General features: G+C 68.7%; 89 protein-coding genes. 57 read left to right on the top strand and 32 right to left on the bottom strand.

Annotated features, from left to right (window positions below):
• Positions 1 to 129: 129 nt before the first annotated feature.
• The gene (yicI, locus tag ACWGID_RS09825) at positions 130 to 2,349 is read left to right on the top strand and encodes an alpha-xylosidase (RefSeq protein WP_452196012.1); all 2,220 of its coding nucleotides are present in this window, start codon (positions 130 to 132) and stop codon (positions 2,347 to 2,349) included.
• A 2-nt stretch (positions 2,350 to 2,351) separates the two neighbouring features.
• Here yicI and ACWGID_RS09830 read toward each other — a convergent pair whose 3' ends face one another.
• From ACWGID_RS09830 to ACWGID_RS09840, 3 genes are read right to left on the bottom strand one after another with little or no spacing between them, the layout of a single operon-like run.
• Positions 2,352 to 3,134 (bottom strand): ABC transporter permease, encoded by a 783-nt coding sequence (locus ACWGID_RS09830; protein ID WP_452196013.1) that lies wholly within the window; start codon positions 3,132 to 3,134, stop codon positions 2,352 to 2,354.
• The gene (locus tag ACWGID_RS09835) at positions 3,134 to 3,904 is read right to left on the bottom strand and encodes an ABC-2 family transporter protein (protein ID WP_452196014.1); all 771 of its coding nucleotides are present in this window, start codon (positions 3,902 to 3,904) and stop codon (positions 3,134 to 3,136) included. Before ACWGID_RS09835 ends, ACWGID_RS09830 begins: the two co-directional genes overlap by 1 nt.
• Positions 3,901 to 4,896, bottom strand: coding sequence for an ABC transporter ATP-binding protein (locus tag ACWGID_RS09840; protein ID WP_452196015.1), 996 nt, complete (start codon positions 4,894 to 4,896; stop codon positions 3,901 to 3,903). Before ACWGID_RS09840 ends, ACWGID_RS09835 begins: the two co-directional genes overlap by 4 nt.
• A gap of 103 nt (positions 4,897 to 4,999) precedes the next feature.
• Between ACWGID_RS09840 and ACWGID_RS09845 the strand changes: the two genes are divergently transcribed.
• Positions 5,000 to 5,731, top strand: a complete 732-nt coding sequence (locus ACWGID_RS09845; RefSeq protein WP_452196016.1) for a MerR family DNA-binding transcriptional regulator — start codon at positions 5,000 to 5,002, stop codon at positions 5,729 to 5,731.
• Here the strand turns inward: ACWGID_RS09845 and ACWGID_RS09850 are convergent.
• Together ACWGID_RS09850 and ACWGID_RS09855 are read right to left on the bottom strand one after the other, a co-directional pair.
• The gene (locus ACWGID_RS09850; RefSeq protein WP_452196017.1) at positions 5,675 to 8,584 is read right to left on the bottom strand and encodes a glycoside hydrolase family 3 C-terminal domain-containing protein; all 2,910 of its coding nucleotides are present in this window, start codon (positions 8,582 to 8,584) and stop codon (positions 5,675 to 5,677) included. The two genes, ACWGID_RS09845 and ACWGID_RS09850, sit on opposite strands and share 57 nt — an antisense overlap.
• Before the next feature lie 169 nt (positions 8,585 to 8,753).
• The gene (locus tag ACWGID_RS09855; protein ID WP_452196018.1) at positions 8,754 to 9,944 is read right to left on the bottom strand and encodes an ROK family protein; all 1,191 of its coding nucleotides are present in this window, start codon (positions 9,942 to 9,944) and stop codon (positions 8,754 to 8,756) included.
• A 108-nt stretch (positions 9,945 to 10,052) separates the two neighbouring features.
• On the opposite strand from ACWGID_RS09855, the gene ACWGID_RS09860 reads away from it, so the two are divergent.
• From ACWGID_RS09860 to ACWGID_RS09875, 4 genes are read left to right on the top strand one after another with little or no spacing between them, the layout of a single operon-like run.
• Positions 10,053 to 11,720 (top strand): extracellular solute-binding protein, encoded by a 1,668-nt coding sequence (locus ACWGID_RS09860; protein ID WP_452196019.1) that lies wholly within the window; start codon positions 10,053 to 10,055, stop codon positions 11,718 to 11,720.
• A gap of 46 nt (positions 11,721 to 11,766) precedes the next feature.
• Positions 11,767 to 12,675, top strand: coding sequence for an ABC transporter permease (locus ACWGID_RS09865; protein WP_452196020.1), 909 nt, complete (start codon positions 11,767 to 11,769; stop codon positions 12,673 to 12,675).
• Complete coding sequence (locus tag ACWGID_RS09870) at positions 12,672 to 13,577, top strand: carbohydrate ABC transporter permease (protein WP_452196021.1); 906 nt, start codon at positions 12,672 to 12,674, stop codon at positions 13,575 to 13,577. Before ACWGID_RS09865 ends, ACWGID_RS09870 begins: the two co-directional genes overlap by 4 nt.
• A 4-nt stretch (positions 13,578 to 13,581) precedes the next feature.
• Complete coding sequence (locus tag ACWGID_RS09875) at positions 13,582 to 15,504, top strand: beta-galactosidase (RefSeq protein WP_452196022.1); 1,923 nt, start codon at positions 13,582 to 13,584, stop codon at positions 15,502 to 15,504.
• On the opposite strand, the gene ACWGID_RS09880 is transcribed toward ACWGID_RS09875, so the two are convergent.
• Together ACWGID_RS09880 and ACWGID_RS09885 are read right to left on the bottom strand one after the other, a co-directional pair.
• Complete coding sequence (locus tag ACWGID_RS09880; RefSeq protein WP_452196023.1) at positions 15,480 to 16,499, bottom strand: LacI family DNA-binding transcriptional regulator; 1,020 nt, start codon at positions 16,497 to 16,499, stop codon at positions 15,480 to 15,482. The two genes, ACWGID_RS09875 and ACWGID_RS09880, sit on opposite strands and share 25 nt — an antisense overlap.
• Positions 16,408 to 17,421: a DMT family transporter gene (locus tag ACWGID_RS09885; RefSeq protein WP_452196024.1), complete on the bottom strand. Its 1,014-nt coding sequence runs from the start codon at positions 17,419 to 17,421 to the stop codon at positions 16,408 to 16,410. The genes ACWGID_RS09880 and ACWGID_RS09885 overlap by 92 nt, the downstream gene beginning before the upstream one ends.
• A 39-nt stretch (positions 17,422 to 17,460) precedes the next feature.
• Between ACWGID_RS09885 and ACWGID_RS09890 the strand changes: the two genes are divergently transcribed.
• Both ACWGID_RS09890 and ACWGID_RS09895 read left to right on the top strand, forming a co-directional pair.
• Positions 17,461 to 17,955, top strand: a complete 495-nt coding sequence (locus tag ACWGID_RS09890; RefSeq protein ID WP_452196025.1) for a MarR family winged helix-turn-helix transcriptional regulator — start codon at positions 17,461 to 17,463, stop codon at positions 17,953 to 17,955.
• An 83-nt stretch (positions 17,956 to 18,038) separates the two neighbouring features.
• Positions 18,039 to 19,487: a glycosyltransferase family 87 protein gene (locus ACWGID_RS09895; protein ID WP_452196026.1), complete on the top strand. Its 1,449-nt coding sequence runs from the start codon at positions 18,039 to 18,041 to the stop codon at positions 19,485 to 19,487.
• Here ACWGID_RS09895 and ACWGID_RS09900 read toward each other — a convergent pair.
• On the bottom strand, positions 19,484 to 19,753 hold the full coding sequence (locus tag ACWGID_RS09900; protein WP_452196027.1) for a pyridoxal-phosphate dependent enzyme: 270 nt from the start codon (positions 19,751 to 19,753) through the stop codon (positions 19,484 to 19,486). The two genes, ACWGID_RS09895 and ACWGID_RS09900, sit on opposite strands and share 4 nt — an antisense overlap.
• Before the next feature lie 84 nt (positions 19,754 to 19,837).
• Here ACWGID_RS09900 and ACWGID_RS09905 point away from each other — a divergent pair, with 84 nt between their 5' ends.
• On the top strand, positions 19,838 to 20,098 hold the full coding sequence (locus ACWGID_RS09905; protein ID WP_452196028.1) for a WhiB family transcriptional regulator: 261 nt from the start codon (positions 19,838 to 19,840) through the stop codon (positions 20,096 to 20,098).
• On the opposite strand, the gene ACWGID_RS09910 is transcribed toward ACWGID_RS09905, so the two are convergent.
• Genes ACWGID_RS09910 through ACWGID_RS09925 form a run of 4 tightly spaced genes read right to left on the bottom strand, consistent with a single transcriptional unit; the run spans position 20,095 to position 24,164 of the window.
• Entirely contained in the window at positions 20,095 to 20,949 is an 855-nt protein-coding gene (locus ACWGID_RS09910; protein WP_452196029.1) for an ATP-grasp domain-containing protein, read from the bottom strand. The genes ACWGID_RS09905 and ACWGID_RS09910 overlap by 4 nt on opposite strands.
• Complete coding sequence (locus ACWGID_RS09915; protein WP_452196030.1) at positions 20,906 to 22,261, bottom strand: glycosyltransferase 87 family protein; 1,356 nt, start codon at positions 22,259 to 22,261, stop codon at positions 20,906 to 20,908. The genes ACWGID_RS09910 and ACWGID_RS09915 overlap by 44 nt, the downstream gene beginning before the upstream one ends.
• Positions 22,261 to 23,517: a DUF2064 domain-containing protein gene (locus ACWGID_RS09920; RefSeq protein WP_452196031.1), complete on the bottom strand. Its 1,257-nt coding sequence runs from the start codon at positions 23,515 to 23,517 to the stop codon at positions 22,261 to 22,263. The genes ACWGID_RS09915 and ACWGID_RS09920 overlap by 1 nt, the downstream gene beginning before the upstream one ends.
• Positions 23,514 to 24,164, bottom strand: coding sequence for a glycosyltransferase family 2 protein (locus ACWGID_RS09925; RefSeq protein WP_452196032.1), 651 nt, complete (start codon positions 24,162 to 24,164; stop codon positions 23,514 to 23,516). The genes ACWGID_RS09920 and ACWGID_RS09925 overlap by 4 nt, the downstream gene beginning before the upstream one ends.
• 122 nt (positions 24,165 to 24,286) lie before the next feature.
• Between ACWGID_RS09925 and ACWGID_RS09930 the strand changes: the two genes are divergently transcribed.
• Positions 24,287 to 24,982 (top strand): response regulator transcription factor, encoded by a 696-nt coding sequence (locus ACWGID_RS09930; protein ID WP_452196033.1) that lies wholly within the window; start codon positions 24,287 to 24,289, stop codon positions 24,980 to 24,982.
• Complete coding sequence (locus ACWGID_RS09935) at positions 24,982 to 26,142, top strand: sensor histidine kinase (protein WP_452196034.1); 1,161 nt, start codon at positions 24,982 to 24,984, stop codon at positions 26,140 to 26,142. Before ACWGID_RS09930 ends, ACWGID_RS09935 begins: the two co-directional genes overlap by 1 nt.
• Here the strand turns inward: ACWGID_RS09935 and ACWGID_RS09940 are convergent.
• Positions 26,119 to 27,135 (bottom strand): NAD-dependent epimerase/dehydratase family protein, encoded by a 1,017-nt coding sequence (locus ACWGID_RS09940; protein WP_452196035.1) that lies wholly within the window; start codon positions 27,133 to 27,135, stop codon positions 26,119 to 26,121. The two genes, ACWGID_RS09935 and ACWGID_RS09940, sit on opposite strands and share 24 nt — an antisense overlap.
• Entirely contained in the window at positions 27,132 to 27,887 is a 756-nt protein-coding gene (locus tag ACWGID_RS09945) for an S-methyl-5'-thioadenosine phosphorylase (protein WP_452196036.1), read from the bottom strand. Before ACWGID_RS09945 ends, ACWGID_RS09940 begins: the two co-directional genes overlap by 4 nt.
• 86 nt (positions 27,888 to 27,973) lie before the next feature.
• On the opposite strand from ACWGID_RS09945, the gene ACWGID_RS09950 reads away from it, so the two are divergent.
• Together ACWGID_RS09950 and ACWGID_RS09955 are read left to right on the top strand one after the other, a co-directional pair.
• Positions 27,974 to 28,468: a hypothetical protein gene (locus tag ACWGID_RS09950; protein WP_452196037.1), complete on the top strand. Its 495-nt coding sequence runs from the start codon at positions 27,974 to 27,976 to the stop codon at positions 28,466 to 28,468.
• A 13-nt stretch (positions 28,469 to 28,481) separates the two neighbouring features.
• The gene (locus tag ACWGID_RS09955; protein ID WP_452196038.1) at positions 28,482 to 29,432 is read left to right on the top strand and encodes an RNA polymerase subunit sigma-70; all 951 of its coding nucleotides are present in this window, start codon (positions 28,482 to 28,484) and stop codon (positions 29,430 to 29,432) included.
• Positions 29,433 to 29,499: 67 nt separating this feature from the next.
• Here ACWGID_RS09955 and ACWGID_RS09960 read toward each other — a convergent pair whose 3' ends face one another.
• A complete protein-coding gene (locus ACWGID_RS09960; RefSeq protein WP_452196039.1) occupies positions 29,500 to 31,155 on the bottom strand; it encodes a bifunctional 3'-5' exonuclease/DNA polymerase in 1,656 nt (551 codons plus the stop codon).
• A 66-nt stretch (positions 31,156 to 31,221) separates the two neighbouring features.
• Here ACWGID_RS09960 and ACWGID_RS09965 point away from each other — a divergent pair, with 66 nt between their 5' ends.
• From ACWGID_RS09965 to ACWGID_RS10005, 9 genes are all read left to right on the top strand, one after another.
• Positions 31,222 to 32,577, top strand: coding sequence for an aminotransferase-like domain-containing protein (locus ACWGID_RS09965; RefSeq protein ID WP_452196040.1), 1,356 nt, complete (start codon positions 31,222 to 31,224; stop codon positions 32,575 to 32,577).
• Between the two features lie 74 nt (positions 32,578 to 32,651).
• Positions 32,652 to 33,557 (top strand): pyridoxal 5'-phosphate synthase lyase subunit PdxS, encoded by a 906-nt coding sequence (gene pdxS / locus ACWGID_RS09970; protein WP_452196041.1) that lies wholly within the window; start codon positions 32,652 to 32,654, stop codon positions 33,555 to 33,557.
• A 65-nt stretch (positions 33,558 to 33,622) separates the two neighbouring features.
• A complete protein-coding gene (gene hrpB, locus ACWGID_RS09975) occupies positions 33,623 to 36,142 on the top strand; it encodes an ATP-dependent helicase HrpB (RefSeq protein WP_452196042.1) in 2,520 nt (839 codons plus the stop codon).
• Positions 36,143 to 36,576: 434 nt separating this feature from the next.
• Positions 36,577 to 37,986 carry an N-acetylglucosamine/diacetylchitobiose ABC transporter substrate-binding protein gene (gene ngcE, locus ACWGID_RS09980; protein WP_452196043.1) on the top strand — a complete coding sequence of 470 codons (1,410 nt, stop codon included), beginning with the start codon at positions 36,577 to 36,579 and terminating at the stop codon, positions 37,984 to 37,986.
• On the top strand, positions 37,983 to 38,978 hold the full coding sequence (locus ACWGID_RS09985) for a carbohydrate ABC transporter permease (protein ID WP_452196044.1): 996 nt from the start codon (positions 37,983 to 37,985) through the stop codon (positions 38,976 to 38,978). The genes ngcE and ACWGID_RS09985 overlap by 4 nt, the downstream gene beginning before the upstream one ends.
• Positions 38,975 to 39,865, top strand: a complete 891-nt coding sequence (locus ACWGID_RS09990; protein ID WP_452196045.1) for a carbohydrate ABC transporter permease — start codon at positions 38,975 to 38,977, stop codon at positions 39,863 to 39,865. Before ACWGID_RS09985 ends, ACWGID_RS09990 begins: the two co-directional genes overlap by 4 nt.
• 23 nt (positions 39,866 to 39,888) lie before the next feature.
• On the top strand, positions 39,889 to 40,440 hold the full coding sequence (locus ACWGID_RS09995; protein WP_452196046.1) for a DUF6891 domain-containing protein: 552 nt from the start codon (positions 39,889 to 39,891) through the stop codon (positions 40,438 to 40,440).
• Entirely contained in the window at positions 40,437 to 41,030 is a 594-nt protein-coding gene (gene pdxT / locus ACWGID_RS10000) for a pyridoxal 5'-phosphate synthase glutaminase subunit PdxT (RefSeq protein ID WP_452196047.1), read from the top strand. Before ACWGID_RS09995 ends, pdxT begins: the two co-directional genes overlap by 4 nt.
• Before the next feature lie 33 nt (positions 41,031 to 41,063).
• Positions 41,064 to 41,825, top strand: a complete 762-nt coding sequence (locus ACWGID_RS10005) for a YebC/PmpR family DNA-binding transcriptional regulator (RefSeq protein WP_452196048.1) — start codon at positions 41,064 to 41,066, stop codon at positions 41,823 to 41,825.
• Between the two features lie 89 nt (positions 41,826 to 41,914).
• Here the strand turns inward: ACWGID_RS10005 and ACWGID_RS10010 are convergent, their stop codons facing one another.
• From ACWGID_RS10010 to ACWGID_RS10050, 9 genes are all read right to left on the bottom strand, one after another.
• A complete protein-coding gene (locus tag ACWGID_RS10010; RefSeq protein ID WP_452196049.1) occupies positions 41,915 to 44,575 on the bottom strand; it encodes an exo-rhamnogalacturonan lyase family protein in 2,661 nt (886 codons plus the stop codon).
• Positions 44,576 to 44,580: 5 nt separating this feature from the next.
• Positions 44,581 to 47,163, bottom strand: a complete 2,583-nt coding sequence (locus ACWGID_RS10015) for an exo-rhamnogalacturonan lyase family protein (protein ID WP_452196050.1) — start codon at positions 47,161 to 47,163, stop codon at positions 44,581 to 44,583.
• Complete coding sequence (locus ACWGID_RS10020; RefSeq protein WP_452196051.1) at positions 47,160 to 48,047, bottom strand: carbohydrate ABC transporter permease; 888 nt, start codon at positions 48,045 to 48,047, stop codon at positions 47,160 to 47,162. Before ACWGID_RS10020 ends, ACWGID_RS10015 begins: the two co-directional genes overlap by 4 nt.
• Before the next feature lie 12 nt (positions 48,048 to 48,059).
• Complete coding sequence (locus ACWGID_RS10025) at positions 48,060 to 49,049, bottom strand: ABC transporter permease (RefSeq protein ID WP_452196052.1); 990 nt, start codon at positions 49,047 to 49,049, stop codon at positions 48,060 to 48,062.
• A 3-nt stretch (positions 49,050 to 49,052) separates the two neighbouring features.
• Entirely contained in the window at positions 49,053 to 50,609 is a 1,557-nt protein-coding gene (locus ACWGID_RS10030) for an extracellular solute-binding protein (RefSeq protein WP_452196053.1), read from the bottom strand.
• A gap of 10 nt (positions 50,610 to 50,619) precedes the next feature.
• The gene (locus ACWGID_RS10035; protein ID WP_452196054.1) at positions 50,620 to 51,240 is read right to left on the bottom strand and encodes a YesL family protein; all 621 of its coding nucleotides are present in this window, start codon (positions 51,238 to 51,240) and stop codon (positions 50,620 to 50,622) included.
• A gap of 930 nt (positions 51,241 to 52,170) precedes the next feature.
• Positions 52,171 to 52,806 carry a DUF1961 family protein gene (locus ACWGID_RS10040; RefSeq protein WP_452196055.1) on the bottom strand — a complete coding sequence of 212 codons (636 nt, stop codon included), beginning with the start codon at positions 52,804 to 52,806 and terminating at the stop codon, positions 52,171 to 52,173.
• Positions 52,806 to 53,852 carry a LacI family DNA-binding transcriptional regulator gene (locus ACWGID_RS10045; protein WP_452196056.1) on the bottom strand — a complete coding sequence of 349 codons (1,047 nt, stop codon included), beginning with the start codon at positions 53,850 to 53,852 and terminating at the stop codon, positions 52,806 to 52,808. Before ACWGID_RS10045 ends, ACWGID_RS10040 begins: the two co-directional genes overlap by 1 nt.
• A 64-nt stretch (positions 53,853 to 53,916) precedes the next feature.
• Positions 53,917 to 54,855 (bottom strand): cyclase family protein, encoded by a 939-nt coding sequence (locus tag ACWGID_RS10050; protein ID WP_452196057.1) that lies wholly within the window; start codon positions 54,853 to 54,855, stop codon positions 53,917 to 53,919.
• A gap of 97 nt (positions 54,856 to 54,952) precedes the next feature.
• On the opposite strand from ACWGID_RS10050, the gene ACWGID_RS10055 reads away from it, so the two are divergent.
• The 12 genes from ACWGID_RS10055 to ACWGID_RS10110 all read left to right on the top strand — a co-directional run bounded on the left by ACWGID_RS10055 (position 54,953) and on the right by ACWGID_RS10110 (position 67,213).
• Positions 54,953 to 55,414, top strand: a complete 462-nt coding sequence (locus tag ACWGID_RS10055) for a hotdog fold domain-containing protein (RefSeq protein WP_452196058.1) — start codon at positions 54,953 to 54,955, stop codon at positions 55,412 to 55,414.
• 27 nt (positions 55,415 to 55,441) lie between these two features.
• Positions 55,442 to 56,602 (top strand): GNAT family N-acetyltransferase, encoded by a 1,161-nt coding sequence (locus tag ACWGID_RS10060; RefSeq protein WP_452196059.1) that lies wholly within the window; start codon positions 55,442 to 55,444, stop codon positions 56,600 to 56,602.
• Between the two features lie 73 nt (positions 56,603 to 56,675).
• Complete coding sequence (gene ruvC / locus ACWGID_RS10065) at positions 56,676 to 57,272, top strand: crossover junction endodeoxyribonuclease RuvC (RefSeq protein WP_452196060.1); 597 nt, start codon at positions 56,676 to 56,678, stop codon at positions 57,270 to 57,272.
• A gap of 41 nt (positions 57,273 to 57,313) precedes the next feature.
• The gene (gene ruvA / locus ACWGID_RS10070) at positions 57,314 to 57,916 is read left to right on the top strand and encodes a Holliday junction branch migration protein RuvA (RefSeq protein ID WP_452196061.1); all 603 of its coding nucleotides are present in this window, start codon (positions 57,314 to 57,316) and stop codon (positions 57,914 to 57,916) included.
• Between the two features lie 3 nt (positions 57,917 to 57,919).
• Positions 57,920 to 58,972 carry a Holliday junction branch migration DNA helicase RuvB gene (ruvB, locus tag ACWGID_RS10075; protein WP_452196062.1) on the top strand — a complete coding sequence of 351 codons (1,053 nt, stop codon included), beginning with the start codon at positions 57,920 to 57,922 and terminating at the stop codon, positions 58,970 to 58,972.
• A gap of 238 nt (positions 58,973 to 59,210) precedes the next feature.
• Positions 59,211 to 59,672 carry a preprotein translocase subunit YajC gene (gene yajC, locus ACWGID_RS10080; RefSeq protein ID WP_452196063.1) on the top strand — a complete coding sequence of 154 codons (462 nt, stop codon included), beginning with the start codon at positions 59,211 to 59,213 and terminating at the stop codon, positions 59,670 to 59,672.
• Between the two features lie 95 nt (positions 59,673 to 59,767).
• Positions 59,768 to 61,522: a protein translocase subunit SecD gene (secD, locus tag ACWGID_RS10085; protein ID WP_452196064.1), complete on the top strand. Its 1,755-nt coding sequence runs from the start codon at positions 59,768 to 59,770 to the stop codon at positions 61,520 to 61,522.
• Positions 61,522 to 62,703, top strand: a complete 1,182-nt coding sequence (gene secF / locus ACWGID_RS10090) for a protein translocase subunit SecF (RefSeq protein WP_452196065.1) — start codon at positions 61,522 to 61,524, stop codon at positions 62,701 to 62,703. The genes secD and secF overlap by 1 nt, the downstream gene beginning before the upstream one ends.
• A complete protein-coding gene (locus ACWGID_RS10095; protein ID WP_452196066.1) occupies positions 62,703 to 63,242 on the top strand; it encodes an adenine phosphoribosyltransferase in 540 nt (179 codons plus the stop codon). The genes secF and ACWGID_RS10095 overlap by 1 nt, the downstream gene beginning before the upstream one ends.
• 168 nt (positions 63,243 to 63,410) lie before the next feature.
• Positions 63,411 to 65,774, top strand: a complete 2,364-nt coding sequence (locus ACWGID_RS10100) for a RelA/SpoT family protein (protein WP_452196067.1) — start codon at positions 63,411 to 63,413, stop codon at positions 65,772 to 65,774.
• Positions 65,774 to 66,250, top strand: coding sequence for a hypothetical protein (locus ACWGID_RS10105; protein WP_452196068.1), 477 nt, complete (start codon positions 65,774 to 65,776; stop codon positions 66,248 to 66,250). The genes ACWGID_RS10100 and ACWGID_RS10105 overlap by 1 nt, the downstream gene beginning before the upstream one ends.
• A gap of 249 nt (positions 66,251 to 66,499) precedes the next feature.
• Entirely contained in the window at positions 66,500 to 67,213 is a 714-nt protein-coding gene (locus tag ACWGID_RS10110; RefSeq protein WP_452196069.1) for a hypothetical protein, read from the top strand.
• A gap of 2 nt (positions 67,214 to 67,215) precedes the next feature.
• On the opposite strand, the gene ACWGID_RS10115 is transcribed toward ACWGID_RS10110, so the two are convergent.
• Positions 67,216 to 68,124, bottom strand: coding sequence for a hypothetical protein (locus tag ACWGID_RS10115; protein ID WP_452196070.1), 909 nt, complete (start codon positions 68,122 to 68,124; stop codon positions 67,216 to 67,218).
• A 179-nt stretch (positions 68,125 to 68,303) separates the two neighbouring features.
• On the opposite strand from ACWGID_RS10115, the gene ACWGID_RS10120 reads away from it, so the two are divergent.
• The 4 genes from ACWGID_RS10120 to ACWGID_RS10135 are packed head-to-tail and all read left to right on the top strand — an operon-like array spanning position 68,304 to position 70,806.
• On the top strand, positions 68,304 to 68,885 hold the full coding sequence (locus ACWGID_RS10120) for a papain-like cysteine protease family protein (RefSeq protein WP_452196071.1): 582 nt from the start codon (positions 68,304 to 68,306) through the stop codon (positions 68,883 to 68,885).
• A gap of 1 nt (position 68,886) precedes the next feature.
• A complete protein-coding gene (locus ACWGID_RS10125) occupies positions 68,887 to 69,690 on the top strand; it encodes a hypothetical protein (RefSeq protein WP_452196072.1) in 804 nt (267 codons plus the stop codon).
• A gap of 57 nt (positions 69,691 to 69,747) precedes the next feature.
• Entirely contained in the window at positions 69,748 to 70,197 is a 450-nt protein-coding gene (locus ACWGID_RS10130) for a hypothetical protein (protein WP_452196073.1), read from the top strand.
• Positions 70,198 to 70,206: 9 nt separating this feature from the next.
• A complete protein-coding gene (locus ACWGID_RS10135) occupies positions 70,207 to 70,806 on the top strand; it encodes a GrpB family protein (protein ID WP_452196074.1) in 600 nt (199 codons plus the stop codon).
• 33 nt (positions 70,807 to 70,839) lie between these two features.
• Here ACWGID_RS10135 and ACWGID_RS10140 read toward each other — a convergent pair whose 3' ends face one another.
• Positions 70,840 to 71,622 carry a hypothetical protein gene (locus tag ACWGID_RS10140; protein WP_452196075.1) on the bottom strand — a complete coding sequence of 261 codons (783 nt, stop codon included), beginning with the start codon at positions 71,620 to 71,622 and terminating at the stop codon, positions 70,840 to 70,842.
• A gap of 52 nt (positions 71,623 to 71,674) precedes the next feature.
• Positions 71,675 to 72,415, bottom strand: a complete 741-nt coding sequence (locus tag ACWGID_RS10145) for an SDR family oxidoreductase (protein WP_452196076.1) — start codon at positions 72,413 to 72,415, stop codon at positions 71,675 to 71,677.
• A 94-nt stretch (positions 72,416 to 72,509) separates the two neighbouring features.
• On the opposite strand from ACWGID_RS10145, the gene ACWGID_RS10150 reads away from it, so the two are divergent.
• Entirely contained in the window at positions 72,510 to 73,103 is a 594-nt protein-coding gene (locus ACWGID_RS10150) for a TetR/AcrR family transcriptional regulator (RefSeq protein WP_452196077.1), read from the top strand.
• On the opposite strand, the gene ACWGID_RS10155 is transcribed toward ACWGID_RS10150, so the two are convergent.
• Complete coding sequence (locus ACWGID_RS10155; protein WP_452196078.1) at positions 73,100 to 74,326, bottom strand: DUF349 domain-containing protein; 1,227 nt, start codon at positions 74,324 to 74,326, stop codon at positions 73,100 to 73,102. The genes ACWGID_RS10150 and ACWGID_RS10155 overlap by 4 nt on opposite strands.
• A 235-nt stretch (positions 74,327 to 74,561) precedes the next feature.
• Here ACWGID_RS10155 and ACWGID_RS10160 point away from each other — a divergent pair, with 235 nt between their 5' ends.
• The 4 genes from ACWGID_RS10160 (at position 74,562) to ACWGID_RS10175 (ending at position 79,159) form a co-directional block, all read left to right on the top strand.
• Positions 74,562 to 75,251, top strand: coding sequence for an MBL fold metallo-hydrolase (locus ACWGID_RS10160; protein WP_452196079.1), 690 nt, complete (start codon positions 74,562 to 74,564; stop codon positions 75,249 to 75,251).
• On the top strand, positions 75,248 to 76,582 hold the full coding sequence (gene hisS, locus ACWGID_RS10165; protein ID WP_452196080.1) for a histidine--tRNA ligase: 1,335 nt from the start codon (positions 75,248 to 75,250) through the stop codon (positions 76,580 to 76,582). Before ACWGID_RS10160 ends, hisS begins: the two co-directional genes overlap by 4 nt.
• On the top strand, positions 76,579 to 78,378 hold the full coding sequence (gene aspS, locus ACWGID_RS10170; protein WP_452196081.1) for an aspartate--tRNA ligase: 1,800 nt from the start codon (positions 76,579 to 76,581) through the stop codon (positions 78,376 to 78,378). Before hisS ends, aspS begins: the two co-directional genes overlap by 4 nt.
• Positions 78,379 to 78,484: 106 nt before the next feature.
• Entirely contained in the window at positions 78,485 to 79,159 is a 675-nt protein-coding gene (locus tag ACWGID_RS10175; protein ID WP_452196082.1) for a glycoside hydrolase family 19 protein, read from the top strand.
• Here the strand turns inward: ACWGID_RS10175 and ACWGID_RS10180 are convergent, their stop codons facing one another.
• Positions 79,160 to 79,831, bottom strand: coding sequence for a class I SAM-dependent methyltransferase (locus ACWGID_RS10180; RefSeq protein WP_452196083.1), 672 nt, complete (start codon positions 79,829 to 79,831; stop codon positions 79,160 to 79,162).
• Positions 79,832 to 79,906: 75 nt separating this feature from the next.
• On the opposite strand from ACWGID_RS10180, the gene ACWGID_RS10185 reads away from it, so the two are divergent.
• The 4 genes from ACWGID_RS10185 to ACWGID_RS10200 all read left to right on the top strand — a co-directional run bounded on the left by ACWGID_RS10185 (position 79,907) and on the right by ACWGID_RS10200 (position 82,117).
• Positions 79,907 to 80,335 (top strand): helix-turn-helix transcriptional regulator, encoded by a 429-nt coding sequence (locus ACWGID_RS10185; RefSeq protein ID WP_452196084.1) that lies wholly within the window; start codon positions 79,907 to 79,909, stop codon positions 80,333 to 80,335.
• 33 nt (positions 80,336 to 80,368) lie between these two features.
• On the top strand, positions 80,369 to 80,797 hold the full coding sequence (locus tag ACWGID_RS10190; RefSeq protein WP_452196085.1) for a VOC family protein: 429 nt from the start codon (positions 80,369 to 80,371) through the stop codon (positions 80,795 to 80,797).
• 88 nt (positions 80,798 to 80,885) lie between these two features.
• On the top strand, positions 80,886 to 81,767 hold the full coding sequence (locus tag ACWGID_RS10195; protein WP_452196086.1) for a hypothetical protein: 882 nt from the start codon (positions 80,886 to 80,888) through the stop codon (positions 81,765 to 81,767).
• Positions 81,764 to 82,117 (top strand): GntR family transcriptional regulator, encoded by a 354-nt coding sequence (locus ACWGID_RS10200; RefSeq protein ID WP_452196087.1) that lies wholly within the window; start codon positions 81,764 to 81,766, stop codon positions 82,115 to 82,117. Before ACWGID_RS10195 ends, ACWGID_RS10200 begins: the two co-directional genes overlap by 4 nt.
• Before the next feature lie 4 nt (positions 82,118 to 82,121).
• Here ACWGID_RS10200 and ACWGID_RS10205 read toward each other — a convergent pair whose 3' ends face one another.
• A complete protein-coding gene (locus ACWGID_RS10205) occupies positions 82,122 to 82,445 on the bottom strand; it encodes a hypothetical protein (protein ID WP_452196088.1) in 324 nt (107 codons plus the stop codon).
• 76 nt (positions 82,446 to 82,521) lie between these two features.
• On the opposite strand from ACWGID_RS10205, the gene ACWGID_RS10210 reads away from it, so the two are divergent.
• Positions 82,522 to 82,980 (top strand): MarR family winged helix-turn-helix transcriptional regulator, encoded by a 459-nt coding sequence (locus ACWGID_RS10210; protein WP_452196089.1) that lies wholly within the window; start codon positions 82,522 to 82,524, stop codon positions 82,978 to 82,980.
• On the opposite strand, the gene ACWGID_RS10215 is transcribed toward ACWGID_RS10210, so the two are convergent.
• Positions 82,952 to 83,683 carry a class I SAM-dependent methyltransferase gene (locus ACWGID_RS10215; RefSeq protein ID WP_452196090.1) on the bottom strand — a complete coding sequence of 244 codons (732 nt, stop codon included), beginning with the start codon at positions 83,681 to 83,683 and terminating at the stop codon, positions 82,952 to 82,954. The two genes, ACWGID_RS10210 and ACWGID_RS10215, sit on opposite strands and share 29 nt — an antisense overlap.
• A gap of 87 nt (positions 83,684 to 83,770) precedes the next feature.
• On the opposite strand from ACWGID_RS10215, the gene ACWGID_RS10220 reads away from it, so the two are divergent.
• Positions 83,771 to 84,295: a hypothetical protein gene (locus ACWGID_RS10220; protein WP_452196091.1), complete on the top strand. Its 525-nt coding sequence runs from the start codon at positions 83,771 to 83,773 to the stop codon at positions 84,293 to 84,295.
• Positions 84,296 to 84,798: 503 nt separating this feature from the next.
• Positions 84,799 to 86,817 carry a GxGYxYP domain-containing protein gene (locus tag ACWGID_RS10225; protein ID WP_452196092.1) on the top strand — a complete coding sequence of 673 codons (2,019 nt, stop codon included), beginning with the start codon at positions 84,799 to 84,801 and terminating at the stop codon, positions 86,815 to 86,817.
• Here ACWGID_RS10225 and ACWGID_RS10230 read toward each other — a convergent pair.
• On the bottom strand, positions 86,770 to 87,315 hold the full coding sequence (locus ACWGID_RS10230) for an AMIN-like domain-containing (lipo)protein (RefSeq protein WP_452196106.1): 546 nt from the start codon (positions 87,313 to 87,315) through the stop codon (positions 86,770 to 86,772). The genes ACWGID_RS10225 and ACWGID_RS10230 overlap by 48 nt on opposite strands.
• Between ACWGID_RS10230 and ACWGID_RS10235 the strand changes: the two genes are divergently transcribed.
• From ACWGID_RS10235 to ACWGID_RS10265, 7 genes are all read left to right on the top strand, one after another.
• Positions 87,260 to 87,556, top strand: a complete 297-nt coding sequence (locus ACWGID_RS10235) for a hypothetical protein (RefSeq protein WP_452196107.1) — start codon at positions 87,260 to 87,262, stop codon at positions 87,554 to 87,556. The genes ACWGID_RS10230 and ACWGID_RS10235 overlap by 56 nt on opposite strands.
• Positions 87,546 to 88,379, top strand: a complete 834-nt coding sequence (locus tag ACWGID_RS10240; RefSeq protein WP_452196093.1) for a GNAT family N-acetyltransferase — start codon at positions 87,546 to 87,548, stop codon at positions 88,377 to 88,379. Before ACWGID_RS10235 ends, ACWGID_RS10240 begins: the two co-directional genes overlap by 11 nt.
• A 116-nt stretch (positions 88,380 to 88,495) precedes the next feature.
• Positions 88,496 to 90,982: an accessory Sec system translocase SecA2 gene (gene secA2 / locus ACWGID_RS10245; RefSeq protein ID WP_452196094.1), complete on the top strand. Its 2,487-nt coding sequence runs from the start codon at positions 88,496 to 88,498 to the stop codon at positions 90,980 to 90,982.
• A gap of 80 nt (positions 90,983 to 91,062) precedes the next feature.
• Positions 91,063 to 91,692 carry a VC0807 family protein gene (locus ACWGID_RS10250; RefSeq protein WP_452196095.1) on the top strand — a complete coding sequence of 210 codons (630 nt, stop codon included), beginning with the start codon at positions 91,063 to 91,065 and terminating at the stop codon, positions 91,690 to 91,692.
• Positions 91,693 to 91,944: a hypothetical protein gene (locus ACWGID_RS10255; RefSeq protein ID WP_452196096.1), complete on the top strand. Its 252-nt coding sequence runs from the start codon at positions 91,693 to 91,695 to the stop codon at positions 91,942 to 91,944. It abuts the gene before it with no gap.
• Entirely contained in the window at positions 91,941 to 92,870 is a 930-nt protein-coding gene (locus ACWGID_RS10260) for a hypothetical protein (protein WP_452196097.1), read from the top strand. Before ACWGID_RS10255 ends, ACWGID_RS10260 begins: the two co-directional genes overlap by 4 nt.
• Positions 92,871 to 92,992: 122 nt before the next feature.
• Positions 92,993 to 93,571: AAA family ATPase (locus ACWGID_RS10265; protein ID WP_452196098.1), on the top strand; the 579-nt coding region annotated here is incomplete at its 3' end.

Here is a 93,571-nt window from a genome sequence, read left to right on the forward strand (position 1 = left end):
ACCACTCGCCTGCCCCACCACACACCTCAGACCCCTCACAGTCAGCTGCGAGCCCGCCACCATAACCTCGTCAAGTTCCCCCACCTAGCGATCGCGAAGCCGACCGACAACCACGGGAGAGTGGCCACGATGAAGTTCACCGACGGGTACTGGCAACTCCGGGCGGGGCTCACCCGGTTGCGGCCGGCCGAGGTCGAGAGCGTGGTCGCCGGGCCGCGGGAGCTGACCGTGTTCGCGCCGGCCCAGCGCATCGCGCGTCGTGGCGACACCCTCAACCAGCCGATGTTCACGGTGACGTTCTCGGCGCCCGCGCCCGGCGTGATCGGGGTCCGGATCGGTCATCATCTCGGTGGCCTGCCCGCGCGACCGGCGTACCGGCTGAACACCGAGGACGAGCATCCGGTCAAGGTGGACGTCGGGGCCGCCGAGGCGCGGCTGACGTCGGGCGAGCTGAGCGTGGTGATCAGGCTCGACGGCCCGTGGGACGTCCGTTTCGAGCAGGACGGCCGGCCGTTGACGAACTCGGCCGAGCGCAGCGTCGGTCTGATCACCGATGCCGACGGCAAGCATTACCTGCACGAGCAGCTCGCCCTCGGGGTCGGCGAGACGATCTACGGCCTGGGCGAACGCTTCGGTGCCTTCGTGAAGAACGGTCAGGTCGTCGACAGCTGGAACGCCGACGGCGGTACGTCCAGCGAGCAGGCGTACAAGAACATCCCGTTCTACCTCAGCAGCAAGGGGTACGGCGTTCTCGTCGACAGCCCCGCGCGGGTCTCGTTCGAGGTCGGCTCCGAGGTCACGTCGCGCAATCAGTTCAGCGTCGAGGGCCAGGAGCTCGGGTACTACGTGTTCGCCGGCCCGACCCCGAAGGACGTCCTGCGGCGCTACACCGCGCTGACCGGGCGGCCGGCGCGCGTCCCGGCGTGGTCGATGGGCCTGTGGTTGTCGACGTCGTTCACCACGGACTACACCGAGGAGACGACCAGTTCGTTCGTCGACGGGATGGCTGAGCGTGACCTGCCGCTGAGCGTCTTCCACTTCGACTGCTTCTGGATGCGGCAGTTCCACTGGTGCGACTTCCTGTGGGACCCGGTCGCGTTCCCGGATCCGGCCGGGATGGTCCGTCGCCTGAAGGATCGCGGTCTGCGGGTCAGCCTGTGGATCAACCCGTACATCGCGCAGCGCTCGGTGCTGTTCGAGGAAGGCCGCCGCCTCGGCTATCTGCTCAAGCGTCCCGACGGTTCGGTCTGGCAGTGGGACATGTGGCAGGCCGGGATGGCGATCGTCGACTTCACCAACCCGGACGCGACGGCGTGGTTCCGGTCGAAGCTGCAGGCGCTGATCGACATCGGTGTCGACTGCTTCAAGACCGACTTCGGCGAACGCATCCCGACCGACGTCGCCTGGTACGACGGCTCGGACCCGGACCGGATGCACAACTACTACGCGCAGCTGTACAACGCGGCCGTGTTCGGTCTGCTGGAGGAGAACCGCGGCGAGGGCGACGCGGTGCTCTTCGCGCGCTCCGCGACCGCGGGTGGTCAGCAGTTCCCGGTGCATTGGGGTGGCGACTGCGAGTCGACGTTCGAGGCGATGGCGGAGTCGCTGCGCGGCGGGTTGTCGCTGGCCGCGTCCGGGTTCGGGTACTGGAGCCACGACATCGGCGGCTTCGAGGGCACACCTGATCCGGCGATCTTCAAGCGTTGGGTGGCGTTCGGACTGCTTTCGTCGCACTCGCGCTTGCACGGCTCGTCGTCGTACCGGGTGCCGTGGGCTTTCGACGAGGAAGCGGTCGACGTACTGCGAAAGTTCACCAAGCTGAAGCTGTCGTTGATGCCGTACCTCGTGGCGGCGGCGGGCGAGGCGCATCGGGACGGCGTACCGATGATGCGGCCGATGGTGCTGGAGTTCCCGGACGATCCCGCGGTCGCCTATCTGGATCGTCAGTACATGCTCGGGCCGGACCTGTTGGTCGCGCCCGTGATGAGCTTCGACGGCGAGGTCTCGTTCTACTTGCCAGCCGGCCGGTGGACGTCGCTGCTCACTGGCGAGGTTCTCGAAGGTTCTCGCTGGGTGACGCAGACCCACGCCTTCGACAGCGTCCCGCTCCTGGTCCGTGAGGGCGCAGTCATCCCGGTCGGCGCCGTAGACGACCGACCGGAGTACGACTGGGCCGCCGACGTCGAGCTGCGCTGGTTCAACCCATCAGAAGGCCAGACCACCACGGTCGCTCTGCCCGACGCCGACGGGGGAGTGGCCGCCGTTATCGAACTCGCACTCCACGCCGACGAGGTGACCTCCCGCGTCACCGATGGCTCCTGCCCGAGCTACACGGTCAAGCGCTGCTGAGACTACGAGGTCGCGCCGGTGTAGCGCCGTACACCCAGGCGCCAGAGGAGCAGCGTTGCCGCGGTGAAGCCGGAGCCGAGCAGGACCGCCGCGATCAGGATGCCGGGATCAGGGCCTCGGGTGAGAGTCAGCGCCGGCCACGTGGTGAGGGCGGCGACGGGGAAGCCGAACGTGAGGAGACGCCGGAGCCAGCGCCCGTAGATGTCGACGGGATAGCGGCCGGTCTCCCAGGCGGCGCCGTGCAACACGCCGAGGCTGAGCCGCGGCGCCCAGAACGCGAGTGCCGCCAGCCCGACCGAGGTGGCCCAGCCGATGAGCAACCCGATGAGTGTGAGTAAGGCCCATGCGGCGACGGCGCCGGGCGATGGGACAGTGCCGAGCCTGTGCAGTCCGAGGACGATCACGCCCAGGCCGAGCACGCTTTGCACCAGCGCGAGCGGCGCATGCCGGGTGCAGGTCGCGAGTACGACGCTGCTCGCCGGCCGGAGCAGGTACGCGTCGAGTTGACCGTCACGGATCTGCTGGTCGAAGCCCGCGAGGCTCGGGTCCAGGAACGTCGCGCGGAGGCCGGTGATCAGCGCATACGTGCCGGTGAGGGCGAGCATCTGTCCGGCGGTCCATCCGGCGAGCAGTCCGGTGCGGCTGAAGACGATCCCGATCGCGGAGATCGATGCGGTCAACTGCAGGACAGCCAACAGGACATCGAAGAACAAGTTGGTCCGGTAGGCGAAGGCACGTCGCAGCGACAACGAGAACGCCGTACCGAACAAGCGCGCGGAACGCATCAGGCCCCCACTGTGGTGTAGCGGCGGACGCCGAGCCGCCAGGCACCGACGGCACAGCTGCCCAGGACCACCGTCCACACCACCGAGACTGCATATCCGGCAGCTGCGGCAGTGGACGTCAGGTTGCCGGCGGCCAGCTCGGCGGGAAAGCCGAGCATCGAGCGGAACGGCAGGACCTGGGCGATGGTCCGCAGCGGATCGGGAAGCAGTGCGTTCGGTGCCGCGGAGCCGCCGAGCAGGAAGATCAATACGGTGCCGAAGGCAACGACCGCGTGCACTCGCTCTGTCCAGAAGGCCGCCATCGCGAGCGTCCACACGAACAGGAAGTGCAGAACTGCGGCAAGGACGAGCGCTGGTACGGCGGTCAGCACCGCCAGCGGCCCGAAGCTCGCGCCCGTCGCGAACCCGACCACGACGAGCAGCGGGATGCCGAGCAGGAACATCCAGAAGCGGATCGCCAGGTTCTCGCCGAGCGGTCCGATCACAGCGGGCTGCGGCCGGAGCAGGGCGGTGGCGACCGAACCGTTGTAGATCGCCTGCGCGAACGTGTGGTTCTCAAACGAGGCTGTCAGCAGCGCCACACAGATGACGGCCAGGTAGTAGCTACTGACCTGCGCGCCCGCACCGGGGACGTGCCGCCAGAGGAAGAGCCCGAGCAGTGGCGCGACCGCCTGCCCGAGGATCAGCGTGACGAGGAACCACCAGGCTCCGGACCAGCCAAGGATCTGTCGCCAGATCTCCAGCCGAACCAGTCGGAGGATGCGGCTCACGACGCGAGGTCCCGCGTCCGTCGCAGGCTCTGATAGGCCTGGTCCATCACGCTCTCGAGCGATGGCTCCTCGACGGACAGGTCCGCGACCGCGAACCGCGCGAGCAGTCGCGCAGTGGTCGCCGGCACCGCGTCGCGGCCGACCCGCAGCAGCCACTGGTTCCCATCACGGTGCAGTACGTCGCCGTACGACGTCAGGTCCGGATCGTCGTCGGTCAGGGTCACCCGGATCAGCTTGGCCGGTGCGAACAGCGCGCCGAGCTCGTCGCGGCGACCGTCGAACGCGATCGCGCCGTCGTCCACGAGAATCAAGCGCGGACACAGCGATTCGACGTCGGCCATGGTGTGGCTCGTCAGGAGCACGGTGGCGCCGGTGCGGGCGGCGTACTCGGCGATGAAGGTGCGGATGATCCGCGTGGCGGAGACGTCGAGCCCGATGGTGGGCTCGTCGAGGAACAGGACCTTCGGGCGATAGACCAGCGCGAGCGCCAGGCCGGCTCGCATCCGCTCGCCGAGGCTCAGTGCGCGCACCTGTCGCTGGAGGATGTGGCCGAGTTCGAGAAGCTCGCTGAGCTCGGCCAGATTGCGCTTGAACTCCGGGTCGACGATCTCGTAGAGCACCTGCTGGTAGTGGAACGAGTCCAGCACGGTGAGCTCCGGTGCGTCGCCGATCGGCTGACTGCCGCGGATCAAGGCGATCTCGCGAAGGTAGTGGTTGCGTCGCCGCCACGGGGTTTCGCCGAGGACGCGGACTGTGCCGCCGGTCGGGTGCAGGATGCCGGCCAGGATCTTCAGCGTGGTCGTCTTGCCGGCCCCGTTCCGGCCGAGAAATCCGACCACCTGCCCGGCCGGGATCCGGAAGCTGAGGTCACGGACCGCACGGACGTCGCGGTGCTGCCGCCGGACCAGGGCGCGGGCCGCCGCGACGAGCCCGCCGTCGCGGACCGGTACGCGGTAGGTCATCGACAAGTCGGCCACCTCGACGGCATCCATGCTTAAAGTTTATCGTTGAAGTGCCGGTGGACTGTTTGCCGCACAACGACTTAGGAGTCCCGTGGGAAAACCCTCAACCGGTGCGTCAAGGACTGTGCGCGGCGTGACGCTGGCCGAGGAGGCCGGGATCTCGGTCCAGCAGGTGCGGAACTACGAGCAGGCCGGACTACTGCCGCTGGCGAGCCGTTCGGCGGCCGGCTATCGGGAGTTCGACGAATCGCACCGCCAGGCGCTGACGGCCGCGCGGGTGCTGGTCCACGCGTACGGATGGGATGCCGCGGCAACGATCCTGGCTGCCGTGCACCGCGACGACCTGCGGACAGCGGTGGCGCGTGTCGACGAGGCGCACGCGGCGCTGCATCGGGAACGTGAACGTATCCAGCAGGCGTTGCGGGCCTTCGAAGTCGTGGTCACGCACCCACTCGACGCCGACCCGCGAATGGCCGCCGCACTCGCGCAGATCACTCGCCAGGGCGCCCCGCTGCGGATCGGTCAGCTGGCCGATCTGCTGGGCGTTCGAACCTCAGCGCTGCGTTTCTGGGAACGCTCAGGACTCGTCCATCCGGTCCGTGAGCGCACCACCGGCTACCGCAGGTACGACGTCGGCGCCGCACGCGACGCGCACCTCGTCCGGCTGCTGCGGGAGGGGAACTTCCCGATGGCGATCATCCGCGCCGCCCTCGACGAGATGCACTCCTCGCCGGACGGACGCCCCGAACGGGTCGGCGCCGAGCTCAACCGCCGCGACGCCCAACTGCACGAGCGCAGTCTCGCCCGCCTACGAGCCGACGCCGCCCTCGTCACCTACCTGAACTGGCGGGCCGCTCACGCGTAGCCCCTCCAACACGACATCGGCAGCAGAGAAGACCAGGTAGAGGGTCTGCGGCATTTCGACAGTACGTATATGTCCACTGCCCGGCACCTGAGCCGAGTCGCAGGCGTGCGCGGGCTCGCGGCTGTGCCCAGTGGACGTATACGTACTGTCGAAATGCAGATCTCCGGTGACCCAGATGAGGTCGTTGGTGGGTGGGATCTGGAGGGTGTCGAGGAGTTGGCCGTGGAAGGGGTCGTTCAGGCGGAGTTCGATCGTGGCTGGTTGGTTGCTGCGGTTGGCTGCTCGGGCCTGGTAGGGCGTGGACTCGAGGAGCAGGTCGTCGAAGGACAGCCAGGCTTGGGGTTCCAGTGAGGTGACGGCGTCGCCGTGCTCGTTCGGTGCGGCGGTCAGGGTGATCGCGCAGTATTCGTCGAAGGCGGTGGCGGCCAGGTTGAGGGTGCAGGGTGGGATGCGTTCGCCGCGGACGTCGAGGGTGGTGGTGAGACGAAGGTCGGTGCTCGAGCGGCCGATCATGATGCTGTGCCGAGCGGTTTCGACGCAGTGGCGGTCGCGGGTGACGTCCCAGAAGCCCAGGTCGCTGATCGCGATGGTCAGTTCGATCTCGGTGGTTTCGCCGGGCTGCAGGGCGACTCGGTGGAAGGCGCGGAGCTGGCGGAGCGGTTGCTTGACCCGTGAGCGTTGCTGGCGGGTGTAGAGCTGGGCCAGTTCGGTCCCCGGCCGGTCGCCGGTGTTCGTGACGGTGAAGGTCGCGGTGACCTTCCCGTCCGTGGGCTCGCTCAGACGGAGGTCGCCGTACGCGAAGGTGGTGTAGCTGAGGCCGTGGCCGAAGGGGTAGAGGGGAGTGCCGCGGTAGTAGAGGTACGTCGCGTCGGTCGCGATGATGTCGTAGTCCAGCAGGCCGGGGAGGTCCGCGGCCGAGTGGTACCAGGTCTGGGTCAGGCGTCCCGACGGGTCGTGGTCGCCGAACAGTACGTCGGCCAGCGCTCGACCGTACTCCTGTCCACCGTGCGCGGACCAGAGGATCGCGGGCAGGTGCTGCTGCGCCCAGCCGATCGCGAACGGGTAGCTGCTGCTCAACACCAGCACGGTCCGCGGGTTCGCTGCGTGCACCTGGCGGATCAGACGGTCCTGAGCGGCCGGGAGATCGAGGCTCGCGCGGTCCTCGGTCTCGCGTCCGTTCACCAGCGGGTGGTTGCCCGCAACAACAATCGCGACGTCGGCGCGAGCAGCGAGTTCGGCTGCCGCGGCCGCGCCGTCGACCGTCACGTCGAGTTCGAACGCGGTCGCCTCAGCGGCGAGGCCGACCGTACCGTCGGGCCGGACCTGGAGGTAGCGCCCGCTGTGCAGATGCTGGATGAGCAGCCCGTCGGCCGATCGCAGCAGGCCGAACGTCTGCTTGACTTCCCACCCGTTCGGCCCGGGCTGGTCCGCGATCAGTTCGCCGTCGTCCGTGACGGTCAGGTGTTGCCCGTTCCGCACCGACCGCAACGCGAACGCATCCCCACCCCAGTCGAACAGATCGAACTCACCAGGCTCGGCGTTCGTCCGCAGTACGGCGTCCGCGTCGACGGCGAGGTACGCCGTGGAGTCCGCGACCCGCAGCGTGATGCGGTCGACGCCCTCGCAGTACTCGACCTGCTCCACGCGTTCGGCAATGCCGTCGAGTGCCGTGACCTGGTACGGCAGCGTGCCGGCGTACCAGTCCTCCGACAACGTGCCCGCGAGTGGGCCGACGACCGCGATGCGGGTCGACGTGGTGAGTGGCAGGACGTGGCTTTCGTGTTTCAGCAGCACGATCGCCTGCCGCGCCGCGTCCTGCGCGAGGCGGCGGTGCGACGGGCAGTTCACCAACTCGGGCTCGAGCGCGCGGTACGGGTCGAGCTCCAGCGGGTCGAACTCGCCCAGGCGGAACCGGATCGCGAGCGCTCGGCGTACCGCTCTGTCGATGTCCGCGGACGTGATCAGCTCACGGTCAAGGGCCGCGGTGAGGCGCTCGATGGTCGGGCCCGCGTTGGTGTCGTCCTGCGTGAAGCTGTCCACGCCGGCGAGCAGCGCGGCGGCGTACGCGGTGGGGCCGTCGGGGAGGTACTGCTGCAGGCCGAAGAGGTTTCCGGGTGCGTACGCATCGCTGACCACCAGCACGTCGTCGGTCGTCCAGGTCCGGAGTACGTCGTTGATCAGCGGGCTGAGGTGGGCGGGCCGGCCGTTCACCAGGTTGTACGACGGCATCACCGCGACCGCGACGCCGGCCTCGATCGGGGCGCGGAACGCCGGCAGTTCGTAGTCGTGCAGCACGCGCGGCGGGAGGTTGCTCGAGGTTGTACAGCGGTCGGTTTCGTTGTTGTAGGCAAGGAAGTGCTTGAGCGTCGGAGCCGTCTTCAGGTACGTCGGGTCGTCGCCGGCCAGCCCGCCCGCGTACGCCGTGGCGATCACCCCGGTCAGCCAGGGATCCTCGGCGTAGCCCTCCTCGTTGCGGCCCCAGCGCGGGTCGCGCAGCGGGTTGACCACCGGGGCCCAGACGTTCAGGCCGACGCCGACCGGGTCCTTGCGGTGGAACACGCGCACCTCGTCACCGACCGCCGCGCCGACCGCGCCCACCAGGTCCGGGCTCCAGCTGGTCGCCAGGCCGATCGCCTGCGGGAACACGGTCGCGGGACCGTGCCAGGCGACACCGTGCAGCGCCTCGGTCCCGGTCCGGAACGGTTCCAGCCCGAGCCGCGCGACGGCTGGCTGGTGCTGGTGCAGCATCGCGATCCGCTCATCCGGGGTGAGCCGGGCGAGCAGGTCGTCGACGCGTTCAGTGAGCGGTCGGGACGGGTCGCGGAACGGGTACGGCGCGGCTGGAGTACTCATCGGCGATCGACTCCATGAACTCTGTGTCGAAGCGCTTCGACAAGGTCATCACGGCGTCATCGAAGCGCTTCGACAGATCGGGCGTGGAACAGAGAGTGGCATCCCGCACGCCCGCGGTCAACCCCTCACCGACCAGCGCGGCACGCGCTTTCCCCGACCGCACAAGGCGTCAGGGGGTCGGGAGGCGACCTTGGGTCAGCGGGGTCAGGGCCTGGGCGGTGGCGCCCAGGGGAGTGGCGGTGTGCGGGTGGTTGGACGCGACGATGGTGCAGCCGCCGGCGTCGGGCGCCGTGGTGGCTTCGCGGAGCGCCTTGTCGATCGCCGGGGTGAGGTGCTCGGCGAGCAGGCCGTACGCGCCGCCGAGGACGACGACCTCGGGGTTGAGGATGTTGACCAGCGCGGCGATGCCGTGGCCGAGGTGGGTACCGGCTTCGGTGAGTACCTCGGTGACCGCGGTCTCCTCGGCGGCGGCGCGCCGGATCAGGGCGTCGAGCTGGTGCTGGGGATCGTCGTCGCTCGTCCCGTCGACCCGCGCGAGGATCGCCGGCAGGCTCGCCAGCGCCTCGAGACAGCCGCGGCGTCCGCAGCCGCACACCGGTCCGTCCGGGATCAGGCGGAGGTGCCCGATCTCCCCGACGTACCCGAGATGGCCTGCGAGTGGGCGGCCGTCGGCGATGATGCCGGCGCCGACGCCCGTGTCGCCGGTGAGGTGGATCAGGTTCGCGGTCCCGGCGAGCGGGCCGTAGAGATGCTCGGCCAGCACCCCGAGCGACGCGTCGTTGTCGACCCGCACCGGGATGTCCGGCCGTTCGAGCGCCGCCGCGAGCTCTGTCTTCAGCGGTACGTCGCGCCAGCCCAGCCCGGCCGCGAGTACGACGGTGCCTTCGCGGTTCACCAGCCCGGGTACGCCGACCGTGATGCCGAGCACCCGCCTGCCGGACGACTGCACCGTCGTGATCGCGCGCCGGGCCAATGCGGCCAGAGCGGCGGTCGTCTTCGCCGGTCCCGCGTCCACGCCGGGGCCCGCGCGGTGCCAGCGCAGTACCTGCTCGCCGGCCGCGTCGCAGCTCAGCGCGGTCAGCCCACGCGCGCTCACCTCGAGCCCGATCGTCGCGTACGCCGACCCGTCGAGCACCAGCAACGTCGCGGGGCGGCCGACGTGGTTCTGCGTCTGCTGCGTCTCGCGGACCAGCCGGCGGTCGAGCAACTCCCCGACGATGCTCGTCACGGTCGCCTTGTTCAGTCCGGTCCCGGACGCGATCGCCGCCCGCGAGCAGGGCGCCTCGCGGCGCAGGTAGCCCAGCACCGCGGCCAGATTGGTGGCGCGGATGTCGGAGTGGTCCGCGGTCTGTGTGCTCAAGGTCCGTCCCGTCGAAAGAAGTGCTGGGTCAGTTCTACACCTTGTCGCGCTGTCGGCTCTGCGTTAATTTGTTTGGCTACTAGCCCAACTAAGTCTAGGGGATGCGACGTGACCGGACCAGCGATCGGCGGCACCAGCCGCCGGACCTTCATCTCCCTGCTCGGCGTCGGCGCGGCGGCTGCCGCCGGCGGGGCCACGCTCACCGGCTGCTCCAGCGGCGGCTCGGGATCGAGTACCACCGGCCGGGCAGAGACCGAGGACAAGCTGTCCGGGCTGCTGCCGAAGTACATCGCGTACGAGTCGGTGAAGCCGGACCTGCCGGGGGAGAACGGCGCCTCGCCGGGCTTCTCACACTACCCGAGCGAACTGCGCCGCGCCGTACCGGACAAGATGGTGCCGAGCGGCAAGGAAGTCACCGCGATGACGCCGCTGTGGAGCCCGCTGCCACCCGGCCTGGGCAACAACTCCTACTTCGACGCGAACAACGAGCGGCTCGGCGCGCCGCTGCGCTTCAACATCCTGAACGGCAACGACTACGGCGACAAGCTCGGCCCGATCCTTGCGGCCGGCAACGTTCCGGAGTTGCTGTGCATCCCGGGCTGGAACATCTCCGGCCTGACCCGGTTCGGGCAGGCTGCGGACAAGCTGTTCGAGGACCTCACGCCGCATCTGGCCGGCGACAAGGTGTCGGCGTACCCGATGCTGGCCAACCTGCCGACCCGGGCCTGGGCGTACGGCGTCTGGAACTCGCAGCTGAAGGCCGTGCCGTTCCCGTCCGAGGGGTTCCCGTGGGCGCTGTTCTACCGCAAGGACCTCTTCGACCAGCTCGGCGCGCAGCCGCCGAAGAACGCCGACGATCTGCTGGCGCTAGGCAAGCAACTGACGGACGCGAAGGCGGGCCGCTGGGCGTACGGCAGCGTGGCGGACGAGATGATCCGGGCGTTCGGGGCGCCGGGGAGCTGGCGGAAGGATTCCAGCGGCAAGTTGGTGAACAAGATCGAGACTCCGGAGTTCGAGGAGGCGGTCGGGTTCGTTCGCAAGCTGTTCCAGTCGGGCTACGTGCACCCGGAGGTCGTCGCGAACGCGGGCGCGGACGAGAACGCCTTGTTCGAGGGCGGCAAGCTGTTGATCCGGCAGAACGGGCTGGGTGGCTGGCACGAGGCGCTGCAGCGGCAGTTGCCGATCAACCCGAAGTTCAACCCGCAGCCGGTGATGCCGTTCGCGCACGACGGCGGTACGCCGATCGTGTGGAGCGGTGAGCCGGCCGGGATCTTCACGTTCGTCAAGAAGGGTGTCGGTGAGGACCGGGTGAAGGAACTGCTCGGGGTGCTGAACTACACCTCCGCACCGTTCGGGACCGAGGAGTACCAGCTCTACACGTACGGGGTCGAGGGCAAGCACTACACCAAGCAGCCGTCGGGGGCTCCGAAGCTGACGGCGTTGGGGCAGAAGGAGGTCTCGCAGACGTACGTCTTCCTCGGTGGCCGGCCGACGGCGATCACCGAGAGCGAGTACCCGGGGTACGTGCCGGCGATGAGTGCCTGGCAGAACGCGGCGGCGAAGGTCCGGGAGAAGAACCTGTTCGACGGGATCCGGGTCGAGCAGCCGGCCAAGATGGCCGCGTTGAGCCAGCCGTTCGACGACGCGCTGCAGGACATCTTCCGCGGGCGGCGTCCGGTGAGCGCGCTGAAGACCGCCGTCAAGCAGTGGCAGGACAACGGCGGCAACGAAGGCCGCGACTTCTACGCCAAGGTCCTCAGTGACAACGGTCGGTAGGGTCCGGGTCCGCGGGGCGCGGGCGCGGACCACCAGGGTTGGGAGCATGGCGTTTCGGCATCGGTTGCGGCGGGACTGGCCGTTGCTCCTGATGGTCTTGCCGGTAGTGGTCTTGCTCGGGGTGTTCCACTACTTTCCGACGCTCGGCAACGTGATCGCCTTCCAGGACTATTCGCCGTACGCCGGGATTCGCGGCAGCGACTTCATCGGGTTCGGAAACTTCACCCGGATGTTCGCCGAGCCCGCGTTCTGGCGCGCGGTCGCGAACACCCTGTCGATCACCGCCGTCCAGCTGGCGTTCTTCTTCCCGGTCCCGATCGCCCTGGCCCTGCTGCTGAACAGCGTGCTCTCGGCCAAGGTCCGCAACATCGTCCAAGGTGTCGTGTACCTGCCGCACTTCTTCTCCTGGGTCCTGGTCGTCTCGCTGTTCCAGCAGATGATCGGTGGCGCCGGCCTGCTCTCGCAGACGCTGCGCGACCACGGGCACCAGGCGATCGACCTGATGACCAAGCCGGACACGTTCATCCTGCTGGTCACCGCGCAGGCGGTCTGGAAGGACGCCGGCTGGGGGATGATCGTGTTCCTCGCGGCGCTGTCGACCATCAACCCCGCGCTCTACGAGGCCGCAGCGGCCGACGGCGCGAACCGCTGGCGCCGGCTCTGGCACATCGCGCTGCCCGGCCTGCGTCCGGTGATCGTGCTGCTGCTGATCCTGCGTCTCGGCGACGCGCTGACGGTCGGTTTCGAGCAGTTCATCCTGCAACGCAGCGCCGTCGGCGGTGGCGCCGCGGAGGTTCTCGATACCTACGTCTACTACCAGGGCCTGCTCGTCGGCGACTTCGGCTACGGCGCCGCCGCCGGCCTGTTCAAAGGTGTCGTCGGCCTTGTCCTCGTCCTCGTGGCCAACCGATTCGCTCACATGGTGGGCGAGCAGGGGGTGTATTCGCGCTCATGACCGCACGAGCTGTCTGGGAGGAAGAACCGACGGTCGTCGACCGGATCGGGAAGCCCGTCGTGCTGACGCTGATCGCCTTGGCGGTCGCGTTCCCGTTGTACGTCGTGGTTGTCACCAGCCTTTCGACGACAGAGGCCGTGACGCGGGCCGGCGGGTTGGTCGTCGTACCGCGGGAGCTGACCGTGGCGGCGTACGTGCAGCTGCTGTCGGGTGGTGTGGTGACCCGGGCGCTGCTGATCAGCGTGGTGATCACCGCGATCGGTACGGCGTTCAGTCTCGGGATCACCGTGCTGGCGGCGTACGGGTTGTCGCGGCCGGGGTCGTTGTTCCACCGTCCGCTGTTGTTCGTGGTGCTGCTGACGTTCCTGTTCGGGCCGGGCATCATCCCGAGCTATCTCGTGGTGAACTCGCTGGGGCTGATCGACCACTACGCGTCGCTGATCCTGCCGGCCGCGATCTCGGCGTTCAACCTGATCGTGATGCGGTCGTTCTTCATGGGCATCCCGGGGGAGCTGATCGACAGCGCCCGGATCGACGGAGCGGGCGAGCTCGCCATCCTGCGCCGGATCGTTCTGCCGCTGTCGAAGGCGGTGGTCGCGGTCGTCGGGCTGTTCTACGCGGTCGGTTACTGGAACGCGTTCTTCAACGCGCTCCTCTACATCAACGACAACACCAAGTGGCCGCTGCAGATGGTGCTGCGGACGTACATCGTGCAGCAGCAGCCGCTGCCGACCGGAGCCGGCGGAGTGGCGACCGGTGTCGGCCTGGGGCTGCAGCCGGCGCCGGGTCTGGCGATCAAGATGGCGATCGTGGTGATCGCGATCGTGCCGGTCCTGCTGGTGTACCCGTTCATCCAGCGGCACTTCCAGAAGGGCGTCATCATCGGCGCGGTGAAAGGCTGACCCCATGAGTCTTTGGTACGGCGGTGACTACAACCCCGAGCAGTGGGACCCGGCGGTCTGGAAGGAGGACGTCGACCTGATGCGCCGGGCCGGCGTGAACCTGGTGACGGTCGGCGTCTTCTCCTGGTCCAGTCTGGAACCAGCACCGGGCCGGTACGAGTTCGGCTGGCTGGATCAGGTGCTGGACCTGCTGCACGCGGGCGGGGTGAGCGTCGACCTCGCCACCCCGACCGCGTCGCCGCCGCCCTGGTTCAGCCGCTTGCACCCCGAGGCGCTGCCGGTGACCGCCGACGGCGTACGGCTGACGCATGGCAGCCGGGACACGTACTGCGCGTGCGCGCCGGCGTACCGCGAGGCGGCGCGTGGCATCGCGCGGGCGCTGGCCGAGCGGTACGCCGATCACCCGGCGCTCGCGCTGTGGCACGTGCACAACGAGTACGGGACGACGTGTTACTGCCCGCTCGCGGCGGAGCGTTTCCGCGCGTGGCTGCGGGAACGGTACGGGTCGCTCGCGCGGTTGAACGAGGCGTGGACGACGGCCTTCTGGAGCCAGGGGTACGGCGAGTGGGCGGAGATCGAGCCGCCGCGGAAAACGCAGTACCTGGTGAATCCGACGCAGTACCTGGACTATCGGCGGTTCTGGTCGGACGAGTTGCTGGCCGCCTATCTCGAGCAGAAGAGCGAGATCCGGGCGCGGTCGGAGTTGCCGGTCACGACGAATTTCGTGTTCGGCGGCTGGGTGCCGGTGAACCATGCGCGGTGGGCGGACGCGGTCGATGTCGTTGCCATCGACCACTACCCGGACCAGGTCGGAGTCGGCGCGGAAGAACAGACCGCGTTCGGGGCGGACCTGGCGCGGTCCTGGGCCGGTGGGAAGCCGTGGTTGCTGATGGAGCAGGCGGCGGGGACGCTTAACGCCGGCCACCGGCTGCACGCGAAGGAGCCGGGGCGGATGGCGCGGCACAGCATGTCGCACATCGCCCATGGTTCGCGAGGTGCTTTGTTCTTCCAGTGGCGGGCGTCGCGGGGTGGGTCCGAGATGTACCACTCGGCGATGGTTCCGCACGCCGGGCCGGACAGCCGGATGTTCTCCGAGATCGCGGAGCTCGGCGCGGTGCTGCCGCGCTTGGCTGAGGTTGCTGAGAGCAACGTTCAGGCCGAGGTCGCGGTGCTGTGGGACGTCGAGTGCTGGTGGGCGATGCAGGGCACGCATCTGCCGTCGTCGTCGCTGGACTACCTCGCGGCGGTACGGTCCGCGCATCGGCACTTCTGGCGGGCCGGCGTGACGGTCGACTTCGCGTCACCGGAGGCCGACTTGTCGTCGTACCGGCTGGTGGTGGTGCCGTCGCTCTACCTGGTCTCCGACGAGGCCGCGGCGAACCTCACGGCGTACGTCGAGGGCGGTGGCCAGCTCGTGGTCGGGTACTTCAGCGGGATCGTGGATCCGGATCTGCGGGTGCGGCTCGGTGGTTATCCGGGGGCGTTCGCGGAACTGCTCGGCGTGCGGGTGGAGGAGTTCCACCCGGTCGAGGACACAGTGGAATTGGCCTCAGGCGGGCGCGGGCGACTGTGGAGCGAGGACGTGCGGGCCGTCGCGGCTGAGGTGGTCGATCGGTACGCCGGGGGAGTGCTCGACGGGAAACCCGCCATCACGCGCCACCGGGTCGGCGCCGGTACGGCGTGGTACGTGTCGACGGAGCTGGACGACGAGACCGCGGCGGATCTCGTCCACCGTTTGGTCGACGGTGGAGCGCCTGTCGAGACAGTGCGTCGGCGGACCGGGGACACGACGTGGACGTTCCTGATCAACCACGGTGGTGAAGAGGTAACCGTCGCAGCGGAAGGGACCGAGTTGGTCACCGGCGAGAGCCTCGACGGCGAGGTCGTGGTGCCGGCCGGAGGTTATGCGGTGGTGCGGTCGGAGTGAGGGGCTGAGCTGCCGCGGGCGGTGAGCGCCGGCGGCAGCAAGGTGAGCTCGGGGACGGTGCCGCCCTCGAGCTTGGTGATCAGCGACTCGACCGCCTGGACGCCGATCCGGTCCGCGGGGATCGTGACGGACGACAGCTGCGGGACCTGTCGTTCCGCGACGTCGTCCGCGCAGATCGCCACCAGCGACATGTCCTCGGGCACCCGGCGGCCGAGGCGGCGCAGTACGTCGAGGAGCGGGCCGATGATCGGCTCGTTCTGGACGACGAGTCCGGTGATCCCCGGATGGTCGTCCAGCAGTTGCTCGACGGTGTGCAGGATCGCGTCGAACGTGTGCTCACACGGCGTCTCGACCCCGAGCACCCCGCGTCGCGCCGCGGCCTCGGTGAAGCCGGTGAGCGTGCGCTGCGCGAACCCGGTCTGCCGCTCGTACACCGCCGACGGCGTACCGAGGAGCGCGAGCGATCGGTGGCCGAGGTCGGCCAGGTGATCGACGCATTGCGCGCCCGCGGCAACGAAGTCCAGGTCGACACACGTCAGTCCGTCGGCCTGCTCCGGATACCCGATCAGCACCGATGGCATCGGCAGCCCGCGCAGCACCGGCACCCGCTCGTCGTGCAGTTCGACGTCCATCACCACGAGCGCGTCGACCAGCGAACTCTGCGCGACCCGCTCGAGCCCGTCCGGCCCCTCGTCCGCCGTCAGCAGCAGTACGTCGTGGTCGAACCGGCGGGCCGTGGTCACCACAGCGGTGGCGAACTGCATCATCACCGGGACATGCATGCCGGTCCGCAGCGGGATCACCAGCGCCAGCACGTTGGACCGCTGACTGGCCAGTGCGCGGGCGCTCGCGTTCGGCCGGTACCCGAGGGCACGGACGCTGCGCTGGACCCGGTCGCGGGTGTCAGGGGAGATCGTCCGCTTCCCGCTGAGCACGTAGGACACCGTGCTGGTCGCCACCCCGGCATGCCGGGCCACGTCGGCGATCGTGACCATGGTGCCCCTCTCGTGTGTGTGCACCTGTTCTACCCCAGCTAGTTCTACTCCCTTCGAAGCGCTTCGACACGCCGCCGGGCCGTAGCTGGCTGATGGCGATCCCGAGGAGGACCAGACCAAGTCCGAGGACCTGGCGCGCGGTCAGAACGTCGCCGGACCACAGCACGCCGAGCAGGACGCCGGTGACCGGATTCAGGAGCCCGATGAGACCCACGGTGGCGGCCGGGAGTCTGCGCAGGCCCGCGAACCAGGCGGTGAAGGCCACTGCGGTCGCGACAAGTCCGACGTACGTGAAACCGGCGATGGCGGGGAGGTCGAGGTGCGGCGGGGAGCCTTCGACGGCGATCGCGAACGGGATCAGGACGAGGCCGCCGGCGATCAGCTGCCACGACGTCGTGGCGAGGGGTCCGTCGTCGGTGCGGCCCCACTTCTTCGCCAGGACATAGCCGCAGGACGACATCGTCAGTGCGGCGGCCGAGGCTGCCACGCCGCGGAAGTCGACGGTGGTCGCGCCGGCGCCGAGTAGGAGTACGACGCCGGCGATTCCGGCGGTCGCTCCGGTCAGGACGAGGGGGGTCGGTCGTTCGGCGAGCAGGCCCCAGGCGAACAGGGCCATGGCGAACGGTGCGGCGGACATGATCGTCGACGCGAGGCTGACCGGCAGCAGTTGGGACGCGAGGTAGATGAGCGCGAAGAAGGCGCCCATGTTGCAGACCCCGAGGACCAGAGAGCGCCACCACCAGGCGCCGCGGGGGAGCCGGCGGGCGAGCGCGAGGAGCAGGAGACCGGCGGGCAGGGCGCGCAGAACCGCGCCGTACAAGGGGTGTCCGGGCGGTAGGTACTCGTGGGTGACGAAGTAGTTCGTACCCCAGGCGATCGGGCCGATCGCGGTGACGAGGGACCAGCGGAAAGTATCTTCCATGGCAAACATTGTATCTTCCCGGGAAGATATAGTGCACGGGTGACCGATCATGTGGCGCGGATCCAGGCGGAGTGGCGGGTCGAGCGACCGGACGTCGACACCGGTCCGCAGGGTGTGATCGGCCGGTTGCACCGGATCGCGAATCAGCTCACCGGCGAGTTGACGCTGCTGTACGGCAAGTACGGGCTGACCGAGGGGGAGTTCGACGTGCTCGCGGCGTTGCGCCGCGCCGGAGCGCCGTACGAGCGGGCGCCGGGGGAGTTGGCGCTGCACACGATGGTGACGACCGGGGCGGTCACCAAGCGGGTCGATCGGCTCGAGGAGGCGGGGCTGGTGCAGCGCCGGCGCAGCGACGCGGACGGTCGCGGTCGCGTGGTCCGGCTGACTCCGGCCGGGCGACGGTTGATCGACAAGGCGTTCACGGCCCACATGGCGAACGAGCGACGGCTCCTCGAAGCCCTCACACCGGACGAGACCACGCACCTCGAAACCCTCCTCACCAAGTGGCTCGCGCATCTCGAACCCCCGAACTGACGCGGCGCGCGGGTGGTGCTTCCTGACCTACCTGGTGTCGGATGGGTAACCTCACCTGGTCGCCATACGGGCAATAGGAGATGATGCCGACCGTGACTGCACCACAACGTGAGCTCGCGCAGGCACCGTCGGACCTCGAACCGGCGGTGGCCGGCCTGACCGTCGGGCTCGGTGGGCCGACCGGGCGGTTCGCCCGGATCAGCTCGTCGTGGTGGACGCCGCTGCGGATCGTGCTCGCGGTGTGCACGATCACCTTCGGGCTCGGCGTCCTGCAGAAGGCGCCGTGTATGGAGGCCGGCTGGGACCGGCAGAGCTGGCGGCCGTTCAAGGCGCTGTGCTACTCCGACATCGGGTTCCTGTACCAGGAGCGCGGTTTCGCGGAGGGTAACCGGCCGTTCCTGGACACCGGCAACTATCCGGTGCTCGAGTACCCGGTGCTCACCGGTGGCTTCATGGAGGTCGCCGCGCAGATCACCTGGCTGATCACCGGTGACCCGAAGAAGGACCTTACCGTCGAGCAGAAGCGCGACACGGCCGGCGTGTTCTTCGTGGTCAACACCGTGATGCTCTTCCTCTGCGCGCTGCTGATCGTCGGCCTCACCGCCGCGACCGCCCGCGGGGTCGCAAAGCGCCCGGGCGCGGCGCGCGGGCAGCCACTGGACGCCCTGTACGTCGCTGCCGCACCCGCGCTCGCACTGACCTCCACGATCAACTGGGACCTGTTCGCCGTCGCGCTGACCGCCGGGGCGATGTATGCATGGTCGCGCGGGAGACCTGTGTGGTTCGGCATCCTGCTCGGCCTCGGTACGGCGGCGAAGTTCTATCCGTTCCTGCTGCTCGGGCCGTTGCTGATCGTCTGTCTGCGCGGCCGGAAACTCTGGCCGTGGTTCCAGGCGGCGATCGCGTCCGTGGTCGCGTGGGGCCTGGTGAACGCGCCGATCTACCTGCTCGCGAAGAACGAGTGGCTGTCGTTCTGGCAGTTCAACGACCAGCGGGAGAGCGACTACGGCTCGATCTGGTACGTCTTGAAGCTGGCCCAGCACGAGGTCGCGGACGTCAACCAGCTGAACATCGTGATCTTCGCCGGCTTGTGCCTGTCGATCGCGATCCTCGGGCTGATGGCGCCCCGGCCACCGAGATTCGCGCAGCTGGCGTTCCTGGTGGTCGCCGCGTTCCTGCTGGTCAACAAGGTCTACTCACCGCAGTACGTGCTGTGGCTGCTGCCGCTGGTCGCGCTGGCCCGGCCGCGGCTGCGGGACTGGCTGATCTGGCAGGCCTGCGAATGCTTCTACTGGATGCTGGTCTGGATGCATCTCGCGCAGTTCCTGGCGCCGGGCGATCCGCAGGTGCCGGACCGGATCTACTGGCTGTCGGTGATCCTCCGGATGGCCGGCACGCTGTGGCTGATGCTGGTCGTGGCTCGCGACATCCTGCTTCCGGAGAAAGATCCGGTCCGCCGGGGCGACCTGGTGGACGACCCGTCGGACGGGGTCCGCTCCGCCGCGCAGTCGCGGCGGCTCGCGCCGGCTTAGAGCAGCAGCTTCGACACGTCGAGGTTGCCGCCACTGACGACGGTGGCGGTGATCACGCCGCGCTCCCGCTCCGCGGCGGACAGCCGGAGCAGCTTGGTGAGCAGGCCGCGGACCTTGAAACTGCCGGTCTTCTGGAACAGCTCGGCCTTCAGGACCAGGTCGGCGCCGAAGTGCTCGTTCAGTGCCGACGAGGTCAGCATCGGGGTGCGGTGGATCCGTCCCTCGAGGTCCCGGGCGGCGTGGCGGATGTCGTCGAGTGTCGGCATACACCAGACCTTAAAAGGCCTGTAAGTCGATCAGATTGCGAGACAAAGACCGGGGCCGGTCCACGGGGATCTACCGTCGGTGTCATGAGGCCGACGCTGACCGTGATCGTGGATCCCGCCGACCGGTGGATGAGCCGGGCGGCGTGTATCGGCCAGGCGCCGGCGTACGACGAGGACGCGTCGCGGTGGGAGCAGCGCAAGGCGCGCGAGCTGTGCCTGACGTCGTGCCCGGTGCTGGCCGAGTGCCGGGACTGGGCGCGCCGGACGAAGTTCACCGGGACGGCCGCGGGCGAGACCCTGCTGTACGGGCGTCGCCGCGGCCATCCGGAGTCGGCGGCGAGCTAGGAGGCGACCCGACTCGCGACCGCTGCGGCCAGCTTGTCGGCCGCGGCCGGGAACTGCGGCAGGAACAGGTACGGCTCGATGAGCTCGATCTCCATCAGCAGGAAGCGGTCGTTGACGACGACGCCGTCGACCCGGGCGTAGGTGGGCGTCGGGCCGGCGGCCGCGAGCGCCGCGCGGGCGCTGTCCAGGACGGCCGGCGGCGGGTCCGTCAAGGTCACCTGACCGCCGTAGAACTCCTGGACCCGGTAGTCGTCGGCCGCGGGCGTCTTGACCACCGCGTGGCTGAACTCTCCGTCGAAGAACAGCAGCGACCACTCGCCGGCCGACTGGATCTCCGGCAGGAACGGCTGCACGAGGTAGACGATCTCGGGCAGCTCGGTGAGCGCCTGCTCCAGCTCGGGCGATCCCGCGACGCCGCGGACGGTGTGCAGCGCGTTGCCGCTCACGGTCGGCTTCACGACGATCTCCTGGCCGGACAGCCCGGCCACGACCTCGCGCAGGCAGGCGCCCGCCGCGACCTGGGACGGAACGATCGACACGCCCTGCTCGCGCAGCTCCAGCAGGTACTGCTTGTCGCTGTTCCAGCGGACCTGGCCCGCGTCGTTCAGCACCGGTACACCGGACTTGTCGAGCAGCGCCAGCCACTCGGTGAACTCGTCGTAGCGCAGGAAGTAGTCCCACACCGTGCGCAGCAGGACCGCGTCGTAGGCGGACCAGGCGACCGACGGGTCGGTCCAGACCTCGACCACCGGGTCGAGGCCCGCGGCGCGGAGGGCGTCCAGGAGGGGGCGTTCGTGCGGGTGCAACTCAGCGAGTTCGGCCGACGTCGCGAGGGCGATGCGTTTCGTCACGCCCGACAGTGTTGGCGCGCAGGGGCGGTGCGGTCAAACCTGATTCCGCAACCATTCGATGACGGATCGTGACGGCGATGACAACGATGACAGCCGCGCCGAGGTAGCTCAAGCCCTGCCGCGTGTCGTGCCCGAAGCTCGCGTAGGCGACGTACGAGGCGAGCGGTACGGCGATCCACTCGGGGCGGCGGGCGAGTGCCGCGAGGGCGATCAGCGGGAGGCCGTACCACGGGTACGTCGGTGTGGCGATCAGCAGCGCCGCGCCGTACAGCCAGCAGCAGGTGAGGGCGATCGGGTCCCGCCGGGTGCGGTGGAAGGCGAGTGCGGCAAGGGCCAGGGCGAGGACCGCGGCGACGAGTTGGCGGGGCCCAGGAGGCAGCAGGAGCGCGAGAATCGCCGATCGCGAGCTGCCGTCCTCGAACCCTTCCTGGTCCAGGTAGCCGGGCAGGAACCCGAGTACCAAGATGCCGACGGCAAGGACGTGCGGGAGGTACGACGCAATGAAGGTGCCGACGGCAAGCATCGGCCGTCGGGTGCGGAACGCGGGGAGCAGCAACAGGGGGAGGAGTTTGACGCTGCTGGCCGCCCCGAGTAGGACGGCGGCGAGTTTCGGGCGGCGTGCGGTGGTGACGACGGCCGCCGTGATCAGCAGGGCGGCGAGGACGTCGATATGGGCAGCGTTGCCTGCCTCCAGAGCGACGATCGGTGACCAACCCCACAAGGCGGCCCAGCGTGGGTTCTGTACGGCGAGTAGCCAGGTGAGTGCGATCGCGAGCAACGCCGCCGCGATCTGGAGTCCCAGCGTGCCCGCGGACCACGGAGTGACGAGCGCGGCCACGGCGAAGTACGCCTCGGCGACCGGTGGGTAGATGGTCGGTACTGACGGTCGGTTGATCCGCGTCCGCGCGTCGTCGACGGGTTGCTCGGCCGCATCCGCGGGGATCCCGGTGATCCCCGAGCGATCAGTCGGTGACAGGCCGGGGAAGAGCTTCGGATCCCGCAGCCGCGCCAGCGAGTCGTCCAAGGGCACATGCGCGTACGGCGAGTGTCCGGACAACTGCACGCGGCCGTCCCACACGTACCGATAGGCATCCGTGCTCGTGATCGGCGCATGCAGCAACCCCGGCACCTGACACAGCCCGGCAACGATCACCACCGCGGCGAGACTCAATCCACGCCCGAACCGCCACACCACCGCGAGTACCAGCAGGCTCCCGGTTACGAGCACCACATTCGGCCACCAGTCGAGGTACGCGGCGCCGATGGCTGCGGCAGAGGCTGCTACCGCGACGATGCCGGCGAGTATGCGCATCACGCGGTTCGGCGGAGGGTGAGGAAGGCTCGGTGGCCGGCTCGCCAGTCCTCGGTGGGGTGCAGGCGTGCGGTCCGGGCGTGGGCGATCAGGGCGCGGGCGCCTACTCTTGCCCAGGGCAACGGTAGCGAGTGGCGGCCGGTGGAGCTGCGCAGCACGATCGGTGCGGTGTCGTCGAGTTCGTCGTTGGGATCCACCTCGACGAGGACGATTCCGTCGGGGCGGACCAGCTCGGCGCACCGGCGGAGCAAATCGACGGGAGCACCGCCGATCCCGATGTTCCCGTCCATCAGCAGCACGCTGCCCCAACGCCCCTCGCCCGGCAGCCGGTCCTGCACCGGCCGATGCAGCGCGGCCGCGCCGCGGGAGGTCGTCAACGAGATTGCCCGCGGCGACACGTCGACCCCGAGGGCCGGAATCCCACGCTCCGCCAGCGCGGTCACAATCCGCCCCGGCCCGCACCCAATGTCGAGCACGGGACCTTCGCAGCGGCTCAACGCCAACCGATCGACCTCGTCGGCGGGCGCCTGCCAGCGGTCCAGCTCCGACAGCGACGGCAGCGTCCGCCCATCGATGCCGGTAGCAACAACATGCGCCGTACCGCCGAGCGCCTGCTCGAACAGCAGTCCCGGATGCGCCGCGTGCTGCAGCCGTCGGTACAGCCGCGAGACGCGCAACGCCGGGAACTCGGCCGCGAGGTGCGCCGCGTCGCGTGGCGTGTCCATGTCCCGCAGCGTCGGCAGCATCAGCACCCGCAGTCCGAGTGACTCGAGTCGCCGCAGCTGATCGAGCCCGGTGTGATCGGTCGACATCGGTACGCCGACCAGCGCGCGACGATCCGGGACACGGAGCCCGAGACACCAGTACCCGCCGTCCTCGGTCAGCCCGAGCACAGCGTCGTACCCGAACCAGTGGAAGTCGAGCAGTTCGGGCCGGAGCTGCGGTGTGTCCATCCCCACGAGCAGCATCGGCGAGCCGGCGTACGCGTCCTCGAACGCGGCGGCGAGCCGTTCGTCGAGTCCCGCGCCGCGCTGGCAGATGACCTCGAATCCGGCCGGCAGCCAGGGGCCCGGATCACCCTCGAGCGCGAGGACCCGCCGCGACGCGGGCGCCGACCGGACCGCGCTCAGCGTGTCGACGAGCGACGCCCGGGCCAGCGCGGCCGCCTCGTGCGCGGTGAACTCGGTCTGCAGCCGGGTCTTCACCCGCCCCGGCACGGGCTCCTTCGCGATGACGATCAGCGTGCCGCGCGTCATCGGACCAGCACCTTCGACATGTCGAGCACCGCTCGCGCCGCGCCGAGCGGCGTACCGGTGACCTTCGAGCGACCCGAGCGCGGCAGGTAGTCGACGTCGACCTCGGCGATCCGCCAGCCGGCGTCGGCGGCGCGGACCACGGTCTCCAACGGGTACCCGGACCGGCGGTCGGCGAGACCGAGAGCGAGGAGCGCCGTACGGCGGGCCGCGCGCATCGGACCGAGATCGTGCAGCGCAACACCGGTACGCCGCCTGATCCGGCGCGACAGTTCCGCGTTCGCGAGCCGGAGATGCCACGGCCACACCTGCCGCGAGACCGGGCGGCGCCGACCGAGGACGAGATCCCAGTGCCCGGCGACGACCGGAGCAATGACCCGGACGAGCTGTCGCGGATCGAGGGACGCGTCGGCGTCCATCACCGCGACCACGTCGGCCTCGGCAGCCTCCAGACCGGCGTGACACGCGGCGCCGTACCCCTTGACCGGGCACCGTACGACGGTGGCGCCAAGAGCTGCCGCGATCTCGGGGGAACCGTCGGTCGAGCCGTTGTCGACGACGACGGCCCGGACGCCGGGCGGGAGACGTTCGAGGATCCAGGGCAGGGCGGCCGCCTCGTTCAGGCACGGCAGGACGAGATCGACGGACATTCTTCGACGGTAAGGACGCGGGCCCTCTCGCGGCGCCGGTTCCTGGCTACGGGTTGCTTACGGCGTACTGCGGGACGGTGCTGATGCGGCTCGCGACCACGGGGAGGATCTACGCTCTGAGCGTGGCTACTCGTGTGCTCGTCGTCGATGACGACCCGACCGTGTCCAATGTCGTCTCGGCGTACCTGACCAAGGCCGGGTACGACGCCCGCGTGGTGGCGGACGGCGTCTCGGCCGTCGAGGTCTGGCAGCAGTGGAAGCCGTCTGTCGTCGTGCTGGACGTGATGCTGCCCGGTCTGTCCGGTCTCGAGGTACTGCGCCGGATGCGCGCCGCAGACGACAGCGCGGCGGTGATCATGTTGTCCGCGCGCGGCGAGGAGGAGGACCGGCTGGTCGGCCTCGAGGTCGGCGCGGACGACTACGTGGTCAAGCCGTTCAGCCCGCGCGAGCTGACGTTGCGGGTGCAGGCGATGGTCCGGCGCGAGGAGCGGCTGGCCGGGCTGGACCTGACGCCGACCAAGCTGAGCGCCGGGCCGGTGATGGTCGACACCGCGGCGCGGCGGGCGTTCCTGAACGACGCGGAGCTGTCGCTGACGCACCGCGAGTTCGACCTGCTCGCGTACCTGGTCGCGCACGCCGGCAAGGCCTACACCAAGGCCGAGCTGCTGCGCCGGGTGTGGGGCTGGGACTTCGGCGACTCCTCGACCGTCACCGTGCACGTGCGGCGGCTGCGGGAGAAGATCGAGGTCGACCCGTCCGACCCGAAGCTGGTCCTGACCGTGCCGCGGACCGGGTACCTGTTCGCCGGTGACGCCTGATGAACAAGGACATGGCCACGATCATGGCGCTCACCACGCTGTGGACCTTGGTGGTCGCGGCGATCGGGGCGGCGGTGCTGTGGCAGTTCCGGCGGCGCTCGTTGCGCGTGACAGTGATCGTTGCCGGCCTGGCACCGATGGCGGCCGCGCTGGCCGCCGTGCTGCAGAGCGTCCGGGCGATGTTCATCTCCGAGCACGACTCGTGGGTCGTGTTGTGGACGCTGGCGTTCGCGTCCCTGCTCGGTCTGGTGATGTCGCTGCTGCTCGGGCAGTGGATCAGCAGCGGGTCGCGGGATGTCGGCCGGCGGTTGCGGCAGCTCGGGACGTCCTACGAGCCGACCGAGGCTGCGGCTGGGGCTGTGCCTGCCGAGCTCGCGGATCTGACGAACGAACTGGAGATGACCCGGCAGAAACTCGCTGCGTCGCACGATCGGGAGCGGGCGCTGGAGGCGAGCCGGCGGGAGCTCGTGGCGTTCATGTCCCACGACCTGCGGACGCCGCTGGCCGGGTTGCGAGCGGTCTCCGAGGGGCTCGAGGACGGCGTGATCGACGACGTACCGGGTGCGTTGCGGCAGATGCGGTCGACGGTGGATCGAATGACCGGACTGGTGGACGACTTGTTCGAGCTGTCCCGGTTGTCGGCGGATCCGCTGCCGCGGCGGCGGTCGGCGGTCAGTCTGCGGGAGCTGGCCGAGGACGTCGCGGGGGAGAACAACGAGCACGCGCGGGCGGAGGGCGTCCGGCTGGCGGTGTCGACGCCGCACGACGACGATCGGCTCGCGGTGCAAGGTGATCCGGACGAGTTGACCCGCGCGGTGACGAACCTGGTGGGCAACGCGATCCGGCATACGGCCGCGGGTGGTACGGTCACGGTGTCGGTCGATCGTGAGCCCGACGGGCGGGTCAAGCTCGCGGTCACCGACGGGTGCGGTGGGATTCCGGCCGACGATCTGGAGCGGGTGTTCGATGTCGGCTGGCGTGGCGACGAGCAGCGGACCCCTTCGGCTGCCGAGGGCCGCTCGAGTGGCGGCGGTCTCGGGCTGGCGATCGCGCGGGGTGTCGTCGAGTCCCACGAGGGGAAGATTGCCGTCAGCAATGTCGACGGTGGCTGTGCGTTCCAGATCGACCTTCCGGCCTCAGCCGGCAGCCGAGCCGAGTAGGTCCGAGAGACCCGCGGTCAGGTCGTACGCCGGCTTCCAGCCCAGCTCGTGCTTGAGGCGGTCCGACGACGCGGTGATGTGGCGGACGTCGCCGAGGCGGTACTCGCCGGTGACGATCGGCGGTGCGCCGCCGTACGCCCGGGACAGCTCAGCGGCGACCTCACCGATCGTGGTGACGGTTCCGCTGCCGACGTTGTATGCCCGGAACGAGGGCTGATCCGGTAGCGCGGCGGTCGACAGCGTGACGGCAGTTGCGATGTCGTGGACGTGAACGAAGTCGCGGCGCTGGCCGCCGTCCTCGAAGACCCGGGGCGTGTCCCCGCGTTCGAGGGCGGAGCGGAAGATCGCGGCGACCCCGGCGTACGGCGTGTTGCGCGGCATACCGGGGCCGTAGACATTGTGGAAGCGCAGCGCGGTGACCCGCCCGCCCGTTTCGCGGGCCCAGGTGGCGGCTAGGTGCTCGCCGTTGAGTTTGCTGGCCGCGTAGGCGTTCCGCGGATCCGGTACGGCGTCCTCGGTGACGAGTCCTGGTTCCAGCGGCGCACCGCAGTACGGGCAGGGCGGTTCGAAGCGGCCGTTGTCGAGGTCCTCGGTACGGCGTGGTCCCGGCGCGACCTGTCCGTGGGTGGGGCAGTCGTAGCGACCTTCGCCGTACACGACCATCGAGCTCGCGTAGACGAGGTTCCGGATGGTGCCGAGGGACTTCAGGAGGACCGCCGTACCGAGGCTGTTGGTGGAGACGTAGTCGTCGATGTCGTCGAGATTGACGCCTAGTCCCACCTTCGCGGCCAGATGGATGACGGTGTCGATGCCGTTGAACGTTCGTTGGTCGCGGATGTCGCCGACGATCAGGCCGGGGCGGGGCTCCGGGCGGTGCGCGTGGACGTCCGGACGGAACGAGTCGAGGACCGTGACTTCGTGGCCCTCGGCAAGGAGTTGGGCGTGGACGTGGGTGCCGATGAAGCCGGCGCCGCCGGTGAGCAGAACTCTCATCGCGCGTCCCGGCAGGTGCAGTCCGCGTCCGGTTTCGGGAGCTGACCGATCACGTCCTGGAGCAGCCCTCGCAAGCGCTCGATGCTGTGCTCGAACGCAGCGAACACCTCGGCCTGCGTCACGCCGCTGCCGCTCTCGACGCCCGCGTCGTGGTCGGTGACGACGGCGATCGACGTGTAACACAGGCCGAGCTCGCGGGCGATCGCCGCCTCGGGAGCGCCCGTCATGCCGACCACCGACCAGCCTTGCGCGGCGTGCCACTGCGACTCGGCGCGAGTCGAGAACCGCGGGCCGTTGATCACCACCATCGTCCCCTCGGGTACGACGTTGCCGGTGGCAATCACCGTGGCCCGGCCTACGGGACAGTACGGGTCGGCCGCCGAGGTGTGGACGACCGGCGCTTCGTCGTACACCGTGTGCTCGCGGCCCCAGGTGCGGTCGACGTACTGATCGGGGACGACGAACGTGCCTGGGGTGAGCTCGGGTTTCAGCGAGCCGACCGCGCACGGGGCGAGGACCTGGCGGACGCCGAGCTCGCGGAGCGCCCACAAGTTGGCGCGATAGTTGACCCGGTGCGGCGGGAACTGGTGGTCGGTGCCGTGCCGCGGGATGAACGCGACCTGCCGCCCGTCGAGGTCCCCGACCACCGGCGCCGCACTGGGCGCGCCGAACGGGGTGTCGACCGGGACGGTCTCCGTGTCGGTCAGGAACGTGTAGAAACCGGAGCCGCCGATCACGCCGATGTCAGCCATAGCGACGACGCTAGTGCCGTTCCGCGCCGCGACTACGGGATCCGGCCGGACCGTCAGCGCTCCGTAAGGGGTGATCGAATGGGGGCGTGGAGATCTCCTGGGCGCTGTTCATGGGCGGCGCGGTGGTGCTGCTGCTCGGCGCCTACGCGAGCTGGACGGCCGGGCGGCTCGATCGTCTGCACGCCCGGGCCGACCTGGCCCGGGCGACGCTGGAGAAGGAACTGGCCCAGCGCTCCGCGTTGGTCGCCGAGCTGGCCGGCGCCGACATCCTCGACCCGGCGTCGTCGCTTCTGCTGCTCGACGCCGCACACCGGGCCCGGGCCGCCTCGCTGGACCCGATGGAGGCGCGTGAGCAGGCGGAGTCGGCGCTCTCCCGCGCGGTCCATGCCACCAGCACCGATGTCGAGCCGTGGGCCGGCGAACTGAACCTCGCGATGCGCCGCGTGCAACTCGCCCGGCGCTTCCACAATGACGTCGTAGTGTCGACCCGGGACCTCCGGCAGCGCCGGCTGGTCCTGTGGTTCCGGCTGGCCGGCCGAGCCTCGATGCCTGCCACGATCGAGCTCGAGGACGGCGACTGAGGAGAGGGCGGATGTGAGCGGCTTCGAGGAGGACGTCGAGCGGTACCGGCACGAGCTGCGGGTGCACTGTTACCGGATGCTCGGGTCGTACGACGAGGCCGAGGACCTGGTGCAGGAGACGTTCCTGCGGGCGTGGCGGGGGCTCGACGACTTCGAGGGGCGGTCGTCGGTGCGAGCCTGGCTGTACCGGATCGCGACCAACGCGTGCATCGACGTACGGCGTCCTCGGCGGGTGCTGCCGTACCAGTTGGAGCCTGCGTCGTTTCCTGCCACCGCGTTGCCGGCGCGGGAGGACGTGCCGTGGCTGCAGCCGTTTCCCGACGTACTGCTGGATCGTGCTGAGGAGCCGGACTCGGTGACGATTCGGCGCGAGACGATCGAGCTCGCGTTCCTGATCGCCATCCAGCACCTGCCACCGCGGCAGCGCGCCGTATTGATCTTCCGTGACGTCCTAGGCTGGTCGGCCCGCGAGACCGCCGCGGCCGTCGACCTGTCGGTGGCGGCCGTCAACTCCGCCCTGCAACGCGCCCGCCCGGTCCTCCGCGAGCACCTACCACCGCACCGCGCCGAATGGTCCGCCCGCGACTCATCCGACGACGAACGCAAACTCCTGCACCGCTACATGACCGCCTGGGACGCCGCCGACCCGTCAGCGCTGGCGGCCCTGATGCACGAGGACATCCGCATCACCATGCCGCCGTACCCCTTCTGGTTCGAAGGCCGCACCGACGCCCTCCGATCGCTCACCCCCAACCTGACCCCCGCCTACCGCGGCCACTGGCGCTTCCTCCCCACGAGGGTCAACCGCCAGCCAACCCTCGCCGCCTACCTCAAACCTCCAACCGCAACCACCTACCACCTCTTCGCCCTCGACATCTTCCGCCTCGAGTCCGGCCGCATAGCCGAAATAACCGCCTTCGAAACCACCAACCCCCACCCCTACAACCTCCCGGAAACCCTGTGACGGAAGGGAAGGGGCAGACGCCGTTTTCGCTCGGGGTTTTGCGTTTGCGGTGTGCCACGGGGGACGGCTACTTGGCGTCGGCGTAGGTCTGGACGGTTGCGGTGGTGAAGGCGAAGTTGGTGGGGGTTGCACCGAAGGTGAGTGTGCCGGCGCGGTCGCCGGCGGACTGGATCGCTTCGGTGACCGTGGCGGCCTCGTCGGCGGGGCAGTGCACGATGACTTCGTCGTGCTGGAAGAAGACGAGCTCGGCCTTGAGCGCCGTGAGCGCCTGACGCAACGCGGCGAGCATCAGCAGCGCCCAGTCCGCGGCGGAACCCTGGACGACGAAGTTGCGGGTGAAGCGACCGCGGGCGCGGGCGTGCCGCGGGTCGGTCTCGGGGACGTCCGCGGCAGGGCCTTCGAGGAGCGCGGCGTCGAGCGCGTGACCGGCCGGTGGGCAGGTGCGGCCGAGGTACGTCCGTACGAGCCGGCCCTCCTCACCGAGGCGCGCGGCGTCGTCGACGTACGCGACCGCTCGGGGGAATCGTTTGCGGAGCATCGCCAGGTTCTTCAGGCCGTCGCCCGACGTCTGCCCGTAGATCGCACCCAGTACGGCGATCTTCGCCTGCGCGCGGTCACCCGAGAACGCGCGATCCGAGACCGCCTTGTACAGATCGCCGGCGTCGCTCGCGACCTCCATCAGCGCGGGATCGCGGGAGATCGCGGCGAGGATCCGCGGCTCGAGCTGCGACGCGTCCGCGACGACCAGCCGCCAGCCCGGGTCGGCGACCACCGCCCGCCGGATCACCTTCGGGATCTGCAGACCTCCACCACCGTTGGTGATCCACCGCCCCGAAACCGTCCCACCCGGCACGAACCCGGGCCGGAACCGCCCGTCGTGCACCCAGTCGTGCAACCAGCTCCAGCCGTTCGCCGTGTAGATCCGGTAGAGCTTCTTGTACTCGATCAGCGGCGGCACGGCCGGATGGTCGATGTGCTCCAGCTCCCACCGCCGCGTCGTCTTCACCTGGTACCCGGCCTGCTTGAACGCCTTCAGTACGTCGGCGGGCAGCTCCGGCCGCACCCGATGCCCGAACGCCGCCGAGATCTCGTCGGCGAGCTCGGTCAACCGCCGCGGCTCACCCGTCCCGCCGAACCGTTCGCCGAGCAGCTCGCTCAGCACCTCACGATGCGCGTCCGCACTCCACGGCAACCCCGCGCGGTCCATCTCGGCGGCGATCAGCATCGCCGACGATTCCGATGCCGTGAGCAACCGCATGCGATCCGGGTACTCCGCGAGGGCGTGCCGGCGGAGCTGGTCGGCGTACACCCTCAAGAGCGCCTGGAACGGGATCGGCTCCGCCGGGATGTCGAACAGCGACGACTGCTCACCCGGTACGACGGCGCGCAACGGCGGATCGGGTGGGACCGGGGCACCGCTCAGCCGGGCCCAGGCGGCGGCCGCGGAGCGTGGCTCGCCGAGCCGGCCCTCGTGGCCGAGCAGAAGGCCCTCGGTGTTCTCGAGGTCGTAGCAGCGCTCGACCCGCACGCCGGCGGTGAGCAGCCGCGGGTAGATCTCCGCGGACGAGCGCCAGACCCAGCGAGTCACCTGCGGCCGGGAGGCGACGGCCGTGGCCAGATCGGGCTCGTGCCGGATCTCGCCGGCCGGCTGCCCGTCCGGATGCAGCGCGACAAGCGTCGCCCCACCCCCGTCCTCCGGGGCAATCGCCCACCGCTCGTCCATGTCCAAATCCTCACATCCCCCACCGACACTGGGAGACCATGAGGCCAGTTGTGGGAGGCTGGACTTATGTGGCGGGTGGGGGATCTGGAGTCGGCGGACGGGACGAAGACCGAGCAGGTCGAGGGGCTGGTGCTCCGGCGGATCGAGCGGGGTGACCTGTCGATCGGTTCCCGGTTGCCGTCGGAGCGGGTGCTCGCGGAGCGGCTCGGGGTGAGTCGCGTGACGGTCGTCCGCGCGTTGGAGAACCTGCGGCGGGACGGCGTACTGGAGACCAAGCGGGGCTCAGGCACCGTCGTGCGGCCGCTGGACAGGTTGCTGGACCCGGTGGCGCCCGCGTCCACGGTGACGGCGGGAGACCAGCCGGTGCTGGACCTCCGCTTCGCGACGACCGCGGCGCCGCATGACGTGGCCGAGGCGGTGGCGCAGATCATGCAGGACGAGCTGCCGCAAGCGATGGGCGGCGACGGTCCACCACCTGGCGGCTCGCAAGAGCTGAGGGCCGCCCTGGCCGAGCGGCTCACCAGAGAGGGCGTGCCGACCGAACCGGACCAGCTGACCCTCACAGTCGGCGCAGCAGCCGGACTGAACGCGGCACTGGCCGGTCTGGACCTCGGACCAGGCGTAGCGATCACCGAGACCCCGACGTACCCGGCTGCCTTTGATCTGCTGCGGAAGCACCGCCTGGACGTAGCAGGCTGGCCCGCCGGCGTCTGGGACACCGACCAGCTCGCGCACCTCTGCCGACGGCACCGCCCGAAGGTCATCTACCTCCAGGCCGACAACCACAACCCAACCGGCCTGAGCCTCCCCGCCGATCGACGCCAGGCCGTCGTGGAGATTGCCCGCAGGTACGGCGCTGCGCTGATCAGCGACGAGACGATGCGACCACTCTGGCTGGCCAGTGGGGACCAGGCTGACCCATTGAGCCGCTACCCGCGCACGGTCAGCGTCGGCTCGCTCTCCAAGACGGTCTGGGGCGGACTGCGCGTCGGGTGGGTCCGCACCGGCAAGCAGCTCCGCAGGCGCATCAACACGGCCGCACAGCTCAGCGTGGCGTCACCGAGTGCGCTGGACGACCTGCTGGCGCGGGCGATCGTCCAGAAGCTCGACAAGGTGATCAGCAGACGGCGTACCCGGCTGCGCGCCAATCTGGCGGCTCTGGAGACCGGACTGAAGTCGCTCAACGGTGTGGCATGGGCCACGCCCACAGGCGGTATGACGCTGTGGCTCGAGCTGACCGAGACCAGAGCGCGCCGTGTGCTGGAGGCGGCCCGGGAACAGGGCCTGCTGCTCGGCGCCGGTGACCTGTTCACGCCGGACGGGACCGACCGGCGGCACATCCGGATCCCGTTCACGGCCCCGCCGGCCACGCTCCGGCTGGTGGTCGCGCGACTGGGGGAGGCGATGAGTCAGTCCACTTGATCCGGAGTGGACTGAAGTCTGGTGCCCGGTAGCTCCTAATCTGGACAGCGAGCCCCACCACCAGGAGGAATGCAGTGACCGAGAACCAGACCCCGCAGCCGGAGACCGGCACCGCCAAGGTGAAGCGCGGGATGGCGGAGATGCTCAAGGGCGGCGTGATCATGGACGTCGTCACCGCTGAGCAGGCCAAGATCGCCGAGGACGCCGGCGCGGTCGCGGTGATGGCGCTGGAGCGGGTCCCGGCCGACATCCGCGCCCAGGGCGGCGTCTCCCGGATGAGCGACCCGGACATGATCGACAGCATCATCAACGCGGTGTCGATCCCGGTGATGGCCAAGGCCCGGATCGGTCACTTCGTCGAGGCACAGGTGCTGCAGAGCCTCGGGGTGGACTACATCGACGAGTCCGAGGTGCTCACCCCGGCCGACTACGCGAACCACATCGACAAGTGGAACTTCACCGTTCCCTTCGTCTGTGGCGCGACCAACCTGGGTGAGGCGCTGCGCCGGATCACCGAGGGCGCGGCGATGATCCGCTCCAAGGGCGAGGCCGGCACCGGTGACGTCTCGAACGCCACCACCCACATGCGCCAGATCCGCCAGGAGCTCCGCAAGCTGCAGAGCCTGCCGGAGGACGAGCTGTACGTCGCCGCGAAGGAACTGCAGGCGCCGTACGAGCTGGTCAAGGAGGTCGCGCTGGCCGGCAAGCTCCCGGTGGTGCTGTTCACCGCCGGCGGGATCGCCACCCCGGCCGACGCCGCGATGATGATGCAGCTCGGCGCCGAGGGCGTGTTCGTCGGCTCGGGCATCTTCAAGTCCGGCAACCCGGCGCAGCGCGCCGAGGCGATCGTCAAGGCCACCACGTTCTACGACGACCCCGACGTACTCGCCAAGGTTTCCCGCGGTCTGGGCGAGGCGATGGTCGGCATCAACGTCGACGAGATCCCGCAGCCGCACCGCCTCGCCGAGCGCGGCTGGTAACGCGAACAACGGACGCGCTGACCCGGGCCACCCCTTCGGTGGTCCGGGTCGGTTAGCGTCGGGGCGTGCTGCTGCCTGAATCGTCGGTACCGGGGGCGGACCTGCCTGTCCGCGAGGTCTTGCCTGCCACGGTCGACGCGGTGCGTTCACGCGGTACGGCGGTAGTGGTCGCCCCACCTGGTTCCGGGAAGACCTCGCTGTTGCCGCTGGCATTGGGCGACGCGCTCGGCGGCACGATCATCGTCGCCGAGCCGCGCAGGATGGCGACGCGTGCGGCCGCGGCCCGGTTGGCGACGCTGGTCGGCGAACCGCTCGGGCAGCGGATCGGCTACGCGATGCGCGGTGAACGCAGCGGCGGTCGAGGACTCCGCGTCGAGGTGGTGACGACGGGGCTCCTCGTACGGCGTCTGCAGCAGGACCCGGAGCTCCCGGGGGCGTCGGCGATCGTGATCGACGAGTGCCACGAGCGGCACCTCGATGCCGATCTGTTGCTCGCGCTCTGCGTCGACGTCCGGGCGAATCTTCGGGAGGACCTGGCGATCGTCGCGACGTCGGCGACCGCGGACACGGTCAGGATGAGTCGCGCGTTGGGCACCGAGGCTCCGGCGCCGGTGATCACGGCGTCGGCGGCGCTATTCGACGTGGCCGTCGAGTGGGCCCCACCACCGGTTCCCGTGCCGCTGCTACCGGGCGGACGGGTCGACCCGCGCCTGCTGGATCACGTCGCAGCTGTCGTTCAGCGTGCATTGACCGAGAACGACGGCGACATCCTCGTGTTCGTCCCGGGGGAGGCCGAGATCAACGGGGTGACCCGCCGGTTGGCCGGTCAGAACGTCCTGCCCTTGTACGGTCGCCAGTCACGGGCCGAGCAGGACCGCGCGCTGGCGCCGTCCGCCACTCGCCGGATCGTGGTCACGACGTCGGTTGCGGAGAGTTCGCTGACGGTGCCCGGGGTTCGTGTCGTGGTCGACTCGGGTCTGGCCCGGGAGCCGCGGACCGATCAGTCCCGTGGGCTTGGTGCGCTGGTCACCTGCAGGGTGTCGAGATCGTCGGCCGACCAGCGAGCGGGCCGCGCTGGGCGGGAGGCGCCGGGCCGGGTCTATCGGTGCTGGTCCGCCACCGACCACGCGCATCTCGACGACCACCCGGCGCCGGAGATCGCGATCGCCGATCTGGCAGGCTTCGCCCTCGACCTCGCGGCGTGGGGCGCGCCAGGTGGTGACGGTCTGGTCTTGCTCGAGGCGCCGCCGGTCGTGGCGATGACCGCGGCAACGGAACTGCTGCGCCGTCTCGATGCCGTTGACGACAACGGCCGGATCACCGAGCGGGGACGGCGAATGGCGGCGATCGGGGTGCATCCCCGGTTGGCTCGCGCGTTGCTGGACGGTACGCCGCGGGTCGGCGCCGAGCGGGCCCGCGAGGTCGTGGCGATGCTCTCGGACGACTCCGGCCGCGCGTTCGGCGATGATCTGCCGGCCCGTTGGCGAGCGCTGCGCCGCGGCGAGGACCGCGGAACTACGGCCCGCTGGCGAGAAGAAACGAAGCGCCTCGGCCGAGGGCTGACGCTCGGCGATCAGCTGGGTGGAGACCGAGGAACGCGCGCAGTTCCCGATGATCTTGCTGTCGGGGTTGTCGTGGGGCTGGCGTATCCGGACCGGATCGCGAGGATTCGGGCGGCCGACTCAGCGACGTACCAGATGTCCGGGGGTACGGGCGCTGCGCTGGATCCCGAGTCGCCGCTGCGGACCACGCCCTGGCTGGCGATCGCTGTTGCGGACCGGGCGCCTGGTCGCGCCGACGCCCGGATCCGTTCTGCGGCGCCGATCGATGAGCAGACGGCGCGCGACATCGCGGGCGACCTCGTCTCGACCAGCGACCAGATCCGCTGGGACGACGGTCGAATCGTGACGCGGCGCGTCGAGACATTCGGTGCGATCGTGCTCAACGACGTACCGCTGGCGAAGCCCGATCGGCTGCTCGTCCAAGCGGCTGTGCGAGACGGCATCCGGCGCAGCGGTCTTTCCGTACTGCGTTGGTCGGAGGCCGCACTCGCCTTACGGGAACGACTCGCGTTCTGCCACGCGCACCTCGGAGACCCGTGGCCGGCGGTCGATGACGCGGCATTGCTGGAAAGTCTCGACGAATGGCTGGGTACCGAGCTCGCCTCGGTGCGCCGCGCAGGCGATCTCGCCCGCATCGACGTGGCGTCGGCGCTCCGGCGACTCCTGCCATGGCCCGCGGCATCGCGGCTCGGCGAACTCGCACCCGAACGGCTCCAGGTCCCCTCGGGCTCCGAGGTGCGTCTCGCGTACGACGGCGCCGAGCCGCCGGTGCTCGCGGTGAAACTGCAGGAAGTCTTCGGCTGGACTGCCACTCCAGCCGTCGCGGACGGCCGAGTTCCGGTTGTTCTGCACCTACTGTCGCCCGCGCGGCGACCGGTCGCGATCACGAGCGATCTCGCCTCGTTCTGGAAGCAGGGCTATCCCCAGGTCCGCGCCGATCTGCGAGCCCGCTACCCCCGTCATCCGTGGCCGGAAGATCCACTCACCGCCGTCCCGACCAAGCGAGTCAAACCGCGCCGGTGAATCGATTGATCTGCTGTGCAATGAGGATTGTCAGGACAAGTTCCGGGCGATTTCCGGCGCTGGGGAATGGTCACTCCGAGGTCACGAATTGGGATCGGATTCGGCGCGTCTGTCGCGGTGCTGAGGTAGGAAGGCGAGCGTGGGGGCGTGCTGCGCAGACGTCGTTGGGGTTGGTTCGCCGATGATCGTCGGGTCCGGGACTCGCCGTCCCGAGGCTTGACGCCGCACGACTTTGGCAAAGACAATGCGTAATGATCTCGGGCGCAGTAGTGCGCCGAAGTGCGCTTTACTGCCAATATCGTGCAATATCGTGCGCTGGAAGGTGAGCAATCAGCCGCGACGAGGGCCGGCCGGCTGTGGACCGGGGGACGCTCACCACAAGGGGTAGGTGTCATCAGCACCGTCGGGAATCTAGTGAGAAGAGGCAAGACCAGATGAGCGAGACCAGCAAGATCGGACGTCGGAGTCTCCTGCGGGGGAGCCTGGCGGCGGCCGCGGTGCTTCCCCTCAGCGGTGCACTCGCCAGCTGCGCGGCCAGTGGCAGCAACGACAACAACCAGCAGAGCGGGACGAAGAGCTCGGACAACCCGTTCGGTATGGCGGACAAGTCCACCGTCGACGCCGTGATCTTCAACGGTGGGTACGGCTACGACTATGTGACCTTCGCGGCCAACATCGTGCAGCAGAAGCAGTCGGGCTCGACGGTCAAGGTTTCGCCGTCCACGCAGATCGCCCAGCAGCTGCAGCCGCGCTTCGTCGGCGGCAACCCGCCGGACCTGATCGACAACTCCGGCGCGAACCAGATCGGCTTCAACACGATCCTGGACCAGCTGGAGACCCTCGACGACGTCTTCGAGGCGAACAACTACGAGGGCAAGAAGATCTCCGACACGCTGTACGCGGGCGTCAAGGAGCCGGGCACCTTCGGCGACAAGTTCGTCGCGATCAACTACGTGCTGACGCTCTACGGCCTCTGGTACTCCGACAGCCTGTTCAAGGCCAACGGCTGGACCCCGCCGAAGACGTACGACGAGCTGCTCGACCTGGGCGCCAAGGCCAAGGCGAAGAACAAGTACCTGTTCGTCTGGGGCAAGGAAGCCGCGACGTACTACCAGACCCTGGCCGTCGACTCGGCGATCAAGGAAGGTGGCGACGACGTCCGCCTGTCACTCGGCAACCTCGAGGGCGACTGCTGGTCGAAGCCGCAGATCCAGGGCGTCTTCAAGGCCATGGAGACGATGGTCAAGAACGGGTACTTCGTCCCCGGTGGCGCCGGCACCCAGTTCACCGCCGCGCAGGCCAAGTGGAGCAACGACCAGCTCGCGATCCTGTACCCGTCGGGTTCCTGGATCGAGAACGAGATGAAGAAGGCCACCAAGACCGGCTTCGAGATGAAGGGCATCCCGGAGCCGACGCTGACCGCCAACTCGAAGCTGCCGTACGAGACGCTGCGCAGCGCGGCCGGTGAGCCGTTCATCGTCCCGTCCAAGGGCAAGAACGTGGCCGGTGGCAAGGAAGTCCTGCGGGCCATGCTGTCCAAGGACGCGGCGACCAACTTCGCCAAGACCCGGCTCGCGCCGACCATCGTCAAGGGCCTGGTGCCCGCGGACGGGTTCGGTTCGACCGCCCTGCAGTCGCAGACGCAGATGCTGGACGCCGCCGGCACCAACGTCTTCGACTACCAGTTCGTCAACCTGTACGGCACGAACCCCGACCAGCTGGTGGTCTGGAACTCGTTCCTGTCCGGCCAGCTCGACGCGGCCGGCCTGACGAAGGGCCTGCAGCAGATCACCGACAAGGTGCGCAACGACAGCTCCGTCAAGAAGATCCCGGTCACGAAGTGACCGTGTCGCAAGATGTCGCCCCGGGTGCCGGACCCAAGCGGTCCGGCACCCGGCGGCGCCGGCCGCTGACCTTCGACCGGGTCAGCTTCATGGTCGTGTTCCTCGGCCTGCCGCTGGCGATCTTCGTGATCTTCGTGGTCTCCCCGTTCGTGCAGGCGCTGTACTACTCGCTGACGGACTGGTCGGGATTCTCCTCCGGGATGCACTTCATCGGCTTCGACAACTACGTCAAGCTGTTCCACGACGACATCTTCCTGAAGGCCGTCCGCAACAACATCGAGCTCGCCATCGTGGTGCCGTTGGTGACCATCGTGCTGGCGCTGACGCTGGCCACGCTGGTGACGATCGGCGGCTCGGGGACCGGGACCGTCCGCGGGTTGAAGAACTCCGGCTACTACCGGATCGTCTCGTTCTTCCCGTACGTGATCCCCGCGATCGTGATCGGCCTGATCTGGGCCCAGGTGTTCACCCCGGCCTCGGGCATCCTGGACGCCGTACTGTCGAAGATCGGGCTGCACCAGTTCGAGAACTACGCCTGGCTCGGTGACGCCCGGACGGCGATGCCGGCCTCGATGTTCGTGATGATCTGGGGCTTCGTCGGCTTCTACATGGTGCTGTTCATCGCGGCCATCCGGGGCATCGACCCCGAGGTGTTCGAGGCCGCGCGGATCGACGGTGCCGGCCGGTTCCGGACCGCGGTGGGGATCACCCTGCCGCTGATCCGGGACAACGTGCAGACGGCGTACATCTATCTCGGCATCGCCGCGCTGGACGCGTTCGTCTACATGCAGGCGCTGAACCCTGGCGGTGGTCCGCAGAACTCGACCCTCGTCATGCCCCAGCAACTGTTCACCACAGCGTTCACCAAGGGTCAGTTCGGCTACTCGACCGCGATGGGCGTGATCCTGGCCGCCGTGACGATGCTGTTCGCGTTCGTGGTCTTCCTGGTCAACTATCTGACCGGCGGACGTGAGCGAAAGGTACGCCGATGACAACCACCGCCGACCGGACCGAACTGGCCCCGGCGTCCCGTGCGCACGGCCAGGGAAAGCGGGAGGGCAAGGGCGTCGCGGCGACCGCCCACATCGCGCTGATCCTGTGGTCGCTGCTGGTGATCCTGCCCCTGCTGTGGACGCTGCTGTCCTCGTTCAAGTCGACGCAGGAGGTGCTGGGCAACCCCCTGGCGCTGCCGAGCAAGCTGCACTTCAGCAACTACGCCAACGCCTGGACGACGGCCGGGATCGGTCGCTACTTCCTGAACACGGTGGTCGTCGTCGGCTGCGCGCTGGTGCTGGTGATGGTCCTCGGCGCGATGTGCGCGTACGTGCTGGCCAGGTTCTCGTTCCCCGGCAACCGGCTGATCTACTACTCGATGCTGGCGGGGCTGACGTTCCCGGTCTTCCTGGCGATCGTGCCACTGTTCTTCGTGCTGAAGAACCTCTCGCTGCTGAACACCCTGCCAGGGCTGATCATCACGTACGTCGCGTTCGCGCTGCCGTTCACCGTCTTCTTCCTGCACTCGTTCTTCAAGGCCCTGCCGGGAGAGGTGTACGAGGCGGCGCAGATCGACGGCGCCGGTGAGTGGCGCACGTTCTTCCAGGTGATGCTGCCGATGGCGCGCCCCGGGATGGCGTCGGTCGCCATCTTCAACTTCCTGGGCCTGTGGAACCAGTTCTTGCTCCCCGTCGCCCTGAATACTGACTCGAAGAACTACGTGCTCTCCCAGGGCATGGCGTCGTTCGCGTCGCAGGCCGGTTACGCGGTGGACTTCGGCGCGTTGTTCGCGGCCGTGGTGATCACCGTCGCGCCGGTGCTGGTCGTCTACATCATCTTCCAGCGTCAGCTGCAGGTCTCCGCGACCGCCGGAGGAGTGAAGTAGCCGGCTCGACTACGCTGGTCGGTATGCATGTGGACGAGCGGACCGCCCGGGAACTGCGTGGCCTGGCCCGCGTCCTGGTGCGGTCCGGGTACGCCGACCACGCGGCGATCACCGCCGCGCTGACCGAAGCGGTCCAGGAGGACGCCCCGTCGATGGACGCGGCGTCCCTGGTCCCGCTGCTGATCGGCGAGGCCGTGATGGACCTCGACGCCGAGGCGGCCGACTGGCCCGTGACCACGGATCCGGACCGACTGGACGCCGTACTCGCGGAGCTGGAGTCCCGAGGGCTGGTGGTGGTCCGGTACACGTCGGACCACCACGACGCGCGGCAGCGGCTCGAGGCCGCGGCGAGTCCTCAAGGGGTGGTGTTCTTCACCGACACCGACGTCTGGCACGCGGTCGACTTCGGGATGCTGGAGCTCAAGGTCTGGCATCCCGACACCGCGAACGTGGCGCCCGGCGACCCGCTGCTGGAGGACGTGCTGGAGCTCCTGAACCGCCACGACCTGCCCGCCGTGTTCGACGAGGGCCGCATCGAGGTCACGCTCGACTGGCAACGGAGAGTGACACTGTGACGGTCATCGGCGTGTTCGCGCTGCAGGGGAACGTGCGCGAGCACCTCGCGATGCTGACCGAGGTCGGCGTCGAGGCTCGGCCGGTACGCCGTCCGTCCGAGCTGGCGCAGGTCGACGCGATGGTGCTGCCGGGCGGCGAGTCATCCACGATGGACAAGCTGGCCCGCTCGTTCGAGCTGTTCGAGCCGTTGCAGAAGCGGATCGCCGACGGGATGCCGGTGTTCGGTACCTGCGCCGGGATGATCATGCTCGCGGACGAGATCACCGGCGGGATCACGGGCCAGGAGACGCTCGGCGGGCTGGACGTCACGGTCCGCCGGAACGCGTTCGGGCGGCAGGTCGACTCGTTCGAGGCCGACCTGGAGTTCGCGGCATTCGACACGCCGTACCACGCGGTGTTCATCCGGGCACCGTGGGTGGAGCGGGTCGGTCGGGACGTCGAGGTACTGTCGACAGTGAGCTCGGGCCCCGCCACGGGTAGGATCGTCGCGGTCCGCCACGATCGGCTGCTGGCCACGTCGTTCCATCCGGAGATGACCGGGGACGCCAGGCTGCACGGGTACTTCGCCGATCTGGTCCGGAGCCGCTGAGTCGTTGTTGTAGGTAGAAGGGTTGGGTTCGCCATGTCAGGCCACTCCAAGTGGGCCACCACGAAGCACAAGAAAGCCGTCATCGACGCGAAGCGCGGCAAGCTCTTCGCGAAGTTGATCAAGAACATCGAGGTGGCCGCCCGGATGGGCGGTGGCGACCCTGGCGGGAACCCGACCCTGTACGACGCCATCCAGAAGGCGAAGAAGTCGTCGGTCCCGAACGACAACATCGACCGCGCGGTCAAGCGTGGTTCCGGGGCCGAGGCCGGCGGTGCGGAGTACCAGACGATCATGTACGAGGGCTACGGCCCGAACGGCGTGGCGATGCTGGTCGAGTGTCTGACCGACAACCGGAACCGGGCCGCCGCCGACGTCCGGACCGCGATGTCGCGCAACGGCGGTTCGCTCGCCGACCCGAACTCGGTCGCGTACATGTTCAACCGCAAGGGCGTCATCGTCGTCGCGAAGGACCAGGACGGGAAGTCGCTGTCCGAGGACGACGTGATGGAGGCCGTGCTCGAGGCCGGCGCCGACGAGGTGAACGACCTGGGTGAGTCCTGGGAGATCGTCACCGAGGCCACCGACATGGTCGCGGCCCGGACGGCGCTGCAGGACGCCGGCATCGACTACGACTCCGCCGACGTCCAGTTCGTCCCGTCGATGACGGTGGAACTGGACGCCGACGGCGCCGGCAAGATCTTCCGCCTGATCGACGCCCTCGAGGACAGCGACGACGTCCAGAACGTCTACGCCAACTTCGACGTGAGTGACGAGATCATGGCCGAGGTCGGCTGACCCGAGTCACTTCCCGGAGACCCCGCCGACTGCCGAAGCCGTCAGCGGTTGTACGCCGAGAGCCAGTACCGCCCTGGCTGCCGGCCACCTCATGGGTTGACGATCTGGTTGCCGACCAGGGCGAGGGTTTGGATCGCGGCCAGGCCGTAGAGGGCCGTGGTGTTGGTGGAGACCCATTTCGCGGACTTGGTCGGGTTGAGGGTGGTCGTGACGTCGTCGGCGCTCCACGGGAGGTTCGGGCCGTAGCCGTCGCCGGTGTAGAACTCCTTCCAGGCACGCGCTGCCAGGTCGTCGCGGTTCAGGCGGACAGCGGCGTACGCCGTCAGTCGGGCGTGACCCTGGCGCAGGATGAGGTTGCCGAAGTACGCGCCGCACTCGGCGGTCTGCTCCGCACGGGTGCCGTTGAACAAGCGGCAGTACTGCAGCCACGCGGACTCGAACGCCGGCATGTCCACCAGATCGATCAGCTCGGCGCACATCTCCACCTCGCCGAACATGGCACTCAGGTGCGACACACTCACCGTCTTAGCCGTCACCGGCGCGAAACGACCGGTGTCGAGGTCGTAGAGCCCACTGCCGGTCACGAAGCCGTTCGGCATCGCCCCGATCGTCTCCATCGTCCCGAGCAGCTTGGCCTTCGCCACATCCGCCTTGGGCCCCTGGCGTTCCCACTCGGTCAGCCACGCCGCCGCCAGACCACTCCAGTCGGTACCGAGGCCGATGGACAGCGCATGCGGGTCAGGTGTGTACGGCGCGGTCCTGATCTTCCGGATCGGGTCCAGCACCAGGAACGTCTTGTCCGAGTCGACCAGCTCGGACAGCAGGTCGCCAGTACGCTCGTCAGCCGTCAGGAAGTAGTAGAACCGCCGGTACGCCGCCGTACTGATCCGCTGCTGTTTCGCGCTGTCCGCCCAGTGCTGTACGCCGTGCCGTGTACCCAGGCCGGCCCACTGGCCAAGGTGATAGACGTCGACCTCACCAGTGTGTCGCGTCATCGCCTCGGCGAACCGGAAGATGTCGGCACGTCCGGAGCGCAGGAACGCGTACCAGAGCCACAGGTCGGGGGAGAGCTCCGAGTTGTCCCACGCGTACCCGCCGACGTCGTACCGCCACACCTGCCGGTCCTCGTCGAACGTGTGCATGATGTCGCCGTAGTCCCAGAACCCGTACCAGTGCCGTGACTCGACCTGACCGCGGTAGTAGTCGAACAAGAAGTCCAGATGGTCCTCGATGGACTTCTTGGCCGGCACCGATCGGTCCACCGGCGTGAACAGCCCACCGAACACCCGAGTGCTCACCAGATGGTCCACAGGGTTGATCAGCTGCGGTGGAGTGCGCACCTGGTCCGCCATGTCGCCCAGCCGTGCTGCGGTGGGCGTAGCCGCCAGCGCCCAGAACGTGAGCTCCGCAGTACGGGCGATGCCGTACGGCGTACCGAATCCGGGCTCGTGGTCCTCGTAGGTGATCTCGAGCGCGTCGAGCTGCTTCGCGTACGTGTCCTCGCCCAGGCCGTCGTGGTAGAAGCGCGTGTCCATTGCGCCGGCGGCCGGAGACCACAGCCAGACGGTGACCTCGGCGTCGTCGCTCGCCGCGTTCCGGATGTCGAGCTGGGTCGGGTGCCGTTGCCAGAAATCCCTGAGTCCGAAGGCGAATCCACCGCTGACACCACCGACGTACCCGAGGCCGGACGCCCGCTTGCCCTGGTCCACCGAGATCCACCCGCGACCTGTGCCGGTTCGCTTCTTGACGGTGAACCCGTCCGCGTTCAACTGGCTCAGTGAGTAGTCGCTCCACTCCGGGATCCACTGCAGTCGCGACGTCACTCGCTGGTCCCACGTCGACGGGCCGGCCAGCTTCGTCCCGGCGACCTGGGCGGCGCGTATGGCGGCACCGGGGTCACGCCGCAGACCGGTGATCCCCTTCACTGCCTCGGACACCATGCCGTGGCCCTCGCCGACGAACCGGACGTGCCGGTCGTACGCCGCATCGCGCATCGGCACCGAGAACCGCACGCCGAGTCCCGCGATGTAGTCCTTCTGGCCGTCCCGGTCGTAGACGAACGTGTGCACCATCCGCACGTTCTCCGCGCCGGCCGTGAAGTACAGCCGGACCGAGAACGGCAACCAGGTCAGGCCCTTGCGCGACTTGTGCCGCCCTTGGATCCGGACGACGGCACGCACCGGACCGGACTGCTCCACGGTGACGTTCGTGATGTCGCTGGTGTACTGCTCGCGGACCGCGCCGCCGTCTTCGTCGTCGGCGATCTTGTCCTGCTTGAGGTTGACCAGCTGACCCTTGTGCGCGATCAGCACGTCACCGCGCCAGATGTGGCTGATCAGGTCGGTGCCACTCTTGCGGATCCGGGTCTTGATGACGCCGGTGTCGACGTCGACGTACAGCTTCTCGTCCTGCACCGTGACGGGCCGCGCGGGCGCGGTCGCCGTACCAGGGCCGAGTGAGTAGGACTCGGTCGGTGCTTCCACTGCGATCGAATGTGCACTCCACTTCAGCGAACCGTCCGGCCAGTAGGCGGTCGGCCAGCTCTGCAGCGGTACGTCGGTACCGTCGGCCGCCTTGAGTGCGAAGGACTGGTTCGCCGGTACGGCGCCCTTCGGCCACGGCGTACCCCAGGTCGTGACAGCTGCCGTTGTCGGCTTGCCTTCGAGCCAGCTGAGCTTCACGTCCGGGGTTGCCGCCGCCGCGGCGGGCTGGATGTTGTCGAGCAGGGACACCGCAGGTACTGCGGCCATACCTGCTAGGACAGTGCGTCGGGAGACCTCCATGCCGTTCCACCTCTGTCGTGTCGGTGTTCGGGGATCAGGGACAGGTTCTGGATCGCTGCGAGCGCGTACTGCGCCGCGCCGTTGGTACTGATGAACGCCGCCTCGTCGACCGGCATCAGGCCGCCGTCGACCGGAGTGGTTCGCCACTCCGTCTCGCGTTGCATCGCATTGCGGTTGAGTTGGTCGCCTTCGTCGAGGAAGAACTTGCGCCAGGCCAGCCGGGCGAGCTCCGGGTTCCCCGTGCGAGCCGCGGCGTACGCCGCCAGTCGGCTGTGCGCCTGGACCAGTGAGATGCCTTGAAGGGGCTGACCGACCTCTGCGGTCTGCTCCTCCGCGGAGAGCAGGTACAGCCGGCAGTAGTCCAGCCAAGCCTTCTCGAACCCGGGTACGTCGAGGTCCAGGTCGATGAGCTCGGAACAGAGCTCGGGCAGACCGAACAGCGAGGACAGGTGGGACACCGCGATGCCTCGCCGGCTGGTGTCGAAGCGTCCGGTCGTGAGGTCGAGCCGTGCGTTGCCGGTCAAGAAGCCGTAGTGCAGTGCGGCGATGTCGGACATGGTTCCCAGGAGCCGGGCACGTGCTCGCTCGTCACCGTGCCGCTCCCACCGCGTGAGCCAGGCAGCAGCCAGTGCACCCCAGTCCACGCCCAGCTCGATCGACAGCGCGTGGGGGTCGGGGGAGTAGACATCCGGCCGTACCTTGCGCTGCGGGTCCACCGCGAGGAACGTCTCCTCGACGGCCGCCAGCTCGTCGAGTAGGTCGCCGGTCCGCTCGTCAGCGGTCAGGTAGTAGTAGAAGCGCCGGTAGATCGCACTGGAGATGCGCACCTGCTTGCAGCTACAGCCCCAGTGCTGCACGTTGTGCCGCGACCCCAGACCCTTCCAGCGTCCCAGGTGATGTACGTCGACCTCGCCGGTGTGCCTGGTCATCGACTCGGCGAATCGGAACACGTCCGCACGGCCCGTCCGCAGGTACTGGTACCAGAGCCACAGGTCGGGCGAGAGCTCCGAGTTGTCCCAGGCGTACCCACCCACGTCGTACCGCCAGGTGTGCCGGTCGCTGTCGTAGGTGTGCATGACGTCGCCATAGTCCCAGAACCCGTACCAGCGGCGTTGCTCGCGTTGACCCACGTAGTACCCGAAGAGGAAGTTGAGCCGGGCTTCGATGTCCTGGTGGTCAGCGGTCGGCAGACTCCACGTGCCGAACAAACCTGCATCGAGGAGGCGGGCTGGTGATGCTGTGAGGAGTCCGGGGGAGTTGAGGAGGGCTACGTGTTCGGACAGCTCTTCAGCCGACGGTGTGGCGTCGTGGACGCGCAAGGTGAGCTCATGGGTGCGTGCGACACCGTGAGCGTTGCCGAAGCCCGGCTCGTAGTCCTCGTAGGTGATCTCGAGTCCTTCGAGCTGCTCGGCGTACGTGTCCTGGTCCATGCCGTCGTGCCAGTAGCGGACGTCCATGGCGGGCGCACTGGGCGACCACATCCACACTGTCGCGGTGGCGAGGTCAGTGGCGGCATTTCGGATGTCGAGGCGGGTTGGGTGCAGTTTCCAGAAGTCGCGGAGTCCGAAACCCAGTCCGCCGCTGGCGCCGCCGACGTACCCGTAGCCGGGTGCTCTGGTGCCGGCTGGGATGGTGACCCACCCCTGTCCCGGTCCGGTGCGTTTGCGCAGGGTGAAGCCGTCAGCGCTGCTCTGGTCGAGGGTGTAGTCGTTCCACTGCGGGATGAGGTGCAGGCGGTCGGCCACCTCGGGGTTGGGGATCGTTGTGACGTCACGGCCGGCCACCTGGGTACGCCGTACCCCCTCGCCCGGATCGCGACGCAAGCCGGTCAGACCGCGTACTGCCTCGGTCAGGAACCCGGACGGACCCGCCAGCCGGATGTGGCGGTTGTGCGGATCGTCGCGCATCACCACGTCCGCACTGAGACCGAGACCGGCCAGGAAGTCCTGGTCCGGATCCCCGTCCCACACGAAGCTGTGGACCACCCGTACGTCGGTGGCACCCGCGTAGAAGTACAGCCGCACCGAGAACGGCAGCCAGTCGCCGTGCTTGCCGGTGAGCTTCACAACAGCCCGTACCGGCCCGTCCTGCTCGACCGTGATGCTGTCCACGGTCGCCGTCGTCTGCTCTCGCGTTCCGCCCAGGTCGTCGGTCGGTGCGCTCTGCCGGAGACTCACCAGCCGTACGTCGCGCACCACCTCCTGACCGTCATAGGTGATCGAGGCAACCAGCCCGGGCTGTCGCAGTACCCACGTGACGGCGCCTGTCGACACGCGCACCTCGCCGTCGGCCCGCTCGACCTGCACCGGCTGACTCGGCGTCGCTGGTTCGCCAGGCACCAGTTCGTACGACGACTCCGGTCGCTCGGACGGACCGATCGCGTGAGCGGACCACTTGACCGACCCGTCCGGCCATGTAGCGGTCGTCCAGCTCTGCACCGGCGTACCGTCGGCCAACGCGAACCGGGTGCCCTCGGCAACTGTTCCACGCGGCCAGGGAACGCCCCAGGAAACGCCCTGTCGACAAGGAGTCTCCAACCATTGCAGCGTCGTCATTCCTTCACCGATCCGATCAGCACGCCCTTCGCGAAGTGTTTCTGCAGGAACGGGTAGAAGAAGAGGATCGGGAGCGTCGCCACCACCACGACCGCGAACTTCAGGCCCTGCTCCGGGAACGTCACCGTCTCCAGTTGCTGCAGCACGTTCGCCGAGTCCGCGTTCGCGGCGGTGAGCTGGCGGACGATCATCTGCAGCGTCCACTTCTTGTTGTCGTCGATGTAGAGCAATGGCGACATGTAGTCGTTCCAGATCCCGACCGCGTAGAACAGCGAGAACGTCGCGATGATCGGTTTCGACAACGGCAGCACGATCCGCAGGAACACGTTCAGCTCGTTGCAGCCGTCGATCCGGGCCGCTTCCTCGAGCGCCTCGGGCAGCTCCTGGAAGAAGCTCTTCACGACGATCAGGTAGAACGGGTTGATCGCAAGCGGCAGGATCAGCGCCCAGTAGCTGTCCAGCAGCCCCAGGTTCCGCACGACGAGGTAGGTCGGGATCATGCCGCCGCTGAACACCAGCGTGAAGATCACCAGGTTCAGTACCAGCGTCCGTCCCGGCAGGAACCGTTTCGCCAGCGGATACGCCATGGTCAGCGTGAGCAGCAGCTGGATGACGGTGCCGACGGCGGTCACCGCGACCGTGGTCAGCAACGCCCGGACGAACGTGTCGGTCGAGAAGATGTAGTGGTACGTGTCGGTGACGAACTTGTGCGGCCACAGGAAGAACGGCCGCGAGCTGATCTCGGACTCGGTCGCGAACGACCCGGCGAGCACGTAGAGCAGCGGCAGCACCGTGACCACGCCGAGCCCGGCCAGCAGCACGGCGTTCAGTACGTCGAACACGCGGCTGCCGACCGAGTCGTAGTACCGCACTCGTTGTTTCATGAATCGTCCCTCTCAGAACAGACCGCGCTGGCCCATGCGCTTGGCCAGCAGGTTGGAGCCGAAGATCAGGACGACGCCGACGACGCCCTTGAACAATCCGACAGCGGTCGCGTAGCTGAACGAGCCCTGGGTGATGCCGATGTAGTAGACGAACGTGTCGAACACGTCCGCGACGTCGCGGTTCAGTGACGTCGTCATCAGCCAGATCTGCTCGAACCCGGAGTCCATCAGGTGCCCGGACGTCAGGATCGCCATCACCACGATCGTCGGCCGGATCGCCGGCAGCGTGATGTGCCAGAACTGCCGCCACCGCCCGGCGCCGTCCACCCGGGCCGCCTCGTACAGCTGCGAGTCCACACCGGCCAGCGCGGCCAGGTAGATGATCGTGCCCCAGCCGGTCTGCTTCCACAGCAGCTGCAGCACGATCAGCGGCCGGAACCACCCGGCCTGCGCCACGTAGTCGGTCTTCTGCCCGCCGACGATGCTGTGGATCCAGTTCGCGATCACGCCGAAGTCCACCGAGAACAGCAGGTAGGTCAGCGACGCGACGATCGTCCAGGACAGGAAGTGCGGGATGTAGACCAGCGACTGCACGGACCGCTTGAGCACGTTGACGCGGAGCTCGTTCAGCAGCAGCGCGACGACGATCGGGGCCGGGAACACGAACACGATCGTCAGTACGGCGAGCAGCAACGTGTTGAACAGCAGCCGCCCGAAGTCCGGGCCGCTGAACAGTTCCTGGAAGTGCTTCAGCCCGACCCATTCACTGCCCGAGTAGCCGAGGAACGGCACATAGTCCTTGAACGCGATCGTCAGTCCGTACATCGGCAGGTACTTGAACACGACGAAGTACGCCAGACCGGGCAGCAGCAACAAGTACAGCCAGCGGTAGCGGACGAGGTCCCGTGGGATGTTCCGGGCGCGGTGGGTGCGCTTCGGGGCGGGCGCCGGCCGCGATTCAGCGGCCGGCTGCACCACCTCTGGCACCAAGTCGGTGGCCATGGATCAGCCGCCGGCCTTGGCGGAGAGGTCGTTGACCTCCTTGGCGATCTGGGTCCCGCCACCGTCGTACCAGCGCTTGATCTGGGCCTTCAGCTGGTCCTCCGTGATCGCACCGGACAGGTACTTGATCCGGGCGTCCGGGATGATCGTGTCGAGCGTCTGACCCTTCGCCACCGAGGTCGGCGCGATGATGCTCAGCGCCGGGTTGAACACCGCGGTCTTCAGGTCCTCGTTCATCAGGACGTCGAACTTCTCCCGCATCGCCCGGCTCGCCTCGTCACTCGGCCGCAGCGCGTACGCGCCCATCCCGACCGACGCCCGCGTCCCGAGCTGGATGAACGCCTTGTCCACGTCGTTCTGGATCGCCTTCACCTTCGGGTCGTCCTGGCCGACCGGTACGGCGTACTGCCCGTCGGCCTTGAAGTTGCGGCCCTCGATCCCGTTCGTGAGCAGGATCGAGCCCTCCTTCGACTCGAGCTTGTCCAGCGTCTGCAGCACCTGGTCGAGTTGCTCCTCGGTCCGGATGTGCTGCTTGGAGATCGCGATCACCATGTTGTAGCCGGTGAACGGGTACGAGTGCTTCTCGCCGTCCGGGCCCTTCAGGTTGCCGACCAGGGTGACCTTGTCGAAGTCCTTCGGGTTCTTCTCCTTGAACAGGTCCAGCAACTGGGTGGCGCGCACGTTGACGTCGATGATCATGCCGCCCTTGCCCTGCACGAACGGGTCGTTCCAGTTCGCGCTGTCCAAGGTCGCGAAGTCCGGGTTCACCAGGCCTTCCTTCACCCAGCCGCGCAGCCACTCGTTGGCCTTCAGGAACTCCGGGGTGTCGAAGCCCGGGACCAGCTTGCCGTCGCGTTCACCCCAGCCGTTCGGGGCGCCGAACCAGGTCTCGATCACGTCGTACGGGCTGGCGCTCGCGTAGCCGCCGGGCCACTTCGGGATGATCAGGCCGTAGGTGTCCTTCTTGCCGTTGCCGTCCGGGTCCTTCTCGGTGAACGCCTTCGCGATCGTGTACAGGTCCTCGACGGTCTGCGGTTCCTTCAGCCCGAGCTTGGCCAGCCAGTCCTTGCGGATCACGATCCCGGACCGCAGCAGCGGCCGGACCCGGTAGATGCCGTAGGTCTTGCCGTTCGTCTGGGTGTTCTTCGCGGTCTGTTCGTTGGCCGGCTTCAGGTTCGGGTACTTGTCGACCTTGCCGGTCAGGTCCCAGAATGCGCCTGCCTCGGCCGCCTTGACGAACGACGGGCTCTTCTCGTTCGCGACCATCACGTCCGGGATCTTGTCCGAGGCGAGGGTGACGTTCGACTTGTCGCCGTACTCCGCGTTCGGCACCCAGGTGATCTGGAGCTTCTTGCCGATCAGTTTCTCGACCGCCTGCTGCAGCTCGCCGTTCGCGGCCGGCGCGGTACCGAACAGCGGCGCCATCACCGTCAGTTCGTTGGTTGCTTCACTGCCCTTGGAATCGCCGCCGCCGGAACAGGCGGATGCGGCGAGCAGCGCCGTGGTCAGCGCGGCGGTGACGGCGGTGACGGCGGTGCGCCGTCGGGAGAAGATGGTCATGAGTTCCCTTTCAGTTACCGCTGGGGTGCAGACGCGCTTCGTTCTCGGCGAAGAAGCGCTGGCAGAGCCAGGTGTCGAGCTGGATCCACGCGCCGCCGGCCAGGACGATCCCGAGCACCGGGAACTTGACCGACCCGTAGGCGATGGACAGCGCGACGAACAGCAGGACCAGGGACGACGCCGGCCGCGCGAGCGCGACCAACGATGCCTTGGGCAACAACGCGCGGACGCCGAGGTCGTAGTGCACGGCCATCGGGAACGCGTACCCGGCGATCAGCCCGAGCACCACGAGCGCTCCGAGACTGGCCAGCCGGGGGAGTGCGGCACCGAGCGCCGCGAAGTACAGGTAGTTGCCGACGAGGACGACGGCGACCACGGCCACCGGCAGCACCACGAGCGTGCCGCGGCGGAACTCACGGCGGAACGCGGTACGGAAGGGGGGGAGTGCATGAAACGATTCACCGAATGACCTGCGTCTGGCCAGCGAATAGGCCGCCAACGTGGCCGGCCCGATACCCAGCGCAACACCACCGAGCAGCGTGAACAGCACCCAGAGCGCATTCAGCTTGATCACCCAAACGACCTCGTCGGCCGCGCCGTACAGCTTGATCGCCCACCCGTCGCCACCCATCACCACCCGCCTCCTTTCGGCCGAAAAGTGATGTGACCGTAAGGTTGAATCGTCTCAATGTCAACACCTCGGAAAGCGTTTGTCAGAGACCGGTCATGGAGATCCGTACGCCGACGTTCACCCAGCACAAACGACCGAGAGCACGCCCCGACGAGAGCCGCGGCGAGCGCGGGGCAGCGAGAGCAGGCGGTGAGCGCGAGAGCGGCGTACCTGCGCTCGCGCTTGAGGGGTTATCCACTCGAATGAGGGGTTCTCTGATGGTGTGGAAGGGGAGAACCCCCTACCCGCGGGGTTATCGGCTCATGTGCGGCGTGGGGTGGCGGTTCGGTGGGCGGGCGAGGCGGCGGAGCGGGCCTGGGCTCACGGTGTGGGGACTGGTGACAAGCAATTTCAGGTCTCCAGTCACCAGTACTTGTGGCAGCCCGCGACGGCTGGCTGCTTGCTGAAGCGTGACCGGGTGGGGAGGCGGGAGTTCGCCTGCCAATTCCGCCTAACCCCCGAGTTCCCTTGCGCCGGTCCCGCGTTACGCCGTACCTGCGGTGCGGCTTCCGGAGCGCGTCGCGCGGGCGGGCGGTGTCGCTCGAGGTACACGGCGGTATCCGGTGGTGCGGCCCCGAGTGCGGCGTACCTGCGCTCGCGGTTCGAGGGGTTGTCCGCTCGGACGAGGGGTTCTCTGGTGGTGCGGAGGGGGAGAAGCCCTTACCTGCGGGGTTATCCGCTCGTACGTGGGCTGGGGTGGCGGTTCGGTGGGTGGGGGAGGTGGCGGAGCGGGCCTGGGGTCACGGTGTGGGGACTGGTGACAAGCAATTTCATGTCTTCAGTCACCACTGCTTGTGGCAGCCCGCGACGGTTGGCGGTTGGTGACACATGACCTCGTGGGCGGGCAGGAACCCGCGTGCCGCGTGTGCGGTACGTCGTGGGGCGCGGGGGCTACGGGGTGGTGATGCGGAGGTTGGCGTAGTCGGCGATTAGGGGGCTCATTTGGCGGAGGCCGAGTTTGCCGCCGGGGAGGGGGTTGGGGTCTTGCCAGGTGAAGGTGACCAAGTCGTTGATGGCGAAGGTGATTTCGCCGTGCTCGACGGAAAGGCGCAGGTGGTACGGGGCCTTGGCGTCGGCTACGTCGGGGATGGGGTCGGCGCCTTGGGCAACTAAGTGGAAGCCGTAGCTTTTGCGGAGGTTGCAGGTGTGGAAGGCGCGTTCGGCCGGCCAGCGGCGGCGGAAGTAGGAGACGTGGTACGTGTCGAGGTCGCCGTGGTGGTACTGCTCGTACGGACCCGTGCGCGGCTGAAGGTCGAAGAGGTCCTCGCCGCGGCGGCCGCGGGCGTGGAAGAACAGGATGCAGAGACCGGGTTCGCGGATCGGCCAGAAGTCCCACTCGACGGTGATGTCGGGCGGGAAGTCCTCCGGGCACCACGCGACGATGTTCGCGTCCTGCCCGTCCTCGGCCGGCCGGCGGCTTTCGAGGCGCAGACGCCCTTGCGGGAACGAGGTTGCGGCGTCGCCCTCGATCCGGAACCCGTCGAGATCAGCCGGGGTCGCGAGCAGGTTCTCGTAGAGCGTCGGCATCAGCGGCGGCGGGTGAAGTCGCTGGATTCGCGGACGATCAGGTCGGGCTGGAAGATCACCTGACGATGCCGGTGCTGGTCCGCGGACTCGACCTCCTCCTGCAGTAACTCCATCGCCGACCGCCCGAGCAACTCGGCCGGCTGCCGGACCGACGACAGGGGTACGGCGGCGGCGCGCGCGAAGTCGATGTCGTCGTACCCGACGATCGCCATGTCGCGGGGGACGCGGAGTCCGGCGACCGCCATCGCCTGCAGGAATCCCAGCGCGAGCAGGTCGTTCGCGAGGAACGCCGCGGTGGGGCGGGAGCGGACCGGGAGCGCGGCGATGCGTTCGCCGATCGCGCGACCCTCGACGACGCCCATCACGTCGACCTCGTACTGCTGGAGGTCGACGTCACTCGCTTCGGCCGCGACCGCGGTGATGCCGGCCTGGCGGTCCTTCACCTGCTGCATCGTGAACGGCCCGCCGACGAAGGCGATCCGGCGATGGCCGGACTCGATCAGGTGCGTACCCGCGAGGCGTCCGCCGAGTTGGTCGTCGACCGAGACCGAGCACAACCCGCGGTCCGCCGTACGGTCGACGAGGACTACCGGCGTACCGCGGTCGACCAGGGCGGACAGGCGTGGATCGCTGCTGTCGAAGGGGGTGATGAGGACGCCGAGCACGCGTTGTTGCTCGAGTTGGTCGAGGTGGTGACCTTCGCGGACCGGGTCGGTCTTGCTGTTGCAGAGCATCACGACCGTGTCGTACTCGGAGGCGAGCGTTTCGGCGCCTTCGGCGAGTGCGGTGAAGAACGGGTTGGCGACGTCGAGTACGACGAGGCCGACGGTGCGGCTGCGGCCGGCGCGGAGGTGGCGCGCGGCCTCGTTCCGCACGAAGCCGAGCGCGGTGATGCTGTCCTGGACGCGCTTGCGGGTCGCCGGCGCGACGATCCCAGGGCGGTTGAGGAAGTTGCTGACCGTCCCGACCGAGACTCCGGCCCGCTGCGCAACCTCCTTGATGCTGGGCGTCGCCATCGTCCCCCGTCCAGCAGCAGTGTCGGTCATCCGCAGTCTAACGAGCCCGAGTTGAATCGTCTAAATCCACCCCGCCACAAGAACCGCAGCCGAGTCAGAAGGTGGCGATCGGGTTGACGGGACTGCCGGACGTCCCCGCGAAGCGGACCGGCGCGACGGCGAGCTGGAAGTCCCACTGGCCGAGCTCGGCGGCCGTCGTCGCGCACGCCTCCAGGTCGCAGTTGTCGAGCAGCCACAGACCCATCGCGACGAGGCTCACCGCGTGCACCGGCATCAGTACGTCGTCGTACCCGGACGGCTGAACGTCCTGGGGCGTGTCGGCTCCGATTAGCGCGACCTCCCGCTCCTGCAGCCACGGCAGGCAGGACGCGTGCCAGCCGGCCTGCGTGATGCCGCCGGCCGGACCAGACTCGTGGCGGGCGCGGCCGTACCCGGTCCGCAGCAGCACCGCGTCGCCCGATCGCACCTGCACACCCTGGCGCCGCTCAGCCTCCTCGAGGTCCTCGGGAAACACGCCTTGCCCGGGTTCCAGCCACGGCACGCCGCGGACCGCTGCGACGTCGAGCAGGACGCCACGGGTGACGATCCCGTTCGCGGCCGCCGTGACGGCCGCCCACGCCGACCCCGTGGTGGCGTCGACGGTCGAGTGCGACCGCCCGTTGTACGTCTTCCCGTCCCAGAAGATGTGGCACGGCGAGTCGACGTGGGTGATCGTATTGCCGTGGAAGAGCAGGCCGAGCCGCTCGTTCGAGAAGCCCCAGCGCCGGTCGGCCTGGAAGGCCGCCGGCATGTGCTCCGCGCCCGGCATATCAGCGGCGCACGGACACACGTTCGTCGCCCGCTCCATCTCTTGCGGTACGGCGACCTCCCACGCGCACGACACGCTCCGGCCGTGGCGCACCGCCCGCGCCGCGGCCAGCCGGACGTCGTCGGTGAGGTGGTTCAGCGTGCCGAACTCGTCGTCGTCGCCCCACCGTCCCCAGTTCGACAGTGTGTCGAAGTACCCGAGCACGTCGTCCTGTGTGGGGATCATGCCTGCATCGACTCCTCCGGTCACGCGGTTCGAGGCAGGCAGGCTATCGGGCCGACGGGCTCTTCCCGGTGATGTGACTCATGGGTAACATTCGGGTATGGCGAGTCAGGTGCTGGGGCTGTGGGAGCGGTTGCGTGGGGTGCCGGGTGGGGAGCGGGTGTTCTCCTGGGGGTTCGCCTGGAAGGCGCCGTACTTCCGGTCGGTGCGGCCGCGGTTCGTGCAGGTGAGTCCGAACTACGCGGCGCTGACCCTGCCGAAGCGGCGCGCCGTGCTGAACCACATCGGGACCGTGCATGCGATTGCCGTGTGCAACGGGTTGGAGGCCGCGATGGGGGCGTTGGCCGAGGCGACGGTCCCGGCCGGCAAGCGGTGGCTGCCCAAGGGTATGGAGGTCGCGTACCTCGCCAAGTCGACGTCGGACCTGACGTGCTCGGCGGAGACCGACCCGGACACCTGGACCGCGGGACCCGACGTACCGGTGCGGGTGAAGGCGACCCGCGACGACGGCACGGTGGTCGTCGACGGCACCATCCATCTCTGGGTAACTGACAAGCAATAACACCGCCGTACGACGTAGGGTCGCCGCGTGACTGATCTGCGGGTGGTTGACGTCGTCGAGGCGCAGTTGGACTCGGTGTGGGAGGTTCGGATCCGGTCGTTCGGGCCGGGTGGCGATCGCGACGAGTGGCGCAAGACGGCGCTCCAGTTCATCGCGGACGGTCGCTACCTCGGTGTCGTCGACGGGGACGAGTTGGTCGCTGCGGCGCGGATCTGGCCGTTCGAGCAGTGGTGGGGCGGGCGGCGGGTGCCGATGGGCGGAGTGGCGGGCGTCGTGGTCGCACCGGAGTACCGCGGTCAGGGTGTCGGCAGCCTGCTGATGCGAGGCGTTCTGCAGCGGTGTGTCGAGAAGGGGTACCCGCTGACGGCGCTGTATCCGGCGACGACTGTTCTCTACCGGCACCTCGGCTACGAGTTCGCGGGCAGCCGCTACAAGTTCTCCTTCCAGTCCGCCGATCTGCGGACCTTGGGCGGCAAAGGTACGGCGGTCCGCAAGGCGAACCGTGCTGACGCCGAGCTGTTCCTGGAGCTGGCCGGGAAGTCGCACGAGACCCGCCGGTCGAACGGTCCGCTGATCTGGCCGACCAGTGAGATCGAGTCCTGGCTCGAGGACGAGGACAACTTCGCGTACGTCGCCGACGACGGCTTCGTCGTCTACAACTGGTCCGACGGCAATCTGGCCGTCGACGAGCTCGTCGCCGGCTCCGAAGAGACCGCTCGGGCCCTCTGGGCGACCGTCGGCTCGGGTGCCTCGATCGCGCGCACGGTGCACGCGTACTGCCCGCCGTTCGACCCGATCCACCTCCTCGCCGAGCACGAGGCGGAGGGCGACGCCAGGATCAACCGCTGGATGCTGCGGCTCATCGACGCGCCGACTGCCATCGCGGGACGTGGGTTCCCTGAGGGCGTCGTACTCGAGGCGGATCTGCGGATCGACGACCCCGAGCTGCCCGTGAACACCGGCGACTGGCACCTGTCGGTCGCCGCCGGAACCGGCCGACTTACCCCGATTGAGTCGTCGAGCGACGCCCTGCGCCTCGGCCCACGCGGTCTGGCCGCCCTGTACGCCGGTATGCCGGTGGCAACCCTCCGCGGCGCCGGCCTGGCGACCGGGGGAGCGGCAGCCGCTGACTCGGCGCTGGACGCGGTCTTCGGCGGCGCGACGCCGTACATGCTCGACTACTTCTGAGTGTCGGCGCGTCGATTTCGGACTGTCCCGGCCCTCCGACTAGGGTTGTCGAACAAACGTTCGGAGGTGGTCCATGCGGGTGCTCGGCGTCGACCCGGGACTGACCCGGTGCGGCCTCGGCGTCGTCGAGGGGACACCGGGGAAGCCGCCGGCGCTGGTCGCCGTCGGGGTGATCCGGACGCCGGCCGATCTGGACGTGTCCAAGCGACTGGTCCGGATCGAGGCGGAGCTCGACGAGTGGCTCGAGCGGCACCAGCCGGACGCGGTCGCGGTCGAGCGGGTGTTCGCCCAGCAGAACGTGCGGACGGTGATGGGCACGGCGCAGGCGTCCGGGGTGGCGATGGTGGTCGCCGCGCGGCGCGGGCTGCCCGTCGCCCTGCACACGCCGAGCGAGGTGAAGGCCGCGGTCACCGGATCCGGCCGGGCGGACAAGGAACAGGTGACCACGATGGTCACTCGGATCCTCAGGCTGAGCGAGCGTCCGACGCCCGCCGACGCCGCCGACGCGCTGGCGCTGGCGATCTGCCACGTCTGGCGTGGTGGCGTCGCGAGCAAGCTGCAGGAGGCGGCGACGAGCCGGTCCAACCTCGAGGCGGCAGCGCAGGCGCAGTCGCGGCTGCAGATGGCGCGGCTGCGGGCCGCGGTGGCCGCTCAGCAGGGCAAGCGGTGAGCAAGCAGTGAGCGCGACGTGAGCAGGCTTGGAGGTTGGCGATGATCGCCTTTGTGCGGGGCCCGGTGGCGGCCATCGGAGTGGACAGTGCCGTCGTCGAGGTCGGGGGAGTGGGCCTGCTCGTGTACTGCGACCCGGGCACGCTCGCCGGGTTGCGCCCGGGGCAAGAGGCGCGGATCTCGACGTCGATGGTGGTTCGTGAGGACTCGCTGACGCTGTACGGGTTCGCGGACGACGACGCGAAGACCACGTTCGAGCTGCTGCAGACCGCGTCCGGTGTCGGGCCGAAGCTCGCCCAGGCAGCGCTTGCGGTGCTCAGCCCGGACCAGTTGCGCCAGGCCGTCGCGACCGAGGATCTCGCCGTACTGGTGAAGGTTCCGGGGATCGGCAAGAAGGGCGCGCAGCGGATCGTGCTGGAGCTGAAGGACAAGATCGGGGCGCCGTCGAAGACGGTGACCGGGCGTCCGCTGCAGGCGCACGAGGCGTGGCGCGACCAGGTGCAGGCCGGTCTGGTCGGCCTGGGCTGGTCGGCACGGGACGCCGAGGACGCCGTCACCGCGGTGTCGCCACTCGCCGCCGACAGCCCGAACCCGTCCGTTCCCGACCTGCTGCGTGCCGCGTTGCGCGTGCTCTCGAAGGCCTAGCCGATGGACGACAACGTGCGCCCCTTGGTCTCCGCGGACGCGGTGGATCTCGAGGAACGCAAGATCGAGTCCGCGCTCCGGCCGCGCACGCTGGCCGAGTTCGGCGGCCAGCGGCGGGTCAGCGAGCAGCTCGAGTTGGTGCTGCACGCCGCCCGCGGGCGTAACCGGGCGCCGGACCACGTGCTGCTGTCCGGCCCGCCTGGGCTCGGGAAGACCACGCTGGCGATGATCATCGCCAGCGAGATGTCCGCGCCGCTGCGGGTGACCAGCGGTCCGGCGATCCAGCACGCCGGCGACCTGGCCGCGATCCTGTCCGGGCTGAACGAGGGCGAAGTCCTGTTCCTGGACGAGATTCACCGGATGTCGCGGCCCGCCGAAGAGCTGCTCTACATGGCGATGGAGGACTTCCGCGTCGACGTGATCGTCGGCAAGGGACCGGGGGCGACCGCGATCCCGCTGGAGATCCCGCCGTTCACGCTGGTCGGGGCGACCACCCGCGCCGGTCTGCTGCCGGGGCCGCTGCGCGACCGCTTCGGGTTCACCGGTCACCTGGAGTTCTACGAGGCGTCCGAGCTGGAGAAGATCGTCAACCGTTCGGCCGCGCTGCTCGAGGTCGACATCACGCCCGAGGGTGCCACCGAGATCGCGTCCCGGTCCCGCGGTACACCGCGGATCGCGAACCGGCTGCTCCGCCGGGTCCGCGACTACGCCGAGGTCCGCGCGGACGGCATCATCACGCTCGCGCTGTCGAAGGCGGCCCTGGATCTGTACGAGGTCGACAAGATGGGCCTGGACCGGCTGGACCGGTCGGTTCTGGACGCCTTGTGCCGCCGGTTCGGGGGCGGACCGGTCGGTCTTTCCACGCTCGCGGTTGCGGTGGGCGAAGAACGTGAGACTGTGGAAGAAGTGGCCGAACCGTTCCTGGTCCGGTCGGGCTATCTTGCCCGTACGCCGCGTGGTCGCGTCGCCACGCCCGCGGCCTGGCGGCACATCGGGCTGAAAGTCCCGAAGGGCGCGACGTTCGCGGACACGCTCTTCGACGCAGACGACGACTGACCGACGAAGGCCTGAGGAGCTCGTCTCCAACTGAAGAACGGTCACCCGGGAACGACCGCGGGCGCCGGAACGTAGACACTCAGTAGTGAGTGACGCAAACGTGACCCGGTGTCATGAGGCACTTGTTGCCGCTCAGGGTTAGACTCCCCGGTGGCCTGACCTCCAGGTCATTCCGCTGCATTCGCGCACTCGCGCAGCGCAGGCATTACAACCGACCGACGAAGGATTCTGAGACCCGATGCAACTCCTCGCCGTACCGATGGCCTCCTCCGGGGGCGGTGGCATCACGCTGCTGCTGCCGCTGATCCTGATCGTCGGAATGATCTGGTTCATGAGCCGCACGCAGAAGAAGCAGCGTCAGCGCCAGGCTGACACCGTCGCGTCGCTCGCGCCTGGCACGAAGGTCGTCACGACCAGCGGCCTGGTCGGCATCGTCGAGGAGACCGACGACGAGTATGTGACGCTGGAGATCTCCGAGGGCGTGCTGGTCCAGGTCGTGAAGGCCGCGGTCGGCCGGGTGATCCCGGACGACGCCGACGAGACCGAGACCGCGACGGAACCGGTCGACGCGGCCGGCGCCGAGGTGGCCGACGAGACCGCGAAGGTCGACGTACCGGACGCGGGCAAGGCCGAGGACAACAAGGCCGACGGCAAGGTGCAGGACGCGCCGAAGCTGCCGCCGACGCACACCGAGAACTGATTTCCGTCCCAACGGCCTGCGGCGCGGCGTTCGGCGTCCCTGTGATGATCCAGTGACGGTACGGCGCGCCCAGAAGTACGAAGGTTGAATCTGACGTGGCAACGACTTCGACATCCCGCCCCGGGCGGAGCCTGATCGCCTTGGCGGTGGTCGTGGTCCTGCTGTTCGGGATCATGGCGCTGACCAAGACCTGGAAGCCCAAGCTCGGGCTGGACCTGCGCGGTGGCACCACCATCACGCTGACCGCCAGCACCATCGACGGCAGCGGCAAGGTGACCGCCGACCAGTTGAACGAGGCGAAGAACATCATCGGCCAGCGGGTCAATGGTGCCGGTGTCGCCGAGTCCGACATCACCACCTCCGGGGCGAACCACATCAACGTGGCTGTCCCCGGTGCCACGAAGGAATCCTTGGTGCAGCAGGTCGGTCAGACCGCGCTGCTGTACTTCCGGGTCGTGTACGACGCCCAGGCCGTGGCGCCGGCCGCGACGCCGACGCCGGCCCCGTCGTCGACGCCGAAGCCCAGTACGACGCCGAAGCCGAGCACGACGCCGAAGGCGAGCGCCACCGTCAAGCCGCCGACGACGTCGACCACGCCGAAGGGCCGGGCCTGGACCAGCGCGCTCGGCAAGGACGCGACGCCGACCCCGACGCCGAAGCCGAGCACCACGCCGACCGCGAAGCCGAGCACCCCGGCGGCGACGCCGTCGACGCCGGCCACCAACGGTGACCCGCTGAAGTACACCCCGGACGCGGCCACCCAGCAGGCGTTCGCGGCGTACAAGTGCGGTGACAAGCAGGTCGACGACCCGAGCAAGCCGATCTTCTCCTGCGACCGCAACGGCCAGTACAAGTACCTGCTCGGCCCGGCGATCCTGAAGGGCACCGACCTGTCGGACGCCTCGGCCGGTATCCCGCAGAACGGCCTGCAGTGGCAGGTCAACTTGAAGTTCACCGGTGAGGGCGGCGACAAGTTCCTCAAGGCCACCACGGCGATCGCGCAGCGCGGCCAGGGCAACAACCTGTTCGCGATCGTGCTCGACGGCGAGACCATCTCGACCCCGAGCGTGGACAGCCCGATCCCGGGCGGTCAGGCGCAGATCACCGGTACCTTCACCGAGGCCGAGGCCCGTGACCTCGCGAACGTCCTGAAGTACGGCGCGCTGCCGGTCAAGTTCGACATCTCCTCGGTCGAGACGGTGTCGCCGCAGCTCGGTGGCGACCAGCTCTCCGCCGGGATCTGGGCCGGTATCGCCGGTCTGGCGCTGGTCGTCGTCTTCTGCTTCCTGTACTACCGCGGTCTCGGCATCGTCGTCGTACTGTCGCTGCTCGCAGCCGGTGTGCTCACCGGAGCGCTGGTCATCTTGCTCGGCAAGGCGATCGGCTTCACGCTGACACTGGCCGGTATCGCGGGTCTGATCGTCGCGGTCGGTATCACGGCGGACTCGTTCATCATCTACTTCGAACGACTACGTGACGAAGTCCGAGAGGGCCGCAGTCTGCGGTCCTCGGTCGAGACCGGCTGGGCCCGCGCCAAGCACACGATCATTGCGGCCGACTCGATCTCGCTGCTCGCCGCGATCGTCCTGTACGTGCTGGCGATCGGCAGCGTCCGTGGCTTCGCGTTCACGCTCGGCCTGACCACGCTGATCGACCTGGTGGTGGTCTTCCTGTTCACCAAGCCGCTGGTCACGCTGCTGGCCCGGACCGACTTCTTCGGTCACGGCCACAAGCTGTCCGGTCTCGATCCGGAGCATCTCGGGGTCGAACGGTTGCCAGGACAGACGAAGCCGTCGGCCCGGCCGCGGAAGACGCCGTCGACGCGCAAGCCGCTGGGAGGGCAGGTCTGATGTCGAAGCTCGGACAGATCGGTGCCAAGCTGCACCGCGGTGAGGTCTCGTACGACTTCATCGGCCACAAGAAGTTCTGGTTCAGCCTCTCGCTCGCCCTGGTCGTCGTCTCGCTGATCGGCCTGTTCGCCCGCGGCCTCGCGCTCGGTATCGAGTTCAAGGGCGGCGTCGAGTACGAGGCGAAGGTCCAGGTCACCGACAGTACGGTGCAGAACTTCGGCGACGCCGTGAAGGCGACCAACGCCAAGGGCCTCGGCGACCCGGTCGTCACCACGATCAACAACGACAAGGTCCGGGTCCAGACCAAGCCGCTCGACCAGAACGACATCGGCCGGGTCCGGGACGCGATCGCCAAGGAGGCCGGGATTCCGGCCGCCCAGGTGACCTCGCAGCAGATCGGCGCCTCCTGGGGGCGGCAGATCGCCGACAAGGCGATCGTGGCGTTGATCGTCTTCCTGGTCCTCGTGTTCGCGGTGATCTGGCTCTACTTCCGAGAAGCCAAGGCCTCCTTGGCCGCCATCATCGCCCTGATCCACGACGTCACGATCACCGTCGGTGTGTACGCGATCATCGGGTTCGACGTCACGCCGGCGACGGTGATCGGCGTACTGACGATCCTCGGTTACTCGCTGTACGACACGGTCGTGGTGTTCGACAAGGTCCGGGAGAACACCCGGGGTATCACTGGGTCCAACCGGTACAGCTACTCGGACGCGACCAACCTGGCCGTCAACCAGACCGTCGTCCGGTCGATCAACACCACGGTCACCGCACTGCTCCCGGTCGGCGCGATCCTCGTCGTCGGCACCGCGGTGCTCGGGACCGGCCCGCTGAAGGACCTCTCGCTGGCCCTGTTCGTCGGTATCGCGGTCGGTGCGTACTCGTCGATCTTCATCGCGCCGGCGCTGCTCGCGACCTTCAAGGAGCGGGAGCCGGGGATGCAGGCGCTGAGCAAGCGAGTTGCGGCGAAGAAGGCCCAGGCGGCTGCGGCGACAGCCGCTCCGGTGCCGGCCACCACTGGAGCAGTCGCTGCCTCGCATTCCGCCGTCCAGGACCGGCCGCGGAAGGCCGATCGGGCGACCGGTGGTTCGGCGCCGACGCCGTCGTCTCGGCCGATGAAGGCGACCGCGGCCGGGCGTCCGCAGCCGACGCGCAAGCCGCGGTCGAAGCGCGGTAAGTGATGCGGTCGCTGGAGCAGGTTCTCGCCGACGGCATCCGCGACATCCGGGACTACCCGCAGGACGGGGTGGTGTTCAAGGACATCACCCCGCTGCTGGCGGACCACACCGGCTTCGCCCAGGTCGTGGAGGCGCTGGCCGCGTCCGGGACCGACGACGACGGTAGGCCGGTGGTCGACAAGGTGGTAGGGATCGAGGCGCGCGGGTTCATCCTCGCCGCCCCGGTCGCGCTCGCACTCGGTGCCGGGTTCGTGCCGGTGCGCAAGAAGGGCAAGCTGCCGGCGGCGACGTACGAGGAGTCGTACGCGCTGGAGTACGGCGAGGCGACCATCGAGGTGCACCAGGACGCGTTCGCGCCGGGTGACCGGGTGCTGGTCATCGACGACGTTCTCGCGACCGGCGGGACGGTCGAGGCCTGCCTGCGGCTGATCCGCCGCTGCGGGGCCGAGGTCGCGGGTACGACGGTGTTGCTCGAGCTGTCGTTCCTCCCGGGGCGCAAGCGCCTCGAGGGCGAGGACGTCACCTCGCTGCTGACTGTCTGATCACACTCTGAGTCTGTCCACGGCCTGTACGGCGAATTTTCGTCGTACAGGCCGTGACCTTCGGGTGACCCGGCGTGTTGTCCACAGGTGGGTCTGCCTCGTTGGGCAAGGCCCTCTAGACTGGTGCTCTGTCGGCGGAGGGACACAAACGTGGGCGAAGACCCGGCGATGACATCTGCGGCGCCGAACGCCGTACCGCAGGAGCCTCCGCGCGCGCCGTCACCGGTGCGGCCGGCTCCGGTGTCGCCGACGCCCGCAGCCCAGCCGCCACGGATCGCGCCGGCCCGGGTCCGCGCCCGTCTGGCCCGCCTCGGCGGCACCCGGCACCCGAACCGGGCGCCGATGCTCGAGCCGCTGTTCCGGGTCGTCCGCGCGACGCACCCGAAGGCCGACCTCGCGATGATCGAGCGTGCCTACCGGACCGCCGAGCGGTACCACACAGGTCAGATGCGCAAGAGCGGTGACGCGTACATCACGCATCCGCTCGCCGTCGCGACGATCCTCGCCGAGCTCGGTATGACCGCGACCACGCTGTGCGCCGCGCTGCTCCACGACACCGTCGAGGACACGCCGTACACGGTGGAAGAGCTGACCCGCGACTTCGGCGAAGAGATCGCCATGCTGGTCGACGGCGTCACCAAGCTCGACAAGGTGCGGTACGGCGAGTCAGCGCAGGCCGAGACCATCCGCAAGATGGTGGTCGCGATGTCGAAGGACATCCGGGTCCTGGTGATCAAGCTGTCCGACCGGCTGCACAACATGCGTACGCTCGGTTCGCTGCGGCAGGAGAAGCAGGAGCGGATCGCCCGCGAGACGCTGGAGATCTACGCCCCGCTGGCGCACCGGCTGGGTATGAACACGATCAAGTGGGAGCTCGAGGACCTGTCGTTCTCGACCCTGCACCCGAAGGTGTACGACGAGATCGTCCGGCTGGTCGCCGAGCGCGCACCGTCCCGCGACGAGTACCTGGCGTCCGTGATCGACCAGGTCCACGAGGACCTGCGCGCCTCGAAGATCAAGGCGACGGTCACCGGCCGGCCGAAGCACTACTACTCGATCTACCAGAAGATGATCGTCCGCGGCCGCGAGTTCGGCGACATCTACGACCTGGTCGGCATCCGGGTCCTGGTCGAGTCGGTCCGCGACTGCTACGCGGCGCTCGGCATCCTGCACGCGCGGTGGAACCCGGTCCCCGGCCGGTTCAAGGACTACATCGCGATGCCGAAGTTCAACATGTACCAGTCGCTGCACACCACGGTGATCGGTCCGCAGGGCAAGCCGGTCGAGCTGCAGATCCGCTCGTTCGCGATGCACCGCCGCGCGGAGTACGGCATCGCCGCGCACTGGAAGTACAAGGAAGACCCGACCACCGCCGCTCCCGCCACGCCGAGTTCCGAGATCGGTGGGCCGAACGACATGCCGTGGGTGCGGCAGCTGGTCGACTGGCAGCGCGAGACCTCCGACCCGTCGGAGTTCCTCGACTCGCTGCGGTTCGAGATCAACAACTCCGAGGTCTACGTCTTCACCCCGCGCGGTGACGTGATGTCGCTGCCGACCGGTTCGTCCCCGGTCGACTTCGCGTATGCGATCCACACCGAGGTCGGACACCGCTGTATCGGTGCCCGCGTCAACGGCCGCCTGGTGCCGCTGGAGAGCACGCTCGAGAACGGTGACGTCGTCGAGGTCTTCACCTCGAAGGCGCAGGGCGCCGGCCCGTCGCGGGACTGGCTGACCTTCGTCAAGAGCCCGCGAGCGCGGAACAAGATCAAGCACTGGTTCTCGAAGGAGCGCCGCGACGAGGCCATCGAGCACGGCAAGGACGCGATCGCGAAGCAGCTCCGCAAGGAGGGCCTGCCGCTGCAGCGCCTGCTCTCGCACGAGACCCTGACCGCGGTCGCCAACTCACTGCGCTACCCCGATGTCACGGGTCTGTACGCCGCGGTCGGCGAGAGTCACGTCAGCGCGCAAGCCGTCGTACGGCGTCTCATCGAGACGTACGGCGGTGAGGAAGGCGCGGCCGAAGACCTCGCCGAGGGCCTGCGGTTGCCGCAGACGCGCGAGCGCCGGAAGCGGACCGCGCGCGGCGACGCCGGTGTCATCGTCAAGGGCGCGACCGACGTGCTCTCGAAGCTGGCCCGGTGTTGTACGCCGGTGCCGGGCGACGAGATCATCGGCTGGGTCACCCGCGGCGCGGGCGTCTCGGTGCACCGGGCGGACTGCGCGAACGTGGAGAACCTGAAGACCCAGCCGGAGCGCATCGTCGAGGTCGAGTGGGCGCCGACCGCCCAGTCCGTCTTCCTGGTCGCCATCCAGGTCGAGGCGTTGGACCGGGCCCGCCTGCTCTCGGACATCACCCGGGTGTTGTCGGACTACCACGTGAACATCCTGTCCGCGGCGTTGACGACGACCCGCGACCGGATCGCGAAGTCCCGGTTCACCTTCGAGATGGGCGATCCGACGCACCTCGGCCACGTCCTCAAGGCGGTCCGTTCCGTCGAGGGCGTCTTCGACGTCTACCGCGTCACGCAGTAGTGGGGAGCAGCTTCGGTCGCGGGCAGGACGACCGCGACCGGCTGTTCCTCTCCAACGGCGGTACCGACGTGTTCCTCGACGTACTGGCGTTGGCGGCGTGTGAGCTGGCGCGGTCCGACTTCGAGCGTCGGTTCGCGTTGCTGCTGTGCAACTCGCGGATCGGAATGGGCAACGACGACTTCGATCTCGACGAGCTGCCATGGTCGGCGGAGTTCATCGCGGAGCGGGAGTTCCTGCTGCGGGTGATCGCGCTGGCGGCGACGGGGTTCCGGTGGGCGATGCTGTCGTACGAGCCGCCGTACGCGGAGGCGCACCTGCGGCAGTACGGCGACGTGGTGCGGGGATACACGCCGCCGGGTGAGGCGGTCGAGGTGGCGCGGATGTGGGACGAGCATCCGCCGGAGCGCGCGTTCGAGCGGTGTGGGCGGCATGGGCTGTTCGTCGGCGATTACCGCGACTGCCGGTTGTGTGCCTGAGAGTTCGCGCCGGGGTTTGTGGCGGGCGGGCAGACTGCGGGTATGAGTGGTTTCGGACGTCGGGGGCTGCTGATCGCAGGGGTGGGTGCGCTTGCCGGCTGCAGCGGGTCGTCGGCCGGGGGAGCTACCTCGCCGTCCTCCTCGCCGTCGTCCACGGCGCCGCCGAGTCCCGCTCCCTCGTCGACAGCACCATCCGCAACCCCATCCAAGGCACCGTCAACGACCACGCCTTCGGTTGCGCTCCCGGCGGTGCGGTCGTGGGTGCCCGGTGCGGGTGAGATCGAGCCCGGGGCGAAGCGCGCCGCCGTCGCCGCCGTGGTGGACCTACTGACCCCGCGGGGTAGCCGAACGGCCGTCGACGTGATCGACGCCCAGTACGGCGGCATCCTGACCGACACCGCCAGCGTTCTGGTCCCGTGCCGCGTCTACACGATCACCAGCGGGCGTGTGGTCACCGGCGGCACCACGGTCGACGTACGGCTGAGCGAATCGAACGGCACGTGGCGCGTCACCTCCACCCACCCAGCTCAGCCAGGCAACCCGACCTCCCAGCTGTCCGCGTCGGCTCGGCAAGTGCTCAGCAGCGAGCGCATCGCCCTACCGCCCGCTTCGGCCGCCGACATCCGCTCCGGTCAGGTCCACGACAGCGTCCTCGCCGCGATGCTCGAGCTGGCCAAGACGTACCGCATCGGCATCAGCGTCATCCGCTCCGGGCACCCGCTGTACGTGTTCGGCACGAACCGCCCCAGCGACCACCCGCGCGGCCGCGCCTTCGACACCTGGGAGATCGACGGCCACCCGGTCGTCTCCCCGTCCACGTCGCGCTCGCTGATCACGTCGTACATGCGCGCCGCCGAAGCCGTGGGCTCCTACAACGTCGGCGGCCCCTACCAACTCTCCGGTACGGCGTTCTTCTCCGACCGCACCCACCACGACCACGTCCACGCCGGCTTCAACAGCTAGCGCTAATCCCACTCCCAGGCGATCCCGACCGTGCCCGGGTCCGCGGACGGTTCGATGGCGTGGACCCGGCTGTCGGGGGTGAGCATCAGCTCGCGCTGCACCAGGTTCGGGCCGGCGGTGTGGCGGCGCCGGATCTCGCTGACGCGGACCGGCAGCGCGGACCGGTCGAACTGCACCTCGAGGACGTAGTGCATCCCGCCCCACTCGCTGAACCGCTGGTAGTCCGTCGACGGCAGCCCGGACCGGTCCTCGACCTCGTAGCGCACGACGGCGGTCTCACCCACCGCGAGCACCCGATCGAGCAGCAACTCACCGAGCATCGCGCCGACCTCGGGGGAGCGGGCCACCCGTCCGGCGCGGCAGCCGCTCAGCGCGCGCAGCGTGAGCAGGTCCGCGTCGCAGCCCGGCTCGCCCTGATGGGCGATGATCAACCGATCGACCGGTTGGACGGCGACCACGCTCTGGATCACCCGCCGGCGCTGTGCGCTTCGGTCCGCGCCGATGTGGATCTCCTCGAGCACGGTGACGTTGCGGAGCCTCCCGTGGGCATCGCGGCGGAGCCGATCGAGCAACCGGGTCAGGGCCTCCGCATAGTCGACGACGGCGTACGGCTGCGGTGTCGTACTCGGCTCGCTCCGGGCCGGTGGGATCCGGACGGTGAGCCAGCCCGGCGGCACCTGCAGCAGCTCCTCGAGCGCGGTGACGGTCGCCAGTGAGTCCTCGCGCGGGACCCGTCGGCCGCTCTGCCAGGTGCTGAGCGTCGCGACACCGACGTGCAGTCCGCGGTCGGCGAGATGTGTACGGATCCGGTTGAGCGCGAGGCCGCGGCGGGCGATCGCATGCCGGAGCGCCTCCGCGAACGGAGCGTCCGGCGCCACCGCAGGAACCGATTCTTCGACCGATCTGACCATCGCTCCACGCTCCTTTGGGGCAGTGTAAACATTCACAGCACCGTCTGACACTGCCTCGTCACCCGCTGTTCACGCCCGATCTGTCGTTCACACCGGGCCCAGGGCCCCGATCCGGCTTCTTGCCGCGCCCCGGCGGCGTCCCGACGATGGACCCCGCCCACTCCCTCGAAGGAGGACACATGCGCAGGCTCCGCCTCAGCCGCTCCTGGTCGTTGCTCCTGGCCACGATTCTCGGACTGGCCACCCTGATCCCGCTCGCGCCGACGGCCGCAGCCGCACCCGCCAGCTACTACCTGAACGTCACCGGCCAGGCCCAGCAGAAGACGAACTGGTGCTGGGCGGCCAGCGGCAACAGCATCGCCGCCTTCTACGGCCGCTCGTACTCCCAGAACCAGTTCTGCAACATGGCCTTCGGCTACAGCACGAACGCCAGCTGCCCGAACAACCAGGCCACGCTCGCGAACGACCAGCGCGCCTTCAGCACGATCGGGATCAGCTCCGGCAGCTACATCTCGGGGACGCTCGCGTTCAGCACGCTGGTCAGCGAGATCGCCGCCGGCCGGCCGGTGATGACGCGGATCGGCTGGACCTCCGGCGGCGGTCACATGATGGACATCATCGGCTACGACTCGTCCGACTCGACGATCGAGTACTACGACCCGTGGCCGGACGACCAGCGCTACAACTACTCGACGTACACCTGGTACCGGTCCAACTCCCAGTTCACCTGGACCCACTCCCTGTACCGGATCGGAGCCTGACATGCGCCGCCCGAAGAACATCCTGCTCCGCGTCGCCGCCGTACTCGCCGCCGGCCTCGGTCTCGCCTTCGCCGCCGCCGGTCCCGCCGGGGCGGCCGGGCCGCAGCCGGTGTCGCCTGCCGAGTTGTCCAAGGCAACGACCGCCGCACACTCGTCCGGCGCCCTCAGCCTGCTCGGCAAAGCCGGCGGTACGGCGAAGTCCGCGGCCGGCCCGTCGGTCGCGCAGGACACGCACCCGATCTACGCGCTGAACCCCGCGTTCGTCCGCGACAAGTCGGCGCCGGTGGCAACGTTCTGGTACGCCGCGACGTCCGCGACCAGAGCTGGTCAAGCCCTGACCGTCTTCACCGCACCGGACGGCCACGGCGGATGGCAGGCCGTGAACGTGGCCTCCGGCAACACCGAGGCCCGGATGGTTGCCGCCGCTCGCGGTGCGGTCGTGTTCACCGAACCCCAGGTCGGTGCGTGGTACGCGTTGAGCTCCACCCAGGTCCGTCCGCTCAACGCCTCCGCCGTCAAGTCGATCGGCGCCAAGCCCATCTCCGTCGGCGCCTACCAGGAGCTCGTCTCGCACCGGTACGCCGACAAGCTGCCGGGCTCGCAGTACAACGAGCTGGGCACGGCCGGCGGATACAACGACGGCGTACCGGCGACCGGTGTGCGGTACAACGAGTCTGTTCCGGCCGCGCCGAAGGCTTGGTACAACGAAGCGATCCTGCCGATCGGTGCAGCAGCCGGTGCGCTCGCCGGTCTCGCCCTCCTGCTGGTCATCGCGCGGCGCGTGAGGACGTCCGCCGCCCGATGACCCCGAGGCCCGGCGGGTCAGGGCGTGCTGCCCCGCCGGGCCCTCATCATGGTTCCCATGGACGAGAACCGGACCGGACGGCTGGTCGACCTTCGCCTGCTCCTGGTCCTCCTCGCCGTCGTCACGGTCGCCCTGGCAGCGTTCGTGCTGACCGCGGTACGGCGTCCCGTCGTACCCGCCGATGCGCCGACCACGAAGGGCGAGGTCGTGAAGATTGACGCCCCGAGCCGAAAAAGCGGAACCCACTGGATCGAGATCGCGTACACGCTTCCGGGCGGTCGCTGGCTCGCATCACGTACCACGCAGTTCCGCGCGGAGGACGCCACCGTCGGCCGTCAGGTCCAGATCCGCTACACGCCCGATCACCCCGAGCGCATCGCGATCGCCGAGGTGACCGAGACCTGGATAAGCCGCTGGCTCCGCACCCTCCTCGCCGCAGCAGCCGAACTGGCGCTGCTGTTCCCCGTACTCCGCCGTTGGCGAGAGCAGCGCATCGGGGTTGCTTAGCATGGTCGGATGCCTTTCCCGGATGAGTTGGGTCCTGCCGTCGCCGTCGTCGACTACAACCCTGATTGGCCGTCCGAGTTCACCCACCTCGCCCGTCGTCTGCGCGCGGCGCTCGGCGACCGAGCGCTCGCCATCGACCACATCGGCTCGACTTCCGTCCCCGGCCTGCCCGCGAAGAACTGCGTCGACGCTCAGGTCCGCGTCGCCGACCTGGGTCCGGACCTCGTCGAACTCATGGAGTCCGTCGGCTTCCGGTGTCGCCCCGAACCGTGGAACCGCTCCGAGATCTCCTTCGGCCAACGCTGCGACAAGCTCGTCTTCGCCCCACCCGTCGGCGAACGCGCCACCAACATCCACCTCCGCCTCGCGACCGGCCCCAACGCCCGCTACGCCCTCCTCTTCCGCGACTACCTCCGCGCCGACACCGAAGCCCGCCGTACCTGGGGCGCCTTCAAGCAACGCCTGGCCCAATCAGTCCCCGACCTCGCCGACTACGGTCAGATCAAAGCCCCCGCCACCGAACTCCTCATGACCAACGCCGAACACTGGGCGACCGGAACGAACTGGTCACCAGCGGCGGGGGAGACGGGGCTGTTGGCACAGGACTGAGCCGACGGCGAGCTCCAACGCCGGATACGAGCCTCACAGGTCCGGTCGGCGCACCGAGATGACGTGCCAGCCGAGCCCTTCCAACTCGGTACGCCGGGTCTCGTCCCGCAACTGTTGCTTCGTCGACGAATGCCAGGCGTCGCTGTCGTACTCGAGCCCCAGCCGCCGCCCGTCGATCACCCGATCGGGATAACCAAGATCGAGCCGATAGCTGCGGCCGTTGCCTTCGACCCGAACCTGGAGATCCGGGCGCGGGAATCCGGCGTCGAAGAGCCGCAGTCGCAGCCACGACTCGCCTGGTGATGCTGCGCGACCGTCGGCGATGCGCACGAGCTGGGCTGCCTGCGAGTTGCTGTCCGCCGCGAAGTACGCAGCTGACGCAGTCTGAAGGTCGTCGATCCGCATCCCGTGCCGGAGCAGTGCGTCGATCGCCGAGAGCGCGAACGGCCGGGGCAGGTGCTTGGCGAGCTCGACCGCCGTGGCCTCTCGCGTGGTCACCTTCAAGCCGTCCACCTCGGTGGTTGGCCGTTCCAGAGAAGTCCAGAGCGGCCGAATGGGCTCAGGGCTCAGCGCCGTCGTGTCGATGCCGTGCAACCACCCGGCCGCAGGACCGCACACCGTGGCCTCGGGAGGTACGACGAGACGCAACGCGTCGGCCCGCAGCTGCGGCGAGTCGGGCACGCGAACGTCGACGTACACGCCCTTCAGGACTGGGCGAATGTCGCCCTGGGCAAGGAGCCAGCGGAGTTTCCGGGGGACTTGGTACGGGCGGAAGGGGAGGCCGCAGAAGTAATACGGGAAGTCGGCTGGGAGCATCCGGACAGGATGACCGAAACGGCTTGTGAGTGCCGGAAGTTGTCCACAGGGGTCAGGCTTGGCGGGTGGGGCGGATCGTGATGTCGCCGATCTCGACGTCGTCGGGTTGCTCGATGGCGAACGCGATCGCGCGGGCCACCGCTTCGGGGCTGATACCGAGGGCTGCCATCGCCTGCTGGGCCTGCGCGCGCTGCTCGGGGTCTTCGACGTAGTCGACGAGCTCGGTTCGCACGTACCCGGGCGAGATCGACGTCGTCCGCAGTACGCCGTCCGTCGACTCCTGCCGCAGTGCTTCGAGCAGTGTGCGTACGGCGTTCTTGGTGCCGGCGTACACGGCCTGCGTCGGCACGATCTTGAGACCCGACGTCGACACCGTGGTGACGAGATGACCGCGACCCTGGCGACGGAACACCGGCAGCGCGGCGGCGATACCGTGCAGCACGCCGCGCAGGTTGACGTCGATCATCGTGTCCCAGTCGTCGACGTCCAGGTCCGCCATCGGCGCGATCCTGGCGACACCGGCGTTGCTCACCAGCACGTCGAGGCGACCGAAGCGATCCACTGCCAGCGCGACCAGCTTCTCGAGGTCGCCGCGCTTGGTGACGTCGACCTCCAGCAGCTCCGCGCGACCACCGTCGGCACGGATCTGTCCCACGATCGCGTCGAGCCGATCGGTACGCCGAGCGCCGAGTACTACGGCGGCTCCACGGCGCGCGAGTTCCGTCACGGTGGCCGCGCCGATGCCGCTGCTGGCGCCGGTGATGGCAACGACCTTGCTGTCGAGTTCGCTCATCGCAGACCTCTCCTGATCTAACCTGACAGTTGTCCGGTTCTTGAGGTCCAACGTACCGGACACTTGTCCACTTCCCCAAGGAGAGGCAGGATCTGTGGCTGCTCGTGAGCTCCGGTCCGACGCGGTCGCCAATCGTCGCCGCATCGTCGACGCCGCACGCGCCGAACTGAGCAAGTCCAACGGCGCGGCCGACGACCTGAAGCTGCACGGGGTCGCGAAGGCGGCCGGCGTGGGGCAGGGCACGCTCTATCGGCACTTCCCGACGCGTGAGCACCTGCTGGCGGAGGTGTACCGCTACGAACTCGGCCAGCTGGTCGACGCCGTGGCACCGCTGTCGGCCGAATACCCGCCGCTGGAGGCGCTGACCAGCTGGCTACGGCGACTCGTCGCGTACGCCCGGGTCAAACGCGGCGTGATGGCCGCGATCGAACTCTCGGCCTGGCAAGACCTCTACTCCGACCAACACGACCGGCTGGACGAGGCGCTGGGCACACTGCTGGACCGCGGCAAGGCCGCGGGTGAGATCCGCCAGGAGGTGGACGCAACCGACGTCATCCTCCTGCTCGGCGCGCTGTCCCGCATCCCGGAGTCCGAATGGGACCAGCGCGCCAACACCGTCGTGACCGTCATCATCGACGGCCTCCGTACGCGCCAACCGGCGGTGCGGGCAGAACCCGGCGTCAGCTAGCTGAAGTCGGTGAGGGCGTTCTGGGCCTGGGTCAGCCACTCGCGGCGGGCCGCGATGGCTTCGCGCGCCTCGGTCGCCTTGCGGGTGTTGCCCTGGGACTCGAACTTCGCGGCCTGCTTCTCCAGGTCGGCGATCAAGGACTGCAGTTGCTTCACCGTCGCCTCGGCGCGGGCGCGGGCCTCCGGGTTGCTCTTGTTCCAGACCTCGTCCTCGGCCGCCTTGACGGCCTGCTCGACCGCTCGCAGCCGGCTGTCGATCGAGCGCATCGAGTCCCGCGGGACCTTGCCGATCTGGTCCCAGCGGTCCAGGTAGTCGCGGAGCTGCTCGCGCGCGACGCGGGCGTCCTCGACCGGCACGATGGTCTCGATCTCGACCAGCAGGGCCTCTTTCGCCTGCAGGTTCTCGACCTGCTCGGCGTTCTCCTCGGCCTGTACGGCGTCCCGCGCGCCGAAGAACTGGTCCTGCGCGGCGCGGAACCGCGCCCACAGCTTGTCGTCCAGCTCGCGCGGTGCCGGCCCGGCGGCCTTCCACTGCCGCATCAGGTCCCGGAAGCGGCCGGACGTCGGCCCCCATTCGTTCGAACCGGCCAGCGTCTCCGCCTCGGCAGCGAGCCGCTCCTTCACCACGGCCGCCTCTTCACGCTTGGAGGACAGCTCCGCGAAGTGCTGCTTGCGATGCCGCGTGTACGTCGTCCGCGCGGACGAGAACCGGTGCCACAGCTCATCGTCGCTGGACTTGTCGAGCCGGGGGAGTGCCTTCCACTCGTCGAGCAGCTCGCGCAGCCGGGTCACGCCGTGCCGCCAGTCCGTGCCGGCCGCGATGGTCTCGGCCTCGGTGGCGATCTTGGTCTTGGCGGAGCGCGCCTCCTCGACCTTCGCCGCGCGCTCGGCCTTGCGCTTCTCGCGCTGCTGGGCGACGAGCGGGGTGAGCGCTTCGAGCCGCGTCATCAGGCCGTCGAGGTCGCCGACCGCCTGCGCCTCTTCGATCGTTCCGGACACCTTCTTGACCGCGGCGCGGGCGTCGTCCGGAGACACCGTGCCTGCCTGGACCCGCTGTTCCAGCAGATCCACCTCGAACGCCAGCGCGTCGTACCGGCGGGTGTAGAAGGCGAGCGCCTCCTCTGGGTTCGCGTCCGGCCATTGGCCGACCGCCCGTTCACCGTCCTTCGTCCGTACGAAGACCGTTCCGTCCTCAGCTACCCGGCCCCAGTTCTCTCCGGCCACAACTCGCCCCTTCCGGCGGTATGCACTGCGCTCGTGCCCATTCTGGTCAGTCCCCGGTCCAACCGCCGAACAGGGCCAACCCTGGGCGCGTCGAGCTGCCTTCTCGACGCTTATCCCTGAACAATCACAAACTCCCAGCTCAGGCGCAACGGTGTTGCGTCACAATCCGGTGCGAACTCACCTGATCCGGACCGGTAGCCTTGGTGGGTCCCGAACTGTTCCAGGAAGGCTTGTCGTGCTCATCGCCGGGTTCCCCGCGGGGTCGTGGGGTACGAACTGCTACGTCGTCGCCACCGGCCAGGGCGCGGAGTGCATCGTGATCGATCCGGGCATGGACGCCACCCCGGGTGTCGAAGAAGTGGTCCGGGAGAACAAGCTCAAACCTGTCGCCGTGCTGCTCACGCACGGTCACATCGACCACATGTTCTCGGTGCTCCCGGTCTGCGGGACGTACGACGCGACCGCCTGGATCCACCCGGACGACCGGTACCTGCTCGCCGACCCGATGGCCGGGATCAGTCCCGAGACGGCCCGGATGCTGCTCGGCGGCAACCACGAGTTCGCCGAGCCGGACGACGTCGCCGAGCTGAAGGACGGGCAGGGCCTGGAGCTCGCGGGCCTGAGTTTCACCGTCGACCACACCCCGGGCCACACGCAGGGGTCGGTCACGTTCACCACGCCGTACGACGGGCCGGAAGACGTGCCCGCGGTGCTGTTCTCCGGTGACGTGTTGTTCGCCGGGTCGATCGGCCGGACGGATCTGCCGGGCGGCGACCATCCGACCATGCTGCATACGTTGGCCACCAAGATCCTGCCGATGCGCGACGAGATCGTCGTCCTGCCGGGTCATGGTGGCCAGACATCGATCGGCCGGGAAAAGGCGACCAACCCCTACTTGCAGGACCTGGAGATACAGAACTTATGAGCAAGGTGACCCCACTCAGCGGGTTTCCCGAGTTTTTGCCGTCTGACCGGATCGTCGAGCTGCAGTTCCTCGACACGATCCGGGAGACCTTCGAGCTGCACGGTTTCGCGTCCATCGAAACCCGCGCGGTCGAGCCGGTCGAGCGCCTGTCCAACCAGGGCGAGGACGCCGACAAGGAGATCTACGGCGTACGCCGCCTCGCGGCCGGCGCCGACGAGGACGCGGCCCTCGGTCTGCACTTCGACCTGACCGTGCCGTTCGCGCGCTACGTCCTGGAGAACAGCGGCAAGCTGGTGTTCCCGTTCCGCCGCTACCAGATCCAGAAGGTCTGGCGCGGCGAACGCCCGCAGGAGGGCCGCTACCGCGAGTTCACCCAGGCGGACATCGACATCATCGACAGCGGCGAGCTGCCGTTCCACTACGAGGTCGAGCTGCCCCTGGTGATCGCGGACGCGTTCCGCAAGCTGCCGATCCCGCCGTTCCGGATCCAGGTGAACACCCGGCAGATCCCGGAGGGTTTCTACCGGGGCCTCGGCATCGAGGACATCACCGGCACGCTCCGGATCGTCGACAAGCTGGACAAGATCGGCGCCGACAAGGTGACCGAGCTGCTGACCGCGGCCGGCCTGTCCGCGGAGACCGCGAAGCAGGTGCTGCGGCTGGCGGAGATCTCGTCGACGGACGCGTCGTTCGCGGATCAGGTTCGCGCGCTCGGTGTCCAGCACGAGATCCTCGACGAGGGCCTGGAGCGGCTGTCGCAGATCATGACGGCCGCGAACGAGCACGCCCCCGGCCTGCTGGTCGCCGACCTGAAGATCGCCCGCGGCCTCGACTACTACACCGGCACCGTCTACGAGACGCAGCTGATCGGTGACGAGGGCTACGGTTCGATCTGCTCCGGCGGCCGGTACGACTCGCTGGCGTCCGACGGCAAGACGACGTACCCGGGTGTCGGGATCTCGATCGGGGTCTCGCGGCTGGTGCACCGGTTGATCAGCAAGGGGCTGCTCACCGCGTCCCGTCGTACGCCGACTGCTGTGCTCGTGGCGTTGACCAGCGAGGACGATCGGGCCGAGGCCATGCGGACCGCGATCCAGCTACGGGCGCGGGGGATTGCGGTGGAGGTGGCGCCGGCGGCCGCGAAGTTCGGGAAGCAGATCAAGTTCGCGGACCGGCGGGGGATCCCGTTCGTCTGGTTCAGCACCGAGAACGGGCCCGAGGTCAAGGACATCCGCAGCGGCGAGCAGGTGCCCGCGGATGCCGCCACCTGGACACCGCCGGCCGAAGACCTCCGTCCCAGTATCGAAGCACTTCCGAAGGAGAACTCGTGATCCGTAACCGTTCCGCAGGTTCGCTGCGCGCGTCCGACGCCGGCGAGACCGTGATCCTGGCGGGCTGGGTGGCGCGGCGACGCGATCACGGCGGCGTGGCGTTCATCGACCTGCGCGACTCGTCCGGCACCGTCCAGGTCGTGATCCGCGACGAGGACGCCGCGCACGGCCTGCGTTCGGAGTACTGCCTGAAGATCGTCGGCGAGGTCTCGCCGCGCCCCGAGGGCAACGCGAACCCGAACCTGCCGACCGGCGAGATCGAGGTGATCGCGACCGAGGTCGAGGTGCTGAACGAGGCCGCCCCGCTGCCGTTCCCGGTCGAGGAGCACCACGCGACGCCGGTGAACGAGGAGATCCGGCTCAAGTACCGGTACCTCGACCTGCGCCGCCAGGGCCCGGGCAGCGCGCTCCGCCTGCGGAGCCAGGTCAACAAGGCGGCCCGCGACGTGCTGGCCGGTCACGACTTCGTCGAGATCGAGACGCCGACGCTGACCAAGTCGACGCCGGAAGGCGCCCGCGACTTCCTGGTCCCGGCGCGCCTGCAGCCGGGCAGCTGGTACGCGCTGCCGCAGTCGCCGCAGCTGTTCAAGCAGCTGCTGATGGTGGCCGGCATGGAGCGCTACTACCAGATCGCCCGCTGCTACCGCGACGAGGACTTCCGCGCCGACCGGCAGCCGGAGTTCACCCAGCTCGACATCGAGATGAGCTTCGTCGACCAGGACGACGTGATCGCGCTGGCCGAGGAGGTCCTCGCGGCGCTCTGGAAGCTCGTCGGGTACGACGTCCAGACGCCGATCCCGCGGATGACGTACGGCGAGGCGATGGCCCGCTTCGGCTCCGACAAGCCCGACCTGCGGATGGGCCTCGAGCTCGTCGAGTGCACGGACTACTTCAAGAACACCCCGTTCCGGGTCTTCCAGGCGCCGTACGTCGGTGCCGTGGTGATGCCGGGTGGCGCCGACCAGCCGCGCAAGCAGCTGGACGCGTGGCAGGACTGGGCCAAGCAGCGCGGCGCCAAGGGCCTCGCGTACGTCCTGGTCGGTCAGGACGGCGAGCTCGGTGGTCCGGTCGCGAAGAACCTGTCCGAGGAGGAGCGCGCGGGCCTCGCCGACCACGTCGGCGCGAAGCCGGGCGACTGCATCTTCTTCGCCGCCGGTCCGGTGAAGTCGTCGCGGGCGCTGCTCGGTGCGGCGCGGCTGGAGATCGGCCGTCGTGGCGGTCTGATCGACGAGTCCGCGTGGTCGTTCGTGTGGGTCGTGGACGCGCCGCTGTTCGAGCCGGCCGACGAGGCGACGGCCGCGGGTGATGTCGCGGTCGGTTCCGGCGCGTGGACCGCCGTACACCATGCCTTCACGTCGCCGAAGCCGGACTCGCTGGAGACGTTCGACACCGACCCGGGGTCGGCGCTGGCGTACGCGTACGACATCGTCTGCAACGGCAACGAGATCGGTGGTGGCTCGATCCGTATCCACCGCGAGGACGTGCAGAAGCGCGTCTTCAAGGTGATGGGCCTGACCGACGAGGAGGCTTCGGAGAAGTTCGGGTTCCTCCTGGAGGCGTTCAAGTTCGGCGCGCCGCCGCACGGCGGGATCGCGTTCGGCTGGGACCGGATCACCGCGCTGCTGGCCGGCACGGAGTCGATCCGCGACGTGATCGCGTTCCCGAAGTCCGGCGGCGGGTTCGACCCGCTGACCGCGGCGCCGGCGCCGATCACGCCCGAGCAGCGCAAGGAAGCCGGCGTGGACGCGAAGCCCGAGCAGAAGTCCGAGTCCAAGGACAAGTCCAAAGACAAGTAGGGGTTGAGCACTCCGGGGTTTTGGAGGAAACTGGCGGCGTTGTGAAAGTGCTTGGTTAGGTTTTCACAACGACCGCCCCCTCTCCTACCGCCCCAGGAGTGCTCAAATGCGTCGTATTCTCCTAGCGTTTCTCGCCTGCCTCGGAATCACCTCAGGCGCTCTGGTCGCCGCTGCACCGGCCCACGCGGTCGAACCAGCCGCTGACATCACGTTGGCCGACGTCCAGGCGATGTTCGGGTCTCGGATCGCGAACCCGTCGACTGTCGAGGAAGGTCTCCCGTCGCTGAACCAGGCGATGCGGGACGCCAACATCAACACGCCGTACCGGAAAGCCGCGTTCCTCGCGACGCTCGTGCACGAGTCGCGGCTGGAGTACAACATCCGCGAGATCGGCGACACCCGCCCGTACGGCGGCCGCGGGTACATCCAGCTCACCGGCGACTTCAACTACGGCCCGGCCGGTCAGTACCTCGGGATCGACCTGCTCGGTAACCCGGATCTCGCGATGTCCTTGCAGTGGAGCGCCCCGATCGCGCGCTGGTACTGGACCGTTGCCCGCGACATCAACCCGTACGCCGACAAGCTCGACATGGGCCGGGTCAACGCAGCGATCGGCTACCCGGCCGGCGCCGAGGACCAGCGGCGCTGCGACTCGTTCAAGAACGCGCTGAAATACTTGAACGGCTCAGTGCCGGACGGCGTGATCTGCACCCGCCCGGCAAAGCTGAACGGCGACACCAGCGAGCTCAGCCGATCGCAGTTCGACGCGGTGGCTCGCTGATCAGAGCGGCTGCGCGCGGACCCACATCTTGTCGGGTGTGAGGTACTCCGTGCGCTGGAGGCCGGTCCTGGTCAGTTCGTCGGCGAGTTGGTCCTCGGAGAGGTTCCGGGTAACGATCCGCTGCGACCAGGTCCGGCCGCCGATCGTGTGCGTCAGGGTCGCGGCCTGGGTGCCGTCCGGGAGGTCCTCGACGTCGGAGATGATGAGCTTGCGGTGCTCGTTCTCCATCTCGGTCGGGGCGTGCCGCGCGCCCGGAACCTCCTGCTGGAGCAGCACCGAACCGCCGGGCCGGACGTGATGCGCGCAGGTCTGTAGCAGCCGGAGCCGCTCGGCGCCGTCGGCGACGTTGATCAGGAACGACATCATCAGTACGACGTCGAACTGCCGGTCCAGTCGCAGGTCGCCGATCGTCGAGCAGATCGTCTCCGTCTCGGTGACCCGCGCGATCATGTCCGGGGACTCGTCGACCGCGACCACCTGATGCCCGCGGGCGAGCAGCGGGCGTGTGATCCGTCCCGTTCCGCAGCCGAGCTCGAGGATGCTGCTGCCCGGATCGATCGCGGCCTCGATCAGTTCGTCGTCGCCGTGCGCCGGCGTGACCTCGTACAGTTCGACCGCGCTGCCGTCCGGCGTGTGCGCCCCCGGCCCGGTACCACCCTGTCCGACTCTCATGGATCCGACGGTCGCGCCGGTGCCCGAAACGCGCCAGTCTTTCGGTACCGGCCGAAAGTACCTAGGGTCGTTCAGGTGAGTGTCGTCGTACCCGTCGAACTGCTGCCTCATCTGCGCCGCGCGCGAGACGTTGCCGACCGCAACTATGCCGCGCCACTCGACCTAACCGCACTGGCGGCCGCGGCAGGCGTGTCGAAGTACCACTTCCTCCGCTGTTTCGCGGCGACGTACGGCGAGACGCCGATGCAGTACGTGACACGGCGGCGGATCGAGCGGGCGACGGATCTCCTGCGGGCCACCAACCTGACGGTCACCGAGGTGTGCACGATGGTCGGGTACAGCAGTCTCGGGTCGTTCTCGCAGCGGTTCACCGAGCTCGTCGGGATGCCGCCGACGGAGTACCAGCGGACGCAGGCCGGTGCGCGGATCCCGGGGTGCTTCGTGTTCATGCTGGGGCTGAACTCCGCAATTCCGGAGAAGCCGACGGGGGAGGGCGCGACGTAGCGTCGTACCAACGGCAACTGATCGGGAGGAACTGTGATCACCAACGTCAGCCTGGTGACGGTCTACGTGAACGACATCGACGAGGCGAAGGCCTTCTACACCGAGAAGCTCGGGTTCGAACTCGGGGACGACATCACGCTCAGCGAGGACTTCCGGTGGTGCACCGTGCACCAGGCCGATCACCCCGAGTTGGAGTTGGCGCTGATGGTGCCGGGGCCGCCGATGGACGAGGAGTCGGCCGGGTGGATCCAGCGGATCATGGCGAAGGGCTCGATGCACGGCGTCGGGCTGGCAACCGACGACTGCCGTAAGACCTTCGCGGAGCTCACCGCGAAGGGCGTCGAGTATCTGCAGGAACCCGCCGATCGCCCGTACGGCGTCGAGGCGGTACTGCGCGACAACTCGGGTAACTGGCTCGTACTGGTCGAGCAGAAGCCGTACAGCCCGGAGGACTTCCTCTGAGCTCACCGGCGACACAGGGTCATTACTTGACACTCTGAGTTTGTATCAATACATTTGATACAAATAGTCGGAGGGGAGTTCGGTCGAGATGGACCTGTTCTGGTTGGTGGCGATCATGGTCGCGGCGGCGCTGGTGCTCTGGGTGCTGCGGCGGAAGCTGGCAGCGGCGGAGGTCAACCGGCTTGTCGAGCGGGGCGGTCTGCCGGCTGAACCGGAACTGGTCGGGGCCGCGTCGAAGTGGTACCTGCGGCGCCAGGAGATCCTGCTGCTCGGACTGCTGATCGGCATCCTGGCAGGCGGCGCGATCGCCTGGCTCGCCCATCAGGGCGTGGGCGTCGGTCTGACCACCGGTGTCGGGATCGACATCCGCCTGCTGACCTGGATGCTCGCCCTCGCCGCCGCGGCCGGCGGACTCGCGAACCTCGTCCACAGTTACCGGACCGTTCGCCTGTCCCGCGCCAACGGCCCGCGCATGGCTGCCCTGCGGCCGCGGCAGTTGGTCGACTATCTGGGCCCGATCGAGATCGCGATCCAGTACGCCGTTGTTGTACTGCCGCTCGTAACGATCGGGCTGGGCGGACTCGTGGTCCTCGGGAGCGACGACCATCCGGCGCGTGGCTGGATCCTGATCGGGAGCGGACTGGCCGCCGTACCGCTGTGGGGGTGCGGTCTACTGCTGCAGCGCAAGGCGTTGCAGGTGAGTCAGTCGTCGAGCCGGGACGCCGAGCTGCACTGGCAGGAGGCGATGCGGGCGACCACGTTGCGCGACCTCGGGTCGTCGGCCGTCACGGTGTGCTGGTTGCTCGGCGCGGGGATCCCGATGTCGTTCGAGTGGCCGTCCGACATACCAGGCTTTGTCGATCCGCTCGTGTCAGTGCTATTCCTGGTGGCTGTGGGGTTCTTCAGCGTGACTTCGATGGCGGCCAGTAGCCGGAGCGGCCTGCAACGGGTGCAGCGGGTCGCGGGATGATCATCACGGTCGATCCGGCGGGCGCCAAACCGCCGTACGAGCAGGTGAAGGACCAGATCGACGGGCTGATCCGGGCCGGTGAGTTGGCCCAGGGGACGCGGCTGCCGACCGTTCGGCAGCTGGCCGGGGATCTGGGGCTGGCGGTGAACACGGTCGCGCGGGCCTACAAGGAACTCGAGGCCGAGCGCCTGATTGAGACCCGCGGCCGGAACGGCACGTTCGTGCTCGCGTCGCGGAGTCGGGTGGACGACGAGGAGTCGCGGGCGGCCGCCACGGTCTTCGCCCGGGCCGCTCATCGGGCGGGGCTCAGTCTTCCCGAGGCGACGGAGCTTCTGCACCGCGCCTGGTAGTCGCTCAGAAGATGTAGAAGCCGGTGATCGCGGTCGGGAGGATTCCGACCGCCAGCCAGGGGGAGAGCGGCATGCGCTGGAAGATCGCGAGGATGCCGGCCGCGGTCAGGGCACCGATGACGCCGGACATCAGCCAGAGCCCGACGCCCTTGCCGAAGTCGTCCGCAGCGACGCCGATGCTGTAGACCGCGAGCGTGACCGCGGGGACGCTGCCGACGTGGAACAGGATCGCGGACGCGACCCAGCGCTGAACCGTCTCGATCTTCATCGGGCGCGGCGTCCGGCGGCGGATCATCCGCTGACCTTGCCCTGCCGGTGCTGCATCCATGAGTCCCTCCGTGCGTCGAGCCGTGCATAGTTAGTGTACTAATCATTAGTCTACATAAAGTTGCTACACTAAGCACATGGGAGTGACGAAGCTGACGGACATCGAGAATCCGCTGGCCCTCGAACAGCAGGTCTGCTTCGCGCTCGCGGTCGCCTCGCGGACCGTGATCAGCCTCTATCGCCCGGTCCTCGAGCCGATGGGGCTCACGCATCCGCAGTACCTCGTGATGCTCGCGCTCTGGGAGTTCGAGCCGGTGTCGGTGAAGGACCTGTCCGGCATGCTGCAGCTCGAGCCCGCGACGCTGTCGCCGTTGCTGAAGCGGTTGGAGAGCACTGGCCTGATCACCCGCGCCCGCTCTCGCACTGACGAGCGGTCGCTGGCCGTCTCGCTGACGGACAAGGGCCGTGCGCTGCGCGAGGAGGCGCTGAAGGTCCCGCCGACGATCGTCGAACGGCTGGGCATGGATGTCGACGAGCTGATGGAGCTACATGCTCGCCTGACGAAGGTCATCGCCGCGGCGACACGCGACAAATGAGTTCCCCTCGGTAGGGGCCTTCCTGGGAAAGCACCTGGAGGCCGGCGCGTTGTAGCTCGGCCTCGAGTACCTCGGGTCGCAGGTGGCGACGGTGGGGGAGATGCCAGCGATCGTCGATCTGTACTGCGTCTGGGGATTCTGCCGAGACTTCCTGGTAGCAGATGCCGGTGGGTGCGTCGTAGCGATACGGGTGCTCGTAGACGCGGTCCGGTTCGTAGGTGGCTGTCGAGAGAACGTAGTACCCGTTGGGTTTCAGGCGGGCGCGGATGGCGGCGTACACGCTCGCCCGGTCCGCATCGGTGACGATCGACTGGAGGCAGTAGCTGTCGAGCACCACGTCGTACCGCTTGCTCTCGGGTGGCATCGCGCAGATGTCCTGGACTGCGAAGTTGACCTGTACGCCGCGGTCTCGTGCGAGGCGTCGCGCGATGGTGATCGCCTCGGGGATGAGGTCGATGGCGTCGACGCGGAAGCCGCGGGCGGCGAGGAAGCAGGCGGCCGGGCCGGTGCCGCAGCCGTACTCCAGTACGTCGGCGTCGGGTGGCAGATCGAGGCGGTTGAGCGCTGCCTCGAGAAAGGCGCGGTTGGGGAAGGCGTCGTAGTCGTCGGTGCGGTCCTCGGTGAAGAGGTCGCTCCATTGCGTCATGCCTTCGCGCTCGAGGCGTTGGTATGCCGCTTCGTGCTCGGCGTGGTAGTACCGCACGCGGACCTCCTCAGTGGTCGAGCGCTTACTATGTCTCGCCCGCCGTACGCCTGACCACCCATTTCCCTGCCCCAGGAGGACCGCCAGATGCTTGAGGACGAGGACGCTCTCCGTGTGGAGCAGGAAGCCGAGGCGCAGCGGATCCAGCAGGAGGTGGAGGACGCGACATCGGATCCTGCGTCCCAGGAGGAATGGATCCGCCAGTCCAACCTCGTGTACGGCGGACTGGCGGCCGCCGGACTCGTCGTCGTACAGCCGTTCCTCACGACGTCACCGCTCGACCTCTCCGCGACGATCTGCGTGATCGCGTTCGCCGTCGCGATCCCGCTGCTCGCGGCGCTGCTGGTCCTGAACCGCCAAGAAGCGTTCCGCCGCCGCGTCACCCGCTCGCGCCTCGTCACCTTCGCCAAAGCCGTCGCCCAAGGCTCCGCCTTCGTGGGGATCGCCGCCGCCTTCTGGCACATCTCCCTCCCCGCCGGCATCACCTTCGTCCTCGTCGCCTTCATCGCCGTCGGCGTCCACTCCTCCGGCTACATGCACCTCGAGTACGACACCAAGTTCCGCTCCCGCTTCCTCCGCCGCAAACCGGGCCAGAGCGGCGAGGCCGGATAATTGAAGTGGGGCTGACGGTGCGGCTGCGAGTCCGGGGCGAGATCCAGCGTCGGCTGTTGGTCAACTACCGAGTGGACCCCGAGGTGCTGGCGCGGGTGCTGCCGACGCCCCGCTCGCAGTCCGAGCCAGCCTCAGCCTGAACAGCACCCGCGCCGTCGAGTCGTGAGACGCGGCTGCCGATCACAAGCCGCCGTTCACGACTGGGGGTTGGCGGTGCGCGCCGATTTGCACGAGTCGGCGGGGGTTGGTGTGCGGTGGGGTCGGGCGGACTGTGGATGGTTCCTGGGGACTTCGGACAGGGAATAGCTTGTGCGCGGTCGCCGTTGGGTGTGGCCAGTTCGCGGGGCTGGTGGGTGTGCCCGGGCCGGTACGCCGGGGCGTGGGTGGGGGCGGGTTGGCGGAAACGATTCCAGGAGTTTGTGACGAGGTATGTACAGAGGGTCTTGGGGTTGCTAGATTCCGGCAGGATTTGACATCGATGTCAACCTCAGGGAGTGGTCACGATGGTTTCGAGACGAACGTTCCTGGCGGGTGGCGGTGCGGTGACGGCGGGTGGGTTCGGGATGGTCCCGATGCTCGCATCGAACGCACAGGCTGCAGTTTCATCGACGTCCGGCAGCCCCGCTCGGCTGCTGCCGGTGTTCAACCGCCCGAGACACCTGGACTACGGCGACGTCAGCAAGCTCAGCGGGGGAGACCAGACCCTGCTGACAACGTTGCAAGGCGTAGTCAACCGCACTGAGCCGGAGCTGTACTTCATCTACGACACCGGCACCGAGAGCGTGCCGGACGCCAAGTGGCTGACCGACATGCGGCTGCCCACGAAGCTCTACAAGAACCCGCTCGACCTGGTCGCGAAGTACCGCGGCCGGATCCGCGGGGCGATCGTCCACGACCCCGCCGTACCGGACTCGCTGAACGTCGCGACGACGCTCGCCGGGCTGGAGAACGCGGTCGTCGCGGACGCGGACCAGGCCAAGGCGCACGGTCTGAAGATCGTGAAGGACCTGCGCGGGATGTTCGACGACGACCGCGTGAAGACGTACCGGTGGCAGCTCGACAACCTGTTCCCGCGGGTCACGAAGCAGTTGCTCGCCGGCCTCCCGCCGACCCGCGTGGTCGACGTGGAAGGCGTTGTCTGGCAGGAGATCGCCCGCGAGACGAAGCAGATCCGTGACTCGTCGAACCGCGGTACCTACAACCTGGACGTCTCGCCCAAGCTCGGCAAGGAGGCGGTGTACGTCCGGTTCGCCGACTCGTTCAGCGACGACGGCTGGGGCGCTTCGGTGCGGCACGTGGTGGTGACTGCGAACGGTGCCGAGATCGCCCGCTTCGAGCCGAACACGCCGGAGGAGGCGCCGTACCTGTTCGACGGCTCGCACTCCTCGATCGGTGGTGAGTCCAACAGGTTCGCAGACGGCGGCAACTACTGGATCTACCGCTTCGAACCACCGGCGGGTACGACGTCCCTCGTCGTCACCGTGGAGATGTGGAACCAGTACCTCGTCAGCGCCACGGACACGTCCCCGACGCGCGTCGAACCGTTCCCGTACTTCCGCGACTACGTGGTGGCCACCAAGGCCCTGGTGAGCTGGCTACCACCTGGCGGCGCGACGGGCGATCTGCTGATCGAGCACTACGCGAAGTGGCCGACGCTGGCGCCGTACATGGGTTGGTTCGCGAACGACGTGTCGGGCGAGTGGGACGGCGTCGACCTCGCGTCGAAGGGCGGCTCACCGGTCGTCGCGGCGGACTTCTACATGAACGGTTCGGTGCACGCCGGCACCGCCTCGCCGATCTCGCCCAAGCCGCGGCCGATCCGCCGGATCGACAAGCCGAAGAACAAGGTGTACCTGACGCTGACGTTCGGCGAGGGCGACAACATCCAATACTGCCAGCGCCGGCTGCGCGAGATCTGGGACGACCCGAAGCGCGGCGCCGTACCGACCAACTGGACGATCGACCCGTTGCTCGCCGAGACGGGCCCGAACATCTACAGCTACTTCCAGCGCACTGCCACCGCGAACGACCTGCTGGTCTGTGGCCCGTCCGGCGCCGGCTACACCTATCCCGCGTCGTGGACTTCGGCCGAGCTCACGCAGTACCTGAAGATGTCGGGGTCGTTCATGAGCCGCACCGGGCTCGACGTGGTGTACGCGTACAGCGGTCGCGCGAACGGCACGTGGGTGCAGCTGTCCGAGGAGATCGCCAAGGGGTACGCCGACTACACGCCCACGAAGGGGATCATGCAGACGTGGGACGGCGACACGTTGACCGTCCGCCACGGTGGCATCCCGATCACCGGTGGATGGGGTGCACCCGGTAAGGCGGCCGAGTTCAAGGCGGCGCTGGACCAGCGGATCGCGGGCTGGGACGGTGCGAGTCCGTTGTTCATCTCGGGTCTGATCGGCGCCTGGTCGTGGACGCCGTCCGACATGGCCGAACTCGGCCCGCTCCTCACCGATCCCTACGAGTTAGTCCTCGCCAACAGCTTCTACGACCTGCTCAACCGAGTGCTGTAGGCAACTACCAGCGGTGGGCGACGTCCACCACCAGACGGGGGGGGGGGGGGGGGGGCGGCGCCGCCCCCCCCCCCCCCCCCCCCCCCCCACCCCCCCCCCCCCCCCCCCCCCCCCCCCCCCGGCCGCCCCCCCCCCCCCCCCGAGTCCGAAGTTCGTCTGTCCCTCGAAGCTGCCCGCGAACGCAACCTGCCGGAACGTGCGATAGCCGGCCACCGTGGTCAGCTCCTGCCGATTCCGGGGCGCGTACGTCGCCTGACCGGTGTTGACGTTGTACGACGGCGCGCGTACGACGATCTGCAGTCTCGCGCCACCGCGCAGTGGAACGAGCCGACCGGAGCCGTCCTCGGAGACAGTGCGGACGTAGCGAACGTCGTACCCGCTGGAGCCACCAGCCAAGTCGACGACGAGCCGGTCGAAGCAGTCGTGCCGTCCGGTGCGGATGTTGGCGACACTCGTCGGTGACGTCGTGGCGCGCGCCCGGTTGCTGGCCTCGGGCAAGGAACCCCAGCCGCGCGGACAGGTCGCGGAGGCGGTCGTGACTGACGTGCTGGAAATGCTTGCGGCGGACGATCCGGCGAGGGCCGGTGCGGCGAACGCGGTGGCGGGGACTGCGGTCACCGCGAGCGCGGCGAGGACCGTCCTGGGGGTGATGTGGTGGTGTTTCATGATGTCCCCCTTCAGGACTTACTCGTTGGACGCTCGAAGTCTTTGGTTGGTTGACTGCGGTTATGACGCCTGACGAGTTGCTCGATGTGTTTCATCGCCGGATCCGGCTCCCTGACGCCGACGCGATCCCCGGGTGGAAACAGGAGCATCACGGGCCTGACGGCAGGGTGCACCGCTCGTACGTCGAGGGCGCGGACGGCGCCGGTTTCGTGGAGACACCACGTGGACTGGGCGACGACCCGGACGCGGTGATCGCCGAGGAGGTGGCGTTCTTCCGGGAGCGCGGGCTGCCGTTCGAGTGGAAGACCTACGCCTACGACGAACCGGCGGACCTGGGGGACCGGTTGGTTCGCGCCGGGTTCACGAAACAGGCTCCGGAGACGCTGATCCTCGGTGAGGTGGACCGGATCCTGGAGCGGCCGTCCGCGCTGCCCTCGAAGGTGCGGTTGCGCGAGGCCGACGGGCCGGACGACTACCGCCGGATCGCTGAGCTGACAGACACCCTGTGGAACAGCGGGCTGGCGCGGATCGTGGAGCAGTTGCAGGGCGAGGCGCGGATGTTCCCCGACCGGCTGTCGGTGTTCCTGGTGGAGGACGCGCTGCGCGGGCCCGACGGTCCGGCCGTGAGCGCCGCGTGGATCAGGTTCCACCCCGGCACGGGGTTCGCCAGCCTGTGGGGCGGCGGGACGCTCCCGGAATGGCGGCGTCAGGGCCTGTACTCCGCTCTGCTCGTGCACCGCGCCCGCCTGGCGAAGGACCGCGGCTACGAGTTCCTCCGCGTCGACGCCTCCGAGGACTCCCGCCCGATCCTGCAGAAACTCGGCCTGCACGCGGTGACCGTGACGACGCCCTATGAATGGGAACCGGACCTGGGACACTCACCAACCGCCTCGTAGCCCGGCAGTCAGGAGGCTGGTCAGCGTGAGCGGGCGCGGGAAGCGCTTGTTGGTGAGTGGTGGCGGTCCGGGGTGAGCTGCGGAACGACGCGTCGAGGCTGTACGTTGCCAGCATCATGGCTCTGAAAATCGCTTCCCGCTTCCGCCGGCTGCTGCAGCGCCCCGGCTCGATCGATCTCGGCCCGTACGAACGGCTCACCCAGCTGGTCGGCGAGGCCGAGGAATCGGTCCTGTCCCTGACCGACGAAGAGCTCACCGAGGCGGTCGCGGAGCTGCGCACCACCGGCGGTCTGCACGAGGACGAGCAGATCGAGTTCCTCGCGCTGGCGCGGGACGCGGGGAAGCGGGCGATCGGTGAGCGCGCGTTCGACGGCCAGGTCGTCGGCGCGCTGGCGATGCTGCAGGGCCGGATCGTCGAGATGGCGACCGGTGAGGGCAAGACGCTGGCCGGCGCGATCGCCGCCGCCGGGTACGCCGTCGGCGGCCGCAAGGTGCAGGTACTGGCGGTGAACGACTACCTGGCCCAGCGCGACTCCGAGTGGATGGGCCCGGTGTACGAGCTGCTCGGCGTCACGGTCGGGCACGTCGGTCAGGCGTCCACCCCGGAGGAGCGGCGCGAGGCCTACCAGGCCGACGTCTGCTACGTGCCGGTGAACGAGATCGGCTTCGACGTACTCCGCGACCGCCTGGTGACCGACGTCGCCGACCGGGTGACGGTGGCCCCGGACGTCGCGCTCGTCGACGAGGCCGACTCGGTGCTGATCGACGAGGCCCGGGTCCCGATGGTGCTCGCCGGTGCGACCCGGAGCGAGGCGCTGGACGACGACGTCGTACAGCTGGTCCGGACGCTGCGCGCGGGTGTGGACTACGAGATCGACGGCGACGGCCGGACCGTCGGGCTGACCGACAAGGGCACCGACAAGGTCGAGGAGGCGCTCGGCGGCGTCAACCTGTACGACGACGAGAACCTCGACCGCCTGACCCAGGTGAACGTCGCGCTGCACGCCGAGGTGCTGCTGCGCAAGGACGTCGACTATCTGGTCCGCGACGGCCGGGTCAGCCTGATCAACAACAACCGTGGCCGGGTCGCGAAGCTGCAGCGCTGGCCCGACGGTCTGCAGGCCGCCGTCGAGGCGAAGGAAGCGGTGCCGGTCAGTGACTCCGGTGAGGTGCTGGACAGCATCACCGTGCAGTCGCTGATCAAGCGGTACAAGTCGCTCTGCGGCATGACCGGTACGGCGGTCGTCGTCGGGGAGTCGCTGCAGGAGTTCTACGAGGTCGACGTGGCCGTCGTACCGCCGAACAAGCCGAACGTCCGCAAGGACGACGAGGACCGGCTGTACCTGACGGTCGAGCAGAAGAACACGGCGCTGGTGAAGCACATCGGCGTGGTGCACGAGAGCGGGCGCCCGATCCTGATCGGCACGCACAGTGTCGAGGAGTCCGAGCAGCTCAGCGACAAGCTCGAGGCGGCCGAGATCCCGCACGTCGTACTGAACGCGAAGAACGACGCCGAGGAGGCGTCGATCATCGCCGAGGCCGGCGTCCCGGGCACGGTGACCGTCTCGACCCAGATGGCCGGTCGCGGTACCGACATCCGGCTGGGCGGCAAGGACGAGACGCACGACAAGGAGAAGGCCCTCGAGCTCGGCGGTCTGTACGTGATCGGCACCGGTCTGCACGCGTCGCGCCGGCTGGACGACCAGCTGCGCGGCCGCGCCGGACGCCAGGGTGACCCGGGCGGTTCGCTGTTCTTCGCGTCGCTCGCCGACGAACTCGTCACGCGGTACTCCGTTTCGTCCGGTCTGCGGCCGAACCCGGACGACACCGGGCGGCTCACCGACCGCAAGTCGATCGGGATGCTCGAGCACGCGCAGCGGGTCGCCGACGGCGCGAACGCGGAGCTGCACCGGACGACCTGGCAGTACAACCGCCTCACCGGCCAGCAGCGGGCGATCCTGCTCGAGACCCGCGAGAAGGTGCTCACCGAGGACCTGGCCGCGACCGAGCTCGCCGAGCGCGCCAAGGAGCGGTACGACGAGCTGGTCGACGAGGTCGGCGAGGACGTCGTGAAGAGCGCCGTACGGCGGATCACGCTCGGGCACCTGGACCGGCGATGGACCGACCACCTGGCGTACCTCGCGGACCTGCGCGAGGGCATCCATCTGCGGTCGCTGGCCGGCGGCATCGTGCACCTGAAGCCGATCGACGAGTTCAACAAGTCGGCGATCGCGTCGTTCGACACGCTGGTCGAGGACGCGTGGAAGGACGCCGCCGAGACGTTCGGGGAAGCCGAGATCACGTCCGACGGGCTGAACGAGGAGGCCAGCGGGATCCCGCGGCCGACCGCGACCTGGACGTACCTGGTCAACGACAACCCGTTCGGCACCGAGGCGGACCGGATCCTCGGCCGGTTGCGGAACGCGATCAAGCCGGAGTCGGCGGCCGAGCCGGAGGAGATCCTCGACGAGGAGTTCGACGAGGACGACCTGCCCGAGGAACTCCGCGACGTCGACGATGACGAGCTCCCGGAAGAGCTGCGCGAGGCCAAGGACGAGGCCGACGAGGCGGACGAAGAAGAGCCCCGTAAGAAGAAGGACTGAGTAGGACCGAGACTTTGGTCTAGGGGTGGACAGCCGTCGGCTCGATGCCGGCCGGCGGCTTGCTGGGCGAATCTCTGTTCATGCCCACGCGCAGAGGTCCCTGGTTGCTCGTCGTCGACATCGGTGTCCCGCTCGCCCTCTTCTACGGACTGAAGGCGCTCGGGGCGAATGACCTGACCGCGCTGGTCGTCGGCGTGATCCCCGGACTGATCAGTTCCGGGGTCTCGCTGGCGCGCGAGCGGCGTACCGACCTGGTCGGGATGGCGGTCGTGGTGAGCATGGTGGCGAGCACCGTGGTCGCCGTACTGGGTGGCGACGCGCGGCTGCTGCTCGTGCGCAACGCTTGGATCAGCCTGCCGTTCGCCGGCATCACGTTGTGGTCGCTGAGGCACCCGCAGCCGCTCACGTACGTCGTGACGCGCGCGATGTTCGCGCGACGGGCGGATGTCATGGATCGGCTGTGGGAGACGGACGCGGGGTTCCGGACCGCCTGGAAGTGGATCACGGTGTGGTGGGGCGTCGCGACGATCGTCGACGGGATCGTCCGGATCGTCGTCTCGTACACCTTGCCGATCTCCGTCGTACCGGCGACCGACCCGGTGATCACGGTGGCGACGATCGTGGTGTTGCAGGTTCCGACCATCGTGTTGCTGCGGCGCAGCGGGACTTGGCACCTCGTGTTCGCCCCCCGGCGTCCTACAGTCGGGTAGATGACGGACGGAAACCTGTCAGCAGCCGCCGTACGTGAACTGATTCGGACCGGCGAGGCGAAGCCGATGCTCGCCGGGACGGACGTGGGTCCGACCTGGTACGACGGGCGGTGGTGGTACGTCCCGGCCGATGCCGAGGAGGACGCCGACTACCAGCCGGCCGGGCCGGAGCTCGCGGCACGCTTCGACAAGCTGCGGGTGCGGGCGCAGGCGGTCGAGGACGTCCAGGCCGAGCTGGACGACCGGCGATGACGGTCGACCAGGACGGTCCGCGCCGGGACGCCGAACTCGCCGCGGCGCGGCAAGTAGTGGACGTGTTCGCCACCGAGGCCCTGCTCGCCCTGGACCGGTACGCACGGTCGTTCCCGGCCGATGCGAAGGATGCCCCGCGGCGGACGGCTCAGCGGCTGGCGCACTGGTGGCGGCGGCTGAAGATGGACGAGGCGTCGCTTGGTACCGACGCGACGGACGCGGAACAGATCCTCCTGAAAGCGGCCGAGATATCGCTTGATCCGGAGAGTCAGTTCGGGTTGAGCCTCGAGGACGCGACCGAGAAGGCGGACATGCAGACCGGCCTCGAGAGCCGGCCGCCGCTGGAGAAGGGCATCGCGGACTTCCGGCGCGAGTTCGACGCGGCGTACGGCGGGGCGAGCGTGCCGTCGCGCGACGGTGAGTGGCTGGCCGCCTCGTTGACCCGGCTCGCCCGGGCGTCTGTTCTGCGCGACGTGATTGCCGAGGGTGCCCGGGTGCAGGTCAGCCAGCCGCTGCGTGATGCCGCCGAGGAAATGACGCGCCAGGGGCAGCGCCTGATGGAGGGCCACGACCGGCTCGCCGCGGACCAGGCGGAACCGGGTATCCGGCGCGCGGCGAGAAACCGGCAGGCGTTGGCCGTGATGGGGTGGGCCGCGTGGGTCACCGCCGTCGGCGCGACGGGCGGGCCGCCATTGGTCAACGCCGTGATGGGCGCCCCCGCAGGTGTCCTCCTGGTCGCCGAGACCTATCGCAACCGGGCGGCATTCCGGCGGGGCCCGGCGACCGGGTTCGATCCCGCTCAGGCCCAGCTCCGCTCGGTCCGCACCGATCTCCTCAACGGCGTCGACAAGCTGCCCCCGGCCGGAAGCCGCGACCTCCAGGCCCTCCGCGCCGCCAAGAACCGCCCCACCGGCCCCAGCCGCTGACCGCGCCGGAACCTCTCCGCCTTTGTGGAAACAATGTCGCGCCGGCTGAACTTTTCTTACCACAAAGCCGGTGCTGACCGCCGCGTGCGGAGGGTGTCGGTGGGGATGGATAGGCTTTTCGGGTGAGTGATGGGTTGTTCGATCTTCCGGGTGCTCCCGCGCCGGCCCGCGGTGGCGGCAGCTTGGCGGACACGGATCACACGGCGGCTCCGCTGGCCGTGCGGATGCGGCCGCGCAGTCTCGACGAGTTGGTGGGGCAACAGCACCTGCTGGCCCCAGGCTCGCCGCTGCGGCGGCTGGTCGAGGGGGACCAGCCGATGTCGCTGCTGCTGTGGGGCCCTCCGGGGACCGGCAAGACCACGATCGCGGCAGTGGTCTCCCACCAGACGAACCGGAAGTTCGTGGAGCTGTCGGCGGTCACGGCCGGCGTCAAGGACGTTCGGCAGGTCATCGACGCCGCGCGGCGCGATCTGTCCCGGGGGACCGGCGCGGTCGAGACCGTCCTGTTCATCGACGAGGTGCACCGCTTCACGAAGGCACAGCAGGACGCCTTGCTCCCCGGCGTGGAGAACCGCTGGGTGACTCTCGTCGCGGGGCCCCCCGCGAACCCCGTCGTCAGCCGCATCACGCCCCAGCGCGCCCCCCCCCACCGGCGGACCCGGGAGTGGCGGAAGGGCGCCCACCACCCCGGGCAGCGCGAC

The organism is Kribbella sp. NPDC054772 (assembly GCF_053611945.1).

Bases quoted from the DNA above. Each gene is read 5' to 3' on its own strand.
- yicI (WP_452196012.1), top strand. From the start codon at position 130: ATGAAGTTCACCGACGGGTACTGGCAACTCCGGGCGGGGCTCACCCGG.
- ACWGID_RS09830 (WP_452196013.1), bottom strand. From the start codon at position 3,134: ATGCGTTCCGCGCGCTTGTTCGGTACGGCGTTCTCGTTGTCGCTGCGA.
- ACWGID_RS09840 (WP_452196015.1), bottom strand. From the start codon at position 4,896: ATGGATGCCGTCGAGGTGGCCGACTTGTCGATGACCTACCGCGTACCG.
- ACWGID_RS09850 (WP_452196017.1), bottom strand. From the start codon at position 8,584: ATGAGTACTCCAGCCGCGCCGTACCCGTTCCGCGACCCGTCCCGACCG.
- ACWGID_RS09865 (WP_452196020.1), top strand. From the start codon at position 11,767: ATGGCGTTTCGGCATCGGTTGCGGCGGGACTGGCCGTTGCTCCTGATG.
- ACWGID_RS09870 (WP_452196021.1), top strand. From the start codon at position 12,672: ATGACCGCACGAGCTGTCTGGGAGGAAGAACCGACGGTCGTCGACCGG.
- ACWGID_RS09875 (WP_452196022.1), top strand. From the start codon at position 13,582: ATGAGTCTTTGGTACGGCGGTGACTACAACCCCGAGCAGTGGGACCCG.
- ACWGID_RS09880 (WP_452196023.1), bottom strand. From the start codon at position 16,499: ATGGTCACGATCGCCGACGTGGCCCGGCATGCCGGGGTGGCGACCAGC.
- ACWGID_RS09885 (WP_452196024.1), bottom strand. From the start codon at position 17,421: ATGGAAGATACTTTCCGCTGGTCCCTCGTCACCGCGATCGGCCCGATC.
- ACWGID_RS09895 (WP_452196026.1), top strand. From the start codon at position 18,039: ATGCCGACCGTGACTGCACCACAACGTGAGCTCGCGCAGGCACCGTCG.
- ACWGID_RS09900 (WP_452196027.1), bottom strand. From the start codon at position 19,753: ATGCCGACACTCGACGACATCCGCCACGCCGCCCGGGACCTCGAGGGA.
- ACWGID_RS09905 (WP_452196028.1), top strand. From the start codon at position 19,838: ATGAGGCCGACGCTGACCGTGATCGTGGATCCCGCCGACCGGTGGATG.
- ACWGID_RS09915 (WP_452196030.1), bottom strand. From the start codon at position 22,261: ATGCGCATACTCGCCGGCATCGTCGCGGTAGCAGCCTCTGCCGCAGCC.
- ACWGID_RS09920 (WP_452196031.1), bottom strand. From the start codon at position 23,517: ATGACGCGCGGCACGCTGATCGTCATCGCGAAGGAGCCCGTGCCGGGG.
- ACWGID_RS09925 (WP_452196032.1), bottom strand. From the start codon at position 24,164: ATGTCCGTCGATCTCGTCCTGCCGTGCCTGAACGAGGCGGCCGCCCTG.
- ACWGID_RS09935 (WP_452196034.1), top strand. From the start codon at position 24,982: ATGAACAAGGACATGGCCACGATCATGGCGCTCACCACGCTGTGGACC.
- ACWGID_RS09940 (WP_452196035.1), bottom strand. From the start codon at position 27,135: ATGAGAGTTCTGCTCACCGGCGGCGCCGGCTTCATCGGCACCCACGTC.
- ACWGID_RS09945 (WP_452196036.1), bottom strand. From the start codon at position 27,887: ATGGCTGACATCGGCGTGATCGGCGGCTCCGGTTTCTACACGTTCCTG.
- ACWGID_RS09960 (WP_452196039.1), bottom strand. From the start codon at position 31,155: ATGGACGAGCGGTGGGCGATTGCCCCGGAGGACGGGGGTGGGGCGACG.
- ACWGID_RS09965 (WP_452196040.1), top strand. From the start codon at position 31,222: ATGTGGCGGGTGGGGGATCTGGAGTCGGCGGACGGGACGAAGACCGAG.
- ngcE (WP_452196043.1), top strand. From the start codon at position 36,577: ATGAGCGAGACCAGCAAGATCGGACGTCGGAGTCTCCTGCGGGGGAGC.
- ACWGID_RS09990 (WP_452196045.1), top strand. From the start codon at position 38,975: ATGACAACCACCGCCGACCGGACCGAACTGGCCCCGGCGTCCCGTGCG.
- ACWGID_RS09995 (WP_452196046.1), top strand. From the start codon at position 39,889: ATGCATGTGGACGAGCGGACCGCCCGGGAACTGCGTGGCCTGGCCCGC.
- ACWGID_RS10005 (WP_452196048.1), top strand. From the start codon at position 41,064: ATGTCAGGCCACTCCAAGTGGGCCACCACGAAGCACAAGAAAGCCGTC.
- ACWGID_RS10010 (WP_452196049.1), bottom strand. From the start codon at position 44,575: ATGGCCGCAGTACCTGCGGTGTCCCTGCTCGACAACATCCAGCCCGCC.
- ACWGID_RS10015 (WP_452196050.1), bottom strand. From the start codon at position 47,163: ATGACGACGCTGCAATGGTTGGAGACTCCTTGTCGACAGGGCGTTTCC.
- ACWGID_RS10020 (WP_452196051.1), bottom strand. From the start codon at position 48,047: ATGAAACAACGAGTGCGGTACTACGACTCGGTCGGCAGCCGCGTGTTC.
- ACWGID_RS10025 (WP_452196052.1), bottom strand. From the start codon at position 49,049: ATGGCCACCGACTTGGTGCCAGAGGTGGTGCAGCCGGCCGCTGAATCG.
- ACWGID_RS10030 (WP_452196053.1), bottom strand. From the start codon at position 50,609: ATGACCATCTTCTCCCGACGGCGCACCGCCGTCACCGCCGTCACCGCC.
- ACWGID_RS10035 (WP_452196054.1), bottom strand. From the start codon at position 51,240: ATGGGTGGCGACGGGTGGGCGATCAAGCTGTACGGCGCGGCCGACGAG.
- ACWGID_RS10040 (WP_452196055.1), bottom strand. From the start codon at position 52,806: ATGCCGACGCTCTACGAGAACCTGCTCGCGACCCCGGCTGATCTCGAC.
- ACWGID_RS10045 (WP_452196056.1), bottom strand. From the start codon at position 53,852: ATGACCGACACTGCTGCTGGACGGGGGACGATGGCGACGCCCAGCATC.
- ACWGID_RS10050 (WP_452196057.1), bottom strand. From the start codon at position 54,855: ATGATCCCCACACAGGACGACGTGCTCGGGTACTTCGACACACTGTCG.
- ACWGID_RS10055 (WP_452196058.1), top strand. From the start codon at position 54,953: ATGGCGAGTCAGGTGCTGGGGCTGTGGGAGCGGTTGCGTGGGGTGCCG.
- ruvC (WP_452196060.1), top strand. From the start codon at position 56,676: ATGCGGGTGCTCGGCGTCGACCCGGGACTGACCCGGTGCGGCCTCGGC.
- ruvA (WP_452196061.1), top strand. From the start codon at position 57,314: ATGATCGCCTTTGTGCGGGGCCCGGTGGCGGCCATCGGAGTGGACAGT.
- ruvB (WP_452196062.1), top strand. From the start codon at position 57,920: ATGGACGACAACGTGCGCCCCTTGGTCTCCGCGGACGCGGTGGATCTC.
- yajC (WP_452196063.1), top strand. From the start codon at position 59,211: ATGCAACTCCTCGCCGTACCGATGGCCTCCTCCGGGGGCGGTGGCATC.
- secF (WP_452196065.1), top strand. From the start codon at position 61,522: ATGTCGAAGCTCGGACAGATCGGTGCCAAGCTGCACCGCGGTGAGGTC.
- ACWGID_RS10095 (WP_452196066.1), top strand. From the start codon at position 62,703: ATGCGGTCGCTGGAGCAGGTTCTCGCCGACGGCATCCGCGACATCCGG.
- ACWGID_RS10100 (WP_452196067.1), top strand. From the start codon at position 63,411: ATGACATCTGCGGCGCCGAACGCCGTACCGCAGGAGCCTCCGCGCGCG.
- ACWGID_RS10115 (WP_452196070.1), bottom strand. From the start codon at position 68,124: ATGGTCAGATCGGTCGAAGAATCGGTTCCTGCGGTGGCGCCGGACGCT.
- ACWGID_RS10120 (WP_452196071.1), top strand. From the start codon at position 68,304: ATGCGCAGGCTCCGCCTCAGCCGCTCCTGGTCGTTGCTCCTGGCCACG.
- ACWGID_RS10125 (WP_452196072.1), top strand. From the start codon at position 68,887: ATGCGCCGCCCGAAGAACATCCTGCTCCGCGTCGCCGCCGTACTCGCC.
- ACWGID_RS10130 (WP_452196073.1), top strand. From the start codon at position 69,748: ATGGACGAGAACCGGACCGGACGGCTGGTCGACCTTCGCCTGCTCCTG.
- ACWGID_RS10135 (WP_452196074.1), top strand. From the start codon at position 70,207: ATGCCTTTCCCGGATGAGTTGGGTCCTGCCGTCGCCGTCGTCGACTAC.
- ACWGID_RS10140 (WP_452196075.1), bottom strand. From the start codon at position 71,622: ATGCTCCCAGCCGACTTCCCGTATTACTTCTGCGGCCTCCCCTTCCGC.
- ACWGID_RS10145 (WP_452196076.1), bottom strand. From the start codon at position 72,415: ATGAGCGAACTCGACAGCAAGGTCGTTGCCATCACCGGCGCCAGCAGC.
- hisS (WP_452196080.1), top strand. From the start codon at position 75,248: ATGAGCAAGGTGACCCCACTCAGCGGGTTTCCCGAGTTTTTGCCGTCT.
- ACWGID_RS10175 (WP_452196082.1), top strand. From the start codon at position 78,485: ATGCGTCGTATTCTCCTAGCGTTTCTCGCCTGCCTCGGAATCACCTCA.
- ACWGID_RS10180 (WP_452196083.1), bottom strand. From the start codon at position 79,831: ATGAGAGTCGGACAGGGTGGTACCGGGCCGGGGGCGCACACGCCGGAC.
- ACWGID_RS10195 (WP_452196086.1), top strand. From the start codon at position 80,886: ATGGACCTGTTCTGGTTGGTGGCGATCATGGTCGCGGCGGCGCTGGTG.
- ACWGID_RS10200 (WP_452196087.1), top strand. From the start codon at position 81,764: ATGATCATCACGGTCGATCCGGCGGGCGCCAAACCGCCGTACGAGCAG.
- ACWGID_RS10205 (WP_452196088.1), bottom strand. From the start codon at position 82,445: ATGGATGCAGCACCGGCAGGGCAAGGTCAGCGGATGATCCGCCGCCGG.
- ACWGID_RS10210 (WP_452196089.1), top strand. From the start codon at position 82,522: ATGGGAGTGACGAAGCTGACGGACATCGAGAATCCGCTGGCCCTCGAA.
- ACWGID_RS10220 (WP_452196091.1), top strand. From the start codon at position 83,771: ATGCTTGAGGACGAGGACGCTCTCCGTGTGGAGCAGGAAGCCGAGGCG.
- ACWGID_RS10225 (WP_452196092.1), top strand. From the start codon at position 84,799: ATGGTTTCGAGACGAACGTTCCTGGCGGGTGGCGGTGCGGTGACGGCG.
- ACWGID_RS10240 (WP_452196093.1), top strand. From the start codon at position 87,546: ATGACGCCTGACGAGTTGCTCGATGTGTTTCATCGCCGGATCCGGCTC.
- secA2 (WP_452196094.1), top strand. From the start codon at position 88,496: ATGGCTCTGAAAATCGCTTCCCGCTTCCGCCGGCTGCTGCAGCGCCCC.
- ACWGID_RS10250 (WP_452196095.1), top strand. From the start codon at position 91,063: ATGCCCACGCGCAGAGGTCCCTGGTTGCTCGTCGTCGACATCGGTGTC.
- ACWGID_RS10255 (WP_452196096.1), top strand. From the start codon at position 91,693: ATGACGGACGGAAACCTGTCAGCAGCCGCCGTACGTGAACTGATTCGG.
- ACWGID_RS10260 (WP_452196097.1), top strand. From the start codon at position 91,941: ATGACGGTCGACCAGGACGGTCCGCGCCGGGACGCCGAACTCGCCGCG.